The following is a 115,343-nucleotide window of genomic DNA, read 5'->3' as shown; positions in this document are numbered from 1 at the left end:
GGAACATGCACAGCTGCCCGATCTTCATGCCCGGCCAGAGCTTGATCGGAAGCGTCGCGAGATTGGACAGCTCCAGGGTCACGTGCCCGGAGAAGCCGGGGTCGATGAACCCGGCGGTGGAGTGTGTGACGAGCCCCAGCCGACCGAGCGAACTCTTGCCCTCCAGCCGCGAGGCAAGATCCACGGGAAGCGAGATCACCTCGTACGTGCTGGCGAGCACGAACTCCCCGGGGTGCAGGATGAACGGCTCGTCCCCCTCGGGCTCGACGAGCCGAGTCAGATCGGCCTGCTCGACGGAGGGGTCGATGTGTGGATAACGGTGATTCTCGAACACCCGGAAGTAGCGGTCGAGCCGCACGTCGATGCTCGAGGGCTGCACCATGGATTCGTCGTACGGGTCGATGCGCACCCGACCGGCGTCGATCTCGGCCCGGATGTCCTTGTCTGAGAGAAGCACGCCCCGAGGATACGCGGGGACTGTCAGCATTTCGCACAGTCCCCGCGCCCCAGGTCCTACCGCTGGTCCTACTGCTGAGTCCTACCGCTTCTCGAGCGTGACCGGAACGACGCTCCGGAGCCGCGCACACCGCGGACACCGGACCAATCGACCGGGGCCGAGTCGCTCGGCCTGCTGCATCGGGAACGAAGCGGTGCTGAACACGTGCCCCTCGGCACAACGGACGACGGTGCGCTCCATCAAGTCCTCAGAGTCCCTTCCCCAAGAGCCGCGTCTGACTGACGACGAAAGCCACATTACGGGATGAAAGGGATGGCCCTCCAAGCGGCACTCCGGTCCCGCCCGGACCCTCTTCCACTCCTCCACCGTACGCCCCAACTCCGGCCCCCCGCACCCATGTCCACGCCCCGAAACGCGCACCGGCCCCTCGGCGTCAGCGCCAGGGACCGGCCATGAGGTAGAGTGAGCGAGCATTCGACACCGGGCAATCGGCGTCTTACGCGGGTGTAGTTTAGTGGTAGAACATCAGCTTCCCAAGCTGAGAGTGCGAGTTCGATTCTCGTCACCCGCTCCATATGAAACCCCCAGGTTGATGACCCGGGGGTTCTTTGTTGTCTAGACCTGTAGGCGGGGCGCGCACCACATCCGCACCATAAGGGCTCGACTACGTGCCAGTGGGCTTCTCTTTGTGGCTTCCATCTGGCTCTCGCGGTCTCGTCGCACGTGGTCGCCCTGTCGGTCACGGACGACGGCGGTACCGGCACCGCGCCGAAGGCCGAGCACGCAGACCACAACGCCACACACGGGCGAGGCCTCGGCATGGTCACCGCGATCGCACACCGGATCGTGATCCACGACAGCCAGGCCGGCCACACCGTCACCGCAGAACTCTTCACGAGCGCCCGCCCGGGAGGCCACCCGTGCTGACGTCGACCACTCCCGAGGACTTAGCCGCGGAAGGACAGGGCGGCGGGTACCGCTGCTGGGCCACGGCCTACCCGCTGCACGAAACCAGCTCTATCCCCCTGGGATCACACGAGGCGACTAGCCCACGCCTGGCGCTGCGATGGCTTCGCGAGCGCGCGAGGAACGTCACGGACCAGCTCGACATGGCATACGCCCAGCCGGGCCGCTACTGGCTGAGGGACGAGACCGAACACGAACGAGCCCTCGCCTACCTGACAACGGGCACGGCCTACCAACTCACCCTGCACGACGAGAACACGCGCTACGTCCTCGTGGCCTACCCGCCGGGAGCGACCTCGTGAACGGATACATCCGCGGCTTCTGGTGCGAATGCTGGACCGAAGACCTCACCAAGACAGAACAGCCGGCCTTCCACAGCTCCTTCGACGCCCACTCGGCCGGACAGGCAGACCGCTGGATAGCGATCGCACTGCGCACCATCACACCAGCGCTGGACTCCAGAGCCTCAGACGAGGCTTGGGAGTGGCTGTACGAGGGCCGCATCGAAACGGTAGCTGTCAAGTCAAATGAAACGCATATGCGGCTATGAACTGTGTTGCTGTGGTTCGCGCCGTCGTGCGGGGTCGTTGATCCACGCCTGCTGAGGAATCTTCGGCGGCGCCGGCCGGCGGTTGAAGCGTTCGGGATGCTGCTCGAACGCGACTGTGAGGGTGGCTGCCCGTTGCTCGCGGACGAGTTCGGCGGTGCCGAAGTGGACGCTGGCGGGGGTGTGGTAGCCGATCCCGGAATGCCGGTGGACGTGGTTGTAGTGCGAGATGAACGCGTCCATCCACTCCCGTGCGTGGGCGAGGGAATCGAAGCGCTCGGGGTAGTCCGACTGGTACTTCGTGGTGCGGAACTGGCTCTCGCTGAACGGGTTGTCGTTGCTGACCCTGGGCCTGGAGTGGCTACGGGTCACACCGAGATCGAGGAGCATCTGGGAGACCTGCCTGGAGGTCATCGAGGTGCCGCGGTCGGCGTGCACGGTGTGCGGCACGATGCCGTTGCGGTCGATCGCCTCACGGATCAATTCCTCTGCCCGCGCGGCGGATTCGGCCGCCTCGACGGTGTGGCCGACGGCGTAGCGGGAGTAGATGTCGAGGATCACGTACCCGTGGAACCAGACCCCCTTCGCCGGACCTGCCAGGCGTGTGATGTCCCAACTCCACACCTCGGAGGGCCCGTTGGCGACCAGCTCGGGAACCGTGCGGGGCGGATGGGTCGCCTGACGGCGGCGTTCACCGTCCTGCCCGGCCTCCTTCAGGATCCGGTACATGGTGCGCTCGGAACAGTGGTAGCGGCCCTCGTCCAGCTCTCGTGCGTAGATCTGCGCGGGCGGCAGGTCCACGTACTCGGGCCGGTTCATCAGCTCCAGCACCGCCTGCCGCTCGACGGCCGACAGTGCGTTGACCGGCGCCGGACGCGGCGTCTTCGCCCGGGGCGGGGCAGGGTTCAGCCGCCGGTGGTGGGTGGCCCGGGAGCGTCCGGTGATCCGACACGCAGCCACGATGCCCAGATACGGGGCCAGGTCCTCCACGGCCTCGTGGAGGAGAGGCTCCAGGGCGTCCTTCAGTCCGCGCTCTTGGAGAGTGCTTCCAAGAGCGCGTGTGTTTTTCCCAGCACCTCCAGCGCGGCGTCCCGCTTCGCGACCTCCTCCTCCAGGCGCTCCACCCGCCGCCGCAGCTTGTCGTTCTCGGCCTCTGCAGGGTGCTTCTTCGGGCGGGAGGGGCTGGTGCGGTGGTCGGTCAGCTTCTCCAGCGCGCCGGCGTCCCTGGCCTGGCGCCACTCGATGATGTGGGAGTGGTACAGCCGCTCCCGGCGCAGGATGGCGCCCTTGTCCCCGGTGGGGGCCGCGTCGTACTCGGCGACGATCCGCAGCTTGTACTCGGGGGTGAAGCGGCGCCGCTTCGGCCGCGGCGCGGGATCCTGCTCGGAAGGCTTGGTGCTGGTCATGCGGGTGATGCTCCTGTCGTGCCCGCCCACAATATCTGATCATTTCGGGGCGTCTCACCCGACGATGTCAGAGAGGGAAACGAGGAGAGCTCTCCTGTGCTCGGAACCCTGCACGGTCACGATCAACCAGGGCGGCACACACATCACTTGGACGGCCCGACCAGCGCTCTTCCTACCCCTGGCCCACCGGCGAAGCCTTGAACTTCCATCCTGCGCGTACGACTTCAAGCCCCACGCCAGGTACTGAGTTACAACTTTCTCTACTGGTTCAAGTGCCCGCGCGAGCGCGGGCTGGCCCCTGGGGCCCGACCCCTCTGCGCCTTCGGCGCCGGGGCCGGCCCCTGGGGCCGCAGCAAGCAACGGCCCATGAGTAGAGACCTGGACACGGAGTCCTCCGGTCAGAACATGCCTCCGGCGAGGGCGCTCAAGCTCCGAGATGGAGGGGGCGCCGTTCGCGAGTGCCGGCCGCGTCGTGGCGTGCGCGGGGTGCTCTCATCCCGTCTGCCATCGACCCAGGCAGAGCCGAGCAGCCGTGGCCCAGGGCGTCAAGGTCGTTCGTACAGTGGCGCGCTCCACCTTGACGCCCTGAACCACGCCCGCTCCACGGTGTGTGGGCCGACGGCAGACGGGATGAGAGCTGGGGCACGTGGTGGGTGAAGGAGAGGGATCAGCGGTGCTGCGGTTCCCAGTCAGCCACGCTGACCAACCAGAAGCCGAACAGCATCACAACCACGCCGAACACCTTCACCGCCAAGCCGAGGTGTGGCGTGTTGGTCAAAGAATCGCTAACCAGTTACACGGTAAACCGCAAGCGGACGGTCTTTCAGGTGCTCCGGCTCGGATGCCGCGCGAAACACACGGCCAACTGGGAACCCACGTGTCCGCCCCTCCATCCTCCAAATCACGAGTCCCGAAGCCGCACCGATCCGCGACCAGGCGGCCGGGACCCATCACAGGGGGAAGGAACCGACTCTTGCGCAACAAGTTCGGCCGTACGATCACCGGCGCAGCAGTGCTCGCCCTCACCGCCACCGGCGCCATCACAGGAACAGCGAACGCCACCACAGACGTTCCCGGCACTTCGGGCGCCATCACAGGAACAGCAAACGCCGCCACAGACTCTGCCGACAATGCCTCCGCAGACGTTGCCGACAGCCCCTCCATAGATCTTCCCGACAACTTCTCCGCAGCCGTTCCCGACGCGGCGTGGACCGCGAACGGTTGGCCCGCACCTTCAGCCGATCCGCACCTTCCTGACGCGAACGGCAAAATCGCCGCCGACCAGGAGGAGGAGCCGCAGCCGCTCATCGATGAAGGCATCTACGGCCCTGACGCCGACCCGGCGTCCACGTCCGCAGATTCAGCCGATTCGGCAGCCGCAGCCGCAGCGATCAGCGGCAACGGAACGGCCAACTGGGCGTACAACAACCTGGACACCAGGTGGGAGTACAGGACCGACTGCGCGAACTTCGTCTCCAAGGCCCTGTACCACGGGGGCGGGATGAAGATGCGCCCCGGCGGCCGCAAGGCGGACAATGCCTGGTGGCAGGGCAGGTATGGGTTCGGTAAGAGCTGGAGTTGGACGAGCGCGGACTACCTCCGGCGGCACGTGACCAAGTGGCGGAATTCCGCGATGATTCCGCACGAGTACAACGCCAAGGTGGGGGACCTCGTCTTCTTCAAGTGGAAGAGGGAGAGGATTTACAACCACGTGGCGATCGTCTCAGCCATGGTGCAAGGGCACGCGAGGATCGTGCAGCACGGCCTGAAGAATGAGACCACTCTCAACGAGGTGATCAATCGGTACCGTCACTCCTCGAACCCGATCGAGAAGGTCACGATCGTCAGGCCCAAGACCCGCAATTAGCAAGGATGTGAGATGCCCAGGTTGAAGCAGAGCCATACGGCGACCGGATGGCTGGCAACAGCAGTGTTGCTGACGTCTGGATGTGCTGTCCTCGACAGCAGCTCTGCTGATGCCAGAGGGCCGGGCGCGTCCTACGAGCAGGCGTACGCCGACCACGAGCCGTTGCACGTGGTCGGCTACCCCTCCACCGGCTCTCTGCTGGTGGTGCAAAAGCTCGTGTGGGACATCGCCGATGGCAAAACGGATGAACTTCGCAAGGTGGCGACCAGCGACAGCAACGAGACGGACGCCCGGAAGACCGCCGAGAACTGGATCAAGGGCTTCGGTGCCGGCGCCCGTCGCAATGTGACAGGCGATTTCTATGACGACGGCTCAGAGCGCCAAGTCGTGGTCCTGTACTTCCATGACACCCGCCAGGTCAAAGAGTTCACCGTTCGGCTCGATGGCGACGCGGGCAAGGAGGACTGGCGGGTTCTGATGAAGTCGGCCGATTTCAAGGACGCAACCCATGCTCCCAACTGGGCGCCGAAGGAGCCGGGAGGAACCGGCTCCAGAATGAAGAACAGCAACTGATCGCATGAGCACCCCGGGCCCCCGCCCTCCGGAACGAGCCGGAGGGCGAGGGCTCGTCATCTCCCATGTCACGGCGCCCTGCGCCCCCTGGTGCGCGACAGCGCCAATCCTCCGATCGGGCGCTGACCTGCTGTTTGTCTCGCAATGGTGGTCCACGCCTGGTCCACACGCAGTGATCCACAACGCTACACAGCCGGATCAAGGTGAGACAGGACCCACGCAGATGGGGTGCCCCTCGGTGAGAGACACCCCATCTGACCAGCAGGTCTATGACCTCGGCGGAGGCGGTGGGATTTGAACCCACGGTGACATCGCTGCCACGACGGTTTTCAAGCTCGTTCACGGGTTGTGCGCGGTCGGCGCTGGCAGGTCTCCCCTTAGCCATCAACAGAGCCTGACCGTCGGTTGGGCCACGGGTTGGATACCGGACCACCCCCAGACAGAGTCAGGGATGCAGCTGCACTTCAGAGCTGGATACCTCGCCGCCGAACACGCGACGCCGACCCTAGCCGCTCGCACTGACAAGCGAATCCCCCCAGCGGTCAGGCCCGCGGCGATAACATCGGGCATGCCTGTCTCCTAGAGATCCAGCGCCGACGCCTTCGCGGAGATCTTGCAGCGTCGCGGTGTCGAACCCGAGGCGGTCGTGGACGTGGAAGCCGCATGGCAGGCATTCGAGGAGTTCGTACAAGTCTCACTCACCGGCATCGAAGGTCCGGAAAGCGATGGCGACTGCATCATCGCCCAATGGGGCAAGTGGGACTGGAACGAGGAGCAGCCAACGCTGTCTTTCGGCCGACAGCTGGCGGTCTCGGAAGGTGACCGGCGTGATCCAGGCTGGCAACCGGCCTATTGGTTGGTCGAGCTGGAGCTGCGCTTTGCTGACGATCCGGCCTGGTCCGATATCGACAGTGTCGGCCTGCAGGACACCGGAATCGACGCTGCCGAGATCGGCGCTCCCAGGACCGCCGTGCTCGCGGACATCCATCGTCTGATGCACTCATACCCGCAGCTGGCAGCCATGTGGCGGGCTCAGCCGGTACGAAGCCGCGTTGCCCTGGAGCGCAACGATTGACCCACTCCGGTGGGATCGCTGGTGCAGCTCGATCCGTCTCAGTTTCCGTCTCATTCAGCCACAGCCATGACCGTTCACAGGGGTCCAGGGCATCTCGTCGAGCGCTTCGGCGGTCCGGGGAGTACGCAGGTGAACGGCGGTGAACGACCCCCACCGCTCCACCAACACAGTTGGAAAGCGTGTGGAGGGCGACGTGCGAGCGCCTCAACCCGCTTGACATGGTTGAACCGTCATGAGGTGATCCACCCACTGTGATCCTTGGGGGAGAGTCTTGTGTTGTACATGGCCGTGACGCTTGCTGGCGCCGATTCACCGAGTGAACACCTCCAGCTGGCCGCCTTCACGGCGATGGCAGCGGTCGTCTTCATATGGCTGGGGCGGAGGCAACGCCGCACCGGGCGCAGCCTGGTTGCTCCGAACGAGACGATGAGAGCAGGCGATCGGCTGATCCAACCGCCGCCGCCCAGCCGCGGCCACCGAACCGCCGGGTGCGTGTGGATCGGCGTCGGGGGCATCTTCGTCCTGCCAGCGGTGTTCAACGTCGTGGCGGCGATCCGCCAGCTCATCGGCTAAGCGTCCGGGCGGCCCTGACCGGTTGCGCTGGGATACCAGCGCACCACAACCGCACCAGATCGGGCGGGGAACAGCGGGGAATCACGGTGAGTGCAGCCAGGCCCGACGACAACGCACCTCATCCGTTCGCCCAGGTCAGCTCCCAGACCAGCGGCAAATGCCCGCAGCTTCCCAAGCTGAGAGTGCGAGTTCGATTCTCGTCACCCGCTCCATGAGGAAACCCCAGGTCAGCGACCTGGGGTTTGTGTTTTGCCGGAGGTTGTCCAGCAGTTTCCGGCCCGCCGGGCACACGAAGATCGGGCGGCGGAGGGCACGGGTTCCGGGCGGCAGCCGTGGCCTGACCCTGTCGGGGATCTTGAGGATCCCCGGTGGACCAGCATGATCAGCGGGGGATCCCCCGGTCGAGGTTCTGGCGAACCCTCGGCAGCCGACCTCGACGATCGAGATCCCCGACAGAGTCAAGCTTGGACGCACCGCTTCCAACCTCGGAAGGCGGGCTCGGACGGCGGCTTCGCGGTTCGGGCGGGGACCGCTCCGCGTCAGGAGGCCTCAGCCCGCTGTTCCTCCGCGAGTCTGGATGTCGTTGTGTGCGCAGCGGAGGTGATGCCGGCCGAAGTCTCTTTCAGCGGCTGGGGCTTCGGTGCCGGAAGCCCGTCACGGCGGCAGATCGTCGGGCAGGACTCGGAATGCCTTGTGACGGCCCAAAAGCCGTATGGCCCTCGGCACGGAAGTCACGCCGGTCGAGGGTGAGGATCGCGTTACCTGTGCCGCACGCATCGGACGGGATGCCCCTGCACGGGTGTCGGAGGCGTCCTACGGCCCAGTTGCTGACTGTGTTGACGGTGATCGGTGCGGCGACCTGCGATTTCGGCCTGGAACGATCCCATCGGCGGCCTGTCGGAGTGCATGGCGTCTGCCCACGCAGGCGGGTTCAGCGCGTCGGCGCCCATGCCTGACGTTTCTTCATCTCATTTGACCCGCTATTGCACAGCTGTGACAGCGAGCGCACAGCCCTGTCACCCCCTGTTGGAAGACTTCTCTCATCGCGAAGGGCGGCAAGCCGACGGACCGGTTCGGGTCCCGGGGACGGCAGGCGGTTCCCGCGAAACTCTCATCGCAGCGTCATTCACGTCCCTGGGGGAACCTCGATGTCCGCTCGTAACCGTCGGACCACCGCAGCCGTCACCACTGCAGGTGCCGCCGCACTGCTCACCCTGTGCGGCACGGCCGCAACCGCGATGGCCGCACCGTCCTCCGGCGGCGACGCCAAGGGCAGTGCCGCGATGGTCGCCGCAGCCGCGTCCGCCCACACGGTCACCGTGCCCAGGGGACTCACCATCAGCGACGGCACCCGCCACGTCGTGGTCAACGGCAAGTCGATCGACTTCGGCACGACCGTCCGTGACCTGGCCTGGAACCCCAGCGGCAGCAAGGCCGCCTTCATCGACGGGCACGGCGACCTCGTCGTCTCCAACCCCGACGGCAGCCACCGCGTCACCGTCGCCGCCAACCCGGGCGGACAGACCTGGTCCCACCCCACCTGGCAGGTGACCGCCGCCGACCGGACGAACCAGATCCCCGCGAAGAACAACCTCATCTTCTCGGCCAAGATCCACGGCAGCACCGTCCTGGAGGGCGTCAAGGCCACCAGCAACCACGGCAGGCCGACCAAGATCAGCCTGAACGGCGAACCGGGAGACGGCAACGTCCCCCAGACCAACAACACCTGGCCGAATGTCGGCGGCAGCTACGGCTCGGCCGTCTACGAGAACACCCACACCGGCGAGGTCTACATCCGCGACGACTACCTGCGGCAGCAGGGCGGCGCGCTGACCAAGGGTTCCGAGCCCGCTCTCTCCCCCGACAACGAGGAGGTCGTCTTCGTCCGCTCCGTCCACGGGCACGACCACCTCTTCGTCGAGGACTTCGGCGGCTCCACCAATGTCGTCAAGGACGTCACCCCCAACGCCGGCACCGACTACACCGAGCCCACCTGGTCGCCCAACGGCAAGACCATTGCCTTCCGCGCCCCGACCGGTACGTACACCATCACGAAGACCGCCCACGGCTTCGGCAAGCCCGTCAAGGTCTCCAAGCACACCGGCCTGCCCGCCTACCGCGGCTGACCGCCACCCAACCGGCCGCCGGAGCGGGCGAGTTCAGCCTGGAGTTCGGGCAGGTGCTGGTCGGCCGTGTCATGCGGCAGGTACTCGACCACATCGAGAAATCGGAACAGAACCTGGGTCTTGGTGACGGCGAACTCGTAGTCGCCGTACCCCACCACGGCACCCATATCGCCACGAACAGTGCCCCGGACGACATGCGCGGTCATGTCGTCCGGGCTTTGTGCCGTCAGCCCCCGCCGCGCGTTGGGGCGCGCCAGATACGGGCAGACCATCGAGGCGTAGAGCATGCACGCGCGGTGCCCCGGCGCCTCCAGGGTCGCCGCCATGTTGCGGTACGGCCGCCCGGCAGCAAGCGCCTCGCCGATCGCGGAACTCTCCGCGGCGCCCACCACCCGCCACACCGGACCCTTGGGGATCAGGGTGTTGCAGACGGAACACAGCCGCTGTCGTGCGCACTCGGCGCTGCGCGCGTAGTCGGTGAGCGCGAACTGTGGCTCGCCGCCCTCCCACGGGGTGATGGCGGGTACGGGATAGCCACGGCTGTCACGAGGTCTGGCCTCGACGGTCGCCGGCATGGGAACGGAATCGAATCGCACACCCCATGGTGAACCAGATGGCCTCGCCACCGCGACGGTTGTCGGGCATGTACGAGCCCTGTGTCCACCTCGCACCGGATGAAGGACGCGGTCGTGCGGACAAGCGCGGTCGACAGCAAGCTGAGAGGTTGTGTCTGGCGATCAGAGCAACAGGCGTTCGGTGATCTTGGTGTTGGTCGGGCCGTCGGCGATGGGGGTGGGGACGTCCTTGTCGCGGACCGTCAGTTGGTCGAGGAGCGCGCCCGCGGTGTCGTCGTGGGGCCGGGGTGCGATCCGGGTCCCGTCATGGGCGGAATCGGCGAAGACGAACAGCCGCAGCACCAGGAAACGTCCGGTTCCCGCAAGCCCGGCGGCGCTGAGGTAGACGGCCTGCTCGGAAAAAATCCCCGGCGATGGCCGCACCATGTGCAGAACGGCCATCGCGGCGCAGGTCACCGCGTAGGCGGCAGCGGCCGACCCCGCGGACTGCCAGTGCCGGCGCCATCCGGCGCGCCGCCCGGACCCGAAGGCGAAGCGCGCGTGGAGCTCCGTACAGAGGACGGTGGAGGCGGCGGTCATCAGCGCGTTCGCCACCATCCAGGACATCAGAGCGGCGCACAGCGACACAGCGGCACTGGAGACCACCCCGACACCGCCCCCGCACAGGACGAAACGGGCGAAGGCAGTGGTCGGACCGGGAACGACCGGGATCCACCGTGCGTCGTTCCGGTCGGTCGCCGTCCGCCCCGTACGCGGCGTGGCACCTGTGCCACACCGTGTTTCGCGCGCCGTCTCCGGCTTCGGCGCGAGCGGCGACTTCATGGGTTTCCTTCCGGACGTGGCAGCTGTGAGCCGAGGTCGCTGTGAGCCTCTGGGCGGGCTGGGTCGGCCCATGCCGTTGCGCGTTCGCGGCGCCGAGGCGGCGCCCCCCCCCGAGCCGAGGGTGGGCCGCGCCGCACCCTCGGCCCGGGGGCCGGGCCGTCAGCTCGCCGTGTCCGAGGTGGCCGGCGCGACGGTGTTGCCGGTCACCGTGCCGCCGGCACCGTCGATGGTGACCAGGTGCCGGACGCCGTCGGTGCCCAGCACCTCGACCTCCCACGCGCTTCCGCCACCCTGCTCGGCGACCACGCGCAGCGCCTCCGTCTTGCTGTCGGGAACCGCCTTGCCGGCCGCCTCGATCGCCGCCGCGGCCGAAACCGCCGGCAGCGGCGCGGGCGCGAGGGTCCCTGCGGCGCTCTGACCCTCCTGACCGCTCTGGCTGTTCTGGGTGCCCTGGCTGTTGCCGTCGAGCCTGGATTCGCCGTGCCGGCCGCCGCGACCGCCTCGTGCCTGCCCGTATGCGCCCTGCCGGTCGTCGCGACCGTCCGCCCGCCTGTGCTCTGCCGCAAACCGGCCGTGGTCACCCTTTTCGCCGTGGTCGTGGTGGACGACCACAGCGGCGCCGGCCGCGGCCGCCAGGAGGACCGCGGCGCCGAGGACGGTCCCACGACGCCGGCTCACCCGGGGGAGGCGCGCCCGGAAGATCTTGGCCGACTTGGCGGACTTCGGGAGCTCGACCGGTGAGTCCGGCGTCGACTGGGGCTGCTGCTGCGGCGGTTCGGGTTGGGACATGCTCGGGCTCCTGATCGCCTCGACCGGCCCGGTGCCGGCGGCTGCGATCAGCTTGGAATGCCGTTGCTGAAGCCAGGCTGAAGGTGGCTGAAGGCGTCTTCAGCCACCGTCTGTCCGGCGTGCGAGGCTGTATGCCGTGCGCGTACTGGTGGTCGAGGACGAGAAGCGGCTGGCCGCCGCTCTGCAGCGAGGTCTCAGGGCCGAGGGTTTCACCGTCGATGTCGCCCACGACGGGAACCAGGGACTGTGGCTCGCCCTGGAGCACAGCTACGACGTGGTCGTACTCGACATCATGCTGCCCGGCCTCAACGGCTACCGGGTCTGCGCCAGGCTGCGCTCGGCCGGGAGCGTCACACCGATCCTGATGCTCACTGCCAAGGACGGGGAGTACGACGAGGCCGAGGCGCTGGACACCGGTGCCGACGACTTCCTGTCCAAGCCGTTCTCCTACGTCGTCCTGGTCGCCCGGCTCCGCGCGCTCCACCGTCGCACCGGCCACCGGCTCCCTCCGGCGTTCCGGCTCGGTGACCTGGTGATCGATCCGGCCGGCCACACATGTGTCCGCGGCGGCACCGAAATCCGGCTCACCGCACGGGAGTTCGCCATTCTGGAGTACCTGGCCCGCCGCACCGGCGAGGTGGTGTCCAAGCGCGAGATCCTCGAACACGTCTGGGACTCGGCCTTCGAGGCGGACCCCAATCTCGTCGAGGTCCACGTCAGTGCCGTACGCCGCAAGATCGACACCGCCTTCGGGCGCTGCGCCCTGGAGACCATCCGCGGCGCCGGGTACCGGCTGGCGGCCGACGGTGGCTAGACGACTCGTCCCCCGCGTCGGCGAGATACCGGCAGCGATCCGGCGCCTGCGCTGCGCCGCCGTGAGGCTCGTACGACATCCGTGGCCGGGATCGGTGCGGGCCCGGGCGACACTCGGGGCGACCGCGGTCGTCGCCCTCGCACTGACCGCGGCCTCCGTCGCGCTGTTCGCCATGCTGCACGCCGACCTCCAGCGCAACGCCAACGACGCGGCCACCGCGCAGGCGGACACCGTCGGTCAGCTGGCCGCCGAGGGCAAGCTGCCCGACCTGCTGCCTCTCACCCACGGCGCCGACTTCATCCAGGTCGTCGACAGCAGTGGGCGCGTGGTGGCCGCCAGCCAGAACCTCGTCGGCCGCCCGGCCGTCGCCCACCTGCGCCCCCACGAGGGCAGGCTGCGCGCCACCTGGTCCGGCGAACCGTTCGGCGAAGGACACCGCCAGCGGATCGTCGCCGTCACCGCCCAGACCCCCGGCGGCGCGGTCACCGTGTACGCGGGCACGTCACTGCGGGACGCGGACGCGGCCGACGAGATCACCAAGGTCGCGCTGGGCATCGGCACACCGCTGCTGCTGGCCACGGTCGCCCTGGTCACCTGGTGGGTGACCGGCCGGGCCCTGCGCCCGGTGGAAGCCATCCGCTCCGAGGTCGCCGAGATCACCGGACGCGCTCTGCACCGCCGCGTCCCGGTACCGGCCGCTCAGGACGAAGTCGCCCGCCTCGCCCGCACCATGAACGCCACCCTCGACCGCCTGGAGGACGCCGTCGTCCGCCAGCGCCGGTTCATCGCCGACGCCTCGCACGAACTGCGCAGCCCCATCACCGTCCTGCGCACCCAGTTGGAGGTCGCCCTCGCCCATCCGGACCCGGCCCTGTGGCCCGACCTGGTCAGAGACGCCCTGGAGGACACCGTCCGGCTCCAGGACCTCGCCTCCGACCTGCTGCTCCTCGCCCGTCTGGATGCGGCCGAGCCGGTCAGCCGCATCCCGCTGGACATGGCCGAACTCTGCCGTACGACCGTTGCCGCGCGGCACGGCGACCGGCTCCCCATCGACACCAGGCTGCAACCCGGCCTCACCGTGGAGGGCAACCGCGGCTGGCTGGTCAGACTCCTCACCAACCTCCTCGACAACGCCCAACGGCATGCCGATCGCCGCATCGAACTGGTGCTGCACACCGACCAGGACGCCCGCCTGGCCGTACTGGAGGTGACCGACGACGGACCCGGCATTCCCGATGCCGACCGTGAGCGGATCTTCGAGCGCTTCACCCGCCTGGACGACGCCCGCAGCCGGGACCTCGGCGGAGCGGGCCTCGGGCTGGCCATCGCCCGCGACATCGCCCATCAGCACCACGGCACTCTCCACGTCGAACCCCACCGCAACGGCGCCGGCATCGTCGCCCGCCTCCCGCTGTCGCCATCAGGGCCCTGAAGCGGACGCTCGGGTCCGACGGCGATCGCCGCATCAGCCCCGCGACTTCGAGTGCATCGCCGCCGTGCCCAGAGCGTGCCCTCAAGAGCGGTCGACCCCGGTCAACAGCAGCACGTTCCTGCGCCCTCGGACGCCTTCTCGGACGACTGCCCGTTCATCCGCTCGGGTTCGGCGAGACGAACGCGGACGCGGAGGGCGTCGAGGTCGACGTTTGACCCCCGCCGGCACACGCATCACCTGGACGATCCGCCCAGTCCTCTTCGTGCCGCTCGCAACGGTGCCAGGGACCCCGCCCTCGCTGTCCCACAACCGCACCGTAACCGCACGCACTGACAACCCAGAGGCCGCGTTACAACTTCGCAAGGAAGCCGCCCGCGGGCCAAAGACACGCCTCCGGCGGGGATCGGCCGGCAACGGGATGGAGGGGGCGCCGTCACGGCTGCGGCCCTGTCACAGATCGGAGCTCTGTCCGGTCCATTACACAAAATGCACAAATCTGGTCGGATTGATCTCAGCAGGATCCGGCCGAGGTCGTCCACGTCCTGCCGGGACACATGCCGCCCCAGCCGTCCACCCCGCCGTGGTCCTGGTCGCCGCAGCCGCAACCGACCTGCGTGAGAACGACAGCCACCTGGGTGAGGAGGACAGCTCGATGACCAGCACTGACATGGTGACCCTTGGTAAGCGATCGAACACGCGTGAGGTATCCGCGTCGGCGGTCGCGATGCTCGACGAGCGCGGGACGGTGGTCGCTTGGACGCAGGCCGCCGAGCACCTTCTCGGGTACTCCGCCGGGGACGTGGTGGGCCGGTCCGGCGCACTCGTGCTGCCGTCTTCCGAGGAAACGCCGACGATATCGGCGTTCATCGAGCAGTGCCGTGCCCAAAGCGACTGGTCGGGCACGATAACGGTGCGCCACCGCGACGGCCGCATGCTCGACATCAACCACCGGATCTCGATGTTGTGGGGGCAGGACGGAACATTCCGGTGGCTTGTGTCCGTCACCGACATCGGCACGCTCTCCCGCGAAGCGAGAAACGGATCGGTGCGGGAGTCGCTTCTCACCCACGCGCCGATCGGCATCGTCGTTCGTGACCAGCAGCTGCGCTGCGTCTGGGTCAACGACACGATGGAGCGCCACGACGCCATATCCCGTGACCGGCGGTTCGGCCGACGGCTCGTCAGTTCAATGCCCGGCAGCGAGGCCGAAGCCCTTGAGGCGGTGATGCGGCGGGCGCTGCGGAACGGCACCACCGCGGTCCACGAGTACCGGGCGTGGCCGACGAAAGATCCGCGCCAGGAGCACGCGTTCTCGGCCTCGTACTTCTGCCTCAAGGACGCGGACGGCAAGACACTCGGGGTGTGCGGCATGAGCGTGGATATCACCGGCAGTCAGCGGGCGCGCGAGCGCCTCGCCATCCTCAGCCAGGCCGGCACGCGTATCGGCAGCACCCTGGACGTCATGCAGACCGGGCAGGAACTGGCCGACCTCGCCGTGCCCCTGCTGGCCGACTACGCCTACGTCGACCTGGGGGAATCCATCCCGTTCGGCGAAGAGCCCTCGCCCCGAATCGACACGATGAGCGATCGCCCTACCGTTTTCCTCCGCGCCGGTCAGGCCTCGATCCACCCAGGAACCCCAGAATCGACCTTTGCGCGAGGGGAGACGGTTTTCGTCCCCCCGATCTCGCCGCTCGCCGACGTGCTGCGCACGGGAAGGTCCCACCTGGAACCGGTGCTGGACGCCTCCCCCGGGACATGGGTCGACCAGGATCCAGCACGGGCGCAAAAGATCCGTGAGTACGGGATTCACTCCCTGATGATCGTGCCCATCATTGCGCGGCGCGCCGTCCTGGGTATCGCGCTGTTCCTCCGCACCGAGGACCCCGTTCCGTTTCACGAGGATGACCTGCTCCTCGCCGAGGAGCTCGTCACCCGGGCCGCGCTGTCCTTGGACAACGCCCGCCAATACACCCGCGAACACACCACGGCCCTGGCGTTGCAACGCAACCTGCTTCCCCACCGTTTGACGGGCGGCGCGGCGGTCGAGGTGGCCTGGCGCTACCTGCCGGCCGACACGGAAGCCGGCGTCGGAGGCGACTGGTTCGACGTGATCCCGCTGTCCGGCGCCCGGGTTGGCCTCGTCGTCGGTGATGTCGTCGGACATGGCATCAACGCCGCCGCGACCATGGGCACGCTCCGCACCGCCGTACGCACGCTCGCGGACCTGGAGATGCCCCCCGACGAACTGCTGGCCCACCTCGATGACACCTTCCAGCGACTGGCCGAGCAAGACGCCGACGCCCCGGACCAGACCCCCGCGGTTGTAGGCGCCACCTGTCTGTACGCCGTCTACGACCCGATCACGCGCCGGTGCACCATGGCACTGGCCGGGCACCCCCCGCCCGCGATCATCGGCCCACAGGGCCAGGTCACCTTCCCCGACCTGCCCACCGGAAGCCCGCTCGGCATCGGCCTGGGCATCCCTTTCGAGGCCGTGGAGCTGGAACTGCCCGAGGGAAGTCTCCTCGCCCTGTACACCGACGGCCTGATCGAAACCCGCGACCACGACATCGAAGAGGGAATGCGCCGCCTGGGCACCGCCCTGGCACAACCCAGTCGCTCCCTGGAAGACCTGTGCACCCGAGCCACGGAGACCTCCCCTGGCCAGGCACCGTCCGACGACATCACCCTGCTCCTGGCGCGGACGCTCTCACTCAGCCCCACCCAGGTCGCCTCCTGGACGCTGCCGAACGACCGGACCGCTGTCCGCAGCGCCCGGCACATGGCAGCCCGCCGGCTGACCGAATGGGGCCTGGAAGGTCTCCAGGACCCCACGCAACTGATCGTCAGTGAACTGGTCACCAACGCCGTCCGCCACAGCACCGGCCCGATCGGACTGCGTCTGATCCGGCACCAAGTCCTGACCTGCGAAGTATTCGACACCGACGCCCACTCCCCGCGTCTGCGTCACGCACGCGCCATCGACGAAAACGGCCGCGGCCTGTTCCTGGTCACCCAGCTGTCCCGCAGATGGGGCACGCGCTCGGAATCGGGCGGCAAAGTCGTCTGGGCCGAACAAGACCTGGACTCCTTAACCGCGAGCATCGGGCATGCTCCGCTGCGGGGGACACTCCGGCCGCCACAGCGGGGCCGTCTGTGGGCCGTCCTCGGGAGACCAAGGACGGCCAACGACGACAGAGGGAGCCCACGGCATCTGAACTGGTCGGAGCCGTGGGCCTGCTCTGCCTCGCTGGAACGCATTGTCGGGTGGTTCATGCGCCACCCGGGAATCGCTCCGTCCACCAGGGCCGCCAGCGGGAGTCCAGTTCGGCCAGCTGGGCGTCGTCGAGGTCGTAGGTGCTCAGGATCGCCATGGCCACGCCGTTCGGCTTGCTGGGTGATGGGTCCGCACTGGACACGATGAGGAGTCCGTTGCCCCAGGCGTCGACCGTGATGCCGAGTTGGTGGCCGGAGCGGAACCACATGTCCCCTGCGACGTCCTCGCCGAGCAGATTCCTCTGGAACGGGGTGCCCGCGGCGATGTCCGCGAGGTCGAGTGCGTCGATGAGGTGCACCGCGTTGTCATTGCCGCCGACGAACGAGAGTGTGCGGCGGACGGCGCCGGGGTGGCGCTCGACGGCGAACTTCAGCTGCTGCAGGAAGGTGACCCAGCCTTCGGTGACGTCGTCGTAGTAGGCGTCCCGGTCCGGGTCGTCACCACGGGGGACGCGGGTGAGCGTGACCCGGGTGCCCTCGCCGTGCGGTTCGAGCCTGAATTCGTCGCCACCGTGCAGTGTCAGCGTGCGTGCGGAGGCGTTCTCCACCGTGTCGGTGAAGAAGATCAGGTCGATCTCGCCGGGCAGGCCCTCGTAGTCCCAGCCCATCCAATGGCGGATCTTGTCCTTGGACCGCAACGCATCCCACACCACGTCCACCGGCGCCGCGATGGTGACCTCGATCCGCGGCCGTGCGTTGTCACTCATCCGATCCACCTTCTGTCACGACGGGAGCCGGGTGGCCGAGGGCGACCATCCGGTACGGGCGGCCGTCGGCGGAGTCGTAGCGCTCGACCACCTGCCCCACCGCGACCGCCAGCTCTTCGGTGTCGTAGCTCACCTTATGAAGTGCGGGACGACCCAGCGCACGAGACCCACGAAGCGACCGCAGGTCAGAGCGCTTCCTTGTTCACCTTGGCGGCTTCCCCCGACTTGTGCACTGGAGGCACAACACTCCACGGGAAGTTGATCCACCCACCGTTGGACAGCACCCCGCCCGGGCCGTCTCTGGGCCAGCTAAGTCGCAGGTCGCAGCGTTGGTCGACTACACCTCGTTGAAGCCACGCGACGCGTCGTAGATGTCAGCCTCGATGACGACCACGAAGAAACTCGTCACGACGTAGTGGACCATGACGCGGTCTTCCCAGGCCGCGCGCGTCACAGTGTCGGTCGTGTAGGCAAGGTGGCTGCCGGCGCCTTCGGGCTCAGCTGCGATCCTGTCGACGAGCCGCTGGAACTTTTCCCGATCTGCCATCGGCATGTAGTCACGGAACCGCACAACCTGCTCGGTGAACTGCACGCGTCTCTTCATCGAGGCAGGATTCTATGACCGCGGCGTTGGCCCCTGCAGGCAATATCGATCGGGGCCTACTCGCCTGCCGGCGGCTCAGGCGACGGTCTCTTTCGGGATGTCGGACACGGGGCCGGATTGTCCATCCCCAGGATGGTGCGGCAGTCGCGTGCCGGATCGTGCGGGGAACCACGGGAACGGGCACCGACCCCGGGTGGGAGCAGGGCTCCCACACCACTCCGCCGCAGGTCAGCGCAGCAACTGCCCCCAGAGGGCCCAAGCTTCCCAAGCCTGATGGGCAGTTGACGGACCCGGCGGCCGGTGGCGTTGAACACCGCGTTGCCGATCGCCTGGCTGTCGGCGAGTTCGGCGCTGATGACCCGGCCCGCGTCGTAGACGCCGACCAGCTACTGGGACGAGGCATCCCGGCAGCCGCGCGCTGACCGCCGAGTAGGGCGCGACGGCTTGCCGCCTCCCCGGACGTACGGCTTCAGCAGCCGGTCGGCCGACTCGGCTCCGGCAGACGGGTCTTCGCCCACTGTGCGAGCTCCTTGAGCGCAGGCTCCAATGCCGCGCCCGCTTCGGTCAGTCGGTAGGACACCCGCAGTGGCGGACCCTTGTCCACCTCGCGCACGACGAGTTCCGTGGCGGCAAGCTCGGCCAGGCGGTTGGAGAGCATGCGCTCGCTGATTCCGGGGATCGCCCGACGCAGGTCGGCGAAGTACGTCGGTCCCGTGATCAGCACGGACACGATGGGGCCGTTCCAGCGCTTTCCGAGGAGTTGGAAGACGCGTGTGATGCCCTCGTCGACCTGTGTACGGGTCTCCGCATCGTGACGGGCTGCGCTGTCGCGGGCCCGGTGCGTCGGCCGATTCATACGCCGAGGCCGTGGCGCGATGCCGCGGTCATGTCGGCGAGGATGCGTGGGTCGAGCGCCGACTCGGACATGGCTCCTCCGTGTGGATACCCGGCGCGTGCGGGTGCGGGTGCGGCGTGGAGGGGTCCATGGGCGGTGTCCCGGCCGCCCTCGCCAAGACAGCGGTCCCAACTCGTTCGTGTGGCAAGGCGGTTCGACATACGAACCGACTCCGCACCGGCAGGACGATCAGTCGTGGGTCAGCCTCTGAATGTTCGTTCGGCCTGGTCCCGGTTGGTGGTGTGCAAGTCCCAGTAGATGGGGGCGAGTTGGTCGGCCGTGGCCTGCGGTCGGCCGTAGAAGGTGGGGATGCCGATCGTCACGTCGAGGCCGATGTGGGCGGCTTGGATGCCGGTGTCGGCAAGCTCCTTGTGCAGGTTGATCGCCCAGTTGCGCAGTGCGGCCGCGGCTGTGTCGACATTGGCGGTCGGCGGTTGGGGGTTCATGGAGCCCGCGCCAGTGGTGAACAGCAGCGTGCCGGTGCCGGCCTCGCGCATCGCGGGCAGCACCGCCTTGGTGGCGGCGATGGCGCCGTAGAGGTGAAACTCGATCTCGTGCTGCACGTGCACGAGATCGGTCTCGGCCGGGGTGGTCATCGCGCTGGTGTCGAGCCCGGCCAGCGGGGAGTATTCCAGGACGTCGATCCCGCCGAATTGCGCTGCGGCGTCCTTGAGCGCCTGGGTGAGGGCGTCGCGATCGAGTACGTCCGCGGGGAACGCGGCGGCGGTGATGCCCTCGGCGGTGAGGGTGCCCACGAGATCGTCGAGCTTGGTGCGGTTGCGGGAGATCAGGGCGACGTCGTAGCCCTGGGAACCGAAGGTACGGGCGATGGCCAGACCCAGCTGGGGGCCGGCTCCGACAATGGCGATGCTGGTCACAGCGATCCTTTCAAAGCGGGGTGGGGGTCTTTCAAAGGGGTGGGGGTCTTTGCTGCCATACCGTCACCACCACCGGGGGTTCCGGTTTCGTCAGGACGGATCGGCCGGTCGCCGGGCTGGACGTGAGAGGGACCGTTGGCTCTCTCTGTTTCCTTGTGAGGCTCCGCACGATCCACTGGCACACGCCAGGCACATGTGCATCAGAGCGGAAGCCCTCTTCTGGGATCGCGACGCGGCGTGGCGGGCCGCGGCGCGATCAGGGTTCGACGAGGGAGCTGGTGCGGTGTCAGCCGCGGGGGAAACCCTCGGCATCGAGCTTGAAGACGAGCTCGGCCTCGTCGCGCTTGGTGGTGTGCAGCTCCCAGTACATCGGTGAGATCTGCTCGGGCCGGGCCGCCTCGACGCCAGGGAGGACGGAGACGCCGATCGACGAGTCGATGCCGACGTGGGCGGCCTGGATGCCGGTGCCGACCAGTTCCTTGTGCAGGTTCATCGCCCAGTTGCGCAGCGCCGCCGCGGCGGCGTTGACGTTGGCGACCCGCGGGTCAGGCCAGATCGAGCCGGCGCCGGTGGTGTAGAGCAGGGTGCCCGCGCCGGCCTCGCGCATCGCCGGCAGCACTGCCTTGGTGGCAGCGATGGCCCCGTACAGCTGGAAGTTCATCTCGAACTCCACATGGGACGGTTCGGTTCCGGCCGGAGCGGTCAGCGTGGTGATGCCGAACGTGCCCACTGGGGAGTACTCCAGGACGTCGATCCCGCCGAATTGTGCTGCGGCGTCCTTGAGCGCCTGGGTGAGGGCGTCGCGATCGAGTACGTCCGCGGGGAACGCGGCGGCGGTGATGCCCTCGGCGGTGAGGGTGCCCACGAGATCGTCGAGCTTGGTGCGGTTGCGGGAGATCAGGGCGACGTCGTAGCCCTGGGAACCGAAGGTACGGGCGATGGCCAGACCCAGCTGGGGGCCGGCTCCGACAATGGCGATGCTGGTCACAGCGATCCTTTCGTAGAACGCCGTCGAGGAGACACGAGCGGCGCTGAAGAGACGGGGAGATATGGAAAGGGCTATCCATTTCGAGATCCGGATAGCCCTTTCCGGTTCACTGCAACCACCGTAGCACACGAAATGGATAGGGCTTTCCGATTGCTAGACTGCCCCTCATGAACCCCGGCGACCAGCACTCCGACGCCCCCGCGGCCCAGCCTGTGCGCAGTGACGTCGAGCGCAACCGGGGGCGGATCCTCGCTGCCGCGCGCACCGTGTTCGGACGCGACGGCCTGGGCGCCTCCATGGCCTCCGTGGCCCGCGAGACAGGCGTCGGAATCGCCACCGTCTTCCGTCACTTCCCCACGAAGGAGGCGCTGGTCGCAGCCGTCTTCTCCGACCGCATGGACGCCTACGCCGACGCGGTCGCCACCGCCCTCGAAGACCCCGACCCCTGGCACGGTTTCACCGGCTACATCGAGGCCGCCTGCGCGATGCAGGCCGCCGACAACGGCTTCGCCGACGTCCTGACCATGACCTTCCCCACCGCCAAGGCCATGGAGAAGCGCCGGAACGAGGCGTACGAGGGCATGGTGCGGCTCATCGGCCGCGCCAAGGCCACGGGCCGGCTGCGCGAGGACTTCGACCCCTCGGATCTGGTACTGCTGCACATGGCCAACCTCGGCGTCGTCAACGCCTGCGGCGACGCCGCTCCGGACGCCTGGCGACGCGTCGTCGCCCTGATGATCCAGTCCTTCGAGGCCCCGGCCCGGGCCCCCCTTCCCGCCTCGCCCGAGCACGACGACCTCTACAGGGCCATGCTCCGCGCCGTCCCGGCGGGCGACTCCGCCCGGAAGCCGGAGCAGAACCGCTGACCTCCTGAGCCTCTCCGTCAGCTGACGGAGGGCGATGCCGACAGGTTCTGGTCAGCGGCCCCGCGGATCGTGGCCCAGCGCACCGTCGCCGGCACCGCGCGATGTGACGAACCCGCGCGGGTGCCAACGCACCGCTGATCACCGCCACCTCTGATCACCGTCCGCACCAGCCGAGGGAGATCCACCGAGGTTCGGCTCGCCTGCACAAGCCGCCCCCGCACAGGCCACTCCCCACCCTGAAGGTCATGCACAGGTAAAATGCTAGGATCCGGCCACTTGCCTGGGGGGTGTCGGAACGTCAGCTGTGCCGTGGGTCCATGACCTGCGGCTCAGCGGCGCGCGCAAGTCTCTCCAAGCCTTCGCCTACCGTCCTTGGAGAGGTCCTGAATGGGCAGACGCGCGCTCGTACGAGGCGCCACCGCCGCAACCGTCTCCTTCACGCTGGCTCTCGGCCTCGGCTCGCTGACCGTCGGCAGCGCGCACGGTGGAACGGTCACCGGAGAGGTGCTCGTACCGGCCCGCCACGGCCATGGTTCCCCGGACGGGCCTGCTGAGCGCGGGGCCCTCGGGGTTCCTCCGGTACGAGGAGGGGCTGGGCCAGCTCTGGACGACGTACGACGGTGTCGACACGGTCGTCGACGCATCGGGCACGGACGTGTACGGCGTCACGAGTGCCGGCGCCGGCTCGGACGTCGTCGCCCGCTACGACACCTCCGCCAGGACCGTGACGCTGCGAAACATGACGTCCGGCCAGATCAGTACGGTCGCGCTGCCCGACGGACACTTCTACTTCAGCGCCCTCGGGTCGACGGTCGTCACGACCGCGGGAACCCCTGGAGCCGACAGCACGTGGCATCTGCTGGACGCCCGGGCCGACGGCTCCGTCTCCGACCGCACGGTGCAAGGCGTCCCCTCCGGCGTCCATCTGCAGTCCGCCGCCGGGCTGGGCGACGCGCACGGGCAGGTCGTGCAGTACCGCAAGGGCGACGACATGGTCACCGGGTGGCTCGACGTCGAGCAGGGGCGCTTCACCGCCCTGCCGTACACCGTGCAGTCCTGGAACTACCTGGTCGCGCTCAGCCCCACCCACCTGGTGTGGTACTACGACGGCACCCTGCACGTCGCCTCCCGCCAGGACCCGGCCGCCGCCGTGCGGACCGTGCGGGTCGGCGAGATCTCGCAGGTGCTGGGCCTGGTCGGCGACAACGTCATCGTGTCCCGGTACGACTCCTCCCTGGGCCAGAACGACACCTACCGCGCGGTCTCGCGGGTCGAAGCCGTCCCCCTCGACGGCTCCGCGCCGCGCACGCTGCTGGCCAGGACGTCACGGCAGGCCGTGCCGACTCCGGACGGCGGGCTCCTGGTCGCGGGCGGCGCCGACACGGACCACTGGGGCGTCTCCCTCATCGAGGCGGCCGAGGGCGGCGGGGTCACCGTACGGAGGATCGCGGACGCCCACCCGCGGCAGGCCGCCCACACGGTCTCCCAACTGACGCTTGCCCAGGGGCGGTTGACCACCGTGGAGACAGACCCCGTGGGTGACTGGTCGTATCTCCACACCCGGGAGACCGGCGTGGCCGACTCCCCCACGGCGGGGGCACGCACCACCCGCGGCCGTATCGTGCTGGAGAACTACTCGGGAAGCCGCCCACGTCTCCTCGACACCGGCGACGGCCGGACGGTCGTCTCCGGCTACGGCACGAGCGCCGCCCAGCAGCCCCAGCTCCTCGGGGCCGACCGGTCGCTGCCCGGCACCCGGATCGACAGCTCCCGCAGCTACCAGACCGCGACCGCCGCGGGCGGCCGTTTCGCCGCGCTGACCAGGCCGTACGACAGCAAGGGAGTGGCGGAGACCCGAGTCGTCGACCTCGACTCCGGGCGCACGGTGTTCACGACGACGGACAGCGTGCGGGCGATCTGGGGCACCACCGTGTGGGTGATGTCCGGCAACGACACCGTGGTCCCCTACGACCTGCTGACCGGGAAGCAGGGCGAGCCGGTGTGGTTCGGGCGCGGCTGCCTGCTGAACGACTTCCAGGCGGTCGGCCGGTGGCTGCTGTGGAACTGCGTGCTCAACTCGGAGGGGCAGGGCGTCTACGACACCGTCACCAAGCGGAATCTGACGCTCGTGTCGGGCTCAGGCTGGGAGCAGGCGCAGCTCGGCGACGGCTTCGTCGCGACGGTCGAGGCCGGGCAGCTCAAGGTGATCGACGTCCGCGGCGGGACGCCCGTGTCGCACACCGCCGGGGAGTTCGAGGGGAACGCCTGGGACGTCGACCCGTACACCGGCGTGATCGCCCAGCTCCGTTCCGACAACGCCATCCGTCTGACCTCCAGTGACGTCCCCGTCTCCGCCCTCGTCCAGCGCGACGCCACCGTCGCCGCCTCGGTGGACGTCAAGGGCGGCGCCGCGCCGTGGAGCCCGAAGTGGTGGCTGAACAAGCCCGCGGCCTCCTGGAAGCTCGTGATCGGCAACAAGGCCACCGGTGCGGCCGTCCGCACCCTCTCCGGCGGTCTGTCGCGCGGTGTGGTGAGCCCGGCGTGGAACGGCAAGGACGGTTCCGGCCGGCTGGTGCCCAACGGCGCCCACACCTGGACGCTGACCGTCACCCCCGCGGACGGGCAGGGCGCGGCGCTGACGAGGACGGGCACGGTCAAGGTCACCGGAGCCGCCGCGGTCCGCCGCGACTTCGTCGGGTCGGACGGCTTCGGCGAGCTGGTGACGCTGAACGGCTCCGGTGGGCTGACGTACCAGTACGGGACGGGCAAGGGCACCTTCACCGGGAAGCTGACCGGGAGCGGCTGGGCGACATCGATCAAGGCCGTGCCCTTCGGCGACCTGAGCGGTGACCGCTGCAACGACGTGCTCGTCCGATTCAGCAGCGGTGCGTTGCGCGCCTACCGGCCCGCGTGCGGGGCGGCCGTGACGCCTTCCACCGCGTACACCTCGCTGGGCAGCGGCGGCTGGCAGCAGTACGACGTGCTGACCGCGCCCGGTGACGTCAGTGGTGACGGCCGACCGGACCTGATCGCCCGCAACACCTCCACCGGCACCGTCTACCTGTACAAGGGCACCAGCGCCGGGAATCTCTCCGCCCGCGTCAAACTCTACGACAACTGGAAGACGTACAAGAAGATCGTGGGCGCCGGTGATCTGAACGGCGACGGCATCGGTGATCTCCTCGCGCAGGACAAGGCGAACAACCTGTACCGCTACGACGGCACCGGCAAGGGCACTTTCAAGGCCCGCGTGAAGCTGTTCGGCAACTGGGGCGGCTCGTACGACGCGATCGTCGGCGTCGGGGACATCACGGGTGACGGTAAAGCGGACATCGTCTCCCGCGACACCTCCGGCGCCGTCTGGCGCAACAACGGCAACGGCAAGGGCTCCTTCGGCGGTCGTACGAAGATCGCCACCGGCTGGCAGGGGTACAAGGGCCTGTTCTGAGCCGCTTTCGAGAGGCGACGGGTCATCGGGACGCAAGGCGCGCGTTCCGATGACCCGTCGCACGGCTCAGGGGCACCGGTACGTGACAGGCGCGGCTCCGTGTCCGGGGCGGCAGGCCCTACTCTGATCCCCGTGAGGCAGGCAGGCGCTGGGAAGGATGATCGGCGATGACGCCCCTGAGCACCGGGGACCCGGAGTCCATAGGCGGGTACACCCTTCTCGGTCGGCTCGGGGCGGGCGGCATGGGAGTCGTCTATCTGGGAGTCTCCGCCTCGGGACGGCAGGTCGCGGTCAAGCTCGTGCACGGGCCGTACGCTCAGGAGGAGGAGTTCCGGACGCGCTTCCGGCAGGAGATCGAGGCAGCGCGCAGAGTGAGCGGCGCCTTCACCGCGCCTGTCGTGGACGCCGACCCGGACGCCGACCGGCCGTGGATGGCGACGCTCTACGTGCCGGGGCTCAACCTTGCCGAAGTCGTGGAGAAGGACGGCCCGTTGAGCCAGCGGGAACTGCGCGCGCTGGGGCTGGGGCTCACCGAGGCGCTGCGCGACATCCAGCGGGCGGGCCTGGTGCACCGGGACCTCAAACCGCGCAACGTCCTGATGACCGAGGACGGGCCGCGCGTCATCGACTTCGGCATATCGCGCGCTTCCGACCACCAGAGCCTCACCGCGACCGGGCGGATGATCGGCACTCCGCCCTTCATGTCGCCGGAACAACTGGCCTCTCCCCGGGACGTCACCCCGGCCTCGGACGTGTTCTCGCTGGGGTCGCTGCTGGTGTTCGCGGCCGTCGGCACGGGGCCGTTCGACGCCGACAGCCCGTATATAACCGGCTATCAGGTGGTGCACGGGACCCCGGACCTCGGCGGCGTGCCCGAAGCGCTCCTGGCCATTGTCGAGCGCTGCCTGGACAAGGACCCGGCCGCACGGCCGGAACTGACGGACATACACCGCATGCTCCAGGCGCTGCCGGAGTCCGACGCCACCGGGCCCCCGAAGACCGGGCAGTCCGCGAAACCCCGGCACCACCCCACTTCTCGGAGCGCGGCCACGACCTCCGCGGGCGCCGCGTCCGGCATCGGTACCGGCAAGCGACGCCGAGCCCGGATGCTCCTCACCGGCCTCGGTGCGGTGCTGGCCGTCACGGCGCTGTGTATCGGGGTGGGTGTCTTCGTGTCCGATTCGGACACCACCACCGCCACCGCCACGGCCACGGCCGGCGCCCACGCCGCGTCACTGCCCGACGGTTGGCGGCCGTGGCAGACGAAGCTGCGGTACGACCTGAAGGGTGTCCCTCTCGACTACGACAGCCCTGGATGCGTGGTGGAGGGAAGCGCCCTGTTCTGTGGCGGTACGGGTTTCACGGCCGCCAGGATCGACGCGGCCTCCGGCCGCACCCTGTGGCGGACCGGCACCCGCCCTCAGGGGGCGCAGCCGATCGGCGTTCGCGACGGGCTGGTCTACATGTACGAGGAACCGGACGAGAAGACCAGGCGCATGGTGGCCCTCGACGCCGGTACCGGGCACCGGCAGTGGCAACGCGACATCAACCCGTCCGAGGAGGCGGTCCTGTACGACGGCGGACTGCTGACCCTGTCTCCCGACTACTCGTCGTTCGTGGCTTACGGGCCTTCCGGCAAGGAACTGTGGCGGGCACCCTCGCTGGACGAGTACTGCACTCCGTCGGCGCTGGGAGGCGCCCCCTACGCCCTGTGCTCGAAGGGCAACGAGCCCGGCCAGGCCCCGGTCGAGCTGATGAAGCTCGGACCCGGCAGCCTGACCGAAACGGCCACACTGCCCAAGAAGGCGGAAGCGCTCGGCGCTGTCGGCGGGCAACCCCTGTTCCTCGCCCCCCAGACCGCGAAGGACGTGTACGAAGCCGGGTACGAACGGCCGTACAACGCACTGCTGCGGGTGGCCTCGGAAACCGGGCAGGTCAGACGGATACCGCTGGCACATCCGCTGACCGGCGCGGCCACCCTTGTGGACGGCGTCGTCTACTTCGTCCGGTCCGACGGGTCGGTCACCGCGGTGTCGGCGGACAGCGGCAAACAACTCTGGCGGAAGATGACGGACGTGGAGAGTCTGTCCGCGCCCGCGGTGTCGGCGACGTACAAGCGGGTCTATTTCTCCAACCGCTTCGGCCGTCTGCTGGCACTGGACAGCCGCACCGGAGCGGAGGTCTGGCGCACCTCCGCACTCGACGACCCCGGGGACAAAGTGCAGAGCTACCCGCCGCGAGTGCTGCTCGTCAAGGACGCGATCGTGGCGACGGCCGGCGACACGGCCTTCTCCCGGAGCCCCGACGGGCCCACCTGACCGGCCTGGGGTTTGTTTGTTGTCCAGCCCAGTTCCCTTGCGAGAGGGGACTGCTCTCCAGGAACAGGCAATCACGTGGCCGGCGTCGCGCCTGCCTTGTCCGCGACCCCGACAGCCAGCAGCGCCTCGTCCGCCGAGCCCAGGAAGCCGAGGGACTTCTTGTCGAAGACCCAGACCGTGCGGCCGTCGCGCTCCTTGAAACTCAGGCCGATGCCGGAGCGGCCGGTGTAGTCCTTGGCGTCGGTGACGACCGAGACGCCCGGGATCTTCGCGGCCGCGCGGTAGAGCGCGGCGCCCCTCGTCCAGGGCCGCGGCTTCGGGTCTCAGCTTCTCCCTGAGCCGCCAGGCTTCCAGGAAGGTCAGGGACACCACGTCCTCGGCAGTGCCCCGGTCTGCCGACAGGCGGGCGGCATGACCGTAGACGGCCCGGGCATGTGCGCCGAACAGTTCGGCGAAGGCTTCCGGATCGCCGGCGCGTATCCGGTCACGCAGGGAAAGTTCCACAACCGGCCCTGTCCGCTCGACACCCGTCGTCTCTGTGGCGACGATCACATCACGAGCGGACCCTCCAACTCGCCTCGTGTGCGAACGCAAGGACAGCCGGCCAACCGGTTCGGCAAGGTCATCCGTCGTGCACAAGTGCTAGTATCCGCCCGCTTGTTCGGGGGGATGGGGCCCTCCGTCGGGGAGGGGAAGCAAGTGACTCGTCATACCTTCAGGCGTGGCTCTCTCGCCACGATCATCGGGATGGCGCTCTCTGTGTCAGCCGTGCCGCTGGTGGCGCCCGCGCACGCGGAGACCGCAACGGAAATCACCGTTCCGGCCACCATGGGCACGACTCCGCGCACGGCGTATCTGCAGAGCGCGGGGGCCTCCGGCTTCCTCGAGTACCGCTCCACCGCCGAGGGTTACGGCCTCTGGTGGACCGGCTACGACGGCAGCCGAAAGCCGGTGGAAGGCGGCGAACGACTCGGGCCGCGCACTCCCGGTGCGTACGGCACCGGTTCGGACGTCGTCGCCCTTCGCACGTCCCAGGGCAGTGGGGGGCAAGTCCTGCTCCGGGACATGGGAACCGGTACGACGGAGACCGTGGCCGTCCCGGCGGACCAGCGCTATCTGCAGACGTACGGGCACACGGTCCTGACCGGCACGTCGACGGGTGGGGAACGGACTCGGCTGTTCCTGCTGCGCAACGAGAACGGCAGCACGGTGCAGAAGCCCGTGACCGGACTCCCGGACGGGACGGTCTTCCCCTTCTTCCCCAAGGGTTCCGCCTCCGGCCTCCTCGTCAACTACTACGGCCCGGACCGGGTCCTCCAGTACGCCTGGGTGGATACGGAGACCGGTGCCGCCACGATTCTGCCTCCACTGGTGGCGAACATCGACACCGTGGTGGGATCCGACTACCTGGTCAGCTACAGCGCGTCCCGGGCGCGGGTGTACGCCCAGGGTGCCTACGACGCTCCCTCGCACGAGGTCGCGTTCCCCCACAACTCCGGGGACAAGATCCTCGGCGTCGTCGGTGACGCGCTCGTCGTCGCGCGGCGCAGCGACTCCTCCGTCTGGAGCGTGTCCGCGCTGCCCTTCGACGGCTCCGCGGAGCTGCCCCTGTTCAAGCGGGCGGATCCCGCGACCGTCGTGACCCCCGACGGCGGCCTGGTCCTCGCCGGCGGAGAGTCCTCTCTGGACTACGGCATCGCCAAGGTCGAAGCGGGGGCCGACGGTCTGCCGCGGGCCCGCCGGATCGTGGACCTTCCGGCCGTGCCGATGGGGATCGAGTCGTTCGATCTGAGCGGCGGCGAGCTGACGACCTACGAGTCCGGCGACGGGGCGACGCACCTGTACAGCCGCTCGTTGGCCACGGCGGGGACCCTGACGGCGGGCGCGCGCACGGACCGGGGAGCGACCCAGAGGTGCGGGGTCATGGCCGGGGACTACGGGAGCTGTCCCGACCTGAGGGGTACGGGTGACGGCCGGGCGGTCATCCATGACGCGGCCGGGGAGGTCTCCGTCCTGGACCGGGGTCGGTCCCTTCCCGGCACCGTGTTGGCCTCCGGCCTCCAGGACAACCATGGCCTCGTGGACGTCGAGGGCCGGTATGCGGCCTGGCGTGGGCCCTCGCCCGCGGGAGACGGCCTGATGGTGGCCGATCTGGACACACGGAAGGTCGTGCTCACCCGCACGGGCACGGCCGGTGCGGTCCCCTCCGCCCTGTGGGGGGAGACGCTGTGGACGGCGGCAGCGGACGGCACTGTCACGGCCACGGAGGTGCGTTCGGGCACCACGATCACGTCGTTCCGGGTCGGCAGCGGCTGCGGTCTGAACGACTTCCAGGCGGTGGGACGCTGGGTGTACTGGTCCGGCTGGTGCGATCTTCCCCAGGGCAGCGTGCAGAAGGCCCTCGTGTACGACACCCGCAGGAAGACGCTCATCGCCGTGCCCACCGGCGGGGAGAAGCGCCTGGGCGACGGCTTCCTCGTCACGCGTGACTCCGGATCCGGGGCGCTGACCTTCACGGACGTCACGAGCGGCTCCGCGGTGAACCGGACCCTGGCGGCCAAGGCCGGAAAGTGGGACGTCGATCCGTACACGGGCCTGGTCGGTTACGTGGACCCGGCCTCCCAGGACATCCACGTCCTGCGGAGCGGCATCCCCGCCACGGACATCGCGGTCCTCGGAGCGAGGACGGAACCTTCGGTCGGCCTGGTGGACTCGTCGTCCTCGTGGGACGGCACGTGGTGGCTGTCGAGGCCGGCCGCGTCGTGGACGCTGGTGCTCAGGAACAGGGCGACCGGCGCCACCGTGCGCACCCTGTCCGGTGGCGCCGCGCGGGACGCGGTCCACGCCTCCTGGAACGGCAGGACGTCGACGGGCGCGTATGTGCCGAACGGTACGTACGGCTGGACGCTGACGGTGGCCCCGGCCGACAGGCACGGCGCGTCGGCGACGGCGTCCGGCTCGCTGAAGCTGACCGGTGGTGCTGCGGTGCGACGTGACCAGATCGGGTCCGACGGCATCGGCGACCTGGTCACGCTCACCCCTTCGGGTGCGGTCGCCTTCCACCAGGGTGACGGCGCCGGGAAGTTCTCCACGAAGACTTCGGCTTCGGGCTGGCCGGCCTCGATCACGGTGGTGCCGTTCGGAGACCTGAACGGTGACCGCTGCAACGACGTGCTCGTGCGGCTCAGCAGCGGTGCGCTGCGGGCGTACCGCCCGGGGTGCGGCAAAGCCCTGACGACATCCACGCCGTACACCACGCTGGGAACGTCGGGTTGGAACCAGTACAACGTGCTGACCTCACCGGGCGACATCACCGGTGACGGCAGGGGGGACCTGATCGCCCGCCAGGCCTCCACCGGTGACATCTACCTGTACAAGGCCACAAGCAGCGGAAAGCTCTCGGCACGGGTGAAGATCTTCTCCAAGTGGTCCGGTTACAAGAAGATCATCGGCGTCGGCGACCTCAACGGTGACGGGTACGGAGACCTGCTGGCGCAGGACACGTCGAACACGTTGTGGCGGTACGCGGGCACGGCGACCGGCGGCTTCAGGGCGCGGGTCAAGGTGGCCGACAACTGGGGTGCCACCTACAACGTCGTGGTGGGCGCCGCCGACATCACCGGGGACGGGAGGGCGGACATCGTCTCCCGCGACACCTCCGGCAAGCTGTGGCGCAACAACGGCGACGGCAAGGGCTCCTTCGGTCCTCGCACCGAGATCGCCGCCGGCTGGCAGGGCTACAAGGCCCTGTACTGACCGGCCGCGACAGGTCGCGTCCGTCGTTCGGTCCTCACCGTGAAGTCGGCCTTCACGACCGCGTACGCCGGATCGTGAAGGCCGATTTCGTGCTGGGGGACCGCATGCGCCGGTCGGCGTGGCGCGCCGCGCCTTCGCGGGCTTGGGCTACTTGATGTAGACGAGGCTGTCGGTGGTGACGGTGGGACGGCCGCTGGTGCCGACCACGACGATCTTGATGGTGTGCTTGGCGCTGCTGGACCAGGTCTTGGTCCAGATCGCCTGCCGGTACAGGGTGGTGGAGGACTTCAGGTCGACGGTGGAGATCTTGGTGCCGTCGACGTAGACGTACGCCTGGCCGGAGCTGGCGGCGCGGGAGACGACCCAGGCGGCGGAGCGGCCGGTGAAGGTCCAGGTGAGGCTGGCGCCCTTGGAACCGCTGGAGTAGGACTGGCCGCCGAGGTAGCTGGTGGAGGAGCGGGTGGTCCAGCTGCCGGACTTCGTGGCGGCGGTCTCCTGCAGTATCACCGGGGTGTACGAGGGCGAGGACGTGCGGTAGTTACCGGCGTAGTCGTAGGCCCGCATCGACCAGATGGTGGCGGCGCCGGACTTGGCGGTGCTGTTGGAGGTGGTGATGGTCGGGCCGAAGGTGGCGCTGGTGGGGGACAGCAGCTTCACGTAGCGCAGGGCCTTGTCGTCGGTGGCCTTCCAGCCGAGAGTGACCGGGATGGCGCTGGTGCTGACGGTGCCGGAGCGCAGGGAAACATTCGGGTTGGTGGTGAAGGTCGGTGCGGTCGTCTCCGCGACGACGCTCAGCGCGGCACTGGTCGCGGTCCTGCCGGACTGGTGCACGGCCCGCACGGCGACAGTGTGGCTGCCCAGGGCCAGGGTGACGCCGGCGGACGTGGCGGTGCCGGAGGTGGTGGCGACGCTCTTGCCGTCGACCAGCAGCTCGAACTTGGAGATCAACGACGCCGGGGTGGTGGCCGTCCAACGGACGGTGATGCCGCCCTTGGTGTAGTACGTCGAACCCGAAAGGGCCGCGCCGTCGACCGAGCCGACCTTCAGGCCCTGCACCGGGCCGGATGCCCAGGTGCGGATGGTCGGCAGTTGGTCGTAGAGCAGGCCGCCGGGGCACTGTGTGTTGTAGCCGTCCCGGTGGCCGGAGATCCGCTGGAAGGTGTACTTGGTGCCCGCGGTGAAGTTGGTGTTGAAGTAGTTGTGCTGGTCCGCGCCCGCGGTGAGCTGGGTGGTTCCGGCGGGATCGGCGCCGTACTGGCCGAGCTTCCAGGCCGCCAGGCGGGCGACCGACGCCAGCGTGGCGTTGGTGGCGCTGGTGGTGGTGTAGTCACCGAGCACCGCGACGCCCGCGGCCTCCCGGTTCCAGCCGTAGGTGTGTGCGCCGAACACCGGAAGGTCGACGCCGCCCTTGCGGCCCTCGAAGATGGTGCCGCATTTGTCGACGAGGAAGTTGTAGCCGATGTCCTTCCAGCCGCTGACCTGGACGTGGTACGCGTAGATGCTCCGAATGATCGACGGCGAGTCGGCGCAGGAGTAGTCGTTGGCCCCGTCGGTGTGGTGGACGAAGATCGCCTTCACGTCCGCGGTGTACTCCGGCGCCTCGGGGCTGATCGACTCGTCGGCACCCCAGTCGGCGCGCGAGACGATCGGCGGTTCGGGCACGGTGGACGGCGGTGCCGAGGGCGGCGCGCTGGAGGACGTGCTCGGCGACGGCGACACGGAGTCCGTGGGGGACGCCGGCGCGGAGGGCGAGACGGAGTCCGTGGGGGACGCCGACGCGGAGGGCGGGACGGAGTCGGTGGCCGCCGGCGTGGTGTCCGTCGCGGCCGGGGATGTGGTGGTCTGGCCGTCCGTCGGCGCGGCGGTGGTGCCGTCGCTGGGCGCGGCGGAGTCGGTGGGGGCGGACGCCGTGGCGCCGGGACTCACATCGGCGACGAACGCGGCAGGCTCGGCCGCGGTACCGCCGGTCTTGGTCTCGGCATCGGTCACCACCCCCGGGTCGACCAGGTTGACCTCAAGGCCCTTGGGCAGAGCGGAGCTGCTGGTGCCGTTCTTGCGGATGACCTGCACCTGCATGCCGTCGGACGGGCCGACCCACAACGGCTCGGATGCTCCGCGCACTCCGACGCCGGGGTTCTCCAGCGGGTCGACGTTCAGTTCGAGGTCCTGCCAGGCGCTCCACTGGCCGGTCTTGAGGCTGCGGGTGCGTACCTGCGCCACGCCGTCGAGCCGCTTGGTCGCCCCCGTCCAGGAGACGCCGAGCATCGAGAACGGCTGGGTGTCCGTGCGCGGCAGCTCCCGCTTGTCGCCTGTGCCGCCTTTGAGCGCGAGGTCGTACACCTTCGCCGGCCGCTTGGCCCGGCCGGCCGCGCCGGGATCCGAGGACGGGCTGGCGACGGCGTAGGTCACCACGCCCCCGCCTCCGAGGACCACCGCACCGAGCGTCAGCCACGCCCGTCGTTTCATGCTCAGTGATCTGTACACGTGCGACGTACGACGACCCACCACGTATCCACCCCTAGAAGGCCTGGAAAGGCCACAGAAAAAAGTCACATGCGGCACACCTGTCACACAGGTGGCCGCCCTCTACAGCGCACCGCGTCCGACGAACATCACGGGGCGAGGGGCGCCAGTGATGCAGATCACTACGATGGCGATGTGTCCTGCGTGTCACGGGTGGCGCGGGCCGTCGAGGTCCGTCCGCGTGAGGCGGGCGATCGACCGATGCCTCCCGCCGCGGCCGGCGTCGGCACGGTCAACGGCACTTGTGATGGCGGCACTTGGGGCGTGCTGTCGGAGCGCCCGGTGTGGGGGCGGCAGTGGCGGTGGTCCTCTTGCCGTTCTTGCCGCCCCGCTTGGCGGGGGCCGCGGACGGGGAGGGCGTGGGAGCACCGGGCTCGTCGGCGCCGCGGCCGAGGGGTGCGGGCGCGGGGAAGGGGGCGTCGGGCAGGCCGGCGAGGGCGTCGCGCATGTACTGGGTCCAGATCTCGGTGGGGATGTCGCCGCCGAACACCTTCTGGAGGCCACCGACGCCTGCCAGGGACTGCAGCTGTGGGTGGTTCGAGTCCTCTCGGAAGAGGACGACGGAGGTGGCGAGTTGCGGGGTGTAGCCGATGAACCAGGCGGAACGGTAGTCGTCGGTGGTTCCGGTCTTGCCCGCCGCGGTCCTGCCGAGAGCCTGGGCCTTGGTGCCGGTGCCCCGGGCGATGACGCCCCTGAGCACGTCGGTCACGTTCCCGGCGACCGCCGCCGGCAGGGCCCGCACGGGGGCGGGGGCGGAGAAGCCGGCCAGTACCGAGCCGTTGTGGGTGACCTTCGTGACCGAGTACGGGGTGGCCTGCATCCCGTCGGCGGCAAAAGTCGCGTACACGCCTGCCATTCGAATGGCGCTCGGTGTGGAGGTGCCGATGTAGAAGCCGGCGCTGGGGGCGGCGAGGCTGCCCGGGCGCAGGCCGAGAGACTGTGCCGTCCTCGCCACGTTCCCGTAGCCGACGTCCTCTCCCAGTTGCACGTACGGCGTGTTGACCGACTGCTCCATGGCCTTGCGCAGAGGGATGTAGCCCCAGCGCTGGGGGGTGTCGTTGTGCTGGTGGAGGAGCCCGGTGGGGTCCTTGGGGTCGGCGACGTCGTTGCCCTGCTGGTCCTTGATCTTGATGCCGTCGTCACCGTTGAACTTGCCGGCCGGGGTGATCGGCTCGGGTGACGTGCCGGGTCGCAGTACCGCTCCGTGCTGGAGTGCGGCGGCCAGGACGATGGGCTTGAAGGTCGATCCCACCGGGACGCCGGAGGTGTCGGCGTTGTCCGAGTAGTGGGCGTGGTCGAAGCCGGGGCCGCCGTAGACGGCGAGGATCCTGCCGGTCGTGGGTTCCACCGAGGCGGCTCCGACCTGGACGTCCCGGTCGACCGGCCGGTGGGCGGGGTCGAGGCGTTGCCCCCGCACCGTGGCGACAGCCCTCGCCAGTTCCGCCGTCCTCTTCCTGTCGAAGGTGGTGTGGATCTGGTAGCCGCCCCTGCTCAGGCCGCTGTCGGTGATGGTCGGGTCGTGTGTCTCGGCATACGACCTGGCGAGCTGGACCAGGTAGCCGGTCTCGCCCGTGAGCCCTGAACCGCGGGTCCACTTCCTGGGTGTGGGGAAACCGGCGGCCGCGTACCGTGCCCGCTGCCCGGGTGTCAGCCTGCCGGTCTTCACCATCCGGTCGAGCACCCAGGACCAGCGTGCTTCCGCCTTTGCCCTGGCCGCGGGATCGGAGTCCGCGTACTGGAAGAGGCTCGGCTCGTTGACCGCCGCGGCGAGGAAGGCTCCCTGGCTCGCGTCGAGCCTCTCCACCGGGAGGCCGTAGTACATGCGCGCCGCGGCCTGGATGCCGTTGGCCTGACGACCGAAGAAGCAGGTGTTCAGATACCCCTGGAGGATCTGCTCCTTGGTCATCCCGGCGCCGATCTTGGTGGAGATCAGCAGTTCCTTGAACTTGCGTGAGATCGTCTGCGACTGGTCCAGGTAGGTGTTCTTGACGAACTGCTGGGTGATCGTCGAGCCGGACTGGACGGAGCCGCCCGCGGCCATGTGGACGACGGCGCGGAGGATTCCCCGCGGGTCGATGCCCGGGTCGGTGTAGAAGGAGGCGTTCTCCGCGGCGATGAAGTCCCACCGCACGTCGGCGGGTACCTGTGAGAGCGACACGTTCTGCCGGTTGACGCTGCCGTCGGTCGCCAGGACCGTGCCGTCCGACCAGTAGTAGACGTTGTTCTGCAGCAGTGTCGTGGGATTGGGGTCGGGGATGGTGACCGTGGCGTAGGCATAGCCGACGGCCGCTGCCGTGGCGCCGAAGAGGAGCAGGAAGAGCGACAGCAGTTGGCGCACCGACGGCAACCAGCGGCGCGGGCCCGTCCTGCCTCGGCGCGGGTAGTCGATCCAGCGTTTCTTCTGTGGCGCCCTGCTGCGGGCACGGCGTGACATGTCCTGTCGGGGGGCCTGGTCACGATGTGCGGCCCGGTGGCCCGTGGCGCGGTCACCTTCGGCACGCGTGCCGCCGACGGAGCGCTGCGGCGGTCGGCGCCTGTGTCCGCTCATGGGCTCTGATCACTGTCCTCTCAGTACAACTGCGGTGTCTTGGACGGTCCGGGCTGCCGGAAACCGGGGTGGGGGGAGGGCTGTGGAAGTCCGCCGTACAGTGCCGACTGCCGGAGGGGGCGTACGGCGGCCCGGACGTGGCCGCAGGCAGCACGATGCTGGGCAAACCCGGCAGCAGTTCTCCGTTCGTCCCGCAGTCGGACTCCACGCACGAGCGACGTAGCCGCCGGCGGGGATCACCAGCAACCGGGCGGCGCGGCGTGCGCGGCGTCGGCGTCGCCCCGCGTGCCCGGCATCGCCGTACGGATCCTCGCCGTACGCTCCGCCGCTTTCGTCCGTCCGCCGCACGAGTCGTGCCCCCTGTCCCGGCCGACCGACATGGTCGTCCGCATGGAAAGAGCGCACTCGGCCGGAAGTGTTACACCTCGGCCTCGCCGTACGTACCTGCTCGACCGCCGGGAACGAGCCGGACGAGAGGTGAGCGATCATGACGACGGCTTGCCTGGGGCCCGCGTGCGGGAGAACGGCCGACGGGGAGCGAGCGTGCCGTTCGCCCTCGGCGAGGCGGACACGCGGCGCCTCTGTCGGCCGAGGATTCCTGACCCGCGCCCTACGCGCGCCTCAGGTCGGCAGCCATTTCACCACCGCGTCCCCGCACTCGGCCGTCCGTGCGTAGAACGCCCTCAGCTCCTGGTGCGCCACCGCGAACGCGTACCACGTCTCGGGCTCCGCGGTCGCGCCGCCGTAGCGCGGCAGCAGTTCGGCGCGGGCGAAATCCCACAGCGCGTCGAAGTCGGCCACCGCCAGGAACCTGGCCACCCGGCGGGCCTGGGCCGCCGTCAGCACCAGGAACGGCGACTTGCGCCGGTCGGCGCGGAACACCGGCCGACCACCGAGCACCACCTGGGTCTGGGGCCGGTCCTCGGCACGATGCGCGGGAGCGCCGGCGTAGATGCGTTCCTGGTCCAGATATCGGTTGTCCAGCTCCTCTTCGCGGTGCCGGCCGACCCCTCGTCGGACGGTCTCCGAGTCGTCCTCGAAGAGCCGTTCGAGCCAGGTCGTACTGTTGCGCAGTGCGGGAGGCGGCACCGCTCGCAGACGGAGGTACGTACTCATGCCAGAGGGAGCGCACGGGGACGCCGAAGCATTACGCCGCCCGCGCCGGTTGCCGGGAATCCCCCGCGGCCGCGTAACGGATCGACCGCCGACCTCGCTCTCTTCGTATGTGACGACAGATCAGGAAACGAGACCCCCTGCGGCGGCCAGGCCCGTGCGGTGGGCGGCGGACACGGTGGCGACGATGCGGGAGGGGGCACGGCTGCGCCTCGACTACTCGGCATCCAGCCTGTGGCCCGTCGACCGGATGATCGACGACCTGCGGCAGGAGGACACGCCCTACGCCGCCGTGGAGAGCGTGCTGCGCGGCTTCGGGGCGTATGCGGGTGAGGTGATCGTCCGCCAAACGGACGCCGAGTGGTGGGAGGCGGACGGCCACCACTGGATCCGCACGGCCAAGGGACGGCTGTGGGATCCCATCGACGAGGCCCGCCGCTGCTTCGCCGGAGACGGCTCACTGCGGCTGCTGTGCCGCGACGCGACGAAGGACGCACCCGAACCCCGGGATCGGCAACCGCGGCAAGGTCCGTCCGGGAGTACGGCGCCGGCGACGACGTGAAGGGGCGCCCAGGCGTTGTGACACTTCTGTGAGGACAGACGCTGATCACCATGGGGACGTCGATGCGACCGGAGCACGGCGGACGGCATGCACTCGCCATGAACCCGGTACGAACGAGGACAGTCTTGGGCCAGGTACGGCAACCCCGGCGTGTACAGGCGTACGACGGGGAATTGGGCGCGGCGGTCGCGCGGGCCCAGGACGGCGACGAGACGGCCTTCGCGTTCGCGTACCGGATGGTGCAGCCGGGCCTGCTCGGCTATCTGCGCGGCCTGGTCGGCGACGACGCGGAGGACGTGGCCTCCGACGCCTGGCTGGAGATCGCCCGTGACCTCGGCCGTTTCAAGGGGGACGGGGCCGGGTTCCGCGGCTGGACCTCGACCATCGCCCGGCACCGGGCGCTGGACCATCTGCGCCGCCAGCGCGTACGGCCCCGGGCAGGAGGGACCGAACAGGACGTACTCGACCTGCCCAGTCGGCACAGCACCCATGAAGAGGCCCTGGAGTCCCTGTCCACCGAGCGGGCGCTGGAACTGGTCCGCGGGCTGCCGCGGGACCAGGCAGAGGCCGTACTCCTGCGGGTCGTCGTCGGCCTGGACGGTCCCGCCGCCGCACGCGTCCTCGGCAAACGCCCGGGAGCGGTGCGCACCGCCGCCCACCGGGGCCTGAAACGCCTCGCCCGCCAGCTGGGCGTCGCCGGTGAATCGGAGAAGGGTGTGACGAATGAGGCTTCCCCAACGCTGGGGAAGTCGAAATGAACAACGCCGGCAACAGTGACCGACTGACAGGCATCAGGACCGGAACACCGAACGCATCGAACCGGTCGAACAGGAACGGAAGCGGACATGGGTGAACGGCTGGGCGGCGACGGAGTTCCGGGCCGTCGGCGTGTGCACCCTGGCGGCGCCGCGTCCGACCCGTGGGAGGTGCGTGAGGCCGCCACGTTGGAATCGGAGCTGGGCGCCGTCCTGCTCGGAGGCCCTCTCGACCCCGAGGCCGAGCGGCGGGCCCTGACCGCCTTCCGGACCGCCCATGACGCGGGTGCGCACCGGGCACGTACCCGGCGTCGGGACGACTGGCGGCTGCCTGCGGAGCGGCGTGCCGGGCGTCCTGTGAAGATGACGCTCGGCGTGGTGTTCGCCAGCCTCACGCTGGGTGGAGTCGCGGTCGCTGCCATCGGTTCCGTCGGCTCGTCCACGGACGGTGACGGTGCCGGGCGGGGGACGGCGCACCCGTCGGCGGTCGCCCCGGACCAGCCGGGCGGTGAGGCCTCGTCGACGCCCTCCGGCGTCCCCGGACCGACGGACGGCCGCCCGGCCACCGCCCAGGACACCGAAGCCCACTGCCGCGCCTACGAGCAGGTCAAGGATCGCGGCAAGGCGCTCGACGCGCGGGCCTGGCAGCGACTCGTCACGGCCGCCGGCGGGAAGGACAAGGTCGCCGCGTACTGCTCCGAGCAGCTGGCGCGGGCGACAGCCGAGCCGAGCAGGACCGCCGACAACGGCAAGGCGGGGAGGGCGGCCGGAAACGGCCAGGGAAACGACGAGAAGAGCAACGGGAAGGGCAGCGGGAAGCACAAGTAGCCTCCGCCGTGCCCCATCCATGCCCGTCAGGTCGGACAACCGTGGTCATCAGCGGTGAGATCGGGCCGGCGCAACGGCGAAGACACGATGAACACTCGCTGGTCCGCCGCCGAGCAGCCGGCCAGGACCGGCACCAGGGGGGCGGAGGCGGCCGAGCGCGGCCTCCTCCGCCCGTGCGAGAGGACCGGGCAAGCCCGATCCGTCCGCCGCGACACGGGACCGGGCCGGCCGGGAGGTGGGCGCGACCCTCGCTGGGCGCGGCGGACGCAGGTCAGGAGATCCCCTTGTACCCCTGCCAGCCGGAGGCGATCTTCACCCGCGCCGCGAACGACCCCGAGCCGTTGCCGGTCTGGCGGTACAGGTTGCCCGCGGTGTCCCGGGCGACGATGTCCGCCTTTCCGTCGCCGGTGATGTCCCCGACGCCGACGATCGCGTTGTAGGTGCCGCCCCAGTTCGAGAAGACCTTCACCCGGTCCTTCAGCAGTCCGTTGCCCAGACCGTTGTAGCGGTACAGCGTCCCGTTCCCGTCCCGGGCCAGCACGTCGCCGAAGCCGTCACCGTTCAGGTCACCGGCCCCCACGATCTTCGTGTAGCTCTTCCACCCGGACCGGATCTTCCGGCCGGCCGCGAGCGTCCCGTCGCTCTTCGCGGCGAAGAGGTAGAGGTCGCCGGTGGACGCCTTCCGTGCCAGCAGGTCCGGCCGCCGGTCTCCCGTCAGGTCACCGGGCGAGGTGAGCACGTTGTACGCGTTCCAGCCGGAGCCGAGCCTCGTGTACGGCGTCGAGGTGGTGAGCCCCTGTCCGCACGGAATTCTGTAGCCGCGCAGCGACCCGTCGGGCATGCGCACCAGGACGTCGTTGCAGCGGTCCTTGTTCAGGTCTCCGAACGGCACGGCAACCACGTTCGTGGACCAGCCCTTCCCCGAGGGCGTCCCGGAGAACGTGCCTTTCCCCGTGCCCTGCTGAAAGGCGAACGCCCCCGAGGAGCTCAGAGTGAGCAGGTCGCCGGTCCCGTCCGGAAGACCGCCGGGGCCCACGTGGTCGTGGCGCGCGGGGCTGCCGTACGCCAGCCGGACGGAGCCGCGTACCTCCAGCGGCGGTCCCACGCCGTCCGCGGGTGCGACGGACAGCGTCCAGTCGTAGGGGCCATTCGGCAGGAAAACGCCTTCGGGGGTTTTGGAGTCGACGCCGAACCACCCGACGCTCAGCTCACCGCGTGCGGCGTCCCCGTCCCGGGTGTCGACGACCTTGCCGGTCTCCTTGCTGCGCACGGTCAGCCGCCAGCTCGCGGACGGCTTCGACAACAACACGCTCGTCAGGGTGTCCGGCGTCGTGCCGACCTGCTCGGCCCGCACGGTGGAGGCGTTGTGCGCGGGAGCCAGCAGGCGCAGCGGCTGCTGCGGCACCCCGGACGGTACGAGGTGGATCTGCTCCTGGTCGTCGACGTAGGCGGCGTTCGCACCCGACTCGTCGACCGTCCAGCGCACGTCCCGCTGGGAGACGCCGGTGTCGGGCAGATCGCCGATGACACGGCCGACGGGCGTGCCGTCGGCGACGGTCGTGAGCGTCAGCTCGCCGGCCTCCTTGTCGTGCGTGACGACGAATCCGTCGCCGAGCTTCGCCTCGCCGGCCGGCACCGGCACGGACTTCCGCGCCGTACGGTCGTAGACCCCCGCCTTTCCGTCGCAGGTCCAGTACAACCAGCGGCCGACCGCCTGGAGCTCGGTCGGCGTGCAGTCGGCGCCGGTGGTGAGGGTCTCGGTGGTCCTGCGGTTCGTCAGGTCGTACGCGGTGACGTCGCCGGGGGTCGCGGCGGCCGTCCAAAGGGTGTCGCCGGAGAGGGCGGCGGCGCCCGGGGTCCGGGTGACGACCGGGGTGCCGTCGTTGTCCGTCTTGAGGACGGTCTGCTCGGTCGAGGTTGTGTAGAGCAGATACTGTCCGGAGGCATCCGTGATCTGTCCGCCGGCCGGGACGGTCCGCTCCCAGAAGGAGTGCGGTCCGGGCCCGGCGACACGGATGCGGTCGCCGCTCGTGTCCCTGCTCACCCAGGCGATCCGGCCGTCGGGCAGGCCATGCAGCTGGGAGCAACCGATGTCCTCCGTGGGGCAGTTGCCCACCAGCACGTCGGTTCCGTCGTAGTTCGAACGCTCGCCGAACTCGGGCGTTCCGGTCACCGCGACGGTCCGTCCGTAGTCGTCGCGGGTTCCCGCCCAGCTGGGGTCGGCCTCGACGAGCTGTCCCTGGTCCAGCGACAGCCCCTGGATCTTGTACGGCGGCTTCGGCAGCGGCTTGACGAGGCTGACGACCGGGCGTCCGTCGGCGCCTGGCCGGATGTGCTGGATGCCCCAGTCGTCGGCGCCCGTACGGCCGATGACGACGGCGGTGCCGTCCGACGCTGCCGAGAGGCCGCCGGCGGAGGCGGCCGCCAGGGAGACCGGGTCGCCGCCCGCGAGGGGCACGGCGGTCACACGGCCACTGATACCAAAACGGTGGACGATCCAGTCACCGACCACGGAGACACCGGCGGTTCGGGGGCCGCCGCTGCCGTCGCGGTCCAGGGGGACCTCGCTCGGGGCGGCCGTCAGATCGGCACGGGAGAAGACGAGGGCTGTGGCGCTGTCGGTGCCGCGGTACACGACGAGGTGCTCGGGTGAGAGCCTGGTCAGGGAGTAGCCGGTCGGCAGCCCGCGCGTCCAGCTCAGCACCCGGCCGGTCTCCGGGTCGACCGCGGCCATCCGCAGGGCGCCGTCCATCTTGGCGGCGAAGACCAACCCCGTGGCGTCCCCGCCCAGGGGGCCCATGAGGGTCATGCCCGCCGGGGCGCCCTCGACGGTCATGTCACGCGTGGTCCCGTCGGGCCCCGCGGTCAGAAGGTGCTCGACCTTGGCGACGGTGCCGTCCGCGGCGGTGACGTTCTGGTAGGCGACAGCCGTGCTGCCGTAGGCGCCGTACAGGGTCTGGCCCTCGGGAACGTGGAGGGTGGTGGTCGTGCCGTCGACGGCGTTCCACAGTTCGACCCGACCGTCGTAGTGGCGGTAGGAGAGCACGTCACTGCTCGTCCCCCTGGTGATCACGTCGACCGGGGCCGGCGGCGCCTCGAAGGACCGGCCGTCCGAGTAACGCGTCCACACGAGCCCCGAGTGACCCTCCAGGTAGTGGAAGACGCCCTGGCTCCCCGCGCCGGACGCGCTGTTCGGGGCGTCGGCGTTGTAGAGCGACGCCGATGTGTACGTACTGCGGTAAGTCGCCGGCACCGCGGTCTCCTGCGGCGCCGACGGCGTCGCCGAGGCGGACGGGAGCAGCGGTCCGAGGCCGGCTGCCAGTGCGGCGGATGCGACGACGGTCACGGCCGTCCGTCTCGCGCGAGAGTGACGGACGAGGGCGTGGCGAGCCAAGGTGATCCTCCCCAGGAGCACGAGAGGAGACGTACGCCGCTTCAGATGCCCCCCGGCCCCCGGCCGCCGCATCTCCTCAGAAGTCGCCTGATCCTACAGACAGTTCACAGCTCCGGCCTGAACTTTCCGTTCACACGTTCGGGACGTTGGCCGCGGCCGGGCGGCTCGGTTTCGCCCGCTGCTCGCCCGGTTGTCCGGGAACCACCCCGGGATTGTCCTTGATCGGTAACCGACGCATCCCGTGGCCGCCGTTCCTCGTCCTGCCAGATGGTCGCGACGTGACCAAGGAATCGGCGAGGAACTGCGGGAAAGCGGGGCGGACATGGCGCGGCACAGCGGCGGGCAGGGCTGGTACGGCAAGGTGCTCGGCGCGGCGATCGGGGTGGCGTTGCTCGCCGCCGGTGCCTCGATGTGGGCCGCGCAGGCCGAGGCCGTGGGCGGTTCGTCGCCGAAGGCGACCGCGTCGGCCGCCCCGGGCGGTGGCGTCAAGGCGGTCGCGGTGACCATCGCGCATGCCTCGGACAAGGGGGCGCGCGGCGTCAACATCACCATCGACGACGGCCCCGACCCCGTATGGACCCCTCAAGTGCTCGACGTGCTGCGGGAGTACGGGGTGAAGGCCACGTTCTGCATGGTGGGGACGCAGGCGCAGGCCCACCCGGACCTCGTGAAGAAGGTGGTCGCCGCCGGGCACCGGCTGTGCGACCACTCGGTGTCGCACGACACCACCATGGACAAGAAGTCCCAGGCCTACCAGTCGCAGCAGATCCTCGGCGCCGAACGCATGATCACCGAGGCGTCCGGGGGCGTACGGCCGATGTACTACCGGGCGCCCGGCGGGGCCTTCACCCCGTACAGCCGCACGCTCGCCGCCTCCCGTGGCATGCGCCCGCTGGGCTGGAACGTGGACAGCAAGGACTTCGAGCGGCCGGGTACGGACGCCATCGTCGCCACCGTCGAGCGGGAGTTGCCGGGCGGGCCGACGCTCCTCTTCCACGACGCGGGAGGCGATCGCGCCCAGACCGTCGAGGCCCTGCGCCGGATCCTCCCCCGACTCAAGGAGCAGGGCTATTCCTTCGGTTTCCCGGTGCGCTGAGCCCCAGCCCTGGCATGCCGAAGAGAAAACCGGCGGTCCAGGCCCGGCGATGGCGACCCGCGCCCAGCCGGCGCGTGATTCGCCCGTCGTGCGTCCCTCGACCATCGCTCTCTCGGGTGGATCAGCACAGTGAAACGGGAACGAGCGCCCCCGGTGGGGACCTATGGTCTCGCGGGCGAGGTCTGCGGTCCGCCACAAGGGAGTCGACGGACCGGTGCCTGGTGAGGGGCGAGCATGGAAGCTTCAGTGCGCGAGGTCGCCGTGAGCAAGTTGCCGCTGGTCGGCGCAATGTTCTGGGCGACCAAGATCGTGGCCACCACGCTGGGCGAGTCGGCATCGAACTTCGTCACGATGGCGCCGTTGAATCTCGGCTACGCCGTGGGCGCGATCATCTTTCTGGTGGCCTTCGCGCTCACCCTGGTGATGCAGCTCAAAGCCGACCGCTTCCGCCCGATGGTGTTCTGGTCGGTCATTCTGACCACCAGCATCGTGGGCACCTCGATGTCCGACTACATCAACCGCACCGCTGGGCTCGGTTACGCCGGCGGCTCGATTCTGCTGACCAGCCTGCTGGCGATCGTACTGATCGGGTGGCGGATGACCGGACAGACCATGGATGTGGAGCGGATCGCCACGACGGAGGGCGAGGTCTTGTACTGGACCGCGACGCTGGTGTCCAACACGCTGGGCACCTCCAGTGGTGACTTCCTCTCCGGCGGTCTGGGTCTCGGCTTCCGCGACAGCTCCCTGTTGCTGTGCGGGGCCATGCTCGTGATCCTCGCCGCGCACTATCTGACCCCGATCTCGGGCACGGTGCTGTTCTGGGCAGCCTACGTGTTGACCCGCCCGCTGGGTGCGGTGGCGGAGAACGCGGTGGAAAAGCCCGTCGCGCAGGGCGGACTCGGAGTAGGAACCACGATCACCTCATCCGTTCTGTTCGCCGTCCTGGCCGTTCTGGTGGGCTGGCAGATGCTCACCGGCCGCCGGCAAACCCGCACGGTGGATACCGTCCTCGGATCCGACAGCCCCCATCACCGGCCCGCTGGTCAACCAACAGAGTGAGTGGGGGTGAGGCTGTCGACAGGAGGACTTCAGTCGAGGCGTTGTTCCTCGCCGTCGAGGCCACCCGTCCGAGCTCCATGACAGTCGAGGCCACCCGTCCGAGCTCCATGACAAAGGCCCAGGTCAGAGACCCGGGCTTTTTTACTGTCCGTGGTGATCAGCTGTCGCGTGTTCCACCGGGCCCACAACCGCGATGGTGCCGCCGGCGCGGCGACCTGGTCCGCGGACAGGCTGGATTGCAGAGCCTGTCCGTGGCGCTTAGCGTGATGTCGGGGACGCCAGGGGCTCTCGGGTGCGGTGCGTGCGGTGGACTTGGCAGGGCGCCCGGGGTCCTCCGCCCTGGCCTCAGACCAGTGCGCTGCGGCGAGCGGTCCTCACCACGGACCTCGGCACGGTTCCTGTCCAGCACGCCCGCGGAGTTCGTCGAGCGCTGAGAGACGGAAGGCCACTCATGCCACGATCCATGCGCGCGCTCGTCGCCGGAAAGGTTGGCGAGCCGGCCGATGTCCTGCGGCTGGAATCCCGTCCTGTTCCCACGCCAGAAGCCGGTCAGGCGTTGATCCGCGTGAAGGCGACTCCGATTCACGCCAGTGATCTGCACGTGCTGCGTGGCCGCTACGGCTTCTCCCCCGAGTTTCCCACTGTCGGGGGTCACATGGAGTGCGTGGGCCGTGTCGAGGCCCTGGGCCCGGACACCGAGGGACTGAAGATCGGTGAGCGCGTGGTGGCCGTTGCCGTCCCGGCGGTACCCGGGCCGCATGTGGCCGGCACTTGGCAGGAATACCTTGTTGCCGATACACGAAGGCTCCTGCCGGTCCCCGATCAGCTGAGCGACTCCAGCGCCTGTCAGCTCGCCGTCAACCCGTTGACCGCGCTGCTCCTGGTGACTCGCGAACTCGACGTACAGCCGGGTGAATGGTTGTTGCAGACGGCCGCGGGCTCCACCGTCGGCCGACTCGTCATTCAGCTGGCCAGGCATCTGGGTGTACGCACGATCAACGTCGTGCGGCGCCGCGATGCCGTCGAGGAGATCAAGGCGCTCGGTGGTGACGAGGTCATTTGCACCGAGGACGAGGACCTGTTGCCGCGTGTGGCCGAGGTCGCTGGATCGTCCGGCGTGCGCAAGGCCATCGACTGTGTCGCGGGCCATGTGGGTGCCCAGGTGTCCCAGGCATTGGCTCCGGGTGGAGAGGTCGTGGTCTACGGCGCGCTCTCCACCCATCGGCAGACCGACCCGGCAGCGCTGACGATCCCGCTGTCGGCACGCTCGGTCATCTACGAGACCAAAGTGGTCCGTGGCTTCTGGCTGAACCGCTGGTTCGGCACTGCCTCGCCCGCGGATGCGCTGCGCGCGCTGTCCGAGGTTCGCAGTCTCGTCGCCGATGAAGTGCTGAGCATCCCCCAGGGCGAGCCGTTCCCGCTCGAACGCTTCACTGAAGCCATCACGTTCGCCGAAGCACCCGCGCATGGCGCCAAACCGCTCTTCGTCTTCGAGGACGGCCGGGACGAAGACAACAGCTAGGACGCGGCCCGGCCGGTGCCGGCGGCGGTGCCGCTGCGGCTGCGGCTGCGGCTGCGGCTGCGGCTGCGGCTGCGGCTGCGGCTGCGGCTGCGGCTGCGGCTGCGGCTGCGGCTGCGGCTGCGGCTGCGGCAAGGTCGCCGACGCCCCCCGGTACCGCCCGGCTCGGGCAAACCGCACCACTCGGCCAACCGGACCAGGGGCATCAGGCCGGCTGCCGCGATCCGACCGTGCGACGGCCGGGAGGCGGTCCCGGGTGCCGTTGGCGGATCGACGCCGGAAGCGCTCGTAGGCAGCCTGCCACCGCGGGTACGCGCCGAGCGGCGGATGTGGCGGGCGCCTACCGCTTCGGGGACGGAGGGGGCACGAGCGTGGCCGTGAGCGTGTCGGCCAGCCATTTCTCGTACGTGTCGGCGGACCAGCCCCGTCCTGCCGTGAGCTGGGTGTACAACTGGGGGCCGGCCAGGGCCCAGAAGACGTCCGCCAGGTGGGCCGGATCCGCCTGCGGACCCAGCACGCCGGTCTCGTCGAGGTGTGCGACGAAGGCGGTGACGCCGGTCAGCCGTTCCCGCTCAGCGGTCTCCAGGACTTCTCCGACGTCCGGCCCGGCCTGGGTCAGCAGGGCGAACAGCGCGGCGACCCGTTCATGGATGCCGCGCGCGTACGCGGCGTAGAGCCGGAGCTTGGCACCCAATTCCCTTGTCCCCAGGATCTCTTGCACCTGGGGGCGGTCCCCCATGGGAACCGGTTCGTCGTCCCCGGCCAGCGTGATGTCCCACAGGGCCTTGACCATGCCCGGCTTGCCGCCGAACGACTTGTACACCGTCTCGGCAGAGACACCCGCCCGCTCGGCCACGGCCCGCACGGTCGTGGCGTGGTAGCCCTCCCGGAAAAGCAGCTCACGGCAGGCCGCCAGCACCGCGGCCCGGTTGCGGCGCGCGGCCTCGCGTCGGCCCTCCGAGTTATAGGACCGCCGTGGCGTCCCGTCTGCCATCGACACACGCTCCAATTCTGTTACAGTCGACTGTATTGAATATTGCCCGGTTGTCGGAGGCTTACATGTCCCGTCCCGCGCCCACGCAGGTGGCACCTGGCGTCCACCGCCTCGGCGATCACGGCGTCAACTTCTACCTGATCGAGGACCCGGACGGTCTCGTCCTGGTCGACGCGGGAACGCCCGCCCATCTGATGCAGCTGCGCACGCTGCTGGTCGGCCTCGGCCGCCCGGTGGCCAACGTCCGTGCCGTACTCCTGACCCATGGCCACGCCGACCACACCGGGCTGGCCCACACCCTCCAGGAAGCCGGCGCCGACCTCTGGATCCACGAGCGGGACGCCGCCATCCTGCGCGACGGCCCACGGAGTGCGATGCGCCACGCCAGGCCCGAGCGTTCGATGCTCCCGTACCTGCTGCGCAGACCCTCCGCACTGGCCCTCCCCCTCCAGCTGGCCCGCGCCGGAGCCTTCACGACTCCCGCGGTGCAGGGTGCGCGGGTCTTCGACGCCGACCAGGTGCTGGAAGACGTCCCCGGCGCCCCGCAGGCCGTCGTACTGCCCGGCCACACACCAGGCAGCACCGCGTACCTCTTCACCGGCCGCGGGCTGCTCTTCACCGGCGACGCCCTGGTCACCGCCGACGGCTTCTCCGACCGCACCGGACCAACGATCGTGAGCCGCTGCTTCACCCACGACAGCCGGGCCGCGCTCACCGCCCTCGACCGTCTCGACGAACTGACGGCGGACCTGCTGCTGCCCGGGCACGGCGAGCCCTTCACCGAAGGCGTCCGAACCGCCACCCGACAGGCACGGCGGTTCGGCGTCCACTGACCCCATCACCTTCCATCACCTCCCAACGCCTTCTCAACACCCCTCTCAACACCCCTTCCAAGGACACGACATGAGTTCTGCACCGCTCGACAGCAGCACGGCGACGCCGGATTACCACCGTCCGCGCGTCCTGCACGTCCCCGCCGAGAAAGGCGTGGTCAAGTGGATGTCCGGCGACGTCTACGAGACCATGGCGACGGCCGATTCCACCAACGGCGCACTGGGCTTCACGGTCTGCTGGGTGCCTCCGGGCGGCGGACCGATAGCGCATGTGCACAAGAGTGCTGACGAATCCTTCTATCTCATCTCGGGTTCGCTGGAATTCCTGAACGGCGATCAGACCTTCATGGCGAACGCCGGTGACTTCGTCTTCGTGCCGAGGGGCACGCGGCACCGGTTCCGAAACCTCACCGACGCACAGGCGCACATGGTGTCCTTCTTCACTCCCGGCGGAGGCGAAGCGCTGTGGCTGGAAGGCGGGGACGACCCCGTCCCCGGCGCGAAGCCCGAGTTCTGGCCGCCGGAGCGCGGCCTGGCGCTGGGCCCGCTCCTCGTACGCAAGGACATCGACATGGAGATCCTGCCCGAGGAAGCGGACTTCAACGGGCTCGCCGACGAGGCCTGAGCGAGGACGGCACGGCGACTCCGCTCGGACCGAGAGACCATCGGCCCGAGCGGAGTCCACGCCTCCATGGGGTCGACCGACTGGCCCGCGCCGAACGGCGACGAATCACCCAGGTCAGCAGCCAGGCGGCCGCACAAGCGCCGTCGCGGGCCGGGACGTCAGAACACGCCCTTGTACGCCTGCCACCCCGAGGCGATCTTCGTGCGGGGCCCGAACGAACCCGAGCCGTTCCCGCTGTTACGCCACAGGTTGCCGGAGGTGTCGCGGGAGACGATGTCGGCCTTGCCGTCGCCGGTGATGTCGCCGACGCCCACGACGACGTTGTACGACGAGCCCCAGCCGGAGGCCACCTTCACGCGGGGCTTGAAGCCGCCGGAGCCGTTGCCGTCGTAGCGCCAGAGAGTGTTGGAGCGGTCCTGCGCCAGGAGGTCGCCGCGGCCGTCGCCGTTGAAGTCCCCGACGCCCACGACCTTCTTGTAGCCCGACCAGTTCGCCGCGATCCGGACCCGTGCGGACAGCTTCCCCGTGCTCGTGCCCTTGTACAGGAACAACTCTCCCGTCGACGCCTTGCGCGCGATGAGATCGGGACGCCCGTCACCCGTGATGTCCCCGGGCGAGGTCAGCACGTTGTACTGGTTCCAGCCGGTGCCCAGCGAGGTGTGCGGGGTGCTCGTGAGGAAGGCCTGTCCGAGCATGGTCCGGTACACGCGCAACTCGCCGCTGCTGAACCGGACGAGGACGTCGTTGCGGCGGTCGCCGTTGAGGTCGCCGAAGGGGACCAGGGTCACGGAGGAGGGCCAGCCCGAGGCCGCCACGGTCTTGCCGAAGCCGCCCGTGCCGTTGCCCGGCCGGTAGTCGACGACTCCGGAGGAGGTGAGGGTCAGGGCGTCGCCGATGCCGTCGGGCGCCCAGCCGGCGCCGTTGGTGAAGTCACGGCGCACGGCGGCTCCGTCGGACACCTTCACCGTCTGCGACACCGCCAGCGCCGGTCCCGAACCGTCGGCGGCCGGCGCCGTCAGCTTGAAGGTGTACGTGCCGTCGGGGACCAGCGCGCCCTTGCTGTCACGGTTGTCCCAGTGCGCGGTCAGGTTGCCGCTGACCTCGCCGCCGGAGAGCGTACGGACCACGGCGCCGGTGGCCTTGCTGGTGAGCGTGGCCTGCCAGGAGGCGGCGGGCTTGGAGAGCAGTCCGCGCCAGTGCCACCACGGGTTGGTGGCCGCGCTGCTCTCCCCCGCGTTGTCGGTCACCTCGGACTCGATGGCAGAGAGCCGCTGGGTGGCCACCCCGCTGGGCACCAGGTGGATCCGCTTGTCCGCGTCGACGTAGGCCGCGGGGCCGCCGAACTTGTCCACGGTCCAGGTCACCCCGCGCACGCTGGAGGTGCCCGCCGCGAGGTCGCCGATCTTCCGGGTAGTCGCGGTGCCGTCGGCGAAGGCGGTGAGTTGGAGCGCCCCGGCCGTGGTGTCGTGCCGGACGAGGTAGCCGTCGCCCAGCAGCGCCTGGCCGGCGGGGACGGGGATGTTCTTCTTCGCCGTACGGTCCCAGACGCCCGCCGTCGCGGTCGGTCCGCAGGACCAGTAGATCCAACGGCCCACCGCCTGCAGCTCCTTGGGGACGCAGGGGGCGCCGGTGGAGACGGTGTCGGTGGTCTTGCCGGTCTTCAGGTCCTTGGCGGTGAGGACACCAGTCCCGGAACTCGGCGTCCACAGGCTGGTCCCCCAGACGGAGGCGGCGGTGACGGAGCGGGTGAGGATGGGCCGGTAGGTGTAGACGCCGAGGTCGCCGACGTACTGCTTGGCAGGGGAGGAACCGTTGACGATCGCGTAGCGGCCGGTGATGTCGAGGACGGTTCCGGCGGCCGAGGGCAGGAAGAAGCCCGCCGTGTTGTCGAGGGACTGGACGTACGACCCGACAGTGGGGTCGGGCTCGGCGGTGAACGTCACCGCTTGTCCGTCGCCGGTGGCGTAGGGGCCCGCCCCGCGGACTTTCCAGGTCTGCCAGGTCGGCGCGCCCGGCGTTCCGTCGGCAGCGATCCGCCGGGTGTAGTAAGCGCCCAGGAAAGTGCTGTTGGGCTCGTCGGTGGCCAGGGTGCCGTTCTGCAGCGACAGTTGGGCGATCCTCGCGGCCATGGGCGGTATGGCGGTCAGCTCCGTCAGCGTCGGGGTGTCCGCCCCGGTGTCGGTGATCCGGCGTGCCGCCCAGTGCCCGGCGTCGATGCCGCCGACGGTCAGCAGACTGCCGTCCGGTGCCGTGACGAGGGAGGTGTTCGCGTGCCGGAGCAGGGTGATCGGGTCACCGCCCGTGAGCGGGACGGCCATGAGCCGCTCGCCGGACTTGTCGGTCGGGTTGTTCGGGTCCCACGGCACGGAACAGGCCACCACCAGCCAGCGCCCGGCGATGCCCACGGACGGGGTGCCCTCGGTGCCGGGCAGTGTCACCGTCGTCGCGGCGGCGGAGAGGTCGGCTCGATCCAGGACGTGCGCCACCTTGAGGTCGGACCACCAGACCAACCGGTCCGTACTCAGCGCGACGCCCGTCGGAGCGACGGGGACGACCACATCGCCGCTGACTCTCGCGGTGGCCAGGTCCACCAGCGCCAGGTGTCGCGTGCCGTTTCCCAGCGTGTAGCCGAGGACGGCGGTGCCGCTGTCGCCGCCCAAGACGGTGAAGTTGGCCGTGATTCCGGTCGGCCAGCCGTCGACGAGGGTGCCCTCGGCGGGCGCCCCGTCGCCGTACAGCCACAGCACGCGGTTGCCTGCGGTGTCCCGGGCCTGGGTCAGCACATGGGTGCCGAAGGTGGCCGCGTACGCGCCGTGGGTGAGGGCGACGTCCGTGGTGGTGCCGGCGGACAGGTCCCTGAGGACGACCTTCTGGGTGGGCGAGACGACATCGGCCACGACGTCGGACGACGATCCCAGGTACGCCGGGACTTCGAGTCGGGCCAGGTCGCCCAGTTCGGTCGTCGTACCGGTGTCGTACGACGTCCACAGGAAGCCGGAACGATCCTCCTGGGCATGCAGATAGCCATGCGGGCCGGCACTGTAGATCCGGTCCCTGCGCGGTAGGTAGCGGTCCACCTGGAAGACCTTCTCCGCCGCGAAGGCGGTGCCCCCGGCACCGTTGTCCGCGTCGGCCGTGACGGCGAGCGGGCCAGGACCGGCGGTCACGGCGAGGACCGCCAACGCGGCGACGACGCCGCGGGCGGTGGTACGGGCGGTGGTACGACGGGTCATCGTCGCCTCCTGGGCCTCTGAACAGAAAAAGGCGTGACGGGACGGCGATGGCCGATCAGGCGCGCGTCGACGGTGCTGCGAAAATGCGCAGCTCCCCCCAGCTGCCCCCCATACACAGCGGCACGAGAGTAACAGCAGGCCCAGGCCCATCAGGAGCACCGGGGAAAGAGATCGCGGAGTGGCCGGGCTGTGCACCGCGCTCACCGCAATCAGCCCTGCAGTACGGTTCGTTGGCGCACAAGCTGACCGGCTGGAAGTACGGGGGAACCTCGTCATGACCTGTTCGAACCCGCGGGCATGGCTCGCCGGATGCGCCGTGGCGGCGTCCGCGATCCTGCTCGCCTCGTGCACGTCCGGCAGCGGTGACGGCAAGGCCTCCAAGGATCTCTCGTCGCCTGCTGCGAGTGGGTCGCGGGCGGCACCGGGGTCGTCCGAGAAGAAGCTCACTGAGCAGGCTCTCGCGGCCCTGGGCGCCGTTCACAGCGGGAAGATGGTCGAGGCCGGCTCGGAGCGGGTGATCGACGGCATCCACACCGAGCCGAGCCTGAGCGAGGGCAGGTCCTACAGGCTCAACCTGGTGTGCGTCGGCAACGGCACTGCGCGGTTGACGTTCACACCGGCGAGCACCGGCACGGACACCGAGGTGCCGTGCGATCAGTCAGTGGTCCAGCAGCGGATCACCGCGCACAAGCCGGTACACGTCGATGTCGACGGCGCCAAGGGGTCGACCGGCGTGCTCGCCTGGCGGATCGACGCCATCTGATGTGTCGGACGCCGGCAGCCCGCAGGTTGCGTATGCCGAGAACGGTTGGTGAAGTGGCGGCGGCTAAGCGCTCGTCCTCGGGGCTGTGGTCCGAGGGGGGTGCCCGGTGTTGGATCCCGTTTCCCGGGGGAGGAACGCTGCCGCGGCCAGACCGCCGAGGCCGAAGACCGCCAGGGTGATCATCGCTGCGGCGTAGGCGCCCTTGGTGAGACCGGCGACGAGGATGGTCCCGGCGATGGCCGTGCCGAAGGACGAGCCGAGGTTCGACACGCTTCGGGACAGGCCCGAGATTTCTCCCTGCTGTTCCTCGGGGAAGCTCGACTGCACGACGTTGACGGACGGGGTCAGCATGACGCCCAGTCCGAGTCCTATGAGGAGGAGACCGGGGACGAAGGCCCAGGCGGTGGAGAAACTCCCGGCCAGGGCGACCAGCGCGACCACGCCGACGACGGAGACGGCGAAACCGGTCATGACGAGGGTGCGTTGGGAGTGCCGGCCGGCCAGGCGCTCGGCGGACAGCGACGTGACCAGCAAGCCCAGCGTGGCCGCCGTGAAGATGACTCCGGTCTGGATGGCGTCGTAGCCGCGTACCACCTGCAGATAGGCCGCCACCGTGAACGACGTCCCCATCAGCAGCAGCCATTGGACGTTCTGGGTGACGAGTCCGAGGTTGGAGGTGCGGTTGTGGAAGAGGCGAAGGGACAACAGCGGCTCCCTGCCGGACGCTTCCCTGGCGCGCACGGAGCGGAAGAACCACCAGAGCACGAGTACGCCGAGGACCAACAGGGCGATCATGAGCCAGATGTTGTTGTCCGCGGCCAGGATGCCCATGACGACGAGGACGAGGCCGACGGCCGAGAGGACCGCCCCGACGACGTCGAAGGAACGGGTGGGATCCGGGGGCAGCGGATCCTCGATACGACGGCTGAGTACGACGATCACCGCGATCACCAGGGCCTGGAACACGAAGGCCGCGCGCCAGCTGATCGCGGTCGTGATGAGTCCGCCGATCAGTGGCCCCGCGGCGGCCCCGATGCCGCCCAGCGCCATGACGACCCCGAACGCGCGGGCGCGGGAGGTGACGTCCGGGTAGAGAAGGGTCGTAAGGATGTAGACGGGTGGGATGAGCAGCGCGGTGCCGATGCCTTCGAGGATCGAGTTGCCGAGGATCAGAACGCCGAGTCCCGGGGCGGCCGCGCTCAGCAGGGCACCGATCGCGTAGACGACGAGACCGGTCAGGAAACAGCGTTTGCGGCCGTAGCGGTCGGTCAGCTTGCCGCCGGGAATCATCAGCGCGGCCATCACCAGCAGGAAGACCGTGATCGCCACCTGGACGCCTTGGACGGTGGTGTCCAGGTCCTCGCTGATGTCGTTGATCATCACGTTCATGTTGGAGCCGGCGAAGCTGCAGATGAACTGGGCGAGGGCGAGGGCGGCGAGCACACGTCTCTGTCCCGCTTGTCCCGCCCGTCCCGTCGGCTGTGCGGGCCCGGCCGCCTCAACCACCTGTGTCGCCCCCGCCCGTGTCCTCGTCGGGCGCCCTGAGGCCATGGGTCGCCGGATGCCCGTGGTCGCCGTATCGCGGTCCGGTCTCCGCCTTCTCCAGCTCTTCGTCCAGGGCCATGGCCGCGGTGACCAGGGCGAGATGGGTGAACGCCTGCGGGAAGTTCCCGAGTTGCTCGCCCGAGGGGCCGATCTCCTCGGCGAAGAGGCCGACGTGGTTGGCGTAGGTGAGCATCTTGTCGAAGGCGTGGCGGGCCTGGTTGAGCCTGCCACTGCGGGCGAGTGCCTCGACGTAGAAGAAGCTGCACAGGTTGAACGTGCCCTCCGAGCCGCGCAGCCCGTCGGGGGAGGCCTTCGGGTCGTACCGGTAGACGAGGCTGTCACTGACCAGTTCCTCGTCCATGGCGTCCAGGGTGCTGATCCAGTCCGGATCGTGGGGCGAGACGAAGCCGACCCTCGGCATGAGCAGGAGTGAGGCGTCCAGGACGTCGGTGTCGTAGTGCTGCACGAAGGCGCCCCGCTTGTCGTGCCAGCCGCGTTCGACGATCTGGCGGAAGACCGCGTCCCGCGCGCCTGTCCAGCGAGCGATGTCGGCGGGGCGGGAGAAGTCGGTCGCCGCGCGGACGCCGCGGTCGAACGCCACCCATGTCATCAGCCGGCTGTAGGTGAAGTTCTGACGGCCGCCACGGGTCTCCCAGATGCCTTCGTCCGGCTGGTCCCAGTTGTCGGCGAGCCAGTCCAGGACGTCACTCAACGCCTTCCACCCGCGGATCGCACCGATGTCACCGCCCACGATCAGGGCGTCCAACGCCTCCCCGTAGATGTCGAGTTGCAGCTGGTCGGCCGCCGCGTTGCCCGCCCGCACCGGACGGGACCCCAGGTAGCCCTCCAGGTGGTCGAGGGCCTCTTCGGTCAGGTGGGGATCGCCGTCGACGCGGTACATGATCTGCAAGGGGTCCGCCGAGGCGTCGCCTCCGGCCTCGATGCGCTCGCGCAGCCAGCGGCGGAAGGCCTGCGCCTCCTCCTGGAAGCCCAGGTCCATCAACGCCCTGACGGACAGCGCCGCGTCACGGATCCACGTGTAGCGGTAGTCCCAGTTGCGCTCACCGCCGACCTGCTCGGGCAGTCCCATGGTGGCAGCGGCGATGGGTGCCCCGGTGGGGGCGTACGTGAGCAGCTTGAGCGTGATCGCCGAGCGGTTCACGATGTCCTGCCAGCGGCCCCGGTAGGCGCAGGAGCGCAGCCACGACAGCCAGAACGCGCGGCACGTCTCGAACGCGTCGGCGATCCCTTCCAGGGAAGGGCGCTGTGGGGCGGGATCGCCGCTCGCCGTGCTGGTCAGCACCACCGCGGCCGTCTGGCCGGCGGACAGGGTGAAGCGAGCGGTGATGTCGTTGCCGTCCGCGCGGAGCGCGACGCCGGTGGTGGACTGCAGATGCAGGTCCCTCCCCGGGCCTTGGAACACCGCGGAGTGATCACCGGTCTGGGAGAGCGTGTGCGAGGCACGGCCGTAGTCGAAACGCGGGCGACAGGCGAGAGCGAAGGGCAGGCTGCCCCGGACGACCCGTGCGACCCGCACCAGACGGTGCACGTCCGTCGGGGCCGAGGAGTCGATGGGCACCATGAAGTCGGCGACTTCACCGACTCCGCCGGGTGCCATGAAGCGGGTGACCAGGATGGCTGTGTCGGACAGATACAGCTGCCGGACCGTCATGCCGTTGCCGTTGCGGTTCCCGCTGCTGTCCCCGTTGCCGTTCCCGTTGCCGTCCGGGGCCGGGGCCTCCGCGGCGAGACGGCAATGCCCTCCGCGTTCGCTGTCCAGGAGTGAGGCGAAGAGGCTGGGCGAGTCGAAGCGGGGCGTGCACCACCAGTCGATGGTTCCGCCGGACGACACCAGGGCGGCGGTCTGGAGATCGCCGACCATGCCGTGCTCCGCGATGGGCGGGTATCGGTTCACAAGATCTCCCTGCTCGCTCCGACGCGCTGCGGCAGCCCGGACAGGCACACATCAGCCACCTGTCCACGCCAAGCGTTCGACACTGCCGTGGCCGTCGCCTCACCCGCGGCGGGTGAAACCGGAACCGGGCGCACGAGGTGCACTCGGCCGCAGGGGGCGATCGTGCACTCGGCCTCAGGGGGCGATCTTGTCGGGGCGAGCAGACAATGAGCGCGAGGGAGTCCGGAACTTGGAGCCCGCGAGGGCAACCGGAACATGGTGGCGCGGCTGAGGGCCACCTGCCCCTGCGTCGAACGCCGGTCCCGGAAAAGGACTGATAGGTGATGTCGGACGAGAGAGCCGAACGCATCGCGGATTTCATCGGGCCACTACGGGTGGAACCGGGGTCGAAGGTGCGCCTGGACCGGGACTTCGATCCTCGCTACAAGGCAGGTCTGAAGAAGCGGGACGGGATCGAGCTGCTGCGGACCGGGGTGTCGATGCTGGCCGAGTACCAGGAGCGGCTGGCCGCCCAGGACACGTACGGCGTACTGCTCTGTCTCCAGGCACTCGACGCCGGAGGCAAGGACGGAACGATCCGCCACGTGATGAGCGGCGTCAATCCCCAGGGCGTACGGGTCAGCAGCTTCAAGGTGCCCTCCACCGAGGAACTCGACCACGACTACCTGTGGCGTTACGCCCAGCGGCTGCCCACGCGCGGCGAGATCGCCATCTTCAACCGCTCGCACTACGAGGAGGTTCTCGTCGTACGAGTCCACCCCGAGAACCTGGTCCGGCAGAAGCTGCCGGACGACACCCTCGGGCCGGGCATATGGGACCGGCGCTACCGGGAGATCAACCACTGGGAGCGCTACCTCACGGACAACGGGTTCAAGGTGGTGAAGATCTTCCTGAACCTGTCCAAGGAGGAGCAGCGCACCCGCTTCCTGAAGCGGATCGACCTGCCGGAGAAGAACTGGAAGTTCTCCGCGGCCGACGTCCGGGAGCGGCGCCGCTGGGACGACTACCAGGACGCGTTCTCCGAGATGCTGTCGGCCACGAGTACGAAGTGGGCGCCGTGGTACGTCGTGCCGGCGGACCGGAAGTGGTTCGCGCGGATCTGCGCGGCGGCGGTCCTCGCGCACGCCCTGATGGACATCGATCCTCAGTACCCCGAGGTGGGGGAAGAGGCGCGGAACGAGCTGCTCGTCACCAAACGGGAGTTGGAGCAGGAAGCCCCCGCCGGGGCCCCGGCCGATCCGTACGCCTCCCGGCATCCGTCGGCCTCCCAAGCCACCGACCGGCCGACGAAGAAGAAGACGACGACGGCAAAGAAGGAGAAGACGAAGTCGAAGACCAAGAAGCAGCACGGCTAGGGGACCTGTCGGATCGGCGGACGACCGGCCCGGACGCATTCGCGGCCACGGATCGGAGGCAGAGCGATGACGGTGCGGTCGGATTCCGTGGGAGAACAGCCGCGGGCTTCGGGGGACAGCTGGTGCACGCACGCTCCCGAGGAGGTCGTAGCGGCGTTCGACGTCGATCCGGCGGTCGGTCTCTCCGCGGCACGAGCCGCGCAGCTCCTGAGCGCGCACGGCCCGAACTCGCTGCCCGAGGAGAGGCGAACTCCGGCCTGGCGCCGGTTCCTCAGGCAGTACCGGAGTTACATGCAGATCGTCCTCGTGGCCGCGGCGATCGTCTCACTGCTCATCGAGCAGTGGACCACCGCGATCCTGCTGATCGTCCTGACCCTGCTGAACGCCGTCGTGGGCCTGCGTCAGGAGGGCAAGGCCGAGAGCGCGATGAACGCCCTGCAGTCGATGATGAAGGCCACGGCGCGGGTGCGCAGGGACGGGACGGAGGCCGAGATCCCCGCCGAACAGCTGGTCGTCGGCGACATCGTGCTCATCGCCGCCGGGGACCAGGTGGCGGCGGACGGACGCATCATCGAGGCCAGTGCCCTGCAGATCGACGAGTCGGCGCTCACCGGCGAGAGCGTTCCCGCCTCGAAGGACGCCCGCACGCTGGCGGGCCTCGGCCCGTCACCCGGCGACCAGACGAACATGGCGTTCATGAACACCCCGGTCACCCACGGCAGCGGCGTACTCGTCGTGACCGCGACCGGCGCCGGAACCGAAGTCGGCAAGATCTCCGGGATGCTGTCGGCCACCGAGAAGGAGGTACCGCCGCTCACCAGGGAGCTCGACGCCCTGACGCTGTGGATCACGGGGGCGGCGGGCCTGACCATGATCGTGATGTTCGCCCTGGGACGGCAACGGGACCAGGCCTGGGACGTCCTGTTCGTCAGCGCGGTCTCGCTGGCCATCGCCGCCATCCCCGAGGCCCTGCCGACCGTGACCCAGGCGATCCTGTCCGTCGGCAGCCTCAACCTGGCGAAGTGGAACGCGATCGTCAAGGAACTGCCGTCGGTCGAGACCCTGGCGTTCACGTCGGCGATCAACTCGGACAAGACCGGCACCCTGACGATGAACCAGATGACCGCCGTCGAAGTCGTCAGTCCCACCGACCGGTACACCGTCTCGGGCACGGGCTACGGGCTCGACGGGAAGGTCCACCATGCCGCGGGGTCCTCCACGGGCATCGAGGACGCGATCCTGCCGTATGTGGTGGCCAGCGACGCGAAGCTGGTGGACGGCAAGGTGGTGGGCGACCCCACCGAGGGCGCGCTGCTGGTGCTCGGGCACAAGGCCGGGCTGGACATCGACGCCACCAGGGAGAGCCTTCCCCGGCTCGCCACGCTGCCGTTCGACCCGGGCTACAAGCTGATGGCCACCTTCAACTCGGCGGTCGACGCCTCCGGGCGGCAGGTCGTCCGGTGCTTCGTCAAAGGCGCGGTCCCGGCGGTGATGGCGCGGGCCGCCACCGCGCTCGCGGCGGGCGAGACCATCCCGTGGGACGCCGAACTGGTCGCACGTGCCGAAGCGCAGACCGAACGGATGGGCGGCGAGGGTCGCCGGGTGATGGCCGCGGCCACCCGTGACCTGGACCCGGCAGGCTTCGATCCGGACGGCGACCTGCTCGCGTACGTCACCGAGCTGCGGATGGTCAGTCTCGTCGGCATGGTCGATCCGCCCCGCGAGGACGCCAAGGCCGCCATCGCCGGCGCCCAGGCGGGGCACATCCGGGTCCGCATGGTGACCGGGGACGACGTCACCACCGGTGCGGCGATCGCGCGGCAGCTCGGCATTCCCGGCGAGGCGGTCCTCGGCGCCGATTTCGCCGCCATGAGCGCGGACGAGCAACTCGCCCGTATCGACGGCATCGGTGTGGTGGGGCGCGTCGCGCCGGAGCACAAGGTGCTGCTCGCCGACACGCTCAAGAAGAAGGGCGATGTCGTGGCGATGACCGGGGACGGCGTCAACGACGCGCCCGCCATCAAGGCCGCCGACATCGGTATCGCCATGGGCAGCGGCACGGATGTGGCGAAGAACGCCGGACGCATGATCCTCTCCGACGACAAGTTCGCCACCATCGTCTACGCCGTGGAGCAGGGCAGGAGGATCTACGACAACCTCACCAAGTACATCCGCTTCGTACTGCTCCTGCTGGTCACCTTCGTGCTGACCTTTCTCGGCGCCACCGTCTTCAACATCGCCGCCGGTGAACCCTTCACCCCGCCGCAGGTGCTGTGGATCCACTTCGTGGTCAACGCCTCCTTCGGCTTCGCGCTCGGCTTCGACCGGGAGAGCCCCGGGCTGATGCGACGCAGGCCGCGTCCCCGGGGGGAGTCGGTGCTCACCCGGCCCGTACTGGTCACGGTCGGAATCGGCGGACTGGCGATCACCGTCGTGCTGCTCGGACTGATCAAGCTCGGTCAGGCCCACTTCGACAGCGTCGAGATCGGTCGGTCGATCGCGTTCACCGCCTTCGCCCTCTGTCTGATCGTGGCCGCGTTCGAGTGCCGCAGCGAGACGGATTCGGTGCTGACGACGTCCACCTTCGACAGCAAGCAGATGAACTGGGTGGCACTGGCCCAGTTCGCACTCGCGGTGCTGGTGACCCAGCTGGACGGCTTCCGCCGCATCCTCGGGACGACGCAGATCAACGCACGGCAGTTCGGCTGGGCGCTGCTGGCCGCCCTCGCGCTCCTGCTCCTGTGGGAACTCGGCAAGCTCCTGGCCCGTCGGTCGAGAGGCACCTGACGCGTCGGGGTGCGCCACCGTGCGTCGGGGTGCGCCACCGTCGTGGCTCTTTCAAGGACGGTGGTACTTCTGATGATCCCGCCCCTCCGGACGGGAAGGCGGCCACTTGTCGAGCGTCTCGTCCGGCGCGAGCCGGGACAGCGCCTCCGCCAGGCGCCCGCAGGCCTCTTCGATCTCCCGGAGGGTGTGGTTCTGCTCGGTGACGACCGCCGAGAGCAGAAGGGCCGTCAGCGACACGGTGCCGTTGAAGGCCTGCAGGATGACCATCTTGGCGAGGAGATCGTGACCGGCGAACGGACCCGCCCCGGCGGCACCCGCGTCGATCGCGATCACGGAAGCGATCAGCGCACAGGGCGCGGCACCGACCAGCTGGAAGCGGAAGGCGGCCCAGATCAGGAAGGGGACGACGAGAAAGAGAAGGGTGATCGTGCTGTGCGTGGCCAGCACGCCGACCGCGGCCGTGCCGCCCAGCAGGGCGATCGCCTCGACCCAGCGCAGGACAGGTGCGCCGCGTGGCCATCGGACGGTGCGCGCGGCCAGCAGCAACGGCGCGATGACCAGGACCCCCATCGCGTCGCCCGCCCACCACACCGACCAGGTCGGCCAGAAATCATGGACCGGCAGCGCGCCGGCGGCCACCAGGACTCCCGTACCGACGGTCGCGCTGATCACCATCCCGCTCAGGGCCCCGAGGAAGACCAGCGCCAGAGCGTCCTGCAGCCGGTCGAGTGCGGTATGGAATCCCACGCGCCGCAGGAGGAGGTAGGCGCAGACCGGGGCGAGCGTGTTGCCGACCGCGATGGCGAGCACGGGGAGGATCGACGGCCCGAGCATCACGTTCACCAGGAACGCTCCGAGAGCGATTCCCGGCCACATGCGAAGGCCCCAGAGCATCAGGACGACGACAGCGACGCCGGTGGGCGGCCAGAGCGGCGTGACCTGCCCTCGTACCAGCTGCTGCTCCAGCCCGATCTTGGCACTGACGTAGTAGGCGGCCGCGACGGCAACCAGCAGCAGGCCCTTGACGGTGTACCGCCGGAGCCGCTCACCGCGCGCCGCATCGCTCATCCTCGCCCACCACAGCGGTCACACCGGGCGCGGCGTGCCGCACCGGGGTCGTACCTGCCACGCGTGCCGCTCATCTTTCGCCCTGCCGCTTGTCCTGGGACCCTCCGGAACACCGCTCGTCCCGGAGCCCTCCGTAACGAAGGACGAGGACCGCGGCGTCGTCGCTGTGGCCGGTGAGATCAGCCACCTTGATCACCTGCGCGGCCAGCTCATCGGGGTCGGTGCGACAGGCGCCGTTGACCAGGCCGGCCACCTGCTCGAGGCCTTCCTCGATCGGATAGCTGGGGCCTTCCACCACGCCGTCGGTGAGCAGCACGAAGGCGCCCACGCCGGTGAGCGGTCGGCGGGTCGACGGGTAGCTCTCGCCGGCCCGGATGCCCAGCGGCAGGCCGCCGTCGTTCAGGACGATGTCGCAGCGGCCGTCCGCCGTGGCCCAGACGGCGGGGATGTGCCCGGCGCGGGCGTCGGCGAGCTCGCTCGTGACCGGGTCGAAGCGCAGGAACGAACAGGTCACGAACAGCCCGTAGTCCATGGCGACGAGCAGGTCGTTGGTGCGCCGGAGCACCTCCGCCGGGTCCGTGGTGGCGGTGGCGACGGCGCGCAGACAGGTGCGCACCTGCCCCATGAGAGCCGCGGCCTCGACATCGTGGCCCTGTACGTCTCCGATCACGAAACCCACCGAGCCGTCCGGCATGAGGAAGCCGTCGTACCAGTCGCCTCCTATGTCCAGCCCGTCCCGTGCAGGTGCGTACCGTCCCGCCACGTGCAGATAGGGCAGGACCGGCAACTCGGCGGCGAGGACCTGGCGCTGCAGCGCGGCAGCGAGTTCCACGCGGGCCTGCTGGACCTTGATCCGGTCCAGTATCCGGCCGGTGAGATCACCGAGCGTGTTCAGCAGCTCTGCGGTCCCACTGGACGAATCGGTGTGGCGGCGAGGCATGGCATCACATTTCAGGTTTTTTCGCATTTGCGCCGTAGGGCACGATTTCACGGTACCCCTGTTACAGGCAGCGCATCCTGCCGACGCACACCGCGCCGTCACTGCCACGACCAGCGAAAACGGAGCGCCGCGGTCAGCTCACGTTGATCTCCGCCGACGTTCTTCGGCCCCGGGGATGCGCCCCGGGCGGTTCTCAGTGCGGGAGGAGTTGCTGACCGCCGTCGATGTCGTACGTCGCGCCCGTGAGCGCGCCGTTGCACATGATGTGTACGGCGAGAGCGGCGACGTCGGCCGGGCCGACCACCCGTCGGATGGGAAGCGTGGTCCGCAGTTCCTCGCGCCGGGCGTCGAGCCGGTCCCCCAGCAGCGAGGCCGACAGGGGTGTGTCGACGAATCCGGCGGCGATGAGGTTCACCCGGACCGGCGCCATCTCGAGCGCCAGGTTGGCGACGAGGGCGGGCAGAGCCGCGGTGGCGGCCGACGCCACGGCCATGCCGACACCGGGACGTCGGCCGCCGGTGCCTCCGATGAACAACAGGGTGCCACCGGCGCGGATCTTGTCACGGCTGTAGAGGGCGACCCCGAGGGCCAGGGCCATGCGCTCGTCGAAGGCACGACGGGCGTCGGCGAGGTCCATGCTCTCCAACGGCATGTAGTAGGGGCCGCCCGCTGTGACCAGTACGTGGTCGACCGGTCCGGCCAGATCCTGGAAGAACCGCTGGAGGCGGTCGGTGTCGGTGGCGTCGAACGCGGCCGTGCCGACGGGTTCCAGCTCCAGCGCGGCCTGCCGCAGCCGTTCGGGGTTGCGGCCGACCAGGACCAACCGGCCGCCGTCCGCACGTACCTGCCGAGCGGCCTCGAGTCCGATTCCCGCGCTGGCGCCGATGACCACGACCGTCCGGTCGGCGAGGTCGGACCGGCGATGGGTGCCGGGAACGCCGGGTGCGGCGGTCATGAGGAGGGGCCGTCGTCGAGAACGGCATGGCTGTGGCCATGGTTGCTGTCTCTCATCCCTGCCTCCGGATATCGGCCTGGTTCTACGGTCGCGGGCACGCGGTGTCAGCGGCCCGGGGCCCGCTTCCTCACCTCCTGGAGCACCCAGCCGTTGCCGTCCGGGTCGCTGAAGGTGGCGTAGGAGCCGTAGTCGGCACGGTCGGGGTGCGGGCCGGGCACCCGTTCCGCCTCCCCGCCCTGGTAGGTGACCCCCCGGGCGCCGTGGCCGTGCTGGAAGATCCCTCCGGCGTCGTGGAACACCTCGCTCATCTCGACGCCTCGGCCGCTGAGCTCCGCGTGGGCCTTCTCGATGTCCGGGACGATGAGGTACAGGCCCCGGACCGAACCGGGCTCGGCGGAGGTGACCCCTTTGCCGAAGATGACGGCGCATTCGGAGCCGGGCGGCGTGAACTGCACCACCCGGTAGTCGTCATTGGCTGCGTGGTCGGCGTCCATCCGGAATCCCGCCGCCTCGTAGAAACTCCTGGCCCGGTCGACGTCGGAGACGGGCAGCACGATGACTTCGAGTTTCAGGTCCATGCGGATGTCTTTCTTCTCGACGGAGTCAGGTTCCTGATGAGGCGTCAAGGGTGAGGTGGAAGGTGAGGTTCCGTATCGTCTTCCCGGCGGGGACGGTGTGGACGTAGCCCCGAGCCGAACTGAAGGCACCCGAACCGCCGGTGACGGCGATGTCGATGGAGGGGGCCGGCGGCAGGTGGAGCAGCGCCTGCGAGGTGATCTGCCCCTGCGGCAGAGCGAAGGTGCCGACGCACTGGAGTTCGTCCGGATCGAGGTGGACATGGACGCAGACCACGCTGTGGTCGCCGATCCTCCGGCCGTCGCGGTACAGGTCCTCGGCGATGACGAGCTCGTCGCCCCGGCTGAGCCCCTTCTTGCCCAGGTCGAGGGATTCGGACTGGGTCTGTTTGGCGATCAACTGGAACACCTGCGTGCGCTGTTGGGTGTCCGGTCGGCCGTACGGGGTTGACGTCGCGGCCGACGCCGGCGGGGCGACGACGAGGGCGGCGGCCAGGCCCGCGACCGCACTCAGGCAGCGCTGACTGATCCTGCGCATGGTGGGTCTCCCACGGGGGGCTGAGATGTGCCCTTCATTCCCAACGTACCGGTTCGTACGTCCCCTCGCGCGACGTCGCCCACGGGGTCGCCCACGGCGTCTCCCCCAGCGGGGCGCGCGGCGGGGCGGCGTTCGCTACGTGGCTCGCCAGCCGGGTTCGAGGCGGTCGAGGAGGACGCGGAAGGCCGCGTCGGCCTCGTCATAGTCCCCGTCGACCACGGGTCCGACGATCAGACCGAAGCACGCGTCGACCAGGAGGACGGCCTCGGTGCGCGCTCGCGCCTCGGACAGGCCCATGTCGCGGAAGACGGAGGTGAGCAGGCCCGTCCACTCGGCGAGGATGTCGCGCATGACGGGTCCGTACCGGTCGGGGTGGAGCAGACCGGTGACCATGATCTCGAGATAGAGGGGGAGCATGGCACGCATGTCGGGGTCGGCGAACTGCTGCCAGACCTCCTCCATGAAGCGGCGGACCCACGCCGGGTCCTTGGGAGCGTCGACGGCGCCGAGCAGGCTCCGGGTGCGCAGGAGCGGTCGCCGCTCGTCCAGGGCGAGCGCCTCGGCGACCATGCGTTCCTTGGTGCCGAAGTAGTACAGCAGCATGCGGTCGCTGGTGCCCAGGGCCCGGGCCAGCGGGCGGAGGGACAGGTCCACCAGGCCATTGCGGATCATGTACTCACGGACCTGGTCCAGCAGGTCGCGTCGCTTGGCCGGGTCGGGCGGGCGCGGCATGGAGGCTCCCGTGCGGTCGGAGGTGCGGCCGGAGGTACGGTGTCTGATTCGTTGCTTTCGATGAGGTATTTACTGTAGCGCCCGCTACGCGTATATTTGAAATGTAGCGAGTGCTACGCGAATGCGGGGTCCGGCATACCCTGCCTGGTCAGCGGCGCACTTCCGCCGCGGCAACCATGGCCGCCGACGCTTCAGAAGGGACTGATTCTCCATGGCCCTCCAGGCCATCGGCCTCACCGCGACCCCGCGCAGGGGACTCGTTGCCCGGCTTTGCCGCCGGCAGGAAGAGCAGGAAGAGTCGGGGCGGAAGGCCGCATTCACCTCGTGGTTCGCCCGACACCAGGCTCTCTGGTCGCGCACGCTGGCACCCGTACGTCCCTTTGACGCGCCTCGCGGCCGCGCCACCGACTGGGACGCCTCCTGGCCCCTGCCGCGGGAGCTGACTTCGGTCCGCCGGGGCCGCCGCCTGGTGACCGCGCAACTGGACGACTGGGGTCTTCAGGACCTGGCCGACACGGCCGAGCTCCTGGTCAGCGAACTGGTCACCAACGCCCTGTGCCACACGCGCGGCCCGCTGCGGCTCAACCTGCAGGTGCGCGACTCCCGCCTGCGGTGCGAGGTCGAGGACACCGACCCCACCGGGCCCGTACGGCGTGTTGTCGACGCCGACGCGGAAGGCGGGCGCGGCATCGACCTGCTCGACCTGCTCGCCGAGGCCTGGGGCAGCACCAGTACCGCCACCGGCAAGACCATGTGGTTCCAACTGCCGGCGAAGGCATCCTCGCCGCAGGAGTCAGCCGCCTCCGACTGAGCCGGTGCGCGGCGCCGGCCGTCGATCAGGCGGTCGCGACCGTCCGTGTCTCCCTCTTCCGGGCGCAGTAGGCCGCGGCCTTGATCCTGTTGCCGCAGGACTCCATGCCGCACCACTGCCGACGCATGCCCCGCGAGCGGTCGATGTAGATCCGGGTGCACTCCGGGTTGCCGCACTCCTTGAGCAGCGGCACATCCGGTCCGCCCAGCCAGCTCGACGGCGAGCCGCGCCACCGTCGACAGCGCCGGTCCGGTGAGGCGAGCATCTCGAACCGCAGCGAGCGGCGAGCGCGGAGTGTCGCGGCGAAGTCGAGGGCCGGGTTCCCGCGGACGAAGACGTGATCCAGATTTACATCACCATCTTGACAGGTGATGCGCGGGGCCGGAACATCTGGGCATCATCACCAGTTGAGTAGGTGACTGGTCGAAGTCGCCGACCGGGGTGCACCTACCGAAGCGAGGTACGCGAGATGACACAGACAGAGCGGACGGAGACGGCCCCCGACGCCGCGGAGGCGGCACGCCGGGCGCGGTTCGGCACGCTGCCGGAGCGCGTTCGGGTCGAGGACACGGTCGAGGAGCGGCTCGCCACGGTGCCCGACCCGGCGCGAGACGCGTACAGCGCGGACGAGTGGCTCGTCCGTTACTGCCTGTGAACGGAAAGGAGTCCGGGATGACGACCAGAACACCACAGGTCCTCAAAGCCCTGACAGCGATCGTGGCGGTGCTCGTGATCGGCTTCGGCTGCTTCACGCAGGTCTTCTGACAACGCAGGACTCCCCCTGTTCTCGCGAGCCCGGCCGGCGCCGCGTGTCCGGTGATCCGTTACGCTGACCGCCGCTGACCTCAGGGGGAGACATGTTCGGCAAGCGGCTGCTGGTGGCCGGAGCGACCGCGGTCCTCATAGCCGGGCTGGGCGCGTGCGGCGGTGGAGGCGGGGGCGGGGGCGCACGCGGCGTGGACTCGGGAGCCGTGACCGATGCCGGTCAGGGCGGTACGGGCACCGTCCAGGAGGCCCCGCCGAGCCCGCACACCGTCTCCGGACTCAAGGACTCGGTCCGCCACCTCGCCGCGAAGACCACCAGGGCCACCCGCCCGCACCTGGTCAGGAAGTGCACGTCCGCCACCAGGCAGGTCAGGCACACCCAGCGCACGGGCACGGGCACGCACAGGACGACCCGCACCTGGTACACCACGGAGCGGTACCAGAGCTGCAAGAAGGTCCGCGCGGGCACCGAGACGTACACGCGAACCGTTCGGCCGCAGCGGTGGTGCGTGAGCCTGGACGACGTCGCCGGCGACACCGCCAGGGACGACGTCTGGTACCAGGTCACCCCGGCCACCTACAACGAAGCCCATGGCGCGGACGAGCACGCCCGCATGGAGTTCACCCCGACCGGCACCGGCTGCTGAACAACACGCGCCGCGCGACTCGGCCGGGGAACAGCCCGGTTCCGAGAACGGCCGCACCATGTTCTGAACAGTTAACTGTAAAGAACCTTGACAGACAATTGGTCTAGTCCAACCATGGTCCCTGTTCGCCCTTGGTCATGGAGAGCTCTCCGGCGTGTACCGACCGGTGGACATTGCACGAACCTTTCCGGATTCCCGCTGTCCCACCTGCTCTTCCTTCACCATGGGAGCGTCAATGAGACGATCTGGGCCACTTCGCGCGCTGCTGTCCGGCGCCACCGCGACCACGCTCACAGCCGGGCTGGTCGCGCTCGGCGGAGGCGGCGCGCTCGCCGCGGAGGCGGCACCCGCGCATGTGGCGCGGCACATGCCCGCACATGTGACGGCGCCGTACTTCGAGGCGTGGACGGGCGAGAGCCCCGCCGCGCTCGCCGCCGAGTCGGGCAACAAGTACCTCACGATGGCCTTTCTCCAGACGGCCGCGGCGGGCTCGTGCACCGCGTACTGGAACGGCGCCTCCACCCAGCCGATCGCCGAGGCGACCTTCGGCGGGGACATCGCCACGATCCAGGCGCACGGCGGCAACGTCATCCCGTCCTTCGGCGGCTACAGCGCCGACACCACCGGCACCGAACTGGCCGACAGCTGCACCGACATCGACGCCATCGCCTCGGTCTACGAAAGCCTCGTCAAGACCTACGGCGTCACCCGGATCGACCTCGACATCGAGGCCGACTCCATCAACAACACCGCCGGGATCGACCGCCGCAACAAGGCCATCGCCAAGGTGGAGCGCTGGGCCGAACGGACCGGCCGCAGCGTGCAGTTCTCCTACACTCTGCCGACCACCGCCACGGGCCTCGCACCCAACGGCGTGGCGCTGCTGAAGAACGCCGTCGACAACGGCGCGCGCGTGGACGTCGTCAACATCATGACGTTCGACTACTGGGACGGCGCCACCCACGACATGGCGGCCGACACCAGGACCGCCGCCTCCGGGCTGCACGACCAACTCGCCGCGCTCTACCCGAAGAAGAACCCGGCGAAGCTCTGGCACATGATCGGCGTCACCGAGATGCCCGGCATCGACGACTACGGCCCGGAGGAGACCTTCACCCCGCAGGACGCGGTGAAGGTGGAGAACTGGGCGGTCGCCAAGGGCATCGACACGCTCTCCTTCTGGGCACTCCAGCGCGACAACGGCGGTTGCGTGGGCACGGCCGGCGCCAACTCCTGCTCCGGCATCGCCCAGGACACCTGGACCTTCAGCCACATCTTCGAGCCGTTCGCGCGGGGCATCCGCGTCGGTACCGGATCCGGCATCGGCTAGAGGCCCGTCCCGTCCTCCATGACGTCTCGCCCGCGCGAACCCCCAGGTCGGGAACCTGGGGGTACGTCGGTTCGCGGTGCCCGTGCCGGAGCCCGAGAAGGTCATCGCCGGAATGGCGGGATGATGGTCCGCATGCGCATCCGTATCGACGCCGTCGACCTGCCCGGCCGCACCTGTCCGGCCCCCGTCGGCAGCGGTGCGCCGACGTACGACAACATCCACGTGGCCGTACAACGCCGGGACCGTCCGGCCGAACTCCTCGAACCGCAGCCCGGCGACGCCGCGTCCGCGACCTGGACCCTGGAGTGCACCGCGCTCGCCTCGCCGACCGGCACGGAGGTCAAAGGGCCCTACGTGCAGGACCGTCTGGGCCGCCGGTTCATCTACCTGTCATGGGGCACGGTCGACGAGTCGGGCGTCTTCAGCATGTTCCGGCGCGCCAAGCTCATGCTCGACGTCGTCCCCGCCGAGGTGCTCGCCGCCGCCGCGCGTGAGGGCCTGCTGGTCGGACGCCTCGGCCTGACCGACGCGCACGGCAACCCCCTGTGCGCGCGGGTCGAACCCCCGCACATCACGTGGACCGCCGAGTCCGCCTCGTAGCCACCCGGGGTGCGGACCTCGACCGACCAGGCCGCAGGGCAGGCCTGTTGAGGACCCTCAGCGGGTCGTGGTGCCCTCGTCGACCGCGCGGGTCGACGCGGCCCTCGGGCGCGCTCTCGGACCGGGGCGCGGCGGACACGGTGGAGGGTGCGGTGCCGTCGTGCTTCATGGCACTGGTCTCGCTCTTGAGGATGCGCATCGACTTGCCCAGCGCGCGGGCGGTGTCGGGCAGCTTCTTCGAGCCGAACAGCACGATGATCACGATCGCCACGATCAGCAGGTGCCAGGGTTCCAGTCCGTTGCGGAGCATCCCGCCCACCTCTTCCCTTCACTGTTGCTACGTTGCGCAACTTTACAACCATCGGGCGGGGCCGAGCGTCCCTTACATATGAGTCGGACGGATGAGAGCACACGTGTGACGACCAGTGACCAGGCGCGACCACCGCGCCGCAGACGGGGCCCTCTGCGGATCGCCCTCGTCGTGGCCCTGTCCGTGCTCCTGCTCGGCACGGCCGGACTCGGCTGGATCTATCTGAAGCTGAACGGCAACATCAACACCTTCGGCGCCGACGGTCTCTCCAAGGACCGGCCGGCCGCTGCGACGAAGGGCGAGAACGTCCTCGTCATCGGCTCGGACGCGCGCACGGACGGAAACAGCGCGCTGGGCGGCGGCGACAAGGGCGACATCGGCCGCTCCGACACCGCGTTCCTGCTGCACGTCTACGCAGACCACCGGCACGCCGTCGCCGTCTCGATCCCCCGCGACACACTGGTCACCCTCCCCCCGTGCAAGCTTCCGGACGGGAAGTGGACCAGCACGCGGCCGAACACGATGTTCAACGAGGCGTACTCCGTGGGGCAGACGGCCAAGGGCAACCCGGCCTGCACCCAGAACACGGTCGAGAAGCTGACCGGCCTGCGCGTCGACCACACCGTCGTCATCGACTTCAAGGGCTTCGCGGCACTGACGCGGGTCGTCGGCGGGGTGAACGTGTGCCTCCCGCAGGACGTGTACGAGAAGGACCTCAACCCCAACCGTGCCACCCGGGGCGGGCTGCTCTTCAGGAAGGGTGAGCAGAAGCTCTCCGGGCAGCGGGCGCTGGACTACGTCCGCATCCGGCACGGCATCGGCGACGGTTCCGACATCGGCCGCATCAAACGCCAACAGGCCTTCGTCGCCAGCCTGGTGAAGAAGGTGAAGAGCGACGGGCTCACCCCCACCGGACTGCTGCCGCTCGCCGACGCCGCGACGAAGTCGCTGACCGTCGACCCGGGGCTGGGAACGGCGAAACGGCTGATCTCGTTCGCGATGTCCCTGCGGAACATCGACCTCCACGACACCAAGTTCGCCACCATCCCCTGGCGGTACCAGGGGGAGCGGGTCGCGATCGTCCAGCCGGACGCCGATCAGCTGTGGGCCGCGCTCAAGGCCGACCGCACCCTCGACGGCACCGACGCCGGTGGCAAGAAGGGCGGGCAGACCGCCACAGCGGCCACCTCGCCCGGCATCGCCGCGGAGGTCTCGGGGGACGGTATCGACGTCGCCGTCTACAACGGCACCACCACCCGCGGCCTGGCCTCGCGCGCCGCGACGGCCCTCACCGAGCACGGCTTCACCGTCACCGGTACCGCGAACGCGGTCGACCGGGACCGCGCCGACACGGTGATCGAGTACGGCGCGGGCCTGCGGGCCCGGGCCGAGACGGTCGCCCGGCTCTTTCCCGGCGCCGAACTGAACTCCGTGCCGGGCGCGGGCGTCGACGTCGTCCTGGGCCGGAGCTACGCCGCCAAGGGCGGCACGTCGGCCTCACCCGCGTCCACGCCCACCGCCCTCCCCACTTCGGTGGCGCGTGACGCGCGCTCCGCCGACGACGACGTGTGCTCCAACCTGTCCTACGGATAGACCGCATCTGCCGGAGACGGAGTGGCCTCGGGCGGAGTGGTCGCGGCCGGAGTGGTCGCGGACGAAGTAGCGGGAGGTGAAGGAGTGGCGGGTGAAGGAGTGGCACGCGGAGGGGCGACGTGCGAAGGGGTGGCCTGCGGAGTGTTGGCCGCCCGCACGATGACGTAGAGGGCCAGGGCGAGGACCAGCAGAGTGAGCCACCGCCACCGCGTCCAGGATGCGGCCATGTCCCGCCTTCTCTCTTCCGCCCGTTCACCGGTGCGCCGAGGCGAATCGCTGGAGGGAAGAGTAAGCCCGCGTCACCCTCCGTCGTGGATGCGCTCGCCGCGCGCCCCTTGATCACTGTGGGAGATCCCGCCGTCGTCCTCGGAGCGACGGCGTTCGTAGCGTGACCGTGTGGCCACCAGCCCCACCGCGTACAGGCCGAGGACCGCGGCCAGCAGCAGGTAGTAGAGGGCGGGCAGTGCGGTCATGCCCAGCGGCGGGCCGAGCGGGGAGAGCGGCAGCGCGAGGCCGGCGACGGTGAGGGCGGTCGCGCCCCAGCCGACGGGACCCGGTTTCCGCCGGCCCTCGGTGCCCCGGCGGCCGAGCCGCAGCAGGAGCATCACCAGGGCCTGGGTGAGCAGGTTCTCGGTGAACCAGCCGGAGTGGAACACGGACTCGTCGTTCGCCGTCCCCTGCCCGTGCACGGCGAGCGCGAGGACACCGAAGGTCGCGAGGTCGGCGACGGCGTTCAGCAGGCCGAAGCCGGTGATGAAGCCCAGCAGGTCGCGCGAGCGCAGCACGGTGGGACGCTTCAGGGTGCCCGGCGCGGGACGGTCGTAGGCGAAGGCGAGCTGGGCCGCGTCGAAGCACATGTTCTGCACGAGGACCTGCGTCGGCAGCATCGGCAGGAAGGGCAGCAGGATGCCCGCCGCGAGCATCGCGATCACGTTGCCGAGGTTGGAGGAGAGGGTGACCCGCAGATAGGTGCCGATGTTGCCGCTGGAGTAGCGGCCCGCGGTGATCGCGTGCGAGATCGCGGTGAGGTCCTTGTCGGCCAGCACCACGTCGGCGCTCTCCCGGGCCAGGTCGGTGGCGTCGCGCGGGCAGATCCCGACGTCCGCGGCGTGCAGCGCGGGCAGGTCGTTGACGCCGTCGCCGAGGTAGCCGGTGGCGTGTCCGCGGGCGCGCAGTGCGACGGTGATACGCGCCTTGTGCTCGGGCGTGCAGCGGGCGAAGACGGTGGTGCGGTCGGCGAGTTCGCCGAGTTCGGCGTCCGTGAGACCGTCGAGTTCGGCGGCGGTGCGTACCTCCCCGGGGTCGAGGCCCAGGTCGCGGCAGGCGCGGGCGGCCGTGCCCGGATGGTCCCCGGTCAGCACCCGTACGGCGACGCCCCGGTCGGCGAGCACCCGCAGCGCTTCGGCCGCGCTCGGCACCAGCGCGTCCCGCAGCGTGACGAACCCCTCGAAGGTCAGGCCGCGTTCGTCGGCCGGGGTGTAGTCGCGGTGGCGGGCGGGGCGTACGGCGGTGGCGACCGCCAGGACGCGCAGCCCGTCGTCCGTCAGCTCGTGGGCGCGGGCGAGCAGCCGTGCGCGCTCCTGCGGATCCAGCGCACAGCGCTCCAGTACGGCTTCGGCGGCGCCCTTGACCAGGAGGGTGTGGGAGCCGAGGGTGCCGGGGGTGCGTACGACGGCGGTGGTGAGGCGGCGTACGGGATCGAAGGGCAGCGCCGCGATCCCGTCGTACGCCGTCAGGTCGTCCTCGTCGGCCGTCTGCAGGAGCGCCTCGTCGAGGGCGTCGGGCGCCGGCAGGTCGGCGAGTTGCAGTGTCCACCAGGCGGCCGCGGCCGCCCGGCGCAGTACCTCGGGCGCGTCCTCGCCGTCCGCGTCCAGCGCGCGGTCGACGACCGGCCGGTCCTGGGTGAGGGTGCCGGTCTTGTCCACGCAGAGCACGTCGATGGCGCCGAGGTCGTGGAGCGCGGGCAGCCGCTTCACGATCACCCCGTGCGTACGGGCCAGCAGCGACGCCCCGCGGGCCAGGCAGGTCGTGATGATGACCGGCAGCATCTCCGGGGTCATCCCGACCGCCACCGCGACGGCGAACGGCAGGGTCTCCAGGCCCCGCCCGCGCAGGGCCGCGCCCGCCATCAGGACCAGCGGCGGGGTGAGCAGCATGAACCGGATGAGGATCCAGGAGATGCCGTGCACGGACCGGTCGAAGGCGCTCGCCTCCCGCCGCCCCGGGTCCCGGTGGCCCTCGGCGAACCGGGTGTGCGCGCCGGTCGCCACGACCACGGCGGTGCCGCTGCCGGAGGCGACACTGCTGCCCTGGAAGCACAGCTGCGGCTGCTCGAACAGCTCACCCGCCGTGGTGCCCGGCGCGTCGACCGGGTACTTGGCGACCGGCGCCGACTCTCCGGTGAGCGCCGCCTGGTACACGGTCAGCCCACCGGCCCGCAGCAGCCGTACGTCGGCTGGGACCAGGTCGCCGGGACCGAGCCGGATCACATCCCCCGGCACCAGCTGGTCGACCGGGAGGTCACGGTCGGTGGGTACCGCGTCCGCGTCGGTCCTGCGCAGCACGGTGGCAGTGCTGGCGACCAGGTCGCGCAGCGCCGCCATCGAACGGTCGGCCCGGTGCTCGCCGGACGACCGCAGCACACAGCTGACCACCACCAGTACGGTGATCACGCTCGCGGTGCCCCAGGAGGCCACGAGCGCCGAGACCAGGCCGAGGCAGAGCAGTACGGCGGTGAACGGATCCCGCAGACTGCGCAGGAACCGCTCGAACCACGGAACGGGCCGCCGGGCGGGCAGGATGTTCTCCCCGAACCGGGCGAGGCGTTCGTCGGCCTGCGTCTGCGTCAGCCCCCGCGGACCGCTGTCCAGCCGCCGGAGCAGCTGGAGCGCGGTCGGCCCGCCGTGTCCCTTCCCGCCCGGAGTTCCTTGAAGGACCCGGGGTTCCTCCGCCGCCGGGCCGTCCGCGCGGGCGGGGCGCTCGGCGCCCCCTCCCGCCGTCGCGGACGTCTCAGCCACCGATCCCGCGCAGCCTGCGTACGGGTGCCGATGCCTCCTCGGCGCGTGCGGCCAGCTGTCCGACCATCACGCGCACCACGGTCACGACGTCGGGATCGTCGACGTAGTAGACCTGTCGGCGGCCTTCGCGCCGGGAGCGGACGAGGCCCGCGAGCTTCAGCTTCGACAGGTGCTGGCTGACGGCGGGCAGGGCGCCGCCGACACGCTCCGCGAGGTGGGTCACGTCGCTCTCACCCTGCGCGAGGGCCCACATGATGTGCAGCCGGGGCGAGGAGGCCAGCAGTCCGAACGCGGCGGCCGCGTCCGCCAGCACCTCGGCGGGCGGATCGTCGAAGCCACCGGCGTATGCCGTCACAGTCTCTTCTCCCGTCCCGCCCCGGGCATCCGTGCCCGCGTCCGCGCCGACCCAGTTTAGGCGTCCGTCCCCAGGGCGCCGCCACGGAACCGGCGGCTCCGGCTCCCCCGTCGTCCTCCCCGTTGAACGAAGCCTTCGAACACCCGCTCACGGTGCCGAGTCCTTGATGCCGGAGGCTGCTCGGTAGGCCTGGGTGGGGGTCATGGCGACGCCGTTGAGACTGACGGTCCTGTACGAACTGACCTTGGCGCAGGTTTTGGACTGGTCGGCGGTCTCGGCGTGGGCGTTGGAGGTGGCGGCCTTGGTGTCGGCGGGGGCGGGAGTGGCGGCGGGGTAGGCGGTGCCGCTCGTCCAGTCGGTGCCGATGACCAGGGTCAGGCCGGTGCCGGTGGCGTCGCTCTGCTTGAGGTGGGAGGACGGCAGGCCCAGGGCCTTGGCGGCGGTCTGGGCCTCGGCCTTGTGCCCGCTGCCGTAGGTGAGGGTGGTCGTGGACGTGGTGCCGCCGGCGTTGCCGGTGGTGGTGCCGGAACCGAAGCCCTTGTCGAGCAGGGCGGTGGCGACGGCCGAGGCCCGGCCGGTGACGGTGGTGCCGTTCTCCACGGTGACCGCGATCTGCGCGGCGGGGACCGTGGAGGCGGAGGCCGTGGCTTTGGCTGTCGTGGAGGCCGCGGCGGTCTTGTCGCCCGAGGAGTTGGTCAGGGACTGGTCGTTCGCGATGGTGGCGAACAGGCTCTGGGCCGTGGCGGCGGGCACGAGCCGGTTGCTGTCGCCCGGGTCCGGCGCCGTCTGCATGGTGGTGAAGGTGATGCGCTTCGCCGGGACCTTGTCCACGTCGGCGGCGAGCCCGATCAGCTTGCTGATGCTGCCCAGCCCGGTGTCGACGGTGAGGGCCTTGGTCGCGGCGTCGGCCAGGCGGTAGACGGCGGTGGGGTCGGTGAGGGTGCCGGCGCTCTTGAACTTGCGGATCATCGAGCTGAGGAAGAGGTGCTGGGAGTAGGTGCGCCCCAGGTCGCTGCCGTCGCCGAAGCCGTGTCGGGAGCGGACGAACTCCAGGGCCGCCACGCCCTTGAGGGTGTGCGTGCCCTGAGCGAGTTTCAGGTGGGAGTAGGTGTCGTAGACGTCCTTGTCGACGCAGGCCGACACCCCGCCCACCGCGTCGGACATCTTCACCACGCCGGAGAAGTCGAGCTTGACGAAGTGGTCGATGGGGATGCCGGTGAGCCGGTGGATGGTGGCCACCTGACAGGCCGGCCCGTACTGCAGGGCGCTGTTGACCATGCCGGTGTAGCCGTTCGTGGAGACGCCGGTCTCGGTGTCCTTGCAGGCGGGGACGGTGGTCACGGTGTCGCGGGGGATGCTCATCACGGTGGCGTTGGAGCGGTCGGCGGATATGTGCATCACCATCTCCACGTCCGCGTTGGCCCCGGACTGCACACCGGTCTGTGAACAGCCGCCGCCGAGCTGGCAGTCGCTCGCGTTGGTACGGCCGTCGCTGCCCACCACCAGGAGGTTGATCGGGGTCCTGCCGAAGGCGTCGGCCTTCTCCTTGCCCGCGCTGTCGCCCGAGCCGTCGGTCAACGGGACGCTGTGCAGATTGCCGTTCAGATGCTCGTAGAACCACCACCCCACCCCCGCGGTGGCCAGGACCAGCGCCGACAGCGATATCGCGGCCGTCCGCAGGATCCGCCTGCCCCGGCCCACGGGCCGGGCCCGGCGCCCCGCGCCGGCCTTGGGACGCGCACGGGACCCCGTCCGGGAGGGCGCGGAGCGGGAGGGCGCATGACCGGAGGTCGCGGAACCCGAGGTCGCGGAACCCGAGGTCGCAGAACCGGAGGTCGCAGAACCGGAGATGTGGCGCTGCCTGGGCACGCCGCGTGCGTGGCTGCGTGCGGCGTTGCCGGCGGGGGCGTCCCCAAGGTCAGTCATGTTCGCACTCCCACGAAACGGTCGGGCCGTTCAGGCATACGTCAGGCGTTGCGGGGACGCCTCACTTGCACAGTTGCGCAATATAACAACCCGGCCCGAGACCCGGCGCGGCTCCCACCCACCACCCCTTGAGAGGGCTCCGGACGCGGGGGCGTTCCGACATCCGGAGTCGTCGGTCGTCACAGTGGTCCCGACTCATGACCGAGATGTGGTGAAGTCGTGGTGAGCCGTGGGGCCCGGGCCCGCTATGTTCGGTGCGATCATCCGAGATTCGGAGCTGGCGTGCAGAAGACTGACGAACGGGCCGTGGGGGCGGACGAACCGTCCACGGGGGCTGAGGCGGACGTGGCCGTCGCGGTCCCCGCGGCGGGGGCGAGTGCCGGCGGGCCCCGGCGCGACTGGCCCCGCCACTGGCCCCTTCTGCTCGGAGCGTGCGCGCTGTCCGGGCCCGCGTTCTACGTCCTCAGCCGGTGGATGGAACAACCGGCCATGCAGGCCTGGCGGACCGTCGCTCTCGCCGTCACCGTGCAGGCGCTGCCGTTCCTGCTGCTCGGCACGGCGCTGTCCGGCGCGATCAACGCGTTCGTGCCGGCCCGGGTGTTCACCCGGCTGCTGCCCCGGCGGCCCGTGCTCGCCGTCCCGGTCGCCGGAGTCGCGGGAGTCGTCCTGCCCGGCTGCGAATGCGCGTCGGTGCCGGTCGCCAACAGCCTGATCGGCCGCGGTGTCACCCCGGCCGCCGCGTTCGCGTTCCTGCTCTCGGCACCCGCCATCAACCCGGTCGTGCTGACCGCCACCGCCATCGCCTTCCCCGGCCACCCCGAGATGGTCCTGGCCCGGCTGCTCGCCTCGCTCGCCACCGCCGCCGTGATGGGCTGGCTGTGGCTCTTCCTGGGCCGCGACACATGGCTCAAGCCTGTCGTACGGCACACCGGGCACGAGCCCGAGCAGAGCCGCCTGCGGGAGTTCCGGCGCGGCTTCCAGCACGACTTCCTGCACGCGGGCGGCTTCCTGGTCCTCGGGGCCATGGCGGCGGCGACGTTCAACGTGGCGGTCCCGCGCACCGTGCTCGACGCGTTCTCCGGCTCTCCCTGGCTGTCGGTGCTGTTCCTGGCCGCGCTCGCCATCCTGCTCGCGGTGTGCTCCGAGGCCGACGCCTTCGTCGCGGCCTCGCTCACCGGCTTCTCGCCCGTCGCCCGGCTGGCGTTCATGGTCGTCGGGCCGATGGTCGACCTGAAACTGATCGCCCTTCAGGCGGGCACCTTCGGCCGGGCCTTCGCGGTCCGTTTCTCCACGGCCACGACGGTCGTCGCGATCCTGTGCAGCGCGCTCATCGGAGGAGTCCTGCTGTGAAACGCCCCCTCCAGGTGACCCTGCTCGTCCTCAGCGGCCTCGGCCTGCTGCACGCCTCGCTCTTCACCGACCTGAGCCTCAGGTTCGTCAAGGAGGGGATGCGTCCGATGCTGGTCGCGTCGGGGGTGCTGCTGCTCGTGCTGGGCGTGGCGGAGGCGTGGTCGAGCCAGAAGCCGGTCAGCGGCGACGACGCCGACGGTCACGGTCACGGTCACGACCAAGACGACGGCCACGGCCACGACCACTCCACCGTGCCCCGTATCGCCTGGCTGCTCTTCCTCCCCGCGCTGAGTCTGCTCTTCTACGCCCCGCCGGCCCTCGGCGCGTACACCGCCGCGCGCGAGGCGCCCAAGGCCGTCGCGGAGCAGAGGTACTTCGATCCGCTGCCCGCGACCTCGCCGATCCCGCTGACGCTCACCCAGTTCACCAGCCGGGTGCAGCAGGACCACAAGCGGGACATCGGGGGCCGTAGTGTCCGGATGACCGGTTTCGTCACGCCCGACGAGGGGGCCGACGGCTGGTATCTGACCAGGATCATCTTCACCTGCTGCGCGGCGGACGCCCAGTCCGTGAAGGTGCGGATCCACGGGGCGGCGGCCCTGCCCGCCAACACCTGGGTGACCGTCACCGGGACGTGGCACCCCGGCGGAACGCTGGGCACGAGTTCCGCCCCGGCCGCGCTGGACGCCCGTACCGTCAAGAAGGTCGCCAAGCCGGTGAACGCGTACACGGACGCCCTCCCGCTGTTCTAGGCCGGCCGTCCCGCTACGCCGGCCGTACCAGGCCCACGTCATACGCGAAGATCACCGCCTGGACCCGGTCCCGTACGCCGACCTTGGCGAGGACGCGGCTGACGTGGGACTTGACGGTGGACTCCGCGAGGGAGAGGCGGTCGGCGATCTCGGCGTTGCTCCAGCCGGAGGCGATGGCGGTGAGGACCTCGCGTTCGCGGTCGGTGAGGGCGTCGAGCCGGCGCTCCTGCTCGCGGGTGTGCCCCGGGCGTCGCTCGGTGTAGGCGTCGATGAGTTTGCGGGTCAGGCCGGGGGCGATCACGGCGTCCCCGGCGGCCACCGCACGGATTCCGGCGACGAGTTCGTCGGGCAGCGCGTCCTTGAGGAGAAAGCCGCTGGCCCCGGCGCGCAGCGCGGCGTAGGCGTACTCGTCGAGGTCGAAGGTGGTCAGGACGAGGACGCGGGAGCGGCCGCCGGACTCCACGATGCGGCGGGTGGCCTCGATGCCGTCCATGCCGGGCATCCGGACGTCCATCAGGACGACGTCGGGGCGCAGTTCGGCGGTCGAACGGACCGCCTCGGCGCCGTGGGTGGCCTCGCCGACCACGGTCAGGTCGGGGTGCTGTTCCAGGAGCATGCTGAAGCCGAGGCGTTGCAGGGCCTGGTCGTCGACGATGAGCACGGTGGTCATGCCGGATGGTTCTCCGTGGGAGCGGTGGTGGGGATCAGGAGGGCACGGACGGTCCAGCCGCCGCGGGTGTTCGGGCCCGCGGTGACGGTTCCCTGGTAGAGGGCGGCCCGCTCGCGCATGCCGACCAGGCCGCGTGCGTCGTCCCGGGCGGCGTCGTCGCGCGGGGTGCGGGGCGGGCCGGTGTCGTCGACGGCGAGGCGGACGCGGTCGCGGTCCGCGGTGACGCCGACGTGCGCGGTGGTGTCGGACGCGGCGTGCTTGAGGGTGTTGGTCAGCGCCTCCTGGACGATGCGGTAGACGGCGAGTTGGATGCCGGGGGCGAGGCCCGTCAGGTCGCCCTCGGTGTCCAGGGTGACGGTGAGGCCGGCGGCCCGGACCCGTTCCAGGAGGGCGGCGAGGTCGGCGAGGCCCGGTTGGGGAGCGAGCGGGGTGCCGCCCGGTTCGTCGCTCCCGTCCCCTTCCTCACCGATGACGGCGAGCAGGCGGCGGAGTTCACCGAGGGCGCCGCGTCCGCTGTCGGCGATGATCCGCAGGGTGTCGGCGCCGCGCTTGGGGGACTTCTCGGCGAGCCCGGCGGCGCCGCCGGCCAGGCCGACGATGACGGCGAGGGTGTGGCCGAGGATGTCGTGCATCTCCCGGGCGACGCGGGCGCGTTCGGCGGCGGCGGCGAGCCGGGACCGCTGGTCGCGCTCCACCTCCAGGCGGAAGGCGCGTTCGTGCAGGGCCCCGACGTACGCGTTCACGACCCGGCCGACCAGGCCCGCCGCGGCGACGGCCGCCACCAGGGCCGCCTGCACGATCGCCAGCACCGCGGTCCCCAGGAACGAGCTGCCCGGCTGGTCGGCGGCGCGGGCGACGACCCCCACGGACGTCTGCGTGACGGCGATCGCCATACAGACCACCAACTGGGCGGGCCCGACCTTGCGGCCCACGTTGAGCAGCGCGACGATCCGCGCGGCCTCGGAGCCCGTGCTGACGTCCATGGCGAGGCCGACCGCGCCGACGGCGGAGGTGAGGGCGAAGACCAGGACGGGCCGCTGCTGCCGCCACAGCAGGGGAAGGCAGTATCCGGCGATCAGCGCCAGCACCACGGGGACGCCGCGGCCGATGCCGTCCGCCGCGTCCCGCAGGGCCGGGACGCCCAGTGCCGCGCACAGGAGCGGCGCCGTCACCCGCTTGACCCACGGATGGGCCAGGTCGGCCCGTCTCACCCGGGTGAGCCACTGCAGGACCGCGACGTCCGAGCGGTGCTGCGCCCCGCCCAGCAGTTTCTCGGGCGTGACGGGGCGGGAAGTCGGCCCGGGCGCGGTCGGTGCGGTCACGTCGTACGCCCTCTCGGTACGGGAAGCCGTCCGCCGGCCCCCCGGGGGAGTGGGGGTCGGCGGACGGGGCGCGATGGTCACGGCCGGTGCGGCCGTACGTCCTGTCGCGGATCGTACGGCCGACGCGTCAGCCCCTTGCGGTGGGAAGGGGCTCGGCGTCCCGCGTGCCCTCGGTGTCCTGCGCCTTCGCCAGCAGGTGGCGCAGCTTCTCGCCCTCGACGTCCACGTTGGGCAGGACGCGGTCCAGCCATCCCGGCAGCGACCAGGCGCGGCGGCCGAGCAGCGTCATGACGGCGGGCACGATCGTCATCCGGACGACGAAGGCGTCGAGGAGCACGGCGACGGCGAGACCGAGGCCGATCGACTTGATCAGCGCGGTGTCGCTGAGCAGGAACCCGGCGAACACGGAGATCATGATGATCGCCGCGGCCGTGACCACGCGGGCGCCGTGCCGGAATCCCGCGACCACCGCCTCGGTGGGCTCGGCGCCATGGACGTACTCCTCCCGCATCCGGGTGACGAGGAAGACCTGGTAGTCCATGGCGAGCCCGAACACCACGCCGACCAGGAAGATCGGCAGCAGGCTCACGATCGGCGCGGTCTGGTCGACGCCGAGGGCGCCCGCGAACCAGCCCCACTGGAAGACGGCGACCACGACGCCGAGGGTCGCCAGGACGCTGAGCAGGAACCCGGCGGCGGCCTTGAGCGGGACCAGGACCGAGCGGAACACCAGGAGCAGCAGCACCAGGGCCAGGCCGACGACCACGGCGAGGTAGGGCACGAGGGCGCCGCCGAGCTTGGCGGAGATGTCGATGTTGAGCGCGGTGGTGCCGGTGACCATCAGTTCGGCTCCGGTGTCCGCGTGCAGGGCGGTGCCGCGGTCGCGGATGGCGGAGACCAGGTCGACGGTGTCCTGGCTGCTGGGTGAGCTCTTCGGGACGGCGCGGATCAGGGCGACGTCACCGGCCTGGTTGAAGGTGGCGGGGCTGACCGAGGCGACGTCGGGCATCGTGCCGAGCAGGGTGACCGCGTCCTGGGCGGCGCCCTTGGCGTCGTCGCTCGTACGGGCGTCGACGACCACGGTCAGCGGCCCGTTGTAGCCGGGCCCGAAGCCCTTGGTGATGGTGTCGTAGGCGACGCGCTGGGTGGAGTGCGGGGCGGCCGAACTGTCGCTGGGCATGGCCAGTTGCAGCGACAGGGCGGGAATGGCCAGGGCGAACAGGGCGGCCACCGCGACGGCGAGGACCTTGACCGGGTTGCGGGTGACGAACCGCGCCCAGCGCACGCCCGCGGGTTCGACCCCGCCGCGCTCCTCGATCGCCCGCATCCAGCGGGTCTTGAGCCTCCCCTTCATGATCCGGGGACCGGCGAAGCCCAGCAGGGCGGGCAGCAGGGTGAGCGCGATGAGCACCGCGATCGCGACCGCTCCCGCGGCGCCGAGACCGATGTCGGTGAGCAGGCCGACCCCGATGATGCTGAGCCCCGCCAGCGCGATGACCACGGTCAGACCGGCGAACACCACCGCGGAGCCGGCCGTGCCGAGCGCGCGTCCGGCGGCCTCCTCCGGCTCGTGCCCCTCCCTGATCTCGCCGCGGTAGCGGGAGACGATGAACAGCGCGTAGTCGATCGCCACCGCGAGGCCGAGCATCAGCGCCAGCGTCGAGGTGGAGGAACTCAGGTCCACGAACGCGCTGGTGAGGGTGATCGCGGACACCGCCACCACGATGCCGAAGACCGCGGTCAGCAGGGGCAGTCCGGCCGCGAGCAGCGAGCCGAAGGTGATGACCAGCGCGACGGCGGCGACGGCGAGGCCGATCAGCTCACCGGCGCTCTGCTCGGACTTCACCTGGACGGCGTTGCCCCCCATGCTCACCGTGAGGCCCGCCCTGTCGCCCCGGTCGGCCACGGACTTCAGGTCCGCGCGGGCCCGGTCGGTGACGTCGGCCTGGGCGACCTTGTACGTGACCTGGGCGTAGGCGACGGAGCCGTCCTTGCTGACGGTGCCGCCGGTGAACGGGTCGGCGACGTCCGCGACCTGGGAGGCCTTCCTGAGGTCGGCGACGAGGGAGACGACCTCGGCCTTGTCGCCGCCGGACGTCAGCTTCCGCCCGTCCGGGGCCTCGAACACGACACGGGCGGTGGCTCCGGCGGCCGAGGCCTGCGGGAACTCCTTCCCCAGCAGGTCCAGCGCCTTCTGGGACTGGGTTCCGGGAATGGTGAAGGAGTCCGACGTACCGGCCGACACACTGGCGGCACCGATGCCGACGGCCGCCAGGACGGCTATCCACAGCATGAGGACAAGTCGTCGCCGCCGGAACGCGAACCGGCCGAGACGATGGAGGAACGTGGCCACGAATGACTCCCGGAGAGGGGAAGAGAGGCCTTCGTGGCCTCCTGACGCCAGGCTAGGAACGCCCGGTCGCCACTCAGCGGCACTCCGGAGGTGAATACGGCCCGGCGGTTAGTACTTCCGTGCCATACGCATGTCATCCGGCCGGGGTACGAGACGCGGCTGCGGCCCGCGTGGGCCTCGGACGTCTCGGCGGGTCTTACGGACCCGTGACGTGACGGGCGCGGTACTGCCGTGCGCCGCCGTCGCGGTCCTAGCGTTCGGCGTATGCGAGTACTGGTCACCGGCGGTGCCGGGTTCATCGGGTCCCATGTCGTCGAGGCGCTGAGCACGCGGGGGCACGAGGCGGTCGTGTTCGACCTGCGCGACGGCCTGGACGTACGGGACGCCGAGGCGGTCGGCGCGGCGCTGACGGGCGTGGACGCCGTGTGCCATCAGGCGGCGATGGTGGGACTGGGGAAGGGGTTCGACGACGCGGTCGCGTACGTGTCGCGCAACGACCTGGGCACGGCGGTGCTGCTCACCGCGATGGCCGACGCGGGGGTGCGCCGCCTCGTGCTCGCCGGGTCGATGGTCGTGTACGGCGAGGGCGCGTACGGGTGTGAGTGGCACGGGCCGGTACGCCCCGGGCCCCGGACCGTCGCCGATCTCGACGCGGGGCGGTTCGAGCCCCGCTGCCCGCGGTGCGGCGAGGAACTGACACCCGGTCTGGTGCGCGAGGACGCTCCGGTCGACCCCCGGAACGTGTACGCGACGACCAAGCTGGCCCAGGAGCATCTGGCGGCGGCCTGGGCCCGGTCGACGGACGGTTCGGCGGTGTCACTGCGTTACCACAACGTGTACGGGCCCAGGATGCCGCGGGACACCCCCTACGCGGGCGTCGCCTCGTTCTTCCGGTCCGCGCTGGCCCGGGGCGAGGCGCCGCGGGTCTTCGAGGACGGCGGGCAGCGACGGGACTTCGTGCACGTAAGGGATGTGGCCGCGGCCAATGTGGCGGCTCTGGAGGCGGGTTCGCGCTCCGGGGCCCTCACCGTGTACAACACCGGGAGCGGCGAGCCGCACACGGTCGGCGAGATGGCTCGGGCCCTGGCCACCGCCCACGGCGGGCCCGAGCCCGTGGTGACCGGGGAGTACCGCCTCGGCGACGTACGCCACATCACGGCCGACTCCGCACGGCTGCGCGCCGAGCTGGGCTGGAAGCCCGAGACCGGCTTCGCGGAGGGGATGCGGGAGTTCGCGACGGCGAGGCTGCGCGGGGAGTAGGGGAGCAGCGGCCAGGGGCCCGCGCCTCACGCCCTCGCCGTGGGTGGCCTCTTCACGCCCTCGCCGTGGGCAGGGTGACCTCGAAGCGGCAGCCGCCGGGGACGTTGTGGACGGCAGCCTGGCCCTGGTGCGCCTCGACGATGCCCCGGACGATGGCCAGGCCCAGGCCCGCTCCGGCGGGAGGCGTACGGGCGTGGGTGCCGCGCCATCCGGTGTCGAAGACGCGCGGGAGGTCCTCCTCCGGGATGCCGCCGCAGCCGTCGGTGACGGACAGGACGACCCCCGTGTCCGAGCGCTCGGCGGCGACCGCGACCGTGCCGTCGGCCGGGGTCCGACGGATCGCGTTGACGAGGAGGTTGCCCAGCACCCGGCTCATCTCCTTGCCGTCCACCTCGACCGGCACCGGCTCGATCCGGTCCCCGACCAGGCGTACGCCGTACTCGCGGGCCAGCGGGTCCGCGCCCGCGAGGGCGTCGCCGACGAGGTCGTAGAGGGAGATGCGGGACGGCGACAGGGCGAGGGTCCCGGCGTGTATACGGGAGAGTTCGAAGAGGTCGCCGACCATGTCGTTGAGGCGTTCGACCTCGGTGCGGATCTGCCGGAGGTAGCGGTCCGGGTCGGCGGCCACCCCGTCCTCCAGCGCCTCCGACATCGCCCGCAGTCCGGCGAGCGGGGTCCGCAGGTCGTGCGAGATCCAGGCGACGAGTTCACGGCGGGAGCTCTCCAGCGCGCGTTCACGGTCGCGGGACTCGGCGAGCTTCGCGCTCGTCGCCTGCAACTCCCGGCTCAGCGCGGCGAGTTCGGCGGTCGCCGCGCCGTCGGGGGCCGCGAAGTCGCCACCGTCGCCGAAGGAGCGCGCGGCGAGGGTGAGCGCCCTGCTGCGGGCCACCACCCAACGGCCCAGCAACAGCGCCGTCGCCAGGGACACCACCGCCGCCATGGCCACCACGGTCGTGACCACGCCCAGGTCGTGCGAGGACAGGAACATCGCCCAGGCGACGGCCAGCGTCCCCGCGAGCATCGCGGTGACCGCCACGGCGGCGACGACGGCGAGGGACACGGTCAGCGACCGCCGCCGGATCAGCCACAGCGTCCCCGCGCCGAGCAGCCCGACCGCGGCGGCGCCGAGGAAGGCGTACAGGGCGATGAGCAGCATGTCGTGCGTGGAGTGCACGGTCTGCATGGCCCGCGTGACGTGCATGGCCTGCGTGACCTGCATGTCTTGCGCGACCTGCAGGGAGGTCACGGAGTGCATGGCGTGCATGGTCAGACCGCCTCTTCGTGGGGCGTCGGGGCCTCGTGGGGCGTGGGCTCCTCGAAGCGGTAACCGACCCCCCAGACCGTCTGGATCAGCCGCGGTCTGCCCGGATCCTCCTCGACCTTGCCCCGCAGCCGGCGCACGTGGACCGTGACCGTCGACAGGTCGCCGAAGTCCCAGCCCCACACCTCGCGCATCAGGTCCTCGCGGCTGTACGCCCGGCCGGGATTGCGGAGGAAGAACGCGAGCAGGTCGAACTCGCGGATGGTGAGGGCGAGATCCTCGCCGTTCCTGGTGGCGCGGCGGGCGTCGGGGTCGACGGCGAGACCGGCCAGCCGGAGGGGGCGCGTGCCCGCGGCGGGGCGGCTGCGGCGCAGTACCGACTCCACCCTCAGGACCAGTTCGCGGGGGCTGAAGGGCTTGGTGACGTAGTCGTCGGCGCCCACCTCCAGGCCGAGGATCCGGTCGTCCTCGTCTCCGCGCGCGGTGAGCATGATGACCGGCACGGGCCCATGGCCGCGCATCCTGCGGCACACCTCCAGGCCGTCCATCCCCGGCAGCATCAGGTCCAGCACCACCAGGTCGGGCCAGTGCGCGGCGGCCCGGGCGAGCGCGGCGGGTCCGTCCGCGGCCCGGTCCACGACGTACCCGGCGCGGTCGAGGTAGCCGGAGACCACCTCGGCGACGGTGGGGTCGTCGTCGACGACGAGGATGCGGACGCTCGGCCCGGACCCGCCCTGGGCAGGTCCGGTACCTGCGGATTCGTACGGCTGCTGCATGAATCCAGCGTCCCACCGGCCGCACCCGCCTGCCGCGATCCCGCCGCGACGTCCGCGTTTCGTAAGGACCCGAAGTCCGATATATCCCTTTCGCGTTCGTAGGGTGAAAGCCGTGACGACCTCTCCCCAACCCGAGCCGGACAAGGCCCCGGACACGGACCCGGCGCCCGTCGACGCGGTCCTCCCCTGTCCGGTCGACGTGATCCTCCCCTGTCTGAACGAGGCCGAGGCCCTGCCCTGGGTCCTCGCCCGCGTCCCCGCCGGGTGGCGCGCGCTGGTCGTGGACAACGGCTCCACGGACGGCTCGGCGGAGCTGGCCCGCGGCCTCGGCGCGACCGTCGTGCACGAGACGCGCCGCGGGTTCGGCGCCGCCTGCCACGCCGGTCTGCGAGCCGCCACCGCCGACATCGTGTGCTTCTGCGACTGCGACGCCTCGCTGGACCCGGCCCGGCTCCTGCCCTTCGTCAGCGAGGTCCGGGACGGCGAGGCCGACCTCGTGCTCGGGCGGCGCCGCCCACAGGGCCCGGGCGCCTGGCCCGCGCACGCCCGGGCCGGCAACCTCGCCCTCGCCCGGATGCTCCGCCGCCGCACCGGACTGCGCCTGCACGACCTCGGTCCCCTGCGTGCCGCCCGCCGCGAACCGCTGCTCGCCCTCGGCCTCACCGACCGCCGCAGCGGCTACCCGCTCCAGATGGTCGTGCGCGCCGCCGACGCCGGCTGGCGCGTCACCGAGCACGACGTGCCGTATCTGCCGCGCACCGGCACCTCCAAGGTCACCGGCACCTGGCGCGGCACCTGGCAGGCGGTACGGGACATGCGCCGCGTCCTCGCCGAGCCGCCCGCGCCGTCCCACCACGCCCACCCCGCCCTCACCCCTTCCCTCGCCTCCACGGATTCCCGTTCCCAGGGAGGAACCAGCCAGTGACGACGCTCCTCGTCATCGCCAAGGAACCGCGACCCGGCCGGGTCAAGACCCGCCTCACCCCGCCGTTCACGCCCCGGGAGGCGGCGCTGCTCGCCGAGGCGTCTCTCGTGGACACCCTGCGCACGGTGGCGGCGACCCCGGCACGGCGCCGGGTGCTCGTGCTCGACGGAGCGGCCGGCGACTGGCTGCCGGCCGGCTTCGACGTCGTACCGCAGTGCGCGGGCGGCCTCGACGAACGGCTGGCCGCCGCCTTCGCGGGCTGCGCCGGGCCCGCCCTGCTCATCGGCATGGACACCCCGCAGGTGACGCCCGCGCTCCTCACCGTGGACTTCGCCGACTGCGACGCGTACTTCGGCCCGGCCGAGGACGGCGGCTTCTGGGCCCTCGGGCTCGCCGCCCCCGATCCGGAGCTGCTGCGGGGCGTGCCGATGTCGACGCCCACGACGGGTGCGGTGCAGCGGGAGCGGCTCGTCGCCGCCGGGCTGCGCGTGCGCGACCTGCCCCGCCTCCGGGACGTCGACACGGCCACCGACGCGGAGGCGGTCGCCGCCCTCGCACCGCCCGGCAGCCGCTTCGCCGCCGAGCTCGGACGTCTGCGGACGGCCACCGGGCGATGAGCACCGCGCACGGGACGACGACACCACCGGGGGTGCCCGGCCCGCGCCCCTGGTCCGCCGACCCCTACTCGGACGCCCTGGTCACCGGCCGGGGCCCGCTCTTCCTCCGACGGACCGACGGCTGGCTGCTGCCCCTGGAGGTGGAGCGCTGGTGCGCACGGGCCGACGCGGTGGACCTGACGGTGCTCGCGCGCTGCGAGGGGACCGTGCTCGACGTGGGCTGCGGGCCGGGGCGGCTCGTCGCCGAACTCGCCGCCCGGGGCCGGCCCGCGCTCGGCATCGACGTCAGCGAGGCGGCCGTCGCGCACACCGCCCGGCTCGGCGGGCAGGCCCTGCGGCGCTCCGTCTTCGAGCCGCTCCCCGGCGAGGGCCGGTGGGACACCGCGCTCCTCCTCGACGGCAATGTCGGCATCGGCGGCGACCCGGCCGCGCTGCTCCACCGGATGGCCCAACTCCTCACCCCCCGTGGACTGTTGATCGTCGAGACCCTCGCGGACGTGGACGTCGACGAACGGGTCAGCGTCCGCATCGTCCGGGTCGCCGACCCCCGGAGCACGGCGGGACCGGCCTTCCCGTGGGCCCGCCTCGGCACCCCGGCGCTGCTCCGGCACGCGGCACGCGCGGGCTGGCACCGGGAGGGTCAGTGGTCGGCCGGGGGCCGCTCGTTCGTCGCCCTGCGCAACCGCGACGGGCGCGACGGCCCGGACGACCGCGACGACCGCGATGACCGGGACGAGCGGAACAGCCGCAGTACGAGCAGCGCCGCCGAGCCCCCGAACAGCACCGCGGTGATCAACAGCCAGCGGGCCAGGAAGCCGTCGCCCGAGAGCCCGGTGGCCAACCGGTAGTGCTCCGCCATCTGCCCGCTGATCAGCGGAAACCACATCAGCAGCAGAAGCGCCGAGAACGCGGCCGGGAACCGGACGTAGAGCGTCCACTCCCGGCGGCCGACCGCGCCAAGACCCCTCGCCACGGCCCGGTCCGCCCCCGCGTACAGCGGAACGAGCACCAGGTCGTGGAGGACCGCCGCGCCCACGAACCACAGCGCCACCCCGAACCAGTCCCCGGCGAGCAGCCGCACCCCCGCGTATGCGGCGAGCGCGAACGAACAGGCCAGCAGCAGGATCTGCAGCGGACTGCCCAGGACGGGCTTCCCGAAAGGCCACCGCATCGCAGGTCGCCACATCTCAGGTCGTCGCTTCTCAGTCCGTCGCTTCTCAGGTCGACGCATCACAGTTCTCCGAACGTCATCCGGGCCACCCACTTGGTGTTGAGCACGCCGGGCGCCGCGGGGACGATGATCCGCGCGGGATAGCCGTGGTCGGGGGTCAGGTCCTCCCCGTTGGCGAACAGGGCCAGCAGGGAACGCGGGTCGCGCACCTGGTTGTAGCGCAGGGCCGCGTGCCGGAAGGCCCCGTGCCGCTGCAACGACTCCACCAGCACATCGGGCGCCGTGCCCTCCTCGTATCCCACGAGCGCCGCGAGGTCCCGCAGTCGCACCCCCCGCCACCACTGGTCGGAGGTCGACCAGCCCTCCACGCAGGCGATGGGCAACGCGGCGCTGTGGAGCGGGAGTTTCAGCAGCTCGTCCCGGCTCAGCCGGACCGTGCGCCCGCGCCCCTCGACGACCAGCCGCCATGTCTCCCCGGACGTCTCGCGCATGTCGATGCCGACCGCCTCGGCCGTCTTGTTGATCTGGAAGCCGCCGGGTCCGCTGCCCGGTTCGGGGCCGCCGTGCGGCACGAGCACGGCCGTCTCCCGCAGCGGCTCGTCGAAGTTGCGGCCCACCGTCGTGGCGAACAGCACCAGCGATCCCCCGCCCACGAACCCGAGGGCGCCGCGCCGCGAGACGGTGGGCGGGTCGGGATCCGGCGCCACCAACTCGTCCTCCGTTGGGGGGCCTTGCTCCTCATCGCGGAGATGACGCAGATTGCGCAGCGCCATGGGCACCCGCAGCACGGCGTGTACCACGAACGCGGCGAAGAACACCCAGGCCCCGTAGAAGTGCAGCGGGTAGAAGGAGCCCGGGAAGATGTAGTCGAGCTGGACGTTCAGCACACCCGTCGTGAACTCGAACAGCGCGCCCCCGACCAGCAGGAGCAGCGAGATGCGCTCCAGCCCGTGCGCGAGCGACCGCACCGGCGGCAGCGTGAACAGCTTCGGCACGACCGACCACAGCTTCGCCAGCAGTACGGGGATCAGCGTGATCCCGAGCGTGACGTGGACGCCCTGGTTGAGGCGGTACAGCCAGGGCGGGTTCGTCGGCCAGGAGAAGAGATAGAAGCCGAGCAGCCCCTTGTCCGGGGTCATGTCGTTCACCGGTGACAGGTTCGGGTTGTAGGCGGCGTACGACACGAGACCCGTCACGAACAGCACGGTGATGCCGCCGAGCAGGACGACGCCGAGCACCGAGGTGAACCAGGGGCCACGCAGTGGGCTGCGCCAGAACGCGGGGGAGGAGGGAGACCGTGGCATGCCCCGACCGTAGGACCGCGACACCCCCCGAACGGGTCCGCGAACCATGACGAAACTCTGACATCCACTCCTGCGGCGTCTCCGGCGGCCGGTACGCGGCCTAGCGTGCGGATGTGAACCGCGATCTTCCCCAGGCCCTTCCCCCGGAGCTCGACCGGCGCCAGGACCGACGCCACGACCGGCGCCGCGATCCGCTCCTCGACCTGGCCGCCGTCCTGGCCGCCGTCCTGCTCGTCACGGCGGCGGCGCTGGTCGGCACGTCGATCGAACGCCGCCACCACTCGCTCTTCGTCCGTTGGCCTCCCCTGTTCGCCCAGTGGGAGCCGCACCTCGGCCCCGGCACCCCGGCCGCGCTCGCCGTGGCCGTCGCGGTCGTCGCGTACGGGCCGCTCCTCGCCACGCGGCTGCCGTGGCGGGCGCTGCTGTGGGCGTCCTGGGGCACCGCCGCCGCCTGGACGTTCTCCCTCGCGCTGGTCGACGGGTGGCAGCGGGGGATCGCCGGGCGGCTGACGGCCACGAACGAGTACCTCACGGTCATCGACCGCTTCCACGACATCCCCGCCACCCTGCGGGACTTCACCCACCACATCGTGAGTCACTCTCCCGCCCCCTGGCCCGCGCACATCGCAGGTCACCCGCCGGGGGCCACCGTCACCTTCGTGCTCCTCGACCGGGTCGGGCTGGCCGGCGGCGGCTGGGCGGGCGTCTGGTGCATCGTGGCCGGGGCGGCGGCGCCGGCCGCGGTCCTGGTCGCCGTACGGGCGCTGGCCGCGGAGGAGCTCGCCCGCCGCGCCGCACCCTTCCTGGTCCTCGCCCCGGCCGCCGTGTGGGTGGGCGCCTCCGCGGACGGCTACTTCGCCGCGGTCGCCGCCTGGGCCGTCGCCCTCCTCGCCCTCGCGGTCACCGGACCCCGGCCCCGGACGACGGGCCTGGCCGCCGGGCTCCTCCTCGGCCTCACCGCGTACCTCTCGTACGGCCTGACGCTGTTCGCCGTGATCGCCGCCGCCGTCCTGCTGCTCGGCTCCCGCCGACTCCGTCCCTTCCCCTACGTCCTCGCCGGACTGGCCGTCGTCCCCCTCCTGTTCACGTTGCTCGGCTTCAACTGGTGGGAGGCGTACCACCTGTTGGTCACCCGCTACTACGAAGGGGTCGGCGGCGTACGGCCGTACGGCTACTGGGTCTGGGCGAACCTCGCCTGTACGGCACTGATCGTGGGCCCGGCGACGGTGGCGGGCCTGCGCCGAACGGTCACGACGGCCGTACGCGAAGGCCCCCGCGCCCTCCGCCGCCCGCACGCTCTCTCCCCCGAGCCCCGCCTCGCCCTCCTCGCGCTCGCCGCCCTGCTCGCCCTCCTGGCCGCCGACCTCTCCGGCATGAGCAAGGCGGAGACGGAACGGATCTGGCTGCCGTTCGCGATGTGGCTCCTGCCGACCTGCGCGTTCCTGCCCCGCCCCCGCGCCTGGCTCACCGCCCAGGCCACCCTGGCCCTGCTCCTCAACCACCTGCTGCTGACCGGCTGGTGACCGGCCGGGAGCGGGGGCGTCAAGGCCCTGATCAATTCAGCTGCGACCCACGGACCGGGCGTCATAGCCTCCCCCGCATGACCGACCACCCCCTCGTCCCCGACGACTTCGCCGTCCCCACCGAGCTGATCACCCCGCACTTCCGTCTGGAACCCCTGGGGCCTCAGCACAACGCCTCCGACCACACCGCCTGGTCCAGCAGCGTCGAACACATCCGTGCGACCCCGGGCTTCGAGGACGGGGAATGGCCCCCCACGGACGGAATGACCCTGGAGGCGAACCTCGCCGATCTGCGACGCCACGCGGACGACTTCGCTCGCAGACGCGGATTCACGTACACCGTCCTCGACACCGTGAGGGGCGAGGTGATCGGCTGCGTCTACATCTATCCCTCCCGCGACCACGCCCACGACACCGACGTGAGCTCCTGGGTCCGAGCGGACAGGGTCCACCTGGACGCGCCCCTGCACGAGGCGGTCACGGCCTGGCTGACCGCCGACTGGCCCCTCGACACCTTCACCTACCGGCCTCGCCCCCGTCGACTCCCCTGACAGCCGAACGGCGGCGGGCCGGGGCGGTCGGGGCGCATCGGGGGAAAGGTGCTGTTCAGTGCCGTACCGGGGAGGGAGCGGGGGGCTCGGCGGGGGCGTGGGGCGGGTTGCGGCGGGGGGTCGTGGATCTCACGGTGGGCCCAAGCAGAAGCAGCCGTCGAAAGGACCACGAATGCGTGCCCTCATGTCCCGATCCCGAATATCCCGGTCCCACGGAGTCCTCCTACCGCCCCCGGGCGGCGCCGCGCCGGTCCGCGGCCCGGTCGGCAGGGCCGACCACGACGCCGTGTTCCACCCGCTGCTGGACGTACTGTCCGCCGTCGCCGAACGGGGCGGCCGTCTCGACGCGGCCGAGGCCGCCGGTTTCACGCGCGCCCTGGAGACGGCGAACGCTTCTCTCGAGCGGCGGCTGAAGGAGCGGGCCTCCGCCACGTCCGCCGCCTCCGCCACGTCCGCCGCCTCCGCCGCCCCCGTCGTCACCGGCGTCGCCGATCGGGCCGGGGTCGCGGGCGCTGATCCGGTCGCGGTGGCGGTCGCCGATCCGGTCGCGGATCTCCTCGCCCAGCTCCAGTCGACGGTCGACGGGCTGGTCAAGGCCCTGACGGGGGCGCTGGGCACGGTGACCGGCCTGCTGTCGCCGGTGGTCGGGGTGGTCACGGGCCTCCTCGGCGGCGGACCGTCCGGGCTTCCGGCCCTGCCCACCGCGGGAAGTCCGGCGCCGCCCTCGCGCTGACAGGCGCCCCGGAGCCGGAGGGACGTCAGCGGGCGAGGGACTTGGCGTCGCCCATGACGATCACCGGGTGCCGGGCGGGATCCAGCGTGCGCATCAGTTCCTTCAGGTGCTCCTGGGCCAGGCTCACACAGCCGTGCGTGGGGCCCCCGTGGTCGACGTGCAGCCAGATGCCGCCGCCCTTGCCCGCGCCGAGCGGGCGGGTCCAGTCGAGGGGTGAAGTGCCCGGCTCGTGGTTGTAGTTGATGGCGACGACGTAGTCGAAGGAGCCGGCCAGCGACTCCCCCTCGAAGCCCGTACCCGCGATGGTGAACCCGACCGACCGGTCGTAGGGCAGCTTGGTACCGGGGTCGGGCCGGAGTCCGCCCGCGTCGGTGAGGGTGAACACGCCGATGGGCGAGCGGAGATCACCGGCGTGATGGTCGTCCGTCCAGCCCTTGAGGGCGTTGTGGGCCGGCCAGGTCGCTCCCCGCTCCCAGCCCGCGCCCGTACGCCGGTACAGCACCACCTGGGACACCGGGGAGTCCTTGCCCCGGCCGGTGACCAGGACGACCTGCCGCGCGTTCCCGGGTATCCCGGCCAGCGTCTCGGGGCCGACACCCGGCAGCCGCGCCGGTACGACCGGCGCGGCGGACTCCGCGCCGTCCGGTGCGGGCCGCCCGGGCCTGGCCTGCGTCGTACCGGAGGCTCCGGTCGACTCCCGGGCGCCGCCCACCGATGCGGCGTGGGTGCTCCCGCATCCGGCGAGCGTGACGGACAGGACGACCAGGGCCCCGGCGACGGTCAACGGCGTACGGAGACGCCGTCGGGGGGAGGCCGGGCGACGGGTGAAGGAAGCCATGATCGTCAGCCTGGGGGTGACTTGTGAGGAACCGGTCAGCTCCGCCCGGCGGACCACTTCGGCTTCGGTGGCTGACGCCGGGGTGAGCCCGAAGCGAGCACCGGTGTGCCCGGAATGAGCCTTTTGTTAAGGCAAGGGCCCCTGCTCATGTCCCCCGGGTAGGGTGACGGAAATGGAGATCCGCCAAGCGACGGCCGACGCCGCCCCGCCCGACACGACCCCGGTCCGTAAGCCGTGACCGGCCGGATCGTGCTGAACACGACGGGCCCGGCCGCGGACTCATGCCGCTCGGCGGGCCCATCGGGGGCCACCCCTCCCTGCCGGAACCCGTACGGGACGCCGTGAACACACCGGCTCCGCTGCCGTCCGTCGCCCCCGCAACCCCCGCCACAGGAAAGAACATGCCCCTTTCTCACGCCGCGACCGCCGCCGCCACGACCACCCCCCTGGCCGTCACCCCGCCGCAGCCCCCGGAGGGAGCCGCCGACATCCGGCTCATCGTCACCGACATAGACGGCACGCTCCTGGACGACGCCAAGCGCATACCCGACGGCTTGTGGTCGCTCCTGGCGGAGCTGCGCCGACGGGACGTGCTCTTCTGCCCGGCGAGCGGCCGTCAGTACGCCACCCTGGCCAAGGAGTTCGCCGACGCGGGGCAGGGCATGGTGTTCATCGCCGAGAACGGCACCTACGTCGTACGGGACGGCGTGGAGCTCAGCTCCGACCCGCTGGACCCGTCCGTCGCCGCGCGCATCGTCACCACGACACGGGGGCTGCGGGCCGAGGGCGTCGACGTCGGCGCGGTGGTCTGCGGCAAGCGGTCCGCGTACGTCGAACGGACCGACGAAGCGTTCCTGGCCGAGGCCCGGCAGTACTACACCCGGCTCCAGCCCGTCCCCGACGCGACCGCCGTCGACGACGAGATCCTCAAGGTCGCCCTCTTCGACTTCGGACCCGTGGAGCGGACCACCGCCCCGGCCCTGCGGCCCTTCACCTCGACCCACCAGGTCGTCGTCTCCGGCGCACACTGGGTCGACATCATGAACGTCACCGCCGACAAGGGCGCCGCCGTACGCCGCCTCCAGGACGACCTGGGCATCACACCCGCCCAGACGATGGTGTTCGGCGACTACCTCAACGACCTCGAAATGCTCGACACCGCCGAGTGGTCCTTCGCCATGGCCAACGCCCACCCCGCCATCATCGACCGGGCCCGCCACCTCGCCCCGTCCAACAACGAGAACGGCGTCCTCCGCACGATCACCCGCCTGCTCCACCTGCCGCCCATGTGACCGCGGCCGATCAGCCCTCCAACACCCGCCGCGCACCGACCTCGCTGGGATACTCGCGGACGGTGAACGCGGCGAGCACCCAGCCGACGGCGTACGCGAGCAGGGCCGGCAGGACGGGCGCCGCGACAGGGAAGAGGATGCGGCCGGCGAGGGCGAGCCCCGTGGAGCGGCGGGTCCGGTCACGTTTGCGGCCGCGGGCCTCGCTGGGGGTCGGCGGGTCCAGGAGGTCCCTGCGCTGCACCACCCACCCCCAGACCAGGGCCACGCAGGACACGACCACCTGCGCCCAGTCCCACACCATGCGCACGCCCGACGGCAGGTCGCCGCGGAACGACTGGTAGAGCACGAGCGCGATGTAGCAGGCGAAGCCCAGCACGGCGAACCAGAGGACGGCCCCGGAGACACGGCGCAGCCAGTAGCGCACACCACGCTCGTACCAGGTGGTACCGAGCCCCGGCAGGGACGGGATGCGGGCGGGGGCTCCGAGTGGCGGAGAACCAGACGATTTTGTGGTCACGCCGAGGATCCGTGCTCCCGCGACCAGCGCCGAGCGCCGACCTCGGGCGCTGCTGAGCGCGGCTCCGGGTTCGACGGACGAGGTTCCGGGGCCGGGGAATCAGCCTTGGCCGACGGCTCGGCCGGCCCGGTCTCGGCGTAGTCGGAAATGTGCGACCGTATCGGCGCCCCCACCGCCGTCACCTCTTCACTGTTCACTCTTCACCGTGGGCATGGTTCGAGCTGGACGTTTTGGCGCGCTCACCCTAACGACCGGCCCCGAGGGCAAATCCCGCTATGTCAGGCTGCCGGGCCGTGTACATGCCGAGTGCATGCCTACCGCATACCGACCCCATACCGGCCGCATGCCGAACCGATACGGCCGCTGTGACCCAGCTCTCATCTCCCCCGTGCAGCAGATGAGAGGGCTGTCCCGTCGTGGAGGGGTGACAGGAAGGGAGGAGCGTGTGGATCTGGCAACCGAGTGGAAGCTGGGCGCCGAGCGTGGCGGGACCGAGTCGCTGGACATGGACTTTCCCGCTTTCGTCGCCGCCCGGTCGGCCGCCCTGTTCCGTGGCGCCCTCGTCTTGACGGGGAGCCGCGAAGCCGCGGAGGACCTGCTCCAGGAGACCCTGGAACGGACCTGCCGCAAGTGGCGCGCGATCGCCGCCAAGGACGCCCCCGACGCCTATGTGCGGCGGATCATGGTGAACCTGGCGAACGACCGTTGGCGAAGATTCCGCCGCACCACCCCGCACCCCGACAGCGGCGGCGACCGGGCCGCTCCGGGGGACGAGTACGGGCAGATAGACAGCAGGGACCAGCTCGTTCGCGCCCTTCAGCGGCTGCCGATGCGTATGCGCACGGTCGTGGTCCTGCGGTACTTCCACGATCTGTCGGACGCGGAGATCGCGGCCGATCTGAAGATCTCGACGAGTACCGTACGGTCCCAGCTCGCTCGTGGGATCGAGAAGCTGAGAAGCCAGTTCCCCGCGCTCCCCGGCCCTTCATCGCAGCGGCCCACGGAAGGAAACCGATGACTTCACACGATGCACGGTCTTCCGGCCGCACCGGTTACACACCCTTCGAAGAGGAACTGGTGAACGCCATGAACGAATTCGCGAACTCCGCCGACGCGCCGTCCGTCGACACCGTCGGCATCGTGCGCAAGACCCGCCGCAAGCGCGTCACGGCCATCGCGGGTCTCGCCGCCGCCCTGATCGTGGCCGGCGGCGGCACCGCCCTGGCCACCGCCGTCACCAACGGATCCAGCCCCGCGAAGCCCGCCGCCGCGACCACCTCGGCCGGCAACGACGCCACCAACGTGCTGCTGAAGGGCAGTAAGTTCCCGCTGGAGTTCGCGGGCCTCGACGTGGACTTCGCCAAGCAACTGCTGCTCAAGGGCCAGCTCAAGCTCGGCACGGTCAGCAAGGTGGACTGCGGCAAGAACGGCAAGCCGGGCTCGGTCCACTCGGTCGACCCGCACAGCCCGAAGACCGTGTCCATCGGCGCCACCATCAACCTGACCCTCTGCGCAGGCTGATCCAAGACACCTCAACCGCCCCCGCCCCGGCCGTCGCGAGCTCCGACGACCGGGGCGGACGACAGAGGTGTGTGCCGAAGTGTCATGAACGGTCGGAACCTCGTCAGGTGAACGCCAACCCCCTGGCCCGCCGCACTCCCCCCGCGTTCGATGGAACGCGATACCCGTGTCGACGTACGCCGAGGGGTGAGCGAGCGATGGGCGAGGGAGAGCGGCGGCGGGTCGTCGTGGGGGTGAGCGGTTCGCCGGGGAGTCTGGCGGCGCTGCACCGGGGCGCGTTCGAGGCGCGCCGCACCGGTGCCGTGCTGCTGGCCGTGGGTGCCTGGGAACCGCCGCGCGGCGCGCTCGCGCACCCGAGTTCGATGCTCGCGCCGCCGATGACCGAGTTCCGGCAGATGGCGGACGACCGGCTGCTCACGGCCCTTGACACGGCCTTCGGCGCCGACGGGCCCGGAGTGCCGTGCCGGGGGTTGGTCGTGTGGGACCGGCCGGGGCGCGCCCTGGTGCGGACCGCCGACCGGATCGGCGACCTCCTGGTGATCGGCGGCGGGCGACGCGGCCGGATGCGCCGGGCGCTGTTCCCGTCCGTCGCGCGCTACTGCCTCGCGCACGCCGCCTGCCCGGTACTGGCCGTGCCGCGCTCACCCCTGCACCGCGAACTCGCCTCCGTACGCCGCCGGGTCAGCCTGCGCCTGCCGCTCGACGCCAGTGAACTGACGGACGGCAGGTCCTGAACCGCCGTACTGACCGCTGTCCCGATCTGCCGCTCCAGCCCCGCCGTCCGGACTCAGCCGACCCGGAAGCCCGCCGAGACCGTGTCGAAGACCGGGCGAAAGCTGTCCCACTTGAGGTCCGGAGCCGAGAGGTAGATGTCGTACTCCCGGCCGCCCTCCTGCCCGAAGCCCAGGTCGATGGCGCGGAACGCCCGGACCCGGCCCTTGAAGGTGAACTCCCACACGGCCGCGGGCTTCTCCTGGAACGTGGTGCGCTGCATGCGCAGTTTCCGGTACGAGGAGGGGTAGTTGAGCTTGGTGTTCGCCTCGATGTTCGTGAAGTGCGACTCGGGGTTCGCGCCCGCCGGCTCGACCATGCCGATCGTGAGGTCCACGAGACGGGTTTCGTCGACGTAGGTGACCTGTTCGGCCGACGCCTTGCCGCGCTTCCAGCCGTCCGGGACCGGGAAGGAGACGCCCAGCTTCTTCTCCGTGACCAGGTGGTAGCCCGCGGGAACGGCCGGGGGCGCGGAGGTGGAAGCGGCGGCTTTGTGATGGGTGCCGCCGCTCTTGCCGTCCCGGGTCATCGACCACCCGCCCGCCACCGTCGCGGCCGCAAGCACCACGGCCAGCGCGCTCCAGACGGCCACGCGGCGCCCACGGGGCCGGGGCGGCGCGTCTTCCCGCGCCGGTGCCACCGTCGTCGCGGTCGGCGGAGACTGCGCCGGTGCCGGTATCGGCGCCGGTATCGGTGCCGGTACCGGACGCGTAGGCGTCAGCTGCGTCGGTACCCCCGACACCACTTCCCTCAGAACCCGCTCCACCTCCTCCGCCGACGGCCGCTCCTGCGGTTCCTTCGCGAGCAGCGCGTCGATGAGGGGTTCCAGCGGCCCGGCCTGCTTCATGGGCTCGACCGGGTCGACGGCGATGGCGTACGCCGTCTCCACGGCCGTGGCCTTGCGGAACGGGGGCCGCCCCTCGACGGACTGGTAGAGGGTCGCCCCGAGCGCCCACAGGTCCGCGGCGGGTCCGGGCTTCTTGCCCCGCATCCGTTCGGGCGCGATGTAGTCGATCGAGCCGATGATCTCGCCGGTCCTGGTCAGCGTCGAGGTGCCGGTCGCCATGGCGATGCCGAAGTCGGTGAGGACGACGCGGCCGTCGGCGCCGAGCAGGACGTTGCCCGGCTTGACGTCACGGTGCAGCACCCCGGCGGCGTGCGCGGCCCGCAGCGCGGCGACCATGCCGAGGCCGATCCGGGCGGCCTCGGTGGGCGGCACCGCGCCGCCGTCCGCGAGCAGGGCGGCGAGGGTCGTGGAGGGCACGTACTCCATGACGATGCAGGGCAGCCCCTCGTCGTCCACCACGTCGTGCACGACGACCACGTGGGGATGGGCGATACGGGCGGCGCTGCGCGCCTCGCGGCGGGTGCGTTCGTGGAGGGTGGCGAGCTCGTCGTCGGTCAGGTGCCGCTGGACGTGCAGCCGCTTGACCGCGACCTCACGGCTGAGGACCTCGTCCTCGGCACGCCACACCGTGCCCATGCCGCCACGGCCGATCTGTTCGATCAGCCGGTAGCGCCCGGCGACCAGCCGCCCCTCGTCCGCCACCGCGTGCCCCTCGCCGTTCTTTCCTGACCGCTCGCTCCGGACCGGTTCGAACCATTGCGCGTTCGATTCGTGTCGACACCATAGTCGGCGCAGGTTGCGGGGGAGTCTCAGGCGTCGTCCCGCTCGTCCGGGGCCGCGAGGACGAGTTGGGTCAGCGGAGTGGGGTCGCCCGTGTCCAGGGTGACCCGGTAGAGGCCGGGCGCGGGCACGGTGAGACGGGCCGCGAGGTGGTCGTCGTCGCCGTACAGCCGGGCGGGTCCGGCGAAGGCCCCGCCGACCTCCTCGACCGCGCAGTCCAGCCCCGCGGGACTGTCGACGCCGCGCACCCGGACCGTCCAGGGCGTGCCCGGCGCGACGAGGTCCGGGACCTCGATGCCGACCCGTGCCCCGGCCTGCGGGGGACCGAGGTGCTCGTCCTCCTCCAGGAACGAGGTCACCGCCTCCAACGCGGCCTCCCCCTGGGCCAGCGCACCGTGCTGCAGCGCGAGGGGCACGGTGGCGCGGTTCAAGGGAGAGGCGGCGGACTCCTTGTGTACGGTGCCGTCGCCGCCCACGTCGAAGCGGCGCGGGGCGCCCGTCTCGTCGCGCATCAGCTCGCCGTCGCTGTGCTCGCGGTAGCAGTGCTCGGAGGCGGTCACGACACCCTGACGGAGGGTCAGGGACTGGAGGGTGGGCTGGCTGATGCCCACCAGCGCCCGGTGCCCCGGCAGCGCCCGCCCGCGCAGGGTGTCGTGCAGGGTCTGGGAGTCGACGGCCAGATCCTTGTCGCCGCCCAGGTCGGCGATGTCCGTGGGGCTCAGCCGGCGGATGTTCAGGCCCTCGTCGAGACAGGGGAACGTCGGGAGCAGGTCGTGCAGGCCCGGCATGGTGTACGCGAGTCTCCTGAGCCTGCCGTGCGGCAGCGGAACCGGCGCTCCCTGCCCGGTGTTGAGGATCGCGGCGGCGGCCACCGCCCCCTGGAAGGGCGTACCGAGGGTGAGCACCCCACGGGTGTCCGCCGCGAGGTCGCCGTCGGGGCCGTCGGTGAGAGCGGCGAGGGTGAGCAGTCCGCCCATGGAGTGCGCGACGAAGACGAGCCGACCCTCCCGTTCGTCGACCCGGTGCTTGCGGGCGAGCGCGTGCGCGGGGTGCCGCCGCCACCGTTCCAGGTGTTCGCGCGCCGCCTCGGCGAGGAACCGGGCGTTCGTGGCGACGGACAGCCGCCAGTCGTAGGCGAAGGGCAGCACGGCCTCCGGGTCGGCCACGCTCCGGGTGACGGTCGCGACCAGGTCGTTGTAGGGCTCGATGCCGCGCAGGAACGGGCTCCAGGCGGGGGTACGCAGCAGGCGCCGGGCCCGGATGCGGCCGAGGCGGCCCTCGCGTTCGTCGGGCGTGAGGCGCAGGGCGCGTAAGCCCTGGGGCGCCGTCCACGCCTTCAGCAGCCATCCGGCGTTCGCGAGGCCCCAGACGACGTCGCCGGACTCGGTGTCGTACAACTCGCTCCCCATGATGCCGGGAACGACGACGACGGCGTCCTGCGTCGTGTTCGGGGAGAGGCCGGGGAGGCTGTAGGGCCGCTCGTCCAGGCGGCGGCCTGCGGTATTGGGCTGCGACGGGTCGGTCATGGCGGGAAGAATAGAGAGCATGCGAGGGCGGGCGGGGGGGCTTGTCAGGATCGGGGAGCCGGGGGACGCCGGCGATACGGGGAGGGCCACGGCGGGCCGTGCGTCGGTGGGCACCGTGGAGGAGGACTCCGCGCGGCGCACTCTGTTGACCGTCGCCGTCCGTGACTACGGCGACGGGGACGCGGAGTTCACCGCCGGCATCGACGAACAGCTCTCCGTCGTGGCCGACTGGTGGTGCGCTCCGGGGGCACCGGAGCCCTTCACCCACGTCCCCGCGCCGGAGCTGCGCGAGCGCTACGACGTGGAGCGCTTCCTGCACGAGAGCGAGGTTCGCGAGACGCCCGGCCGCGCCCTGGTGGTCTTCATCACGGGACACGGCCAACTGGGCGCCTCCCGCACCCACTTCCTCCAGCTGCCGAGGACCGAACCCCGGCGCCAGCTGGCCACGGCCATCCGCACCAGCGAGATCGTCGCCGCCGCCCTCGACTCCCGCGCCGAACACGTACTGGTCGTCATCAACACGTGCTACGCGGCCGGGATCGCCGAGGAGCTGGAGAAGCTGCACCAGGAGATCCTGCCGAGCCGGCGCACCGGCGGCAGCCTGGACGTCGTCGCCACCTGCGCCCACGACCAGCTGGTCCAGGTACGGCAGTTCCCCTCGGTGATGCGCCGTGTGCTGGAGCGGCTGCGCACCACCGCCCAGATCACCACGCCCTGGCTGAGCGTCGCCCACCTGATGACGGAGTTCGAGAGCGAACTCGGCACCGACACCGAGCGGCGCAAGCACCGGCTCAAGCGGGTCCTGGACGGCGGCGGCCAGACGGCCCTGACGCCCTGTCTGCCGAACCCCGGCTACCGGCCCGTAAGGGAACTGGTGGGGCCCGCGCGCCGCCAGGTCGCCACCCCGGCCGACGAGGTCGACCACTGGCTCGACCGCGCGAGCGGCCGCCCCCAGGAGACCGACCCCGGCTGGTACTTCAGCGGTCGCGAGGGACTGGGCCGCGCCGTCACCGCGTTCCTCGGCCGTCCTCGCGGTGTCCTGCTGCTGACCGGAACCGCCGGCAGCGGCAAGTCGGCCGTGCTGGCGCGGGCCGTGACGCTCAGCGACCCGCTGTTCCGCGACGACCCGCGCCACGGCCGCGCGCTGCGCTCGGCCGCGCCCGAGACCGTCCCGCCCGAGGGCTCCGTCACCGCCGCCGTACTGGCCCGCCACCGCACCGCCTCCGACGTGCTCGGCGACCTGCTGCGCGCCCTGGAACTGCCCCCGCGCCCGGCCGGGCCGACCGACGACCCGGTGGAACTGCGCCGCGCCCAGCTGCTGGCCCATCTGGACGAGCCGGGCGATCCGGTCACGCTCGTCCTCGACGGGCTGGACGAGTCCGTCGAACCCTTCCGCGTGGTCAGGGACGTCCTCGCCCCGCTCACCGCCCACTGCGGCGCCGCCCCCGCCCTGCCCGGCCAGCGCCGCCCGGAGCGGCAGCGGTCCCTGCGGCTGCTGATCGGCGTACGCAGCAGCCGTCCCCGTGCGGACCGCGCCGCCCCTCCCGGCCCCGCGGGGCGGGCGGCGGGGCTGCTCGGCGCGCTCCGGGAGGTCTTTCCCACGGCGTCCGTGCTGCGTACCGACGAGACGGACAGCGAGAGCGACATCGCCGACTACGTCCAGGCGCTGGTCGGCGCCGAGACGCCCGGCGGCGACAGCACCCGGCAGGCGGCCGAGACCGTCGCCAAGCGGGTCTGGCCGTCCTTCCTGGACGCCCGGCTGGCCGGCGAGCAGCTGCACCACGCGTCCGACCCCGACGCGCTGGCGGGCAACCCCGACTGGCTCGACCTGTTGCAGGCGGGCACCATCGGTCTGCTCCGGCGCGATCTGGCGCTCGTCGAGGACGAGGGGCTGCCCGCGGAGGTCGCCCTCGCGCTGCTGCGGGCCGCCGCGTTCGCGCTGGGCGCGGGCATCCCCTGGTCGGACGTGTGGCCTGCCGTCGCCGGGGCGCTGCTCGGACGGCCGGTCGAGGAGCCGGACCGGATGATCGAGAACCTGCTGAAGAGCAGGCTCGCCGGATACCTGGCCCACGACGACGAGGACGACCGGCTGGTGTACCGGCCGGCCCACGAAGCCCTGGCCGAGCTCCTGCGGGATCCCCGCCAGGACCTGCTGGCCGGCGTCGGGGGCGACGCCGTATGAGCGACGCGGACAGCCCGTTCCGCGCGCCCCGTCCGGGCCGCCCCGACACGGGCGACTCGAGGACGTGGGCCGACGACGCGAAGGCGTGGGCCGACACCAGGGACGCGCACCGGCTCATCGCCGAGGCGCTGGCCCGGCTCGTCGCCGCGGACCCGACGATCCCGCCGCACCCGTATCTCAGCCGCCACCTGGCCCATCACGCGGCTCGGGGCGAGGTCCTCGACGACGCCCATGTACCGCTCGCCGTACTGCCCTGGGAGTCCAGCGCGAACGTGCGCACACTGCTGCGGCAGAGCGACGCGGTGAGCGCCGTGCGACGGCAGGAGTGGCTGGAGGCGTGGGCCCGCATCGAGCCCTTCATCGGCGGCGCCGGTCCGGACTCCCGGCTGACGAGTCTGCACCTGGCCCATCACGCGGCGACCCGCCCCCGCACCCCGCTCGACACGTCCGCCGCGCGGGTGTCCGGTTCGCGCGTCACCCCGCTGTGGAGCGACTGGACGGCGCGGGACAACGTACTGGCGGTCTCCGAGACCCGCCTCGAATCGCTGACCCGCACCACGACCACCGACGGCCGCTCCCTGCTGGTCAGCGGCGACGACCACGGCACGATCCGCATGTGGGAGCCGCACGGCGTACCGGCGATGGCGCCGCTGCACACGTACGGCGGCGCGGTCCAGCATCTGCTGCCGCTCCCGGGCGATCTGCTGCTCTCCGCGGGCACCGACGGTTCGGTGCGCGTCTGGCACCTCACCCGGGGCCAGCTGCTCGCCGAACCCGTCCACCGCCCCGGCACCTGGGTCAGCGCTCTCACGCTGTTCGCGGCGAAGGACGCCCCGGAGGTCGTCCTCGTCGCCCACAGCGACGGCCGTCTCGGCGCGCTGGATCCCGTCACCTTCCGGCCCGTCGACACCCCGCTGCCCTCCCTCGATCCCGCGCCGGCCCTGCTGAGCGGGGTCGGTCTGGGCGGGGCGGAGGGGATGGCGCTGGCCGTGGCCCAGGGCCGGCGGGTGCGCGTCTGGGATCCGCGGCGGCCCGACGGGTACACGTACGAGCACCAGCACGAGGGGGCGGTGCGGGCCCTGGTGGACCTCGCGGCCCCGGGGCGGTACGCGCTCTGCGACGACTCGGGGTACATCGGTTTCCGGGACGCCTCGACGGGCCGGGAGACGCCCGTCGCGCCCGCTCCGCCCGCGGGGCCCGTCGTCGCGCTGACCGCCCTGACCGTGGCGGGCCGGGCGGCGGTGGCGTCCGGGGGCAGCGACCACACCCTGCGGGTCTGGGACGCGCGGACGGGCGCGGCGATCGGCGGCCCCCTGGAAGGGCACACCGCTCCACCCGTGGCTCTGACCACCCTGCCGGGCACCTCGCAGGCCACCTCGCGGGAACTCCCCGCCCCGGCCGGGCAGGAGCTTCTCGTCCCGGCCGGGCAGGAGCTTCTCGTCTCGGCCGGCGCGGACCACACCCTGCGGCGCTGGAAACCGGGCGGCGGGGGCGGCGGCGCCGGGCGCGCGGTCCGGCGGCCCGTCACCACGGCGGCGCTGTCCGGTCCCGGGTCCACCGCCGGGGCGCCGCTGATCGCCGTGGCCGACGAGTCCGGTACGGCGCTCTGGGACACCGGGACCGGTCGCCCGGTCGCCCTCCCGGCGGGCCACGCCCCGGTGACCGCCTTCGCCTCGGCGCGCGTCCGGGGCGAACCCCTGCTGGTGACCGCGCACCGCGACGCCGGAATCCAGCTGTGGTCCCTGGAACGGGGTGCCCACGCCGCCCCCGCGCGGCTGGCCGGACTCCTCGGCCACAGCCTCCCGGTGCGGTCGATGGCCGCCTTCCCGTACGAGGGGCGGACCCTGCTGGTCACCGGGGGCGAGGACGGCACCGTACGCCTGTGGGACCTCGACCGGGTGTGTGCGCTGGCCTGCCGGGAGGACCATCTGCTCAGCGTCCGGGACGTCGCCGTGCTCGACACGGCACGGGGTCCGCGGATCGCCTCGGCGGGCACCGACGGGACCGTACGGCTCTGGGATCCGGTCACGCTGCGGCCCGCGGGGGCGCCGCTCCACTGCGAGCAGCGGGTCGTCAACGCCGTCGCCGCCGTGCCCGTCGACGAGCCGGACGGTGCCGAACTCGTCGCGTCCGGCGGGGAGGACGGCACGATCCGGCTCTGGGATCCCGGCACCGGGCGGCCGGTCGGGCGGCGGCTGGACATCGGCGACGGGCCGGTGGCCGCGCTGGCGTTCTTCCGGACCGCGACCGGCCGCCCCTGCCTCGCGGCGACGGGCCCCGGCGGAACCATCCACCTGTGGGACACCGACACCGGCTCGCACCTGCTGCGGATCGTGACGGGCAGCCCGCTCGGGGCCCTCGACGCGCTCGACGCCCGGCAGCCGGGCGGCCCGCACCCCGAGCACCCCGTCCTCCTCGCGGCCGGAGTCGCTGGCGTATGTGTGTTCGGCATCCGAATGGAGGGGCGCTGATCCGGCGCCCGCCGGGCCGCCGCATGTGGGCGTGCGCCTCCCGTGTGCCCCAGCGCCCCCCTCTCGCGCCCCCGCCACGGCGTGGAAGCGGGCATCCCGGGGCGCGCGCTACGGGAGAATGATCGCCCGCATGTACCGGCGGAACATGCGGGCGAGGGAGACGTACGGCCTCGGCCCGCCGGGCGGCGCCCCGGCAGTGCGGCAGCGGCCGCAGACCATCGGCTCAGCAACGAGGACCAGGATGAACAACAGCCCTTCGGCGGTGACCACAGCCCACTTACCGTCCCTCGTCCCCGCACCGGAACGCGGAGTGTGGCGGCTGGGCAAGAGGGACCACCCCAAGGAGTACAACCGGCTCGAACCCGAGACCAGCCAGGGCTCCAGCGCGGGCCGCTTCAGCCTCGCCACCTACGGAACGCTGTACTGCGCCAGCGATCCGGCCGGCTGTTACGCCGAGGCGCTCGCGCCCTTCCGCGTCCACCCCAAGCTGCGCGGGCTCATCGGCCACGAGTGGGACGAGCGGCCCAGCCACATGAGGCTCGGCCACCTGGCCTCGGGCTGGCGCGAGGACCACATCCTGGTCCGGCTCGAACCCGCGAAGGACGCCCAGTTCCTCGACGTCGACGCCGAGGCCACCCGGGCCGTCCTCGCGCGCGAACTCCGGGGCGAGCTGGCGGCGTGGGACATCGAGCCCCCGCTCACCGACCCGCACATCCACGGGCGCGACCGCAGGCTCGCCCGGCAGATCGCGGCCTGGACGGTCGCCCAGCGCAACGACGCGGGCCACCGGCTGGCCCAGGGCATCGCCTACCGCTCCGGATACGGCGGGCGCACCTGCTGGGCCATCTTCCACGACGTCGATCTCGTCGAGGCCGAGCGGCGCCCCATCCAGCCGGAGTCCCCCGAACTGCGCGCGGTCGCGGCGGAGTACGGCCTGCGGGTCTTCTGAACGGGGCACGCAGATCTCCTGATCGGGGCCCGTGGATCTCCTGGACGGGGGCCTTCGGGTCCGCCGAACGGCGCCCGTCCCCCGGGCGTTCGGCCGCACCCGCGTCGCCCGATCGGGCGGTGCTCCGTCCCGTACCCATCTACGGCGCCGGATAAAACCCCTGGTCAGACCCCTCACACCACTTTCGAGGTTGGATTTCACAGGGGATTGAAGGGGGGAAAACGGTGGAGTGAGAGACCCTCGCACGGGTAGACTTCCCTCAACACAACTGAGGAGACGCCATGTTGACACCCCGTCTGTCACCCCTCGCGCCATCCCGCGTCTTACCCGTTTCATGACCGCCAGGAAGCGAGGAATCATGCAGCCACTGCGAGAGTCCGCGGTCAAGACGGTCACCACGAGCGTCACCGACACGGTCACCGAGACCACCGCGCACGCCAACACGGTCCAGAAGTCGATCGCCGACATAGCGCGCTTCCTCCAGGACAACTTCGGGCAGAAACTCACCGCGTTCATCGCCGGTATCGAGGACCCGAAGCAGGTCGGCAAGTGGTCCAGCGCCCAGAACAGCCCGAGAATCGACTCCGAGCTGCGCCTGCGGGCGGCCTACCAGGTGTTCCAGATCATCGAGCTCCAGGAGAACTGCCACACGGCACGCGCCTGGATGATCGGCATGAATCCGCAGCTGGAGGACGACTCACCGCTGCAGGCCATCGCCGAGGATCGGCACAAGGACGTCATGGCGGCGGCCCGCTCGTACGTCAAGGGCGATCTCTGACGCGCCCCATGGGCTTGCTTGCATATGCAAGGATCTCGCGCCTATCTTGGCGCGCATGCAGTCCTACACCATCGGTCAGGCGGCCCGGCTGCTCGGCGTGAGCCCGGACACCGCACGTCGGTGGGCGGACGCCGGGCGGATGGCGACGCACCGGGACGAGGGCGGGCGGCGGCTGATCGACGGGCGGGATCTGGCCGCGTTCTCCGTCGAGCTCGCCAAGGGCGGCAGCGGTGAGGAGGACGCCTCCTACACCTCCGTGCGCAACGCGTTCCCGGGCATCGTCACCGCCGTGAAGCTCGGCGACGTGGCGGCCCAGGTGGAGATCCAGGCCGGACCCCACCGGCTGGTCTCCCTGCTGACTCGGGAGGCCGTGGAGGAACTCGGCCTCGAGGTCGGCATGGAGGCCACCGCCCGCGTGAAGTCGACGAACGTGCACATCGACCGCGTCTAGAGCCTGTCTTTCGCATCAGGCCCGTCGGGGGCGGCCTCGACGGCCGTCGGTCTACCCGCTCATCGGGTGACGGAGTACGAGTGCGCCCCCGTCCCCGCCAGCGCACCCCCGTCGACGATCAGGTACTCGTCCCGGATCGGGATCCCGTCGAGCCAGGACTCCAGGATCTCCCGCGTGCCCGCCGCGTAACGGGCCTGCGCGGACAGCGACGAACCCGAGATGTGCGGGGTCATGCCGTGGTGCGGCATGGTGCGCCAGGGGTGGTCGGCCGGTGCGGGCTGCGGATACCAGACGTCACCCGCGTACCCCGCCAACTGCCCCCCGCGCAGGGCCCGTTCGACGGCGTCCCGGTCGACGATCCGGGCCCGCGCCGTGTTGATCAGATAGGCGCCGCGCTTCATCGTGGCGAGCAGCTCGTCGCCGAACAGGCCCTCCGTCTCCGGATGCAGCGGCGCGTTGATGGTGACGACGTCGCAGTGCGGCGCCATCTCGGCGGCCGTGGCGTGGAAGGTCAGCCCGAGCTCCCGCTCCACCTCCGCCGGCAGCCGGTGCCGGTCCGTGTAGTGCAGCTTCACGTCGAAGGGCGCGAGGCGGCGCAGCACCGCGAGGCCGATGCGTCCGGCGGCGACCGTGCCGACGTGCATGCCCTCCAGGTCGTACGAACGGGCCACGCAGTCCGCGATGTTCCAGCCGCCGTCCAGGACGACCTGGTGGGAGGGGAGGTAGTTGCGGACGAGGGAGAGCGTCATCATCACCACGTGTTCGGCGACGCTGATGCTGTTGCAGTACGTCACCTCGGCGACCGTGACTCCGTGCGCGATGGCCGCGTCGAGGTCGACGTGGTCGGAGCCGATGCCCGCCGTGATCGCCAGCTTCAGGTTCTTCGCGGCGGCGATCCGCTCGGGGGTCAGATAGGCGGGCCAGAACGGCTGCGAGATGACGACGTCCGCGTCCGGCAGCTCCCGGTCGAAGACCGAGCCGGCGCCGCCGCGCACCTCCTTGTCGGAGGTGACGACCAGGGTGTGCCCGCGCTCCTCCAGGAAGCGGCGCAGACCGAGTTCGCCGCTCACGCTGCCGAGGAGGTGGCCGGGGGTGAAGTCGGTCGCCTTCGGGGTCGGCGTGGTCCGGCCACCGGGATAGTGGTCGATGACGGGGAGATCGTCCCGGGCGTACGTCGTGGGGTATCCGTCGGTCGGGTCGTCGTACAGCACGCAGAGCACCTTGGCCATGACGCGGCTCTCCTCAACTCCGTTGATCGCGAGCTCCGTTGAACGGACGGTGCTGTCACGATCCTCGGAGCCGATCGCGCTGGTCAAAGCGAACCTCGCTATGCCCGGATAGACGGCGGCTATCAACTCGCCCTCAACCACGCCCGCCCAGATAGGTGTGGAGCAGCGCGTCCAGCGCGTCCCTGACCCGCGCCTCCCGCGCCACCGTCAGCAGGGCCTCCGCGAGGACGGACGGAGGATCGTCCCGCGCCATGACGAGCCCCACCCTCGGCCCGTGCGCGGGCCCCTCCAACGGAACCACCCGCATCCCCTCCGGCACCCCGAACATGTGCAGCCAGGCATGGGAGATCACGCTGGACCAGCGGCCACTGGGCAGATGCGCGTACAGGCCGGCGACACTGTCCGACTCGATCGCCGGGGTCGCCTTCGCGCCGTCCGCCGCGAAGCACTCGTCGATGATCCGCCGGTTGCGCATCCGGGGACTCAGCAGGCACAGGGGCAGGGCGGCCGCGTGCGCCCAGCGGGCGGTCGTCGCCGCGCCGAGCGGACCGGCCACCGGGGTGAGGAGCACATACCGCTCCTCGTACAGCGGGAAGCGGCGTACGTGACGGAGCTCTTCGTCGTCGAGATACGTCATCGCCGCGTCGAGCTCGAACTCGGCGAGCCCCTGGGTGATCTCGGCCGACGACAGGGACTCCAGGCCGACGCGGGCCCCCGGGTGGCGTTCGCAGAACGGGGTGGTGAGGAGGGAGGCGGCGGGCAGCGCGGTGGGGACGATGCCCAGGCGCAGGGTGCCGGTCAGGCCGCCGCGCAGCGCCGACAACTCCTGGTGCAGGGCGTCGCGTTCGGCGAGGATGCGGTGCGCCCAGGCGAGGACCACCTCCCCCTCCGGGGTCAGCCCCTCGTACCGTCTGCCCCGGCGCACGATCGGCACGTCCAGCTCATGTTCGAGACGGCGGATCGCGGCGGACAACGAGGGCTGCGAGACGAAGCAGGCGGCCGCCGCGCGGGCGAAGTGCCGCTCCCTGGCCAGCGCGACCAGGTACTCCAGCTGGCGCAGCAGCATCCACGACCTCCCCGGCGGGTCAGGCTCGCAGACGCGGGTGCGTGGCGTCCATGCCCTGCCCGTCTACGTCCACGACGGGTAGCGCCCGTCCACACGGATCGCGTTGATGCCGCTGATGTGCCGGGCGCCGCAGCGGTCCTGGGGCAGCACGAGCTGGGGGCCCGCCCGGTCCAACGGGGTGTCGTCGATGCCGACCGCGAGGAGGACCGGGGCGTGCCCGAAGTCCGGGTCGATCTCGGCCCAGGTGAGGAGCGCGTGATGGCCGTCCGCCCCGGCCACCGCGATGAGGAAGCGCAGCCGGTCCTTGCGGCGGGCGGGGTCGAAGCCCGGTCCGGCGTCGTGCAGGACGTCGTGCAGCAGGGGCCCTTCGAAGCGGTGGTGCTGTACGCCGCTGGTGGCGCACTCGAAGCTGACCCGGGCCCGGTGCTGGGGCCAGGCCAACAGGTCGGGCACGGTCAGCCGGACGGGGCGGGCGAGGTCTCCGGTCAGGGCGACCGACGCGAGCGAGTGAGCGGGCGACTGAGTCGGGGACTGCCCCACTGGGCACCACCTCCCGATTGTCCGTACCCAGGAGGCGGTCCCGTACAAACGCACATGCGTACACCCAGGCAACGATCGTGCAGCTCATGCGATGTGACAGGAGACTTCCGGCTTGCATCTGCGGAAGTATGATCGGCGTAAGCATGCCTGAGGCTTCCGAGGGAGTAGACCCGTGATGACCCGATCCACGCGCCGGACCCGCACCCGCACTCTGCGCGTGGCCGGCGTCGGTGCCGCCGCGCTGCTGGCCCTGAGCGCCTGCTCGTCCTCCGACTCCGGCTCCTCCTCCGACTCCTCCCCGAAGTCGGACACCTCGGCCTCCTCGTCGCCGAAGCTCTCCGGCACGGTGACCGTGTTCGCCGCCGCCTCGCTCAAGGAGAGCTTCACGACCCTGGGCAAGGAGTTCGAGAAGGCCAACCCGGGCACGAAGGTCACCTTCAACTTCGGCGGCAGCGACACGCTCGCCGCCAGCATCACCGGGGGCGCCCCGGCCGACGTGTTCGCCGCCGCCAGCCCCAAGACGATGGCGATCGTGACGGACAAGAAGGACGCCGCGACCACGCCCGCGACCTTCGTGCGCAACCAGTTGGAGATCGCGACCCTGCCCGGCAACCCCGACAAGGTCGCCTCCCTGAAGGACCTCACGAAGTCCGGCCTCAAGGTCGTACTCTGCGACAAGACGGTGCCGTGCGGCGCCGCCGCGCAGAAGGCGCTGGACGCGAGCAAGCTGAAGCTCACCCCGGTCTCCTACGAACAGGACGTCAAGAGCGCCCTGACGAAGGTGGAGCTGAAGGAGGCCGACGCCGCCGTCGTCTACAAGACCGACGTGAAGGCGGCGGGTGACAAGGTGGAGGGCGTGGAGTTCCCCGAGTCGGCCAAGGCCATCAACGCATACCCGATCGCCCTGCTCAAGGACGCGCCCAACGCGGAGGCGGCGAAGGCGTTCATCGCGCTCGTGCAGTCCGCCGAGGGCCAGAAGGTGCTCACCGCCGCGGGGTTCCTGCAGCCGTGACCGAGCTGGACGCCTCCGACGCCGCGGCCGACACCCTCACCGGTGGGCCGCGGCGCCGGCGCGTCCGGACGGCCGGCCGACCGACCGGGGTCCCGCTCCCCCTCCTCCTCCCCGCCCTGGTCGGCCTGGCCTTCCTCCTGCTCCCCCTGCTCGCCCTGCTCCTACGAGCCCCCTGGCGGGACCTCCCGAACCAGCTGACCAGTACGGCGGTCTGGCAGGCGCTCCAGCTGTCCCTGGTCTGCGCCACGGCGGCGACCGGGGTGAGCCTGGTGCTGGGCGTGCCGCTGGCCTGGCTCCTCGCCCGTACGGACTTCCCCGGCCGGGGCTTCGTACGGGCCCTGGTGACGCTGCCGCTCGTGCTGCCTCCGGTGGTGGGCGGTGTGGCGCTGCTGCTGGCGCTCGGGCGCAACGGCGTCGTCGGGCAGTGGCTGGACTCGTGGTTCGGGATCACGCTGCCGTTCACCACGGCGGGCGTCGTGGTCGCGGAGGCGTTCGTGGCGATGCCGTTCCTGGTCATCAGCGTGGAGGGCACGCTCAGCGCGGCCGATCCGCGCTACGAGGAGGCCGCCGCGACGCTCGGCGCCTCCCGGTTCACCGCGTTCCGCCGGGTCACCCTGCCGTTGATCGCGCCCGGGATCGCCGCCGGCGCCGTACTGGCGTGGGCGCGGGCCCTCGGCGAGTTCGGGGCGACGATCACCTTCGCCGGCAACTTCCCCGGGCGCACCCAGACCATGCCGCTCGCCGTCTACCTGGCCCTCCAGAACGACCCGGCCGCCGCGATCGCCCTGAGCCTGGTCCTGCTGGCGGTGTCGATCGCGGTCCTGGCGGGCCTCAGGGACCGCTGGACGGCGGCGCCGTCATGACGGACCCGACGCTTCCCCCGGGCAAGTCCTCCGCCTGCGACAAGGGCCTCGACGCCCACCTGGTCGTCCACCGCGACGCCTTCCGTCTCGACATCGCCCTGGCCGCCGCGCCCGGTGACGTCGTCGCGCTGCTCGGGCCGAACGGGGCGGGCAAGAGCACCGCGCTGCGGGCGCTGGCGGGGCTCACGCCGTTGTCCGACGGCGGCTGGATCCGGCTGGACGGCGCGGACCTGGGGCGTACGCCGCCCGAAGGCCGCCCGGTCGGCGTCGTCTTCCAGGACTATCTGCTCTTCCCGCACCTGTCCGCCCTGGACAACGTGGCGTTCGGGCCGCGCTGCCAGGGCGTACCGAAGGCGGCGGCGCGGGAGCGGGCCGCGCGGTGGCTGGACCGGATGGGGCTGGCCGAGCACGCGGCCGCCAAGCCGCGCCGGCTGTCCGGCGGACAGGCGCAGCGCGTCGCGCTCGCCCGCGCGCTGGCCACCCACCCCCGGCTGCTCCTGCTCGACGAGCCGCTCGCCGCGCTGGACGCCCGCACCCGCCTCGATGTGCGCTCCCAACTCCGGCGCCACCTCAGCGACTTCGAGGCCGTCGCCGTACTCGTGACGCACGACCCGCTGGACGCGATGGTGCTCGCCGACCGGCTGGTCGTCGTCGAACACGGCCGGGTGGTCCAGGAGGGGACACCGTCGGACATCGCCCGCCACCCGCGCACGGACTACATCGCCCAGCTGGTCGGCCTGAACCTCTACCGGGGCGCGGCCGAGGGCCACACCGTACGACTGGACACGGGTCCGGCGATCACCACGACCGAGGACCTGGCCGGGCCCGTCTTCGTGGCGTTCCCGCCCAGTGCCGTCACGCTGTACCGCGACCGTCCGACCGGCTCCAGCGCGCGCAACCTGTGGCGGTGCGAGGTCGCGGGCCTGGAGACGCACGGCGACCAGATCCGCGCGGACCTCACCGGAGAGCTCGCGCTCGCCGCGGACCTGACGACGGTCGCCGCGGCCGAACTCGACCTGCACACCGGGGCGCCGGTCTGGGCGACGGTGAAGGCCGCCCAGACGCACGCGTATCCGGCCTGACGAAGCCTGAAGAGGGGGAGGGGTCACTCCTCCGGGCACTCCTCCCGGTCGCTCCTCCCGGGCACTCCTCCTTGGGTACGGCGTCCGCGCGGACCAGACGCGGGTACGTTTGCCGCGCCGGTGGACCACCGCCGCACCCGAACCGAGATCAAGAACCCGCACCCCGACCCGGACCCTTTCCGACCACTCCTGTGAGACATGGGAGTGGTCGGAGAACTTTCGAACGGAAGGACGGAAAGTGAATACGCGCATCGATCCGGAGAAACCGGCGACGGCCGCCGCACTGGGCATGCGGAGGCATCCCGAGGGCGGCTGGTTCGTGGAGACATGGAGGGCCGCGCGGGACTTCCACCCCGACGGCTACCCGGGTCCCCGGGCCGCCGCCACCGCCATCTACTTCCTGCTGTCCCCCGGGGAGACCAGCGCCTGGCACACGGTCCGCTCCGACGAACTGTGGCTGTGGCACCGCGGCGGCCCCCTCGACCTGCTCCTCGGCGGCGACGGCGAAGCCCCGGACGCGGAGCTGGCGGTCCTCCGTCTGGGCCCCGCCCTGGAAAGCGGCGAGCGCCCACAGGTCCTGGTCCCCGGCCACGTCTGGCAGTCCGCCCGCCCGACCGGCGACCGAGAGGTCCTGGTCAGCTGCGTGGTCGCCCCCGGCTTCGACTACGCGGACTTCCGCCTCCTCGG

At 70.8% G+C, this 115,343-nt stretch carries 97 protein-coding genes, 1 tRNA gene and 4 pseudogenes (2 of these 102 only partly in view); 56 read left to right on the top strand and 46 right to left on the bottom strand.

Annotated features, from left to right (window positions below; translation table 11 throughout):
- Positions 1-457, bottom strand: the 5' portion of a protein-coding gene (gene dcd / locus FNV62_RS27725; protein ID WP_054231394.1) for a dCTP deaminase. Its footprint begins 119 nt before the window's first position; 457 of the gene's 576 nt are visible here — the first part of the coding sequence; its start codon is at positions 455-457; its stop codon lies off the left edge, out of view.
- Between the two features lie 500 nt (positions 458-957).
- Here dcd and FNV62_RS27720 point away from each other — a divergent pair.
- The 4 genes and pseudogenes from FNV62_RS27720 to FNV62_RS27705 form a co-directional block, all read left to right on the top strand.
- A tRNA-Gly gene (locus FNV62_RS27720) sits at positions 958-1,031 on the top strand.
- Between the two features lie 119 nt (positions 1,032-1,150).
- A pseudogene (locus FNV62_RS27715) lies at positions 1,151-1,384 on the top strand (ATP-binding protein); the annotation flags it as partial.
- Positions 1,385-1,566: 182 nt separating this feature from the next.
- The gene (locus FNV62_RS57625; protein ID WP_240362873.1) at positions 1,567-1,725 is read left to right on the top strand and encodes a hypothetical protein; all 159 of its coding nucleotides are present in this window, start codon (positions 1,567-1,569) and stop codon (positions 1,723-1,725) included.
- A pseudogene (locus tag FNV62_RS27705) lies at positions 1,722-1,934 on the top strand (hypothetical protein); the annotation flags it as partial. The gene FNV62_RS57625 and the pseudogene FNV62_RS27705, both read left to right, overlap by 4 nt.
- Before the next feature lie 33 nt (positions 1,935-1,967).
- Here the strand turns inward: FNV62_RS27705 and FNV62_RS27700 are convergent.
- Positions 1,968-3,376 (bottom strand): IS3 family transposase gene (locus tag FNV62_RS27700; RefSeq protein ID WP_399221741.1). Its coding sequence is split into 2 segments (ribosomal slippage): positions 1,968-3,010 and positions 3,010-3,376, totalling 1,410 coding nucleotides; the frame shifts between segments, so codons are not numbered across the junction.
- A 973-nt stretch (positions 3,377-4,349) separates the two neighbouring features.
- Here FNV62_RS27700 and FNV62_RS27695 point away from each other — a divergent pair.
- The 4 genes from FNV62_RS27695 to FNV62_RS27680 all read left to right on the top strand — a co-directional run bounded on the left by FNV62_RS27695 (position 4,350) and on the right by FNV62_RS27680 (position 7,464).
- On the top strand, positions 4,350-5,243 hold the full coding sequence (locus FNV62_RS27695) for an amidase domain-containing protein (protein WP_164331762.1): 894 nt from the start codon (positions 4,350-4,352) through the stop codon (positions 5,241-5,243).
- Between the two features lie 12 nt (positions 5,244-5,255).
- Entirely contained in the window at positions 5,256-5,816 is a 561-nt protein-coding gene (locus tag FNV62_RS27690; protein WP_143627441.1) for a hypothetical protein, read from the top strand.
- 646 nt (positions 5,817-6,462) lie between these two features.
- Positions 6,463-6,891 (top strand): hypothetical protein, encoded by a 429-nt coding sequence (locus FNV62_RS27685; RefSeq protein WP_143651731.1) that lies wholly within the window; start codon positions 6,463-6,465, stop codon positions 6,889-6,891.
- 282 nt (positions 6,892-7,173) lie between these two features.
- Positions 7,174-7,464, top strand: a complete 291-nt coding sequence (locus FNV62_RS27680) for a hypothetical protein (protein ID WP_211179038.1) — start codon at positions 7,174-7,176, stop codon at positions 7,462-7,464.
- Positions 7,465-8,118: 654 nt separating this feature from the next.
- On the opposite strand, the pseudogene FNV62_RS57620 reads toward FNV62_RS27680, so the two are convergent.
- Positions 8,119-8,224: pseudogene (locus FNV62_RS57620) on the bottom strand (VapC toxin family PIN domain ribonuclease); the annotation flags it as partial.
- Between the two features lie 388 nt (positions 8,225-8,612).
- Here FNV62_RS57620 and FNV62_RS27670 point away from each other — a divergent pair.
- A complete protein-coding gene (locus FNV62_RS27670) occupies positions 8,613-9,590 on the top strand; it encodes a TolB family protein (RefSeq protein ID WP_143627439.1) in 978 nt (325 codons plus the stop codon).
- Here the strand turns inward: FNV62_RS27670 and FNV62_RS27665 are convergent.
- The 3 genes from FNV62_RS27665 to FNV62_RS27655 form a co-directional block, all read right to left on the bottom strand.
- Positions 9,578-10,165: a hypothetical protein gene (locus FNV62_RS27665; protein WP_143627437.1), complete on the bottom strand. Its 588-nt coding sequence runs from the start codon at positions 10,163-10,165 to the stop codon at positions 9,578-9,580. The genes FNV62_RS27670 and FNV62_RS27665 overlap by 13 nt on opposite strands.
- 162 nt (positions 10,166-10,327) lie before the next feature.
- The gene (locus tag FNV62_RS54685) at positions 10,328-10,876 is read right to left on the bottom strand and encodes a GtrA family protein (RefSeq protein WP_225900874.1); all 549 of its coding nucleotides are present in this window, start codon (positions 10,874-10,876) and stop codon (positions 10,328-10,330) included.
- 270 nt (positions 10,877-11,146) lie between these two features.
- Positions 11,147-11,776, bottom strand: coding sequence for a hypothetical protein (locus tag FNV62_RS27655; protein WP_143627435.1), 630 nt, complete (start codon positions 11,774-11,776; stop codon positions 11,147-11,149).
- A gap of 136 nt (positions 11,777-11,912) precedes the next feature.
- Here FNV62_RS27655 and FNV62_RS27650 point away from each other — a divergent pair, with 136 nt between their 5' ends.
- The 3 genes from FNV62_RS27650 (at position 11,913) to FNV62_RS27635 (ending at position 17,449) form a co-directional block, all read left to right on the top strand.
- Positions 11,913-12,590 (top strand): response regulator transcription factor, encoded by a 678-nt coding sequence (locus tag FNV62_RS27650; RefSeq protein WP_054231319.1) that lies wholly within the window; start codon positions 11,913-11,915, stop codon positions 12,588-12,590.
- A gap of 61 nt (positions 12,591-12,651) precedes the next feature.
- Entirely contained in the window at positions 12,652-14,022 is a 1,371-nt protein-coding gene (locus FNV62_RS27645) for an ATP-binding protein (protein ID WP_225900873.1), read from the top strand.
- 652 nt (positions 14,023-14,674) lie between these two features.
- Positions 14,675-17,449: a SpoIIE family protein phosphatase gene (locus tag FNV62_RS27635; RefSeq protein WP_205522525.1), complete on the top strand. Its 2,775-nt coding sequence runs from the start codon at positions 14,675-14,677 to the stop codon at positions 17,447-17,449.
- A 551-nt stretch (positions 17,450-18,000) separates the two neighbouring features.
- Here FNV62_RS27635 and FNV62_RS27625 read toward each other — a convergent pair.
- From FNV62_RS27625 to FNV62_RS27605, 5 genes are all read right to left on the bottom strand, one after another.
- Positions 18,001-18,141: a hypothetical protein gene (locus FNV62_RS27625; protein ID WP_164331760.1), complete on the bottom strand. Its 141-nt coding sequence runs from the start codon at positions 18,139-18,141 to the stop codon at positions 18,001-18,003.
- Positions 18,142-18,345: 204 nt separating this feature from the next.
- Entirely contained in the window at positions 18,346-18,600 is a 255-nt protein-coding gene (locus tag FNV62_RS27620) for a hypothetical protein (protein ID WP_060898228.1), read from the bottom strand.
- 481 nt (positions 18,601-19,081) lie between these two features.
- Positions 19,082-19,468 carry a winged helix-turn-helix transcriptional regulator gene (locus tag FNV62_RS27615; protein ID WP_143627433.1) on the bottom strand — a complete coding sequence of 129 codons (387 nt, stop codon included), beginning with the start codon at positions 19,466-19,468 and terminating at the stop codon, positions 19,082-19,084.
- Between the two features lie 239 nt (positions 19,469-19,707).
- Positions 19,708-20,385 carry an SDR family NAD(P)-dependent oxidoreductase gene (locus tag FNV62_RS27610; protein WP_143627431.1) on the bottom strand — a complete coding sequence of 226 codons (678 nt, stop codon included), beginning with the start codon at positions 20,383-20,385 and terminating at the stop codon, positions 19,708-19,710.
- Between the two features lie 286 nt (positions 20,386-20,671).
- A complete protein-coding gene (locus FNV62_RS27605) occupies positions 20,672-21,373 on the bottom strand; it encodes an SDR family NAD(P)-dependent oxidoreductase (protein ID WP_143602401.1) in 702 nt (233 codons plus the stop codon).
- 167 nt (positions 21,374-21,540) lie between these two features.
- Between FNV62_RS27605 and FNV62_RS27600 the strand changes: the two genes are divergently transcribed.
- The 3 genes from FNV62_RS27600 to FNV62_RS27590 all read left to right on the top strand — a co-directional run bounded on the left by FNV62_RS27600 (position 21,541) and on the right by FNV62_RS27590 (position 28,005).
- Positions 21,541-22,239: a TetR/AcrR family transcriptional regulator gene (locus tag FNV62_RS27600; RefSeq protein ID WP_143602400.1), complete on the top strand. Its 699-nt coding sequence runs from the start codon at positions 21,541-21,543 to the stop codon at positions 22,237-22,239.
- Positions 22,240-22,768: 529 nt separating this feature from the next.
- The gene (locus tag FNV62_RS27595; protein WP_144315684.1) at positions 22,769-25,687 is read left to right on the top strand and encodes an FG-GAP-like repeat-containing protein; all 2,919 of its coding nucleotides are present in this window, start codon (positions 22,769-22,771) and stop codon (positions 25,685-25,687) included.
- Positions 25,688-25,854: 167 nt separating this feature from the next.
- On the top strand, positions 25,855-28,005 hold the full coding sequence (locus tag FNV62_RS27590) for a protein kinase domain-containing protein (protein WP_143627427.1): 2,151 nt from the start codon (positions 25,855-25,857) through the stop codon (positions 28,003-28,005).
- Positions 28,006-28,377: 372 nt separating this feature from the next.
- On the opposite strand, the pseudogene FNV62_RS27585 reads toward FNV62_RS27590, so the two are convergent.
- Positions 28,378-28,509: pseudogene (locus FNV62_RS27585) on the bottom strand (RNA polymerase sigma factor); the annotation flags it as partial.
- A 243-nt stretch (positions 28,510-28,752) separates the two neighbouring features.
- Here FNV62_RS27585 and FNV62_RS27580 point away from each other — a divergent pair.
- The gene (locus FNV62_RS27580) at positions 28,753-31,761 is read left to right on the top strand and encodes an FG-GAP-like repeat-containing protein (protein ID WP_143627424.1); all 3,009 of its coding nucleotides are present in this window, start codon (positions 28,753-28,755) and stop codon (positions 31,759-31,761) included.
- A 147-nt stretch (positions 31,762-31,908) separates the two neighbouring features.
- Here the strand turns inward: FNV62_RS27580 and FNV62_RS27575 are convergent, their stop codons facing one another.
- The 4 genes from FNV62_RS27575 to FNV62_RS27565 all read right to left on the bottom strand — a co-directional run bounded on the left by FNV62_RS27575 (position 31,909) and on the right by FNV62_RS27565 (position 37,948).
- Positions 31,909-34,227 (bottom strand): N-acetylmuramoyl-L-alanine amidase, encoded by a 2,319-nt coding sequence (locus tag FNV62_RS27575; protein WP_186003109.1) that lies wholly within the window; start codon positions 34,225-34,227, stop codon positions 31,909-31,911.
- A 289-nt stretch (positions 34,228-34,516) separates the two neighbouring features.
- A complete protein-coding gene (locus FNV62_RS27570; RefSeq protein ID WP_143627420.1) occupies positions 34,517-36,832 on the bottom strand; it encodes a transglycosylase domain-containing protein in 2,316 nt (771 codons plus the stop codon).
- A 236-nt stretch (positions 36,833-37,068) separates the two neighbouring features.
- Complete coding sequence (locus FNV62_RS54680; protein ID WP_164404893.1) at positions 37,069-37,224, bottom strand: hypothetical protein; 156 nt, start codon at positions 37,222-37,224, stop codon at positions 37,069-37,071.
- Positions 37,225-37,453: 229 nt separating this feature from the next.
- Positions 37,454-37,948 (bottom strand): DUF1877 family protein, encoded by a 495-nt coding sequence (locus FNV62_RS27565; RefSeq protein WP_097285565.1) that lies wholly within the window; start codon positions 37,946-37,948, stop codon positions 37,454-37,456.
- 109 nt (positions 37,949-38,057) lie between these two features.
- Between FNV62_RS27565 and FNV62_RS27560 the strand changes: the two genes are divergently transcribed.
- The 3 genes from FNV62_RS27560 (at position 38,058) to FNV62_RS27550 (ending at position 40,090) form a co-directional block, all read left to right on the top strand.
- Positions 38,058-38,507 (top strand): hypothetical protein, encoded by a 450-nt coding sequence (locus FNV62_RS27560; RefSeq protein ID WP_164331758.1) that lies wholly within the window; start codon positions 38,058-38,060, stop codon positions 38,505-38,507.
- Positions 38,508-38,632: 125 nt separating this feature from the next.
- Positions 38,633-39,265 (top strand): RNA polymerase sigma factor, encoded by a 633-nt coding sequence (locus FNV62_RS27555; RefSeq protein ID WP_060896732.1) that lies wholly within the window; start codon positions 38,633-38,635, stop codon positions 39,263-39,265.
- A gap of 87 nt (positions 39,266-39,352) precedes the next feature.
- The gene (locus FNV62_RS27550) at positions 39,353-40,090 is read left to right on the top strand and encodes a hypothetical protein (RefSeq protein ID WP_143627418.1); all 738 of its coding nucleotides are present in this window, start codon (positions 39,353-39,355) and stop codon (positions 40,088-40,090) included.
- 271 nt (positions 40,091-40,361) lie between these two features.
- Here FNV62_RS27550 and FNV62_RS27545 read toward each other — a convergent pair whose 3' ends face one another.
- Complete coding sequence (locus tag FNV62_RS27545; protein ID WP_225900397.1) at positions 40,362-43,436, bottom strand: FG-GAP repeat domain-containing protein; 3,075 nt, start codon at positions 43,434-43,436, stop codon at positions 40,362-40,364.
- Between the two features lie 370 nt (positions 43,437-43,806).
- Between FNV62_RS27545 and FNV62_RS27540 the strand changes: the two genes are divergently transcribed.
- The 4 genes from FNV62_RS27540 (at position 43,807) to FNV62_RS27525 (ending at position 47,542) form a co-directional block, all read left to right on the top strand.
- Positions 43,807-44,580 carry a polysaccharide deacetylase family protein gene (locus FNV62_RS27540; RefSeq protein ID WP_097285562.1) on the top strand — a complete coding sequence of 258 codons (774 nt, stop codon included), beginning with the start codon at positions 43,807-43,809 and terminating at the stop codon, positions 44,578-44,580.
- A gap of 234 nt (positions 44,581-44,814) precedes the next feature.
- On the top strand, positions 44,815-45,642 hold the full coding sequence (locus tag FNV62_RS27535) for a hypothetical protein (RefSeq protein ID WP_143627414.1): 828 nt from the start codon (positions 44,815-44,817) through the stop codon (positions 45,640-45,642).
- Between the two features lie 463 nt (positions 45,643-46,105).
- On the top strand, positions 46,106-47,164 hold the full coding sequence (locus FNV62_RS27530) for a zinc-dependent alcohol dehydrogenase family protein (protein ID WP_143627412.1): 1,059 nt from the start codon (positions 46,106-46,108) through the stop codon (positions 47,162-47,164).
- Between the two features lie 15 nt (positions 47,165-47,179).
- On the top strand, positions 47,180-47,542 hold the full coding sequence (locus tag FNV62_RS27525; RefSeq protein WP_144315683.1) for a hypothetical protein: 363 nt from the start codon (positions 47,180-47,182) through the stop codon (positions 47,540-47,542).
- On the opposite strand, the gene FNV62_RS27520 is transcribed toward FNV62_RS27525, so the two are convergent.
- Positions 47,502-48,155 (bottom strand): TetR/AcrR family transcriptional regulator, encoded by a 654-nt coding sequence (locus FNV62_RS27520; protein WP_054231299.1) that lies wholly within the window; start codon positions 48,153-48,155, stop codon positions 47,502-47,504. The two genes, FNV62_RS27525 and FNV62_RS27520, sit on opposite strands and share 41 nt — an antisense overlap.
- Before the next feature lie 65 nt (positions 48,156-48,220).
- Here FNV62_RS27520 and FNV62_RS27515 point away from each other — a divergent pair, with 65 nt between their 5' ends.
- Together FNV62_RS27515 and FNV62_RS27510 are read left to right on the top strand one after the other, a co-directional pair.
- A complete protein-coding gene (locus FNV62_RS27515) occupies positions 48,221-48,988 on the top strand; it encodes an MBL fold metallo-hydrolase (RefSeq protein WP_054231298.1) in 768 nt (255 codons plus the stop codon).
- A 70-nt stretch (positions 48,989-49,058) separates the two neighbouring features.
- Positions 49,059-49,613 (top strand): cupin domain-containing protein, encoded by a 555-nt coding sequence (locus tag FNV62_RS27510; protein ID WP_143602391.1) that lies wholly within the window; start codon positions 49,059-49,061, stop codon positions 49,611-49,613.
- A gap of 158 nt (positions 49,614-49,771) precedes the next feature.
- Here FNV62_RS27510 and FNV62_RS27505 read toward each other — a convergent pair whose 3' ends face one another.
- Positions 49,772-52,846: an FG-GAP-like repeat-containing protein gene (locus tag FNV62_RS27505; RefSeq protein WP_143602390.1), complete on the bottom strand. Its 3,075-nt coding sequence runs from the start codon at positions 52,844-52,846 to the stop codon at positions 49,772-49,774.
- 274 nt (positions 52,847-53,120) lie between these two features.
- On the opposite strand from FNV62_RS27505, the gene FNV62_RS55845 reads away from it, so the two are divergent.
- Positions 53,121-53,609, top strand: coding sequence for a hypothetical protein (locus FNV62_RS55845; RefSeq protein WP_225900396.1), 489 nt, complete (start codon positions 53,121-53,123; stop codon positions 53,607-53,609).
- Between the two features lie 63 nt (positions 53,610-53,672).
- Here FNV62_RS55845 and FNV62_RS27495 read toward each other — a convergent pair whose 3' ends face one another.
- Entirely contained in the window at positions 53,673-55,052 is a 1,380-nt protein-coding gene (locus tag FNV62_RS27495) for an MFS transporter (RefSeq protein ID WP_225900395.1), read from the bottom strand.
- A 55-nt stretch (positions 55,053-55,107) separates the two neighbouring features.
- A complete protein-coding gene (locus tag FNV62_RS27490; RefSeq protein ID WP_143602388.1) occupies positions 55,108-57,069 on the bottom strand; it encodes a glycoside hydrolase family 15 protein in 1,962 nt (653 codons plus the stop codon).
- A gap of 323 nt (positions 57,070-57,392) precedes the next feature.
- On the opposite strand from FNV62_RS27490, the gene FNV62_RS27485 reads away from it, so the two are divergent.
- Both FNV62_RS27485 and FNV62_RS27480 read left to right on the top strand, forming a co-directional pair.
- Positions 57,393-58,424 carry a polyphosphate kinase 2 family protein gene (locus FNV62_RS27485; protein ID WP_143602387.1) on the top strand — a complete coding sequence of 344 codons (1,032 nt, stop codon included), beginning with the start codon at positions 57,393-57,395 and terminating at the stop codon, positions 58,422-58,424.
- A 66-nt stretch (positions 58,425-58,490) separates the two neighbouring features.
- Positions 58,491-61,211: a cation-translocating P-type ATPase gene (locus FNV62_RS27480; protein WP_143627408.1), complete on the top strand. Its 2,721-nt coding sequence runs from the start codon at positions 58,491-58,493 to the stop codon at positions 61,209-61,211.
- A 51-nt stretch (positions 61,212-61,262) separates the two neighbouring features.
- Here FNV62_RS27480 and FNV62_RS27475 read toward each other — a convergent pair whose 3' ends face one another.
- The 6 genes from FNV62_RS27475 to FNV62_RS27450 all read right to left on the bottom strand — a co-directional run bounded on the left by FNV62_RS27475 (position 61,263) and on the right by FNV62_RS27450 (position 66,019).
- Positions 61,263-62,279: an MASE1 domain-containing protein gene (locus FNV62_RS27475; protein WP_143627406.1), complete on the bottom strand. Its 1,017-nt coding sequence runs from the start codon at positions 62,277-62,279 to the stop codon at positions 61,263-61,265.
- Between the two features lie 70 nt (positions 62,280-62,349).
- Positions 62,350-63,219: a PP2C family protein-serine/threonine phosphatase gene (locus FNV62_RS27470; RefSeq protein WP_143602384.1), complete on the bottom strand. Its 870-nt coding sequence runs from the start codon at positions 63,217-63,219 to the stop codon at positions 62,350-62,352.
- A 193-nt stretch (positions 63,220-63,412) separates the two neighbouring features.
- Positions 63,413-64,174, bottom strand: coding sequence for an SDR family oxidoreductase (locus tag FNV62_RS27465; protein ID WP_143602383.1), 762 nt, complete (start codon positions 64,172-64,174; stop codon positions 63,413-63,415).
- 104 nt (positions 64,175-64,278) lie between these two features.
- Positions 64,279-64,752 (bottom strand): VOC family protein, encoded by a 474-nt coding sequence (locus FNV62_RS27460; RefSeq protein WP_143627404.1) that lies wholly within the window; start codon positions 64,750-64,752, stop codon positions 64,279-64,281.
- 25 nt (positions 64,753-64,777) lie between these two features.
- Complete coding sequence (locus FNV62_RS27455) at positions 64,778-65,287, bottom strand: allene oxide cyclase barrel-like domain-containing protein (RefSeq protein WP_143627403.1); 510 nt, start codon at positions 65,285-65,287, stop codon at positions 64,778-64,780.
- 135 nt (positions 65,288-65,422) lie between these two features.
- Positions 65,423-66,019 carry a TetR/AcrR family transcriptional regulator gene (locus FNV62_RS27450; RefSeq protein WP_143608771.1) on the bottom strand — a complete coding sequence of 199 codons (597 nt, stop codon included), beginning with the start codon at positions 66,017-66,019 and terminating at the stop codon, positions 65,423-65,425.
- Positions 66,020-66,230: 211 nt separating this feature from the next.
- Here FNV62_RS27450 and FNV62_RS27445 point away from each other — a divergent pair, with 211 nt between their 5' ends.
- Positions 66,231-66,830 carry an ATP-binding protein gene (locus FNV62_RS27445; protein ID WP_143602380.1) on the top strand — a complete coding sequence of 200 codons (600 nt, stop codon included), beginning with the start codon at positions 66,231-66,233 and terminating at the stop codon, positions 66,828-66,830.
- A gap of 25 nt (positions 66,831-66,855) precedes the next feature.
- Here the strand turns inward: FNV62_RS27445 and FNV62_RS27440 are convergent, their stop codons facing one another.
- Positions 66,856-67,203: a CGNR zinc finger domain-containing protein gene (locus tag FNV62_RS27440; RefSeq protein WP_143627401.1), complete on the bottom strand. Its 348-nt coding sequence runs from the start codon at positions 67,201-67,203 to the stop codon at positions 66,856-66,858.
- Positions 67,204-67,299: 96 nt separating this feature from the next.
- Here FNV62_RS27440 and FNV62_RS27435 point away from each other — a divergent pair, with 96 nt between their 5' ends.
- The 4 genes from FNV62_RS27435 to FNV62_RS27420 all read left to right on the top strand — a co-directional run bounded on the left by FNV62_RS27435 (position 67,300) and on the right by FNV62_RS27420 (position 70,172).
- The gene (locus FNV62_RS27435; protein ID WP_143627399.1) at positions 67,300-67,485 is read left to right on the top strand and encodes a hypothetical protein; all 186 of its coding nucleotides are present in this window, start codon (positions 67,300-67,302) and stop codon (positions 67,483-67,485) included.
- A 202-nt stretch (positions 67,486-67,687) separates the two neighbouring features.
- Positions 67,688-68,242 (top strand): hypothetical protein, encoded by a 555-nt coding sequence (locus tag FNV62_RS27430; RefSeq protein ID WP_143608770.1) that lies wholly within the window; start codon positions 67,688-67,690, stop codon positions 68,240-68,242.
- A gap of 235 nt (positions 68,243-68,477) precedes the next feature.
- Positions 68,478-69,572, top strand: a complete 1,095-nt coding sequence (locus tag FNV62_RS27425) for a chitinase (protein WP_097285543.1) — start codon at positions 68,478-68,480, stop codon at positions 69,570-69,572.
- Between the two features lie 132 nt (positions 69,573-69,704).
- Positions 69,705-70,172, top strand: a complete 468-nt coding sequence (locus FNV62_RS27420; RefSeq protein ID WP_225900394.1) for a DUF5990 family protein — start codon at positions 69,705-69,707, stop codon at positions 70,170-70,172.
- Here FNV62_RS27420 and tatA read toward each other — a convergent pair.
- The gene (tatA, locus tag FNV62_RS55840) at positions 70,144-70,482 is read right to left on the bottom strand and encodes a Sec-independent protein translocase subunit TatA (RefSeq protein ID WP_225900393.1); all 339 of its coding nucleotides are present in this window, start codon (positions 70,480-70,482) and stop codon (positions 70,144-70,146) included. The genes FNV62_RS27420 and tatA overlap by 29 nt on opposite strands.
- Positions 70,483-70,560: 78 nt before the next feature.
- On the opposite strand from tatA, the gene FNV62_RS27410 reads away from it, so the two are divergent.
- On the top strand, positions 70,561-72,075 hold the full coding sequence (locus FNV62_RS27410; RefSeq protein WP_097285540.1) for an LCP family protein: 1,515 nt from the start codon (positions 70,561-70,563) through the stop codon (positions 72,073-72,075).
- Here the strand turns inward: FNV62_RS27410 and FNV62_RS27405 are convergent.
- From FNV62_RS27405 to FNV62_RS27390, 4 genes are all read right to left on the bottom strand, one after another.
- Positions 72,066-72,302: a hypothetical protein gene (locus FNV62_RS27405; RefSeq protein WP_143602376.1), complete on the bottom strand. Its 237-nt coding sequence runs from the start codon at positions 72,300-72,302 to the stop codon at positions 72,066-72,068. The two genes, FNV62_RS27410 and FNV62_RS27405, sit on opposite strands and share 10 nt — an antisense overlap.
- 72 nt (positions 72,303-72,374) lie before the next feature.
- Positions 72,375-75,092 (bottom strand): magnesium-translocating P-type ATPase, encoded by a 2,718-nt coding sequence (mgtA, locus tag FNV62_RS27400; RefSeq protein WP_143627397.1) that lies wholly within the window; start codon positions 75,090-75,092, stop codon positions 72,375-72,377.
- Positions 75,085-75,447 carry an ArsR/SmtB family transcription factor gene (locus FNV62_RS27395; protein ID WP_054231278.1) on the bottom strand — a complete coding sequence of 121 codons (363 nt, stop codon included), beginning with the start codon at positions 75,445-75,447 and terminating at the stop codon, positions 75,085-75,087. Before FNV62_RS27395 ends, mgtA begins: the two co-directional genes overlap by 8 nt.
- Positions 75,448-75,594: 147 nt before the next feature.
- Positions 75,595-77,373, bottom strand: coding sequence for an LCP family protein (locus FNV62_RS27390; protein ID WP_186003108.1), 1,779 nt, complete (start codon positions 77,371-77,373; stop codon positions 75,595-75,597).
- 282 nt (positions 77,374-77,655) lie between these two features.
- On the opposite strand from FNV62_RS27390, the gene FNV62_RS27385 reads away from it, so the two are divergent.
- Entirely contained in the window at positions 77,656-78,723 is a 1,068-nt protein-coding gene (locus FNV62_RS27385; RefSeq protein WP_097285538.1) for a permease, read from the top strand.
- Positions 78,720-79,475 carry a TIGR03943 family putative permease subunit gene (locus tag FNV62_RS27380; protein ID WP_144315682.1) on the top strand — a complete coding sequence of 252 codons (756 nt, stop codon included), beginning with the start codon at positions 78,720-78,722 and terminating at the stop codon, positions 79,473-79,475. Before FNV62_RS27385 ends, FNV62_RS27380 begins: the two co-directional genes overlap by 4 nt.
- Before the next feature lie 13 nt (positions 79,476-79,488).
- Here FNV62_RS27380 and FNV62_RS27375 read toward each other — a convergent pair whose 3' ends face one another.
- From FNV62_RS27375 to FNV62_RS27365, 3 genes are all read right to left on the bottom strand, one after another.
- Positions 79,489-80,145: a response regulator gene (locus FNV62_RS27375; protein WP_097285536.1), complete on the bottom strand. Its 657-nt coding sequence runs from the start codon at positions 80,143-80,145 to the stop codon at positions 79,489-79,491.
- The gene (locus FNV62_RS27370; protein WP_143627394.1) at positions 80,142-81,467 is read right to left on the bottom strand and encodes a sensor histidine kinase; all 1,326 of its coding nucleotides are present in this window, start codon (positions 81,465-81,467) and stop codon (positions 80,142-80,144) included. Before FNV62_RS27370 ends, FNV62_RS27375 begins: the two co-directional genes overlap by 4 nt.
- Positions 81,468-81,594: 127 nt before the next feature.
- A complete protein-coding gene (locus FNV62_RS27365; RefSeq protein ID WP_143627392.1) occupies positions 81,595-83,820 on the bottom strand; it encodes an MMPL family transporter in 2,226 nt (741 codons plus the stop codon).
- A 264-nt stretch (positions 83,821-84,084) separates the two neighbouring features.
- Here FNV62_RS27365 and FNV62_RS27360 point away from each other — a divergent pair, with 264 nt between their 5' ends.
- Positions 84,085-85,080, top strand: coding sequence for an NAD-dependent epimerase/dehydratase family protein (locus FNV62_RS27360; RefSeq protein WP_143627390.1), 996 nt, complete (start codon positions 84,085-84,087; stop codon positions 85,078-85,080).
- Between the two features lie 52 nt (positions 85,081-85,132).
- On the opposite strand, the gene FNV62_RS27355 is transcribed toward FNV62_RS27360, so the two are convergent.
- Both FNV62_RS27355 and FNV62_RS27350 read right to left on the bottom strand, forming a co-directional pair.
- A complete protein-coding gene (locus FNV62_RS27355; protein WP_097289091.1) occupies positions 85,133-86,263 on the bottom strand; it encodes a sensor histidine kinase in 1,131 nt (376 codons plus the stop codon).
- 83 nt (positions 86,264-86,346) lie between these two features.
- A complete protein-coding gene (locus FNV62_RS27350) occupies positions 86,347-87,117 on the bottom strand; it encodes a response regulator transcription factor (RefSeq protein WP_097285532.1) in 771 nt (256 codons plus the stop codon).
- Between the two features lie 103 nt (positions 87,118-87,220).
- On the opposite strand from FNV62_RS27350, the gene FNV62_RS27345 reads away from it, so the two are divergent.
- From FNV62_RS27345 to FNV62_RS27335, 3 genes are read left to right on the top strand one after another with little or no spacing between them, the layout of a single operon-like run.
- Positions 87,221-88,042, top strand: coding sequence for a glycosyltransferase family 2 protein (locus FNV62_RS27345; protein ID WP_375336767.1), 822 nt, complete (start codon positions 87,221-87,223; stop codon positions 88,040-88,042).
- Positions 88,039-88,659 (top strand): DUF2064 domain-containing protein, encoded by a 621-nt coding sequence (locus FNV62_RS27340; RefSeq protein WP_097285531.1) that lies wholly within the window; start codon positions 88,039-88,041, stop codon positions 88,657-88,659. Before FNV62_RS27345 ends, FNV62_RS27340 begins: the two co-directional genes overlap by 4 nt.
- Positions 88,656-89,507: a class I SAM-dependent methyltransferase gene (locus FNV62_RS27335; protein ID WP_143627388.1), complete on the top strand. Its 852-nt coding sequence runs from the start codon at positions 88,656-88,658 to the stop codon at positions 89,505-89,507. The genes FNV62_RS27340 and FNV62_RS27335 overlap by 4 nt, the downstream gene beginning before the upstream one ends.
- Positions 89,508-89,889: 382 nt before the next feature.
- Here the strand turns inward: FNV62_RS27335 and FNV62_RS27330 are convergent, their stop codons facing one another.
- Positions 89,890-91,134: a molybdopterin-dependent oxidoreductase gene (locus FNV62_RS27330; protein ID WP_097285529.1), complete on the bottom strand. Its 1,245-nt coding sequence runs from the start codon at positions 91,132-91,134 to the stop codon at positions 89,890-89,892.
- A 203-nt stretch (positions 91,135-91,337) separates the two neighbouring features.
- On the opposite strand from FNV62_RS27330, the gene FNV62_RS27325 reads away from it, so the two are divergent.
- The 3 genes from FNV62_RS27325 (at position 91,338) to FNV62_RS27315 (ending at position 93,941) form a co-directional block, all read left to right on the top strand.
- Positions 91,338-92,657 (top strand): hypothetical protein, encoded by a 1,320-nt coding sequence (locus FNV62_RS27325; RefSeq protein ID WP_143652116.1) that lies wholly within the window; start codon positions 91,338-91,340, stop codon positions 92,655-92,657.
- 77 nt (positions 92,658-92,734) lie between these two features.
- The gene (locus tag FNV62_RS27320; RefSeq protein WP_143627386.1) at positions 92,735-93,208 is read left to right on the top strand and encodes a GNAT family N-acetyltransferase; all 474 of its coding nucleotides are present in this window, start codon (positions 92,735-92,737) and stop codon (positions 93,206-93,208) included.
- Between the two features lie 172 nt (positions 93,209-93,380).
- On the top strand, positions 93,381-93,941 hold the full coding sequence (locus FNV62_RS27315) for a hypothetical protein (protein ID WP_143627384.1): 561 nt from the start codon (positions 93,381-93,383) through the stop codon (positions 93,939-93,941).
- Positions 93,942-93,966: 25 nt separating this feature from the next.
- Here FNV62_RS27315 and FNV62_RS27310 read toward each other — a convergent pair whose 3' ends face one another.
- Positions 93,967-94,779, bottom strand: a complete 813-nt coding sequence (locus tag FNV62_RS27310; RefSeq protein ID WP_143602367.1) for a L,D-transpeptidase family protein — start codon at positions 94,777-94,779, stop codon at positions 93,967-93,969.
- 401 nt (positions 94,780-95,180) lie between these two features.
- Between FNV62_RS27310 and FNV62_RS27305 the strand changes: the two genes are divergently transcribed.
- Entirely contained in the window at positions 95,181-96,071 is an 891-nt protein-coding gene (locus FNV62_RS27305) for a Cof-type HAD-IIB family hydrolase (protein ID WP_144315681.1), read from the top strand.
- 10 nt (positions 96,072-96,081) lie between these two features.
- On the opposite strand, the gene FNV62_RS27300 is transcribed toward FNV62_RS27305, so the two are convergent.
- On the bottom strand, positions 96,082-96,588 hold the full coding sequence (locus FNV62_RS27300; protein ID WP_225900392.1) for a hypothetical protein: 507 nt from the start codon (positions 96,586-96,588) through the stop codon (positions 96,082-96,084).
- 445 nt (positions 96,589-97,033) lie between these two features.
- Here FNV62_RS27300 and FNV62_RS27295 point away from each other — a divergent pair, with 445 nt between their 5' ends.
- The 3 genes from FNV62_RS27295 to FNV62_RS27285 all read left to right on the top strand — a co-directional run bounded on the left by FNV62_RS27295 (position 97,034) and on the right by FNV62_RS27285 (position 98,843).
- Complete coding sequence (locus tag FNV62_RS27295) at positions 97,034-97,606, top strand: SigE family RNA polymerase sigma factor (RefSeq protein ID WP_225900391.1); 573 nt, start codon at positions 97,034-97,036, stop codon at positions 97,604-97,606.
- A gap of 68 nt (positions 97,607-97,674) precedes the next feature.
- On the top strand, positions 97,675-98,109 hold the full coding sequence (locus FNV62_RS27290; RefSeq protein ID WP_225900390.1) for a hypothetical protein: 435 nt from the start codon (positions 97,675-97,677) through the stop codon (positions 98,107-98,109).
- 197 nt (positions 98,110-98,306) lie between these two features.
- A complete protein-coding gene (locus FNV62_RS27285) occupies positions 98,307-98,843 on the top strand; it encodes a universal stress protein (protein ID WP_054231260.1) in 537 nt (178 codons plus the stop codon).
- A gap of 53 nt (positions 98,844-98,896) precedes the next feature.
- On the opposite strand, the gene FNV62_RS27280 is transcribed toward FNV62_RS27285, so the two are convergent.
- Both FNV62_RS27280 and FNV62_RS27275 read right to left on the bottom strand, forming a co-directional pair.
- On the bottom strand, positions 98,897-100,429 hold the full coding sequence (locus tag FNV62_RS27280) for a serine/threonine-protein kinase (protein WP_143627381.1): 1,533 nt from the start codon (positions 100,427-100,429) through the stop codon (positions 98,897-98,899).
- Positions 100,430-100,536: 107 nt separating this feature from the next.
- A complete protein-coding gene (locus tag FNV62_RS27275; RefSeq protein ID WP_143608760.1) occupies positions 100,537-102,033 on the bottom strand; it encodes a lipase/acyltransferase domain-containing protein in 1,497 nt (498 codons plus the stop codon).
- A 106-nt stretch (positions 102,034-102,139) separates the two neighbouring features.
- Here FNV62_RS27275 and FNV62_RS27270 point away from each other — a divergent pair, with 106 nt between their 5' ends.
- From FNV62_RS27270 to FNV62_RS27250, 5 genes are all read left to right on the top strand, one after another.
- Positions 102,140-104,215, top strand: a complete 2,076-nt coding sequence (locus FNV62_RS27270; RefSeq protein ID WP_225900389.1) for an ATP-binding protein — start codon at positions 102,140-102,142, stop codon at positions 104,213-104,215.
- A complete protein-coding gene (locus tag FNV62_RS27265) occupies positions 104,212-106,686 on the top strand; it encodes a WD40 repeat domain-containing protein (RefSeq protein WP_144315680.1) in 2,475 nt (824 codons plus the stop codon). Before FNV62_RS27270 ends, FNV62_RS27265 begins: the two co-directional genes overlap by 4 nt.
- 241 nt (positions 106,687-106,927) lie before the next feature.
- Positions 106,928-107,635, top strand: a complete 708-nt coding sequence (locus FNV62_RS27260; protein ID WP_097285521.1) for an RES domain-containing protein — start codon at positions 106,928-106,930, stop codon at positions 107,633-107,635.
- 358 nt (positions 107,636-107,993) lie between these two features.
- Positions 107,994-108,413 carry a hypothetical protein gene (locus FNV62_RS27255; protein WP_054234135.1) on the top strand — a complete coding sequence of 140 codons (420 nt, stop codon included), beginning with the start codon at positions 107,994-107,996 and terminating at the stop codon, positions 108,411-108,413.
- Positions 108,414-108,468: 55 nt separating this feature from the next.
- On the top strand, positions 108,469-108,864 hold the full coding sequence (locus FNV62_RS27250) for a TOBE domain-containing protein (RefSeq protein ID WP_054234136.1): 396 nt from the start codon (positions 108,469-108,471) through the stop codon (positions 108,862-108,864).
- 59 nt (positions 108,865-108,923) lie between these two features.
- Here the strand turns inward: FNV62_RS27250 and FNV62_RS27245 are convergent, their stop codons facing one another.
- The 3 genes from FNV62_RS27245 to FNV62_RS27235 all read right to left on the bottom strand — a co-directional run bounded on the left by FNV62_RS27245 (position 108,924) and on the right by FNV62_RS27235 (position 111,699).
- The gene (locus FNV62_RS27245) at positions 108,924-110,093 is read right to left on the bottom strand and encodes an NAD-dependent formate dehydrogenase (RefSeq protein WP_143627375.1); all 1,170 of its coding nucleotides are present in this window, start codon (positions 110,091-110,093) and stop codon (positions 108,924-108,926) included.
- A gap of 133 nt (positions 110,094-110,226) precedes the next feature.
- Positions 110,227-111,159: a LysR family transcriptional regulator gene (locus tag FNV62_RS27240; RefSeq protein WP_054234137.1), complete on the bottom strand. Its 933-nt coding sequence runs from the start codon at positions 111,157-111,159 to the stop codon at positions 110,227-110,229.
- Between the two features lie 63 nt (positions 111,160-111,222).
- Positions 111,223-111,699 (bottom strand): molybdopterin-dependent oxidoreductase, encoded by a 477-nt coding sequence (locus tag FNV62_RS27235; RefSeq protein ID WP_054234138.1) that lies wholly within the window; start codon positions 111,697-111,699, stop codon positions 111,223-111,225.
- A gap of 175 nt (positions 111,700-111,874) precedes the next feature.
- On the opposite strand from FNV62_RS27235, the gene modA reads away from it, so the two are divergent.
- The 4 genes from modA to FNV62_RS27215 all read left to right on the top strand — a co-directional run.
- A complete protein-coding gene (gene modA, locus FNV62_RS27230; RefSeq protein ID WP_097285519.1) occupies positions 111,875-112,711 on the top strand; it encodes a molybdate ABC transporter substrate-binding protein in 837 nt (278 codons plus the stop codon).
- Positions 112,708-113,574: a molybdate ABC transporter permease subunit gene (modB, locus tag FNV62_RS27225; protein ID WP_143627373.1), complete on the top strand. Its 867-nt coding sequence runs from the start codon at positions 112,708-112,710 to the stop codon at positions 113,572-113,574. The genes modA and modB overlap by 4 nt, the downstream gene beginning before the upstream one ends.
- Positions 113,571-114,656: an ABC transporter ATP-binding protein gene (locus FNV62_RS27220; RefSeq protein ID WP_143627371.1), complete on the top strand. Its 1,086-nt coding sequence runs from the start codon at positions 113,571-113,573 to the stop codon at positions 114,654-114,656. Before modB ends, FNV62_RS27220 begins: the two co-directional genes overlap by 4 nt.
- Before the next feature lie 238 nt (positions 114,657-114,894).
- Positions 114,895-115,343, top strand: the 5' portion of a protein-coding gene (locus FNV62_RS27215; RefSeq protein ID WP_260691472.1) for a cupin domain-containing protein. Its footprint extends 13 nt past the window's final position; 449 of the gene's 462 nt are visible here — the first part of the coding sequence; the start codon lies at positions 114,895-114,897; its stop codon lies off the right edge, out of view.

Origin of the sequence: Streptomyces sp. RLB3-17, assembly GCF_007113425.2 — a bacterium.
Classification (GTDB): Bacteria; Actinomycetota; Actinomycetes; order Streptomycetales; family Streptomycetaceae; genus Streptomyces; species Streptomyces mirabilis_D.
Note: the sequence above shows the minus strand (reverse complement) of the source record. Positions and strands in the feature narration are given on the sequence as shown.

Excerpts from the sequence above, each read along its gene's own strand:
- FNV62_RS27520 (WP_054231299.1), bottom strand. The coding sequence starts at position 48,155 with ATGGCAGACGGGACGCCACGGCGGTCCTATAACTCGGAGGGCCGACGC.
- FNV62_RS27460 (WP_143627404.1), bottom strand. The coding sequence starts at position 64,752 with ATGGACCTGAAACTCGAAGTCATCGTGCTGCCCGTCTCCGACGTCGAC.
- FNV62_RS27655 (WP_143627435.1), bottom strand. The coding sequence starts at position 11,776 with ATGTCCCAACCCGAACCGCCGCAGCAGCAGCCCCAGTCGACGCCGGAC.
- FNV62_RS27445 (WP_143602380.1), top strand. The coding sequence starts at position 66,231 with ATGGCCCTCCAGGCCATCGGCCTCACCGCGACCCCGCGCAGGGGACTC.
- FNV62_RS27670 (WP_143627439.1), top strand. The coding sequence starts at position 8,613 with ATGTCCGCTCGTAACCGTCGGACCACCGCAGCCGTCACCACTGCAGGT.
- FNV62_RS27465 (WP_143602383.1), bottom strand. The coding sequence starts at position 64,174 with ATGACCGCCGCACCCGGCGTTCCCGGCACCCATCGCCGGTCCGACCTC.
- FNV62_RS27275 (WP_143608760.1), bottom strand. The coding sequence starts at position 102,033 with ATGACCGACCCGTCGCAGCCCAATACCGCAGGCCGCCGCCTGGACGAG.
- FNV62_RS27475 (WP_143627406.1), bottom strand. The coding sequence starts at position 62,279 with ATGAGCGATGCGGCGCGCGGTGAGCGGCTCCGGCGGTACACCGTCAAG.
- FNV62_RS27425 (WP_097285543.1), top strand. The coding sequence starts at position 68,478 with ATGAGACGATCTGGGCCACTTCGCGCGCTGCTGTCCGGCGCCACCGCG.
- FNV62_RS27260 (WP_097285521.1), top strand. The coding sequence starts at position 106,928 with ATGAACAACAGCCCTTCGGCGGTGACCACAGCCCACTTACCGTCCCTC.
- FNV62_RS54680 (WP_164404893.1), bottom strand. The coding sequence starts at position 37,224 with ATGCGGACGACCATGTCGGTCGGCCGGGACAGGGGGCACGACTCGTGC.
- FNV62_RS27635 (WP_205522525.1), top strand. The coding sequence starts at position 14,675 with ATGACCAGCACTGACATGGTGACCCTTGGTAAGCGATCGAACACGCGT.
- FNV62_RS27575 (WP_186003109.1), bottom strand. The coding sequence starts at position 34,227 with ATGAAACGACGGGCGTGGCTGACGCTCGGTGCGGTGGTCCTCGGAGGC.
- FNV62_RS27505 (WP_143602390.1), bottom strand. The coding sequence starts at position 52,846 with ATGACCCGTCGTACCACCGCCCGTACCACCGCCCGCGGCGTCGTCGCC.
- FNV62_RS27530 (WP_143627412.1), top strand. The coding sequence starts at position 46,106 with ATGCGCGCGCTCGTCGCCGGAAAGGTTGGCGAGCCGGCCGATGTCCTG.
- FNV62_RS27410 (WP_097285540.1), top strand. The coding sequence starts at position 70,561 with ATGAGTCGGACGGATGAGAGCACACGTGTGACGACCAGTGACCAGGCG.
- FNV62_RS27665 (WP_143627437.1), bottom strand. The coding sequence starts at position 10,165 with ATGCCGGCGACCGTCGAGGCCAGACCTCGTGACAGCCGTGGCTATCCC.
- FNV62_RS27600 (WP_143602400.1), top strand. The coding sequence starts at position 21,541 with ATGAACCCCGGCGACCAGCACTCCGACGCCCCCGCGGCCCAGCCTGTG.
- FNV62_RS27535 (WP_143627414.1), top strand. The coding sequence starts at position 44,815 with ATGGAAGCTTCAGTGCGCGAGGTCGCCGTGAGCAAGTTGCCGCTGGTC.
- FNV62_RS27485 (WP_143602387.1), top strand. The coding sequence starts at position 57,393 with ATGTCGGACGAGAGAGCCGAACGCATCGCGGATTTCATCGGGCCACTA.
- FNV62_RS27480 (WP_143627408.1), top strand. The coding sequence starts at position 58,491 with ATGACGGTGCGGTCGGATTCCGTGGGAGAACAGCCGCGGGCTTCGGGG.
- FNV62_RS27255 (WP_054234135.1), top strand. The coding sequence starts at position 107,994 with ATGCAGCCACTGCGAGAGTCCGCGGTCAAGACGGTCACCACGAGCGTC.
- FNV62_RS27290 (WP_225900390.1), top strand. The coding sequence starts at position 97,675 with ATGAACGAATTCGCGAACTCCGCCGACGCGCCGTCCGTCGACACCGTC.
- FNV62_RS27360 (WP_143627390.1), top strand. The coding sequence starts at position 84,085 with ATGCGAGTACTGGTCACCGGCGGTGCCGGGTTCATCGGGTCCCATGTC.
- FNV62_RS27355 (WP_097289091.1), bottom strand. The coding sequence starts at position 86,263 with ATGCAGACCGTGCACTCCACGCACGACATGCTGCTCATCGCCCTGTAC.
- FNV62_RS27540 (WP_097285562.1), top strand. The coding sequence starts at position 43,807 with ATGGCGCGGCACAGCGGCGGGCAGGGCTGGTACGGCAAGGTGCTCGGC.
- FNV62_RS27570 (WP_143627420.1), bottom strand. The coding sequence starts at position 36,832 with ATGAGCGGACACAGGCGCCGACCGCCGCAGCGCTCCGTCGGCGGCACG.
- FNV62_RS27305 (WP_144315681.1), top strand. The coding sequence starts at position 95,181 with ATGCCCCTTTCTCACGCCGCGACCGCCGCCGCCACGACCACCCCCCTG.
- FNV62_RS27595 (WP_144315684.1), top strand. The coding sequence starts at position 22,769 with ATGGTTCCCCGGACGGGCCTGCTGAGCGCGGGGCCCTCGGGGTTCCTC.
- FNV62_RS27285 (WP_054231260.1), top strand. The coding sequence starts at position 98,307 with ATGGGCGAGGGAGAGCGGCGGCGGGTCGTCGTGGGGGTGAGCGGTTCG.
- FNV62_RS27320 (WP_143627386.1), top strand. The coding sequence starts at position 92,735 with ATGACCGACCACCCCCTCGTCCCCGACGACTTCGCCGTCCCCACCGAG.
- tatA (WP_225900393.1), bottom strand. The coding sequence starts at position 70,482 with ATGCTCCGCAACGGACTGGAACCCTGGCACCTGCTGATCGTGGCGATC.
- FNV62_RS27580 (WP_143627424.1), top strand. The coding sequence starts at position 28,753 with ATGGCGCTCTCTGTGTCAGCCGTGCCGCTGGTGGCGCCCGCGCACGCG.
- FNV62_RS27310 (WP_143602367.1), bottom strand. The coding sequence starts at position 94,779 with ATGGCTTCCTTCACCCGTCGCCCGGCCTCCCCCCGACGGCGTCTCCGT.
- FNV62_RS27315 (WP_143627384.1), top strand. The coding sequence starts at position 93,381 with ATGCGTGCCCTCATGTCCCGATCCCGAATATCCCGGTCCCACGGAGTC.
- FNV62_RS55845 (WP_225900396.1), top strand. The coding sequence starts at position 53,121 with ATGACCTGTTCGAACCCGCGGGCATGGCTCGCCGGATGCGCCGTGGCG.
- FNV62_RS27335 (WP_143627388.1), top strand. The coding sequence starts at position 88,656 with ATGAGCACCGCGCACGGGACGACGACACCACCGGGGGTGCCCGGCCCG.
- FNV62_RS27330 (WP_097285529.1), bottom strand. The coding sequence starts at position 91,134 with ATGCCACGGTCTCCCTCCTCCCCCGCGTTCTGGCGCAGCCCACTGCGT.
- FNV62_RS27220 (WP_143627371.1), top strand. The coding sequence starts at position 113,571 with ATGACGGACCCGACGCTTCCCCCGGGCAAGTCCTCCGCCTGCGACAAG.
- FNV62_RS27435 (WP_143627399.1), top strand. The coding sequence starts at position 67,300 with ATGACACAGACAGAGCGGACGGAGACGGCCCCCGACGCCGCGGAGGCG.
- FNV62_RS27690 (WP_143627441.1), top strand. The coding sequence starts at position 5,256 with ATGCCCAGGTTGAAGCAGAGCCATACGGCGACCGGATGGCTGGCAACA.
- FNV62_RS27430 (WP_143608770.1), top strand. The coding sequence starts at position 67,688 with ATGTTCGGCAAGCGGCTGCTGGTGGCCGGAGCGACCGCGGTCCTCATA.
- FNV62_RS27455 (WP_143627403.1), bottom strand. The coding sequence starts at position 65,287 with ATGCGCAGGATCAGTCAGCGCTGCCTGAGTGCGGTCGCGGGCCTGGCC.
- modA (WP_097285519.1), top strand. The coding sequence starts at position 111,875 with ATGACCCGATCCACGCGCCGGACCCGCACCCGCACTCTGCGCGTGGCC.
- FNV62_RS27265 (WP_144315680.1), top strand. The coding sequence starts at position 104,212 with ATGAGCGACGCGGACAGCCCGTTCCGCGCGCCCCGTCCGGGCCGCCCC.
- FNV62_RS27615 (WP_143627433.1), bottom strand. The coding sequence starts at position 19,468 with ATGAATCGGCCGACGCACCGGGCCCGCGACAGCGCAGCCCGTCACGAT.
- FNV62_RS27390 (WP_186003108.1), bottom strand. The coding sequence starts at position 77,373 with ATGACTGACCTTGGGGACGCCCCCGCCGGCAACGCCGCACGCAGCCAC.
- FNV62_RS27680 (WP_211179038.1), top strand. The coding sequence starts at position 7,174 with ATGGCCGTGACGCTTGCTGGCGCCGATTCACCGAGTGAACACCTCCAG.
- FNV62_RS27590 (WP_143627427.1), top strand. The coding sequence starts at position 25,855 with ATGACGCCCCTGAGCACCGGGGACCCGGAGTCCATAGGCGGGTACACC.
- FNV62_RS27550 (WP_143627418.1), top strand. The coding sequence starts at position 39,353 with ATGGGTGAACGGCTGGGCGGCGACGGAGTTCCGGGCCGTCGGCGTGTG.
- FNV62_RS27375 (WP_097285536.1), bottom strand. The coding sequence starts at position 80,145 with ATGACCACCGTGCTCATCGTCGACGACCAGGCCCTGCAACGCCTCGGC.
- FNV62_RS27450 (WP_143608771.1), bottom strand. The coding sequence starts at position 66,019 with ATGCCGCGCCCGCCCGACCCGGCCAAGCGACGCGACCTGCTGGACCAG.
- FNV62_RS27420 (WP_225900394.1), top strand. The coding sequence starts at position 69,705 with ATGCGCATCCGTATCGACGCCGTCGACCTGCCCGGCCGCACCTGTCCG.
- FNV62_RS27240 (WP_054234137.1), bottom strand. The coding sequence starts at position 111,159 with ATGCTGCTGCGCCAGCTGGAGTACCTGGTCGCGCTGGCCAGGGAGCGG.
- FNV62_RS27350 (WP_097285532.1), bottom strand. The coding sequence starts at position 87,117 with ATGCAGCAGCCGTACGAATCCGCAGGTACCGGACCTGCCCAGGGCGGG.
- FNV62_RS57625 (WP_240362873.1), top strand. The coding sequence starts at position 1,567 with ATGGCATACGCCCAGCCGGGCCGCTACTGGCTGAGGGACGAGACCGAA.
- FNV62_RS27470 (WP_143602384.1), bottom strand. The coding sequence starts at position 63,219 with ATGCCTCGCCGCCACACCGATTCGTCCAGTGGGACCGCAGAGCTGCTG.
- FNV62_RS27510 (WP_143602391.1), top strand. The coding sequence starts at position 49,059 with ATGAGTTCTGCACCGCTCGACAGCAGCACGGCGACGCCGGATTACCAC.
- FNV62_RS27250 (WP_054234136.1), top strand. The coding sequence starts at position 108,469 with ATGCAGTCCTACACCATCGGTCAGGCGGCCCGGCTGCTCGGCGTGAGC.
- FNV62_RS27515 (WP_054231298.1), top strand. The coding sequence starts at position 48,221 with ATGTCCCGTCCCGCGCCCACGCAGGTGGCACCTGGCGTCCACCGCCTC.
- FNV62_RS27405 (WP_143602376.1), bottom strand. The coding sequence starts at position 72,302 with ATGGCCGCATCCTGGACGCGGTGGCGGTGGCTCACTCTGCTGGTCCTC.
- FNV62_RS27565 (WP_097285565.1), bottom strand. The coding sequence starts at position 37,948 with ATGAGTACGTACCTCCGTCTGCGAGCGGTGCCGCCTCCCGCACTGCGC.
- FNV62_RS27245 (WP_143627375.1), bottom strand. The coding sequence starts at position 110,093 with ATGGCCAAGGTGCTCTGCGTGCTGTACGACGACCCGACCGACGGATAC.